The organism is Cyclobacterium roseum (assembly GCF_010119225.1).
GTDB lineage: Bacteria > Bacteroidota > Bacteroidia > Cytophagales > Cyclobacteriaceae > Cyclobacterium > Cyclobacterium roseum.
Map to the genome: position 1 here is coordinate 173015 of NZ_WNKF01000004.1, position 115343 is coordinate 288357.

The following is a 115343-nucleotide window of genomic DNA, read 5'->3' on the forward strand; positions in this document are numbered from 1 at the left end:
CGTTCGGAAATCAATTCCCAAGAGTACCTGAACCTTTTTCCGAGTGCCTACCTGCAGCATCAGGTGACGGAAAACTATCAAATCGTCTACAACCTTAATCGACGCATCACCCGACCGTATTACCGGCAATTAAACCCTTACGTTTTCTACATCGATCCCCTTACCACCGAAGAGGGCAATCCCAACCTCAGGCCTCAGTATGCCAACAATCTGGAGATGAATCATATTATCAAAAATGCCTATCAGTTTTCGCTGTCTTTTTCCCAGACCGAAAATGCCTTTGGACAAATAATGCTTCAGGATGATGAAACAAGAAAGACCCGCATTCAGATGCAAAACCTCGATCGCACTCAAAACGTAAGTCTCAGGGCAGTGGTACCGGTAGAATTTGCCAGTTGGTACAGTACCAGCAACATGCTTCAGTTCAATGGAAACACCTTTCAGTCCCAGCTGGGAGAGGAGTTATTGGATGAAAGACAGTTTTCCTTTATGGCCCGAACGCAGCATAACCTCATCCTACCGAAGGGATTCAAACTGGAATTGGTGGGCATCTACCGAAGTCCCTTCCGGGATGGTCAATTGGTGATAAACGCCATGGGCTGGATGGATGCGGGGATCACCAAAACCTTCAAGGATGACAAATTAAGCCTTACCGTAAACGGATCGGATATTTTTCGAAGCATGAAATTCAAAGGCAACATAGATTTCAACCGAATTAATACCGACGTGCAGCAGTATAACAGCGTACAAAGCGTGCGATTTACCTTGCGTTGGAAGTTTGCTCAGGGAGAACAGTTCAATGTAAACCAACGGAGCGGAAGTACCGAAGAAAGAAATAGATTGGAATAAGTTTAGATTAGGTTTTTTAACAATGCTAAAAACAGCGTCCGGTGGGTGCTGTTTTTATTTTTTCCTCAGGAAAACAAATGAAGAGGAGGGTGTTATTTAAAATGGTAGAGAAAAATAAGGTGGGCAGACAAGGCAGGTTTTCGTTCTCCCTTGATTTCAAGTTTTACCTTCATTTCCGTTTTGATGGTACCCCGAAGATCGCTGATGTTTGCCAGGGTAGCAGCCATCCTGATTTCATCGTTCACTTTTACCGGATTGGCAAAGCGGAGATTTTCGATCCCATAATTAACCATCATTTTGAGGTTGTTTACCTGCACGATTTGATTCCAGAGATAGGGAACCAGGGAGAGGGTCAGGTAACCGTGTGCGATGGTGCCACCAAAGGCGCCTTCAGCTTCGGCTTTTTCCGGATCGGTATGGATCCACTGATGATCCAAAGTGGCATCCGCAAATAAATTGATCTGTTGCTGGCTTACCTGGTGGTAATCCGATACCCCCAGTTCTTTTCCAATATATTGCTGGAAATCTTCAAAGCTATTTATAATCAGTTTGCTCATGATTGGCTTGGTTTTTATAAAAAAATAAAAGTATCAAAACCGCCTTGATTAAAAAACAATTTTCTAATTAAAAGCCTTCCCGCCTACCTATTGATTGGAATTTGTTACGCTTTTTTCCGGAAATACAACCAGCCAAGTGTCAGACTACTAAGAAAAAACACCAATGTCGTCCATTCATAGGTCCTTTTCTTTTCTTTTTCCTGTAGAATGTCCCCATCCTTTTCCAGCAAGGCCCGCTTCAATTTCACAATATCTGCTTCCGCTTTCTGTGCGATGTATTTATAATCTTCTTTCTCATAGCTGATTTCAGTGGTCTGTATATCCTTAAGCATTTCCAACTCCTGCATGATCTGATTGTCTTTTTGAATGATCCGCCCCATCCATTCGTTGGTTGCTTCCATGTCCTTTTTGGTACGGTTTCCAAAGAGGCCGGACTTTTTGCTTTCGGATGCCTGCCATTCCTGGTGGAGGCTTTCCCTTTCCTGAAGCAAGCGATTTAATTTTTCCTGGCCTACCGCCAGGAAAGGCAAGGTCATCAGCCATACCACAAGTCCTAAAAAATATACGGTTCTATTATTCATGCTGCTTTCCTTTCTTAGCCTGTCTTTTCAATCGAATCTAGCCCGTTCAAAAAACATGCCTAAATCCAGCCGCGCTTGGTTTCCCGGATCATGGAATGGTTAGTCTTTATTTCCCGGTAGAAACTCGTTGAGTACCTGGCGCAGGTAATCCCGGTCCAGGTGCGTATAGATTTCGGTAGTGGTGATACTTTCGTGTCCCAGCATCTCCTGAACCGCCCGCAAGTCTGCACCTCCCTCTACCAGGTGAGTGGCAAAGCTGTGCCTGAAGGTATGGGGGCTGACTTTTTTGGCAATGCCAGCACTTGCTGCCATTTTTTTGATCATGAGAAAAACCATGACCCGGGAAAGCTTCTTTCCCCGGTTATTTAGAAAAAGGTACTCCTCGTGTCCCTTGGCTATTGGTCCCTGTGTCCGGACCTCCTCCAGATAGATGCGTAAGTATTTGGCAGCTGATTTTCCGACAGGCACGAGGCGCTCTTTGTTACCTTTTCCCAACACGCGCAAAAATCCGATATCCTCAAAATAGTGTCCTTTTTTCAATTGGATCAATTCCGAAACCCGGAGCCCGCTGCCGTAGAGCATTTCCAACATGGCCCGGTTGCGGTGTCCGCCCGGCTGCCCCAGAGGCACGGCTTCCAGTATGCTTTCTATTTCATGATAACTGAGCGTATCTGGGAGCGTACGGGTAAGCTTCGGGGCCTCTAAAAGGATAGCTGGGCTATCTGTGACTTTATCCTCGTATAGAAGGTACTTGTAAAAGGCTTTGACACCTGATATGATCCGTGCCTGGGAAAATTCGGAAATGTTCTCACCGGCCAGCTTGTCGACAAAATGCCTTAAATGGTACAATTCGGTCGTCTCAGGTCTGCGTTCTGGGAAATTTTCTTCCATAAACACGGCTAGTTTTTGCACATCCTGCCGATAGGCCAGCAAGGAATTTTCGCTCAGGGAGCGCTCGATTTTCAGGTAATACCCAAAGGCATTTATCTCCTTTTCCCAGCTCATCCGGTAAATTTAATAGGTACTGCCGGCATTATCCCGATCAAAACAAAAACAATGGAATAAATCCCCTAATTTAGGGCCGATTGTTTACCTTTGTCGCTTGCATCCGTACCATATAAAACGCCAGAAAACGTGAAAATAGCGATTATTAATGGACCCAACCTGAACCTGTTGGGAAAACGGGAACCGGATATTTACGGGAACCGTTCGTTTGAAGATTATTTTGAGACCCTGGTCAAAAAATACCCCGAGCTGGAGCTCTCCTATTTCCAGAGCAATGGGGAAGGGGAACTGGTCAATCAGCTTCATGCCATCGGGTTTGAAGTAGATGGCATCCTGATCAATGCCGGAGCATATACGCATACTTCGGTCGCAATTGGCGATGCCCTGGCCGCCATCAACAGCCCCGCCCTGGAAATCCACATTTCCAATATCTACAAGCGGGAGGAATTTCGACACAAAAGTTTCTTGTCCCGACAATGTGTGGGCATGATCGCCGGGCTGGGATTGCTGGGATACGAATTGGGACTGCAGTACTTTATAAAAAATGAAAATTCTTGATGTCTATGTTAACATTTGCCCCGGGGCCTTCCAAAGTATTCGATAAGCTTCCCGATTATTTTCAGGATGCTTACCGGCAGGGAATTTTAAGTGCCAACCACCGAAGTGCCGCTTTTATGGACCTGTATCGGGATACGGAGAAGCTGATAAAGGAAAAACTTGACGTTCCTTCGGATTACCGCTTACTGTTTACCTCCAGTGCGACTGAAAACTGGGAAATCATCACCCAGTCCCTGGTGGAGCGGGCTTCTTTTCATGTATTTTCCGGTTCTTTTGGTAAAAAATGGTTTGGCTTTGCCCAGCATATCATTCCTGAAACGGATTCACTGGTTGTGGACAAAAACAAGCCGTTCTCCGTAGATGACCTGGAGATCGGTAGTGCCTTTGATATCCTGGCCATCACTCAAAACGAAACCTCCAATGCCACCCAGGTACCAAATGAGAAACTGGCGGCATTGGGAAAGAAATTTCCGGATAAAATGCTGGCGGTAGACACCACTTCCTCTATGGGAGGCATTTACCTGGATTTTGGACTGGCGGATATCTGGTTTGCCTCGGTACAGAAATGCTTTGGCCTTCCTGCCGGTTTGGGCATATTGTTGCTCTCTCCCAAAGCCATCGAAAAGGCAAAACGTATTGGAGAGTACGGGCGCTACAATAGCCTGAATTTTATGCTGGAAAATGCGGACAACTATCAGACCCATTACACACCGAATGTATTGGGTATTTACCTGTTAAACAGGGTACTTGGAGACATGCCGGGCATTAGAGCCCTACAGGAGCAAACCGAAAGCAGGATGAGGCAATTGGAGCAACTGGTGGAAAACTCACCTTCTTTGGCATTCCTGGTAACAGAGGCCTCTAACAGAAGCCGTACGGTATTGGGAGTAGGGGGAGAAGAAGCCTTTATCCAGTCGATAAAGAAAGCAGCGGAGGGGCAGGGCATGCAAATGGGCAGTGGTTACGGCCCCTTGAAACCTACCAGTTTTCGTATAGCCAACTTTCCTGCCATCACCGATGCTGAATTTACCAAACTGATCCGTTTTCTGGAGGGTTATTGACGCAAGCAGCAGGCACATGTTTGATTTCAGGGAAATACTTTCGGTTACGTTGATACTCTTTTCGGTGATTGATATTTTGGGTTCCATTCCCATTGTCATCAATCTTCGCAAGAAGGTAGGCCATATCCAAAGCGGGAAGGCCACCATAGCTGCCGGGATACTGATGGTGTTATTTTTGGTGTTGGGCAAGTCCATATTACAGCTATTTGGTATAGGGGTGGAAGACTTTGCCATAGCCGGGGCACTGATTATTTTTGCTTTGGGAGCAGAAATGATCCTGGGAATAGAGATATTCAAACCCGATCCCGCAGCAGGTTCCACGAGCACCTCCATCGTTCCCATTGCCTTCCCGCTGATCGCTGGAGCAGGAACCCTGACCACCATCCTGACACTAAAATCCGAGTATTCCCAGGCCAACCTGGCAGTCGGAATTGTGTTGAACCTGATCATTATCTTTGTGGTGCTTAAGAGTACCAATTGGCTGGAGCGGAAATTGGGGCAGACCGGTTTGGATGTACTGAGAAGGATCTTTGGCATTATCTTGCTTTCCATTGCCATCAAGATCTTCAAAAGCAATCTGTTTCCGGAACTCTGAAGCCTGTCAGGTCCCAAAACCGGTAGGGCGGTTTAAATTATTAGATAAATTATTTTTATCATTTTTGATTTGCAAAAAAAAGAACTACTTTTGTCATCGCTTTGGGAGTAAAACCAGAAGCACGGGGTGTAGCGTAGCCCGGTCATCGCGCCTCGTTTGGGACGAGGAGGTCGCAGGTTCGAATCCTGCCACCCCGACTGATTAGAACCCTAATTATCTGTTGTTTAGATAGTTAGGGTTTTTTATTTTTATTCTGGGGCTATTTGTGGGGCCAAATCTTTTATGATTTTTTTGTTTCTAATATGATTTCAATCTGTTTTCTTGGACTTATAACAGGTTTAGGATAGGTATATGAATATAACTAAGAATTCGGTGTTGATGGTTTTAAAGGTTCATTACCGGAAACATTATCCTCCAGGAGCACCATTCAGGAATTGGTGTAAGTCTTTCCTGGGTTATATTCAATAATTAAAAGCCCTTCCTTTCAACTTCTATTCCGTGAGAATTAAAAAAGTGCAATAAATCATCCAAGTTTTTTCGATTCTTTAAAACTCTCAGTTCAATTTTTCTTTTGCTTAAAACAATTACGATCATTGGAATAGTTTTGACTGCGTTGAAAATTGAGATTATTCCTAACACTCCCAAAATAATTACACCAATTAAGCCATTTCCGAACATGTTATAAAATCTCACGGGTTTATCATCAACTGACAAACTATTTATTAAATAATAAAGTAAAATTGCTGACAAGGTCAAAAATAGTAATCCAAAACTTAAGATTACAATCCAGTTTTTTACTGATTTGCCTCTTACCAAGTAAGCATTTTTAATTTTATTAAAAGGTAAGATTTGGTAAGAAAACTTATTTCTAAGCAAGTGTACACCTTCTGAGGTCACCTTAAAATTTACATCTACTATCTCCATTATTCATTAATTCCATCCGCCTACAAATACTCGACCCCAACCAATTAATTTTCGCCTAAATTTAAATCAAATTTTATAAAGGGAAAAACAACATTTAAGTTCTTATAAAATTGCTCTTGTATTCCTACATTTGCCAACTCTTTCAGAGGATTGGGCTTACGTCTACTGGCTCGAAGTGCTGTTTTCCCTCTAGAGCATTCTCCCATTACATCGTCGCATTACCTTCAGTTTTGTTTTCACAGTGGTTTCCGGCGCTCTTTCTCAAATTAATTCCGTTGGACTTTCTTAAGTATTAAAATTTTAAAAATTCGAGTTGCGAGGATTTTTCACCTCCCCATCTAATGGAAATCAGGTGGAGCAAGTAAGTTTTTGGCATAATAAATTTTTGCCGGACAAAGACACAACTTGCAAGGGCTGCGCACAGCAAATGGGTGGTGTAACCAAAAGGTTGTTTTGGGCTGGATAAATGAAATTCAGGACAGTTTTTCTACAGGATCAATATTCAATTTTACTTAATATTAGGAATACTTTTTATTTCAATATGGGTATATCCAGGTAAAAATTAAAAGAATAGTCAAAAATTCCTATGTGTGTTGTTTTCGCATTACACTCTGACAAAACTATGTATTCAGGTATAGGTATATTTATTTCAATATGTACAAAGCTATTTATAGGAATATATAAACATTTGAACAACATCTGGACAGGTGGATAGCCCAACCCCAAATACCATATTCCGTGATGCTATATTAATCCTCTAGCGGAATCACGTCCATCCGGTTTGTTTTTTTATGATCGGTTAGCCGGGGGACTCTCCATCGGATAATCCATCCAAAGAATAACTTGCTGATGAAGAAAAAAGTGTATACCCTTAGGGATCCCTTTCATTCCAAGCTTCTGATACAAAATAAGCCAGATTCATTTTCATTTATTTTAAAAAGTTTAATTTTTCGTGAAAACCACCTACTACACCTACTACATTACTACATTTTGCGCTTTAGGAATTGATAATCAGTGTTTTATGGGTATTATAACTCAAAATCCATCTTACTACAAAAGTCCTTTTTGTAGTAAGGTGTAGTAACTTGATTTATTTTATCTTACTACAGGTTAAGGAACTGATTTTCTTTAATTTGAAACCTGTTTGTAGTAAGTAGTAGGGTGATTTTTTTTAATTGTAATTCGCATTTCAGGGAAGGTCGTGACCTATTCACCAAGTGGCAAAACCCTTAATTGGGAGGGGATTCCCGATAAAGAGGAAGGAGCCTAAAATTCATGGCAGGCTGTAACAGCCTTTTGCATGTTCCAGATGGCAATCGCCCCTTTACCTGAGGAGGTCATGCCCAAACTAAAAATTGTACAAAAGCCGGGACAATATCATTCGTAAATATCCTTTCTGTGGCCTACCTTCCGAACATCCACTATGAGTATCTCATCATCAATGGAATAGATAACCCTGTAATTCCCAATTCTGATGCGCCAGTTTTCGGAGCCTCCCTTGAGTTTTTTTGATCCGGTCGGCCTTGGGTCCTCAGATAGGTCCATGACGGCTTTTATAATCCGATTATTGATTGATGACTGTAATTTGGCCAATTCCTTTGCGGCTGACTTGCTGACCAATACTTTATATTGACTCATCCAGCTTGCCGTCATTTTTCAGGTCCCTAATAACGTCCTCCAGCGGGATTTTCTCCTCACCCTTGCGCAGCTCTGCTATCAAGTTGTCGTAAAAATCCTCCCATAGGTCCCCGTGCTTTTTCAGGTCTATTTGAACGGCTACTTTTCTGTTTTTATCGTCCGTAACGTAATTGATACCTTTCATCAGATTCATTTATTTTCCATTAAAGTTAACGAATTAATATAATAAAATGATTCACCCGTCCGGGTGGCGTTTCAATATCTCCTGCTTTAGCTCCCCAACCCATGTCAGTTTGTATTCTCCACTTTGTACGGAAATCTTTATCATTTTTTTTGTGACGAATTCTCAATAATAGCTAAATTCCTTACAGGGGCTCCCCATGCTTTCTGCATCTCGTTTCTTTTTCTTTCTTCTGTAACTTTTACATACCGCTGAAAACTTTTGTAATCGGCATGCCCTGTAATTTTCATCACCGTTTCTGCGGGGATACCTTTTTCCAGGGAGAGAGTGGCAAAGGTTTTCCTTCCAGTGTGGGCGCTGATCACCTTATGTTTAGGATAAATGTTGGAGATTTTTTCTGCGCCTCTGTACCGAATCCTTTCTATGGGGTCACTTATTCCTGCCCTTTCACAAAGCTCTTTTATACAATTATTGAATTTTTGGTTAGAAATGACAGGCAAAGGAGTTTCCATATGGTTGTATTTTCTTAAAATCTCATGGGAGTAAATATTTAATGGTACAATTAGAGGTTCTTTTGTTTTTTTCACGGTAAGCCTTATCTCATCCTCCTTGATATGCTCTCTTTTCAATTGCACCAAGTCGGAATACCTAAACCCTGTTACACAGCTAAAGCAAAAAACGTCCCTTACCTGGTCTAATCTTTTATTTGATGTTAGATCCAAATCGAGTAAGGAGTTCAACTCCATTTGGTTCAATGCGATTACCTCGAGTTTATGGCGTTTAATGGAAAAATCCTTATATCCGTCGTTAACTTTAAAGCCCCTTTTTCTGGCATAATTTAGAAAGGCTTTTAAGGTACTTAACTGCTTGGAAATGGTTATATTGGTAAGCCATTTCACATTTTTGGTAGTCTTGTGAACTTTCTCCCATCCAATCAAAAAATTCTGGAAGGATTGCATAAATCCATAATCAATTTCATCGATCCTTATGCTCGTTTTGGTTTTTGCATGGTAATTTTGAAGGTGATTTTTCAAGCACGAATAAATCTTCAATCCGCCTTTAGCACGTGTATGTTCGTTTTCCTTGATATATTCATCAATTAATGCAAAGATTTGATTGGAGGGTTCATCCTTTTTTACCTTAGGCGTTTTCAATTGCTTTAATAGCTCCACCACCATTGTGGCACTGTAGGCTTTGCCATCCAAAGAATAGCGGGATTCAATTCCGATGACCTGGTTTTTGAGATTGAGGAGGTCATTTTGCCAGGTGATCAGTTGATTCTTGGTGGGAAGATGCTCTTTATACTTTTTGGTCAGCTTGTCCTTAATTTTTCCTGTTAGAGTTATTATTTGTTGGTTTTCATTATTCCACAACTCAGGAAACAACTTGACTCCTGTAGACACCTTTTTTCGCTGCCCGGCAATTCTAAGCACCATAATTAGTGGGTGTTCCCCTATTTTGTTCACTGTATCCAAACGTAACTCGAATCGTAAGGTAGCTTCCATCGGTCTTTTGTTCATTGAAGGTATAAATATAAAGAATTTATTTTTGTGGGGCTATCTGTGGGGCTAATAATGTGATCAAAATACCATTTTAAATTTCAGGAATGGTGGATTTATATATCTATATATATGTATATAAGCCATTTATGTAAAATATTGTATAGGTGATAAGTATAGGTTCGAATCCTGTCACCCCGACCAATACAAACAAAACCTGCCTTTTTACGGTGGGTTTTTTTGTGTTTAGCACTTTCAATTAGCACCGTTTATTTTGAGAGATTGCCCAATACCTCAGGAGGGGTTTGGGGACAAGATATGGAACGGCAGGGAACGAACCCTTTCAGCCTTGCCAGCTTTTTTCCGGTTACCGTTTTTGGAAAGGACAGTGATTTTCATTATACTGTAAGATGAAATCAGTCCGAAAAGATGACCTATTTACTAATTAACACCTTTATTTCGTTACAATTCCTTTTGATCTACAATTCTTTGGAGCTAACCAACAAAAAAGAAACGTTAACTGAGTCATACACCACGGTGGAATCAGACTTGGAACGCTTCTCCGAAAACAAAACCATTCCGGACGAAATCCGGGAGGTGACCCTGGAGGCCTTGTCTTATTTTCCGGATCTTAGGAAAACAGAAATTGATTTTCAATTTAAGAAGGCCATTCACGGTTCTGTCATGCAGGCCCAACCCAAGATTTCATCCCTATTTTTTTCTTCCAAAAACACCAGGGGATATCGAATAAAAATCAGTCGTGAATTAGTCCTGGAAGATGACTCCATTCCTATTGAAGACCTACCAAAAGACGTATTGTTAGGTTGGATTGGACACGAACTGGGTCATATCAAAGACTACCTGGACCGGAGCGCATTGAATTTACTGGGATTTGGCGTCAAGTATTACCTATCAAACACCTTTATTACCGAGGCGGAAATTGCCGCGGACAGCTATGCAGTAGCCTTTGGACTGGGGGAAAAAATTATTGCCACCAAGAATTTTGTCCTGAATCACGAAAAAATCCCGTTGGATTATAAAAAGAAGATTGAAAAGCTCTACCTCTCTCCGGGAGAAATTCTCTCTATGGTAGATAACGACCCTGAGGCCAATCAAGAGGAAAACTAATCTCCCCTATGGAATCAAGCTAGGTTCTGGCATTTTGGTCCGGATAAAAACAAAACCATAGCCTCACTTTTGAGTTTTTAAAGGGATAAGATACCCGAATTGGATGGTTTAAACCGGTAGAGTATGACGCAGGAATTGGCATTTTTCCCATTAAAATTAGTTGCATTTCCCCAAGAGGACCTTCATTTACATATATTTGAGCCCAGGTATAAGCAGCTGATACATGATTGTTTACAAAGTGGACAGCCTTTTGGCATCTGCACCTACCTGGATAAGTTAATGCCCATGGGAACGGAGGTATCTCTGGTAGAGATCAGCAACGAATACGATGATGGAAGAATGGACATTAAAACGAAGGGAGTAAAAACCTTCAAAATTCTTGATTTTCAAAATCCCCTCAAAGACAAGTTATATGCCGGAGGGAAGGTAGCCTATTTGCCTTTGCTATGGGAAGCTCCTGCCGAAAAACAAGCTGCCTTCGAAAAGCTGTTGGAAAAGCTCTTTGAATGCATGGACCAAACGGTCGATCTAAAAAAGGCACCCATCAACTCCTTTACCTACGCCCACAAAATTGGCCTGAAAGCAGATCAGGAATATCAGTTGCTGGCCATACCTACGGAGGAAGAGCGGCTTGATTTTTTAACAGATCACTTGCAAAAAGTCATCCCTATTCTGAAGGAAATTGAGGCTTCCAAGCACAAGATTAAAATGAACGGTCATTTCAAGTACCTGGATCCCCTAAATTTCTGAGACATCCGACTTTTTAATGTAAGCCGCCCGATCTTGCCATACGATCTTGTACCAGATATCCTGACTGGAAGAAATGGTCACTCGATGACCCGCCTCTACCCGTCGAATCAAATTCCCCGCTGAGGAAGGGCTGTCCATAATCAACACGGGACTGCCGGTAATAATTGCGGTTTCCGGAGTTTGGATAAAATTGTTGCTGACAAAGGCCAGAATCAGAAAAACCGATGCAGGTAACAGAAACAAGGATCTTTTGCCGGGAAGTACAAAGACCATGATGAAGCAAAAGACGAGCAACAACGAAAAAACGGCGGTAATCTCCATTTTGTATTCCACCAGTACAGACAAAAAGCGATCCTGATCAGAGAGTTCGTAGCCCTCCAGGCGGCTTTGATTCGTAAGGGACTTGATTTTATCGATTACCGAGGGATTGGGATTGTGCTCATAATAGCGGGATAAAAACAAGGAAGCTTGTCCAAATTCCCCCATCCCCTCGGTGATGAAACTCATTTTTAACAGCATGGCAGGGGAGTATGTGTTTTCCTCATAAAGGATATGCTCGTAAATTTCCAGCGCCTCCTTGTATTTCTTTTCAGAAAAAAGGCTATCTGCTTTTTGAAGCGAGGCAAGGTTGTCTGCCTGACAATCAGCCTGATGGGGATACAGCCAAGAAATAGCTGATAAAAAAACAATAAAGATCCATTTAAGATTTGGCATTATCAATCCAGTGCTTTAAATTTGCAGTCCAATTACGGAAAACTAGTACGCAAAACCAAGTTTTCTTTTGAAATAATACTGTAGTAAAATACAGGCACATATCAGGTAATGATTCCGTAGCTCAGCTGGTAGAGCAATACACTTTTAATGTATGGGTCCTGGGTTCGAGCCCCAGCGGGATCACAAAAATAAAATGCCTTGCCACTCGGAGCAAGGTTTTTTTGTTTATACAGCTCCTATGGGGCGAGAAGTTCGGGAAGCCCCAGCGGGAGGACAAGCCGTGTAGGAAATGTCCCTTAGGACATTTTTAGGCTTGGGCCAGGCTGCAAGGCGGGTCTTGTATCATATAATCCCTCATTAGCCGGAACAAGTTTTTTCTTTTTATGTACGTTTTTGGGGCGAGAAGTTTATCCCGAAGCAGGGTCGGCCCGTAATTTTTTATAGTCCTATTTTTCTGAAGGAGGTTGATTATCGCATCGCCAATAACCTATGAAGTGGATGAGGTACAATACATTTCTATTCTTGTGGGTTGGGGAGGGGTAATGGGAATATGGTCAAAATTTACAGAACAAATTAATCCGGGAACATTGTACACTTTTGCATTAGGGGGAAAGGAAGATCTACCTACTTATCCCAAAGCCCGGACAAAATCATTGGTCAATTTAGATTTTCAGGCTGGGGAAGAAGAAATCCAAAACGGCGGACAAATCTTTGGCAAATATTGCAGTAAATGTCATGGCGGAGGAATTATCCCTGACCTCACCTTTTCTCGGCCAGAAATCTTTGAATCCTTTCATCAAATCGTCGGACAAGGAAGTTTACTGGGATTGGGTATGCCTAATTATGGAGATAAATTAAGTGAAAACGATATCGACGATGTGAAAAATTATATTTTATCCCAGGCTAAATTGAAAAGAGAACAATTAAATTAGTTGAAAGCTAGACGCTAACATTCTATATTATGATTATACATGACTGACGTTAATCAGTCCCTTTAGGAGTAATTTTTGTTTTCGGAAGGCGTAATCGTATGTGAGAAATACCTGCTCTTAATAGTTTTCGGAACGTCATTTGTTGTAGTAACGGTACGGGAATACAGGCAAACTATTCTCCAAACATTAAATCAGCCTTTTTAAGTCTGTTTAGAAAATTTAAAAAATAGTTAAAGATATGTCAAGTCCAGAACACAAAAAGTTAATTTGGAACTTAATTAAAGATATTAAGGTGGGAATGCTCGTCACCAAAGCAACAAAAGACGAGGGAAGTATGCGAGCTCGCCCCATGAGCCTCGTTCAGGATGCCTACGACGGCACCTTGTACTTTTTCACCTCCAAAAGCGACGCCAAAGCATTTGAAATCGCACACGATACCGATACCTGCCTGACCTTTAGTAATCCGAAAGATAATGTGTACGTTTCCTTAACAGGTAAGGCCATGATTTCCGAAGATCAGGAGTTAATCGACAAATATTGGAACCCCTGGGTGGCAGCCTGGTTTGAAAATGGGAAAGATGACCCCGACCTGGCCATGCTTAAGGTTAAAATTAACAAAGGAGAACATTGGGATTCTACAAACAATAAACTAGTTCAGATTTTTGAGTTGGCGAAATCCAACTTGAAAGAATCCGCTACGCCCGACCTGGGGGAAAATGAAAAATTTGGTACTGACTAGCAGTAAGTATTCTTACTAAAACCCTAGAAAGCCTCAGGATTTGAAACCTGAGGCTTTTTCATACAGGGATGGTTAGCGGCTTGCCGCACCGTATGAATAGGGAAATGCCAAATCCTTTAAAAGGTAATCATTGAAATATATTTTTTTAACGCATTGATTTTGTTATTGTTAGCTAAGCTGTTATTTTTAAAGTCAGACAGGCCTCACCACCTGAAACCTTCATTTGTATTTTCTTTCACACCCAAAGGATTGAAAAAATGGCTACCTCATTTCCCCTTGAATTTTCTATGATTATAGGGTGATTGGGTAAATAATCAGTTATTTTTATCTTTGTATAAAAATTAATCCGTATAATAATGTTCCTTCGTTGCCTCTTAGCCTTTATGCTTCTACAGACCTTTGGTTGCGCTCCGGACCTTCCGGAAGGTGTGGAATTGGCCATGGACGAGCTGCCGGAGCAACTGGATTTCAATATCCATGTAAAGCCCATTCTTTCGGACAATTGCTTTTCCTGTCATGGTCCGGATAAGGCAGCCCGTCAGGCGGGGCTCCGACTGGATCTGGAGGAAGGGGCTTTTGCGGTTTCAGAAGAAAGCGGGCAAATTCCGATCAAGCCTGGAAAACCCGGTAAAAGTGAATTGGTTCGGCGTATCCTATCCACGGATGAAGCCTACCAGATGCCTACCCCGGAGTCCCACCTTAGCCTTAACGACCGGGAAAAGGCCATTCTGATCGAATGGATTGCCTCAGGTGCGGAATACAAAAAGCATTGGGCATTCATTACACCAGAAAAGCCAAATTTGCCGGAGGCTAAGATAGCAGGCTGGTCCGAACAGCCGATTGATCTTTTTGTAGGCCGGAAGCTGGATGAAAACGGATTGAAACCCAGTCCGAGGGCTTCCAAAGAACTGCTTCTGAGAAGGCTTAGCCTGGACCTGACCGGCTTGCCTCCTACCCTGGAGGAGTTGGATTCCTTCTTAGCCGACGAATCCGAAGATGCCTATGCCAAACAAGTGGACCGCTTGCTGGCATCTCCTCATTACGGAGAACAAATGGCCATGCACTGGATGGATCTGGCGCGGTTTGCAGATACGCATGGCTATACGGTGGATCGGTACCGGGACATGTCTCCCTGGAGGGATTGGGTGATTGAGGCATACAACCAAAACAAGAGATACGATCAGTTCATCACTGAGCAACTTGCCGGTGACCTACTGCCCAGCCCAACTAAAAAACAACTGCTGGCTACGGCGTTTAATCGCATTCATCCCCAAAACATGGAGGGCGGTATTGTACAGGAGGAGTTCCGGGTAGAATACGTCGCCGACCGTACCAATACCTTGGGAAAAGCCATCATGGCCCTAAGTCTGGAATGCGCCCGATGCCATGACCACAAGTACGATCCAATCAGCCAGAAAGAGTATTTTCAATTAAGCAGTTTTTTCAATCAAGTCGACGAGGCAGGACAGATCTCCTGGGACAATGCCATGCCCGTGCCCACCATGCTCTGGACGGATGACGAAAAGGATGCGCTCCTGAAAATGCTTAAATCGGAGATTTCGGAGGCGGAAGAGGCGTTAGCCTCCATCAAAAATGCCGAAAAGGCAAATCTGGATACCTGGATAAACGGTAAACGATACAAAGATGCGCGCTTTTACCGTCCTGCTACTTCGTTGATGGCACACTTTGACTTTAATAGTGTTCCTTTACGGGATAGGGTAAATCCCTCTCTTACCGGCAGTATGGAAAGTATAGGGGAGAAAAGCAAACAACCGCCTTTGGTGGAGGGATTTCAGGGAAAAGCGGCTGCTTTAAATGGGGATGCCTGGCTGAAAATGGGAGGAGTAGGGAGTTTTTCCAAAGACCAACCTTTTAGTGTGGGCCTTTGGGTCACCATTCCGGAGAATCTGGAAAACGGGGCCATCTTTCATACCGGAGAGGGAGCGGTCCTATACAATCGAAGGGGATACCATTTATACCTGAAAGATAATAAATTGGAAATGATTCTAGCCCACACGGCTCCATACAACGTCATCAGCAATATAACGCTGGAGGGTGTTTCGAGAGACGAATGGGTACACCTGCTGATGACCTATGACGGCTCCTCCAAAGCGGCGGGAATAAAAACCTACCTGAATGGAAACCTAATGGCCAGCAAAATGGTCAAGGATAACCTCTATAAAGACATTTTATTTGGCCGTGAAAACCAACCCGGTATTCAAATTGGTGCCGTTTGGAGAGGAAAGGGACTGAAAGGAGCCGCTGTTGACGAGCTGATGGTATTTGATAAGGAATTGTCTCCGATGGAAATCATGCAGTGGCTGCAACCGGATCTCCTGGCAGCAATGCTTGAAAAAGCTCCGGAAGCATTGAGTTCGGAGGAAAGAAAGGCGCTGGAGACGTTTTACTGGCACAACCTTTCTCATGCCTACCAAAGTCAGCTAAAGAAGCTAACGGCTGCGCGGAAGGAGCATTCTGAAACGGTAGAACCCATGCAGGAGGTCATGATCATGGATGAAATGGATCCTAAGCGGCCTACGTACCTATTGGAGAGGGGCGAATACCATGCGCATGGAGAGGAAGTTCAGCCGGGAACTCCGGAGACCATCCTGCCCATGGCAGAAACCTATGAGAAAAACAGGTTGGGACTGGCCAGGTGGCTCCTGGACGAGCGGCACCCCTTGACGGCCCGGGTGGCCGTCAATCGCCTTTGGCAACAATTTTTTGGACGTGGTCTGGTAGCAACGGCCTCTGATTTTGGTAATCAGGGAGAAATGCCCAGCCACCCGGAATTACTGGATTGGCTGGCGGTGACCTTTCGGGAATCCGGCTGGGATGTCAAGGAATTGCAAAAAAAGATCTTGCTTTCCGAAACGTATAAACAAGCCTCGCTAAGTAGCCCGGAGTTGCGGGAAAAAGACCCGGAGAATACCTTTCTGGCCCGTGGTCCATCGGGGCGTATGCCTGGAGAAATGATCCGGGACAATGCCCTGCTGGCCAGTGGCATGCTGGGCAAAACCATCGGCGGACCCAGCGTCAAACCCTACCAGCCCGATGGCTTGTGGTCGGTGAATGGCGGCCAATACACAGAGGATACGGGCGAAAACCTATTCCGACGCAGTCTTTATACCTTGTGGAAACGCTCGGTTCCACATCCCACCCTGCATATCTTTGATTCGCCAGAGCGATCGGAGTCCACCATCCGGAGGCAGGAAACCAATACCCCGTTACAGGCACTGGTATTGATGAACGATCCCATTTACGTGGAAATTGCTAAGGTGCTGGGAGCCACTATTTCTCTGCATCAGGATACCGGGCAGGGCATTCAGGAAGCTTTCCGAAAACTCACTGGACGAACTGCCCAAGACCGGGAAATAGAAGTGCTATTGGCTTTAAGAGAAAATGAGCTCGATAAATTCAGAAGCTCACCCGAAAAAATGGAAGGATGGCTAAGTGCAGGCTCCTACCCGGTTCAGGAAAAACCCGACCGGCTTGATTGGGCGGCCAATACGGTAGTAGCCAGTGCCATTCTCAATTCGGACGCTACCATAACCAAAAGATAACATGTGTCATCACCATAAACACCATCGCTTTCAAGGTATCTCAGAACTCCATGAACTGGAAAAAAAGATGGACCGTAGGGATTTTCTCTCCCGAACAGCCATGGGCATGGGAGCTTTGGCGCTGGGTTCTCTTTTTTCCCAGGAAGGATTGATGGCGAAAAGCCTGTCTCCGGCTGGGGGCCTTCCCGGACTTCCCCATCACCCGCCAAAAGCCAAGCGCGTTATTTACCTGTTTCAAAGTGGAGGTCCCTCCCAACTGGATCTGTACGATTACAAACCCAAGTTGCAAAGCATGCAGGGGCAGGACCTGCCTGCCTCCATTCGTGGTGAGCAGCGACTGACAGGGATGAGTGCCAACCAAAGCATTTTTCCCGTGGCGCAATCAGCCTTTGAATTCAAGCAATATGGAAAAAGCAGGACCTGGGTAAGCGAACTCATGCCTTATACGGCAGAAGTGGTGGATGAACTTTGCTTTATCAAATCCATGATCACCGAACAGATCAATCACGACCCAGCGATTACCTTCATGCAGTCCGGACATCAATTACCCGGACGGCCTTCCATGGGAGCCTGGATGTCCTACGGCCTGGGTTCGGAAAATCAAAATTTGCCCGGTTTCGTTGTGCTGGTGTCTAAAAATGCCGTCCGGGACCAACCCCTGTATGCGCGGCTTTGGGGCAATGGCTTTCTACCCTCACAGCATCAGGGCGTGCAATTTCGCTCCGGAAAAGATCCGGTTTTATACCTGAGCAATCCTGAAAACTACGAAGGCCAGGACCGAAAGGAAATGCTGGATTATCTCAAGGAGCTCAATGGCCTGCAATACGACACCTATGGCGATCCGGAAATTAATGCGCGCATCTCTCAATATGAAATGGCCTTTCGCATGCAAAGTTCTGTGCCCGAGGTAAGTGACATGTCTGACGAGCCAGATTGGGTTTTTGACCTGTACGGAGAGGATAGCCGGGATCCGGGTACCTATGCGGCCAACTGTCTGCTCGCCCGAAAGCTTATTGAAAAAGACGTACGATTTGTCCAACTATACCATCAGGGTTGGGATCAGCACGGAAATTTGCCCGGCGGAATCCGCAACCAGTGCGCAAAAACCGATCAGGCCACCGCTGCATTGATTAAGGATTTAAAGCAGAGGGGACTACTGGAGGATACCCTGGTGGTTTGGGGCGGAGAGTTTGGAAGAACGGTTTACAGTCAGGGGACGCTTACCGAGGACAATTACGGCAGGGATCACCACCCCCGCTGTTTTACCATGTGGATGGCAGGAGCAGGAGTGAAACCCGGCTTTTCTTATGGCGTTACGGATGATTTTGGCTACAACGTGGTTCAGGATCCGGTGCATGTGCATGACTTTCATGCCAGTCTCATGCACCTGTTCGGCGTAGACCACGAGCAATTGATTTTTAAACATCAGGGAAGACGCTTCCGGCTCACAGATGTGGCCGGAAACGTGATGCATGACTTATTTACCTGATTTACTTCTTCAAAAAGGCGGAATACATCCAAACCAATTTTTCCTGTTCCCGGATATAATCGCTCATCAGGGCATTGGTACCTTCATCTCCAATTTCACCGGACAGGTCCAATAATTCCCGCTGAAGGGTAAGGATACTTTTCAAGGAAGAAAGGATATTGTCAACTGCTTTCATGCCATCATTTACTTCCTGGCTTTCCTTGATGGCTGAGGTATCCTGGTATTTGGAATACTGGTGTTGGGGAGCATGCCCCAGCGTCAGAATCCGTTCGGCGATATCGTCAATCTTTACCTGCAGGTCCGTGTACAACTCCTCGAATTTTAGGTGCAGTTCAAAGAACTTATCTCCTTTGATGTTCCAATGGTAGCCCCGGGTATTTTGGTAGAAGATAGAATAATTAGCTAATAACACATTTAATTTTTTTGCGAGCTCTTCTGAGCGCTGTATGTCCAGGCCGATAGCGTTTAAATTTTCCATTTTTTGATCGAATTTACGTTGATGATTATTCTCTTTTTATTGGTCTATAAATTTAACTTATTTCGACCAGACTATTGAGCCCAAAGAAAATAATAACTCGAAATTGTGCCATTATCAAGCCCTTCATTTGGGCTATCGGGCAGTCAAGGGCAATATTCATTCAAGGGAAAAAGCTAAGGCCTTCCATTAAATGCCACTGGATAAACCATAGCAGATATAAATGGTTCGAATACTTTTGCAAAAAGTAATACCTGTCAGGTTTCATCCAGCCGACGTTTGTTGTTGGTTGCCTATCAACAAAACCTCACATGTTTGTGGATTAAAATCGATAACTCAGTTCAGGTCCCCAAAAGCTGCTGCGAATGCGCAACTGCCGATCAAAAAAGAGACCGGCCTCCAGTCCGAGGTGCCAGCGCATACCCAAGGCCTTGCGCACCGCGATTTGACCCGGAAAAATAAGTCCTACCTGGTATTGTTCTACCAGGTTAAATCCCCGGTAAGCCCCCTGCTCTTCGTCAAACAAGATCGGATGGTAAAAGCGGTTCTCATCTATGGCCAGACCCATTCCCAAACCAATTTGTCCCTTCAAGCCAAGGGGGAAGGGGATTTTTCTGGTTAAGATAAAGGAAAAGTGATCGGAGTTGACCTCTGCTCTTGTCGGCAAATTTCCGATCAATAATGGAGTCTCAGCCAGGGATTCTCGGAAATATACATTGAAGGAGCGGTTAAATGCCGTACCCATGGCCCATTCCGGCGTATACTCATACGTAAGTCCCAGCGAAACATACCATCCTACTGCGGGCCTTTCATAGCCGTAATCCCGGTTCAGGTTAAAAGATCCCAGGCCCAGCCGGCCATCCAGCTCCTGAGCATGCAAAGCAGAACCCAGGACAAGCATCAGTACAAATAAAACGATTGTTTTGTAAGTCATCTCTAAAAGCGAAAGCGAATTTCGGGCCCAAAATGAAAACCACCGATGGCATAAAATGGGGTAAAAAACACTCCCGATTTCACGCCGATCGTTCCGAAATTGCCCAAGGGTTTGGAAAGGTTGAGCAATAAGGGCATGCTAAAATCCCGGCTAAATAAGGGCAGCCCTGACTGACCATCCCTCTCGTCTGGGTAGCTTGCCAGGAAAAACCCCGGGCCAGATCCCACTGCCAGGTTCCAATCCCCTCCCAAAGGAAAATTCCTTTGCAGAGTCCAATAAATCAGGTGTACCTGCACGGAGGAATTTTCCGGTAATCCCGTTTGACCGCCCTGCTTTGGGGCGTAGGAAAAGGTGCCAAATTGGTAGTGCGATCCTAGCGAAAGCTTGCCGGGAAACCGGTAATCAAAGCTCAGTCCGGTGAAATAGCCCAATCGGGCGGCCTCATATCGTCCATAATCAATGGGCGTGAATAATCCGGCCTGTGCAGCTATCGTATACTGCTGGGCCTGAACACCGGTAACACTTATTCCTGCCGAAAGCAGCAGCAAAACCAGGCTGGTTTTTAAAAATGCGAAAAAAGTAAAAATAGTAGGCACGTAATTTCCAGATTCATTAAATCCCCGTCGGCAGGAATCTTTTCAGTCAATTTAAGATGCAATGTTACGAAAAACCTCGGTGATAAGTTATCCAAACCCTACGATATTTTTTGATAGCGTTTTTCCAAGTCTTTGAGGTCCCGTTCTTCATCAAAATATTTTTTGCCCTGATTCCAGATCATCTCCGCATGTTTTTTTATCGGCTGCTTTTGTTCTGGTGTCTCCGCAAACTTACTGAGGGTAACCATGGCCTCCATTAGCCGGATGATGACTGAGGGACTGTCTTTGGCATACTGCCGGATGGCGTTAAAGGCGGCATCCACCATCCCTTCGAAGGTAAGGATGTCGGTTTGAATTCTCAAGGTTCCTTCTTTGTCCAAGCGATACGCGGTGGGAAACTTGACCCGTGTCAGGTAGGCCAGGCTGCTAATGAGGTTATCGATACAGGAGATGGCAGTATAGGGATCGTTTATGCCAGGGGAGAGGGCTCTTGCCGCAATTTCGACCATTTGGTGAATGGCATGTTCGGCATCCTGCTGAGGGGTTCTTGTTTTTCCACCCAAAAAATGCTGACGCAGTTGGCCCATTGCGTCTTTGTCCAGTTTTTTATTTGAGTATACCTTTGCCAGTTCGAGTCCTTTTACCAAATAACTCCCGGGGCGGTGAAATAGCTCTATGAAAACCTTCTGCTTACTGGCTTCCTCCATCAGTTTATCACTGTCAATGTATTGCAGGTACCCATCAAAGCCACATTCCAGCACCTGAGAAGTGGCATAGTTACTTTTTTCCTTTTCAGGGTTGAGTAAATTGTGATCCGGCTCATTACCCATTTCCTGAGGAAACAAGTGCGTCAGGTTACGAAAGAGTTTTGTGGAGATGTTTCCGATGATATAATCTGCCTGTATGCTGGTCGCCACATGGTGAATAAATACAATAAGTAAAACGATATTGGCGATCGCCATCATCAAGGCAAACGCAACTGAAAACAGTGGGATAAACTGCATGTCTCCGGTATCTTTAACCGTGTTCAAAACAATCAAACAGTAAATAAACAGCGAAACGTAGGTTCCCAGGACGGTTTGATTAATCCGATCATACATGAAATTTTTCACCAGTCGGGGGCCAAACTGGCTGCTGGCCAGGGTAAGGGCCACCAGGGTGATCGAAAAAACCGTTCCCGCCACACCGATCATGGCTGCTGCGATGGTCGTCAGGATGTTTTTAGCAGCATCGGGGCTTCCCGGGAAAAAAAATTCCACCGCACCACTCGGATCAAAATCGGAATAACTGTCTACATAAACCAGCAATACGGCGAAAATGATCCCAATTAATATGATAAAAACGGGAATAAACCAAAAAGTAGACTTAAGTTCGGACCACCAAAACAATAATTTTTTCATGCGTTGAAAGGGAATTTCCTGAAGGAAGTTACCCAAAATACAAGAAATACCTATCCTGGGAAGTAAATTTTAGCCGGAAAAGGTGTGATTATTTTTTCCTGGTAAAAATAGCTACAATAGCAGAGGTAAGTATGCCCATTATCGGAGCACCCACAATGCTCTGTATCATATAATTTCCTTGGGAAAAGTAACCTTCTGCGGCTTCCTGATCCATCTTCCCAGCCTCAACGGCATAGATTCTGGCATTTTCAAGAAAATCGGGTGTAATAAAAGCCAGGGTGAGCCACATGGTGAGTGGTGTTAAAAGGGTAATTACCCCGGTAATGATGAGCCCGGTTATGAAACCTTGCCCATAGGTCATCTTACCCCCGTAGAACGTTTTTCTTTTCTCTAAAAGCCCCAACACGTAAATGGCAATTGAAGGTATCGCAACAAAATTGGTATAGGTAGCGTGCTGATCAATGTGGGTATCATGAAGGCCTGTGATGCGCTCCAATATCATCCAAATAAGACTCATTAGTGCAAAAATGATTCCCCACTTTATTTCAATGCTGTATTTTTTCATTGGGGTTGGGTTAATTCGTAGAGTGAAGGCCAAATGCATTGCCCTCCGTATCCATGCAGATGGAGCAGAATCCATGTTCTCCTATGCGAAATTTGGCTTGCAGCACCTTGCCCCCTGCCTCGGGAACTCTTTTTTCTTCTGTGGAGCAATCCTCACAGGTAAAATACACCAGGGTACCGCCAGCTCCAGGCTGCATATCGGATGATTTTACCAGGGCTCCGCTGGCGTTTGTCGTTCCCTCTACCCAGGGAAAGGCCACCATTTGCATGTCGCCAGCTTCCGTTCCTTCCGGCATCGGCAGTTCGGATAAGGTTTCACCCAGAACGGTAGCATAAAATTTTTTGGCTCGCTCCATGTTTTCCACATAGATCTCAAACCAGTTTACGGGATTCGTATTTCTAGCCATGGCTGTTATAATTTTAGTTTCAGGCAAAGTAAGGTATTGCAGGTAAAAAGTACTTGCCCTATGTCAAGAAATCAATTACCCCTGGCAATTTCTTTACGAATCCGGCTTAGGGAGGTGTCGGTAATTCCCAAAAAAGAAGCGATGTACTTAAGCGGAACCTGTTGAAGGAGTTCGGGCTGCTCCTGCTGCAGGCGTAGGTAGCGGTCTTTGGCCGTTTCGGTGATCATCCGCAGTGCCCGTAATTTATACATCAACAAGGCTTGTGACATCCATTCCCTGCCCCAGGAGGCAAATGCGGGAATTTGATTGAATAAATTATGAAAGCTGATAAGCGGAATTTTCCATACCTGGCAATCGCTGAGGGTTTGGAAGTTTTCTTTGGTGGGTACGCCTAGAAAAAGGGAGGCAACCTCAATGGCAATTTGTCCCCGGCAGGTAAATCCAGTAGTAATATCTTTACCTGAAGGATTAGTAGCAAAAGAGCGAACCATTCCGGAGCCGATGCAATAATAGGCATTGGCATGCTGCCCCTCCTGCAAGAGCATCGTCCCCTTGGATAGCTGCTGGTATTCATGGGCCCGGGCAATTTGCTCCAGATCGCCCGGGGCCAATTCGGGATGCTGGTAAAAATCCTCCACTGAGCGTACCGGGCTTAGTACCTCAGAATGGTAGGTTCCGGCCTTTTCTGAATGAAGTTCAGCACTTGTTCCCATTCCTAATCGATGTTTTCACCTGAAGGAAACAAACCCATTTTCAGTGCCCGCTCCTTCCACTGATTTCTGGCAAGTTCCTGCATGTCCATGACACCATCCGTTTCATCTTGAATCTCCAATCCCAGAAGCGTTTCCAGGATATCCTCCATGGTCACAATCCCTGCCAGCCCCCCATACTGGTCGGTGACCATGGCCAGGTGGTCTCTGGTTTGCATCAGCATTTCCAATACCTCCGGAATCGGATCGCTTATATGTACCACCGGAATTTTTCTTTTCAAGTCTTTAAGTACGTAACCAAATTGGTCCTGAGCCAATTTTTCCAGCACATCATACTTCAGGATGTAGCCGGTGACCTGATCGATCGTATTATCATAAATGGGAATCCGGGAAAATTTTTTAATATTAGGATGAAGCAAAAATTCTTTCAAGCTCATGTTTTCTTCCAGCGCTACCGTTACTGTCCTTGGTGTCATCACATGATCCACCAAAATGGATTGGAATCGGATCAGGTTGTAGATGATTTTGGACTCATTTTCTTCAAGTACTCCATCCCGGGTGGCCATGTTGGTCAAGGCGGTCACTTCTTCACGGGTGGTTTTGTGGGAACCTTCATTCTTAAAAAACCGGGTCAACCACTCCGAAACCTTTACCAGTGGGTAAACAGACAAAATCATAAAATTCAGGACTTTACCCATTACAGGAGCCAGTTGTTTCCAGTAGGTAGCCCCCAATGATTTAGGGAAAATTTCGGAAAACACCAGGATTGCCAGTGTTAATACAGCGGAAATAATTCCAAAGTATGCTTCCCCAAATATTTTAGTTGCCTGAGCCCCTACGCCAGCAGCTCCGACTGTGTGTGCGATGGTGTTGTAACTCAAAATGGCTGAAAGCGGCCGATCTACATTTGATTTTAATTTCTCCAATTCCTTGCCATACCGCTTACCGGACTGTTTCAGGGATTCGATGTAGGTGGGCGTAATACTCAAAAGGGCCGCTTCCAGGGCAGAACACACAAATGATACGCCGATGGCCAGAAATAAATAAATAAATAATAGTAACATTTATATAAGTTGGTTCTTGTTGATTGTTAAAGCCCACTGAACCGGCAAAACCGGATGCCAGCAATGGAGAGGGTAAAGGTACCGAATTTACCAATAGACATACACCTTTCCCGTGCTTTCCCCCGATTCAAGCAACTGATGAGCTGCTGCAATATCTTTTGCCGGAAAAGTAGCTCCTACCTGCGGACGAATTTTCTTTTTTTCCCATAAGGAAACCAGCGCATGTAAACAGTGCCCAATGACATCTACCTGATGATCGGCTACTCGTAGCATGTTGACACCGATGAGACCTTGTGCTTTCATCATCATAAATAGGGGGCTTACAAAACCGGTTTTCATTAAAAAGGCAATGTCGTTTAGCAAATGACTTTTTTGGCCACTTCTAGCCGAACCCCCAAAACAAAATATGCGGCCGCCATGAGCCAGAAGCTTCAGGTCTCTTTTAAAGCTTTTTCCCGCTACCGTATTGAAAATGAGGTTCATCTTACGCTTACCAAATTCTTTTTCGATTGCTTCCGTATAATTCACTTCCCGATAGTTAATAGGAAAATCTACTCCCATTTTTCTCAGATAGTCCACTTTACGCGAAGAACTGCACAATCCCACCACTTTAACGCCCTGGAGCTGGCATAGTTGGGTAAGTGCCGTTCCAACACCTCCTGCACAGGCATGAACCAGCGCAATTTCTCCTTGATGCAAGCGACTCAGGTAATCGGTCATATAATACGCCGTACTGTACTGGGTTGCCAGGGCACAGGCTTCGCCTCCTGGCATTTCCTCCGGAATCTGAGCAAGCGCCCGATAATCCGCTAGCGCAAAATTAGCATAGCCGCCAAAACGGGTAAAGGCAACCACCCGTTTACCCTTAATTTCTTCCGGCACACGGGAACCCGTATCCACTACCTGGCCCACTACTTCGTATCCCGGCACAAAGGGAATTTTGGGAGCCTCCTTATAAAGACCGTTTCGCGCCATCACATCTGCATAATTCAGGCCAAAACCTTCCACTTTCACTACTACCTGAAATTCCTGGGGTTTGAGTTCCGGACCGTCCTGAAGGCGGAAAGCCTCTCCGGCCGCTCCGTATTGAATAATGGCTAGCTGTTGCATAAAAAAAAAGAGTAAAATCAACCTCAATATAGCGTATTTTTAAACAAGAGTAAATAGTAAGCGTGGCTAGCTACGAAATGGCAGCTACCAAACCTCCCGGATTGGTTCTTTTAGGTTACAATCTTCTCGATCAGAAATAGCAATTTAAGGTGTACCATTCGGCAATATTCCGTATTTTTAGAAAACTCTTAAACCACTGATACCATGCATCGATTTAACCGCAGAAAATTTCTAAGCCTTACCGGAATGGCAGGCACAAGCTTGTTTTTGCCTGGGAAAAGTATTGCCAACCCTGCTCTTGCCATGGAATCCGATGAAATCGGCCTTTCCAAATGGGAATTGGAGACCCCTTCTTTATGTTTGGAGTTGGAGGTCATGGAATCCAACTTAAAAAAAGTCCACCAAAAGCTTCAGGGCACGGGGATCGGGGTGCGGCCGCATATCAAGACCCACAAAACCCCCGCTCTTGCCCGTATGCAAATGGAAGCGGGGGCTGTGGGAGTTTGTGCAGCGAAGTTGTCAGAATCGGAAGCCATGTTGGAAAACGGTATCTCGGATGTATTGATGACAGGAGTAAACGTGAGCCCAGGTAAAATTAAAAAAGCCATGCAATTGAGGAAAAAGCACTCCGGATTTATACAGGCGGTGGACAATCCTCAAAATGCTGCTGACCTCCAGGAGGCCGCCCGGGCAGCAGGCATTATCGCCGAAGTGGTCGTGGATCTGGACGTGATCAACCGGTCGGGGGTACCCACCGGCAAACCTGCTCTGGCCCTGGCTCAGCAGGTAGATCGTTCGCCCAACCTCCGTTTTATGGGAATCCTGGCATATGATGGTGGTGCCCAGCATGTCAAAGGGTTTGCGCCCCGAAAAGCCCGGACAGACCGCACCTTTGAGCCGGTGGTGGAAACCTACGAGAGCCTGGTGAAATCAGGCCTTAATGTGGAGATTTTCAGCGGTGCTGGCACAGGTACATACAACATGATGGGGGATGTACCGGGATTTACGGACGTGCAGGTAGGCAGTTATCTATTTATGGATGCCCAGTATATGGCGATTGGAAGTGACCAAAATGATAAGTTATACGATGATTTTGACCCCTCGCTGACGGTCATGACCACTGTCATCAATACCAATCACCCCCATCGCTTAGTCACCGATTCGGGTGCCAAAGCCTTCACCATCAATAAACCCAGCGGGATCGTGATCGGAGAGCTGGATTTTACCTACAATGCCGGTTCTGATGAATACGGTACCGTTACGTATTCCCAGGCCAACCGGGAATATCGCGTGGGGGATAGACTAGAGGTGATTGTCCCTCATTGCGACCCGGTCGTCAATCTGTATGATCGGATTTACGGAATTCGCAGAGGGAAAGTGGAGGTCATCCTACCGGTATTGGCCAGAGGAATGTCCCGGTAGCGGCTGCGCTTCCTATTTTTCCGATCGTTTCTTATTTTGAAATAATAGCCCTTTCGTTTTAGCCTACCAGAGACTCTGGTCAGGCGGTTTTTTGTTTCACTTCTTCGTCTTTGGGCTTAGAGGCGGTCCACATACCCAGCATCATGGCCAGAGACGTAAGAATGATCACCTGAATGATCAGGGAATCATTGGCAACGCTCAGACCAAGACTTGCCGGTATACTCAGGTAGAGCAAAATGGTTACCAGCCCCCTGGGAGCGATAAAAACCAGCGGAAGCAGGTTTATCTTAAACAAGCGCAATACCACTGCGCGAATTAAGAACAAGGCCACCGTGATGGATACGGACCAGATCAGGGTTTCGGTATTGATTAATTCCCTGGTATTAATCAGAAAGCCAAATACAAGAAAAAACAAGGTCCGTATCAGAAAGGTAAGTTCCAGAGTGAGCTCCTTGAATTTCTTAATTTCCTTTTTAAAACTTTTGGTATGCAGGTTTTTTATCACTGACTGGTGCCGGAGTTGGTCCAGATTGCCAATAAACAAGCCAAATAACAAGATAAAGATCAGCGCTGGTAGGTGGTAGAGTTCGGAAATGGCAAAAATCAAGACAATTACCAGAATAATTGGGGCAAATTTGACAGGGTGTTTGATCTTGCTGAGTAGAAAAGCCAGGATAATGCTGGCGAAGAAGGTAATGATCAGGATCATTACGATTTCACCCAGAAAGAATCCAACGGAAGCAGCGCCAATCTTTTCATTTTCTAACAGAAAATTAAAAAAAATAACTCCAAAAATATCAGAAAGGCTGCTTTCATAGGTAACGAATTCCTTGTTTTTTGCCAACAGGTTACTGACGGAAGGGATGGCAATGGCACTGCTGATAATTCCAAAAGGAATGGCATTGAGCAGGGCCGTTTTGAAGTTGACATCGGCAAATTGTACGAAGGCAAATGCCAAAAGAAAGCTAAAGACCAATACCGGAATAATGGCAATAAGCACCGTACGACCTACAAAAGAGACCTTGGACTGGTCGAAATCCAGTTCCAGGGCTCCTTCCAAAACGATTAGTATTAGGCCCAGGGTCCCTAAAAAGGGCAAGACAGTAGAAAGGTCTGGAATCTCGAGCCAAAAGATCTCGGCTAGCTGATTTACTGCCCATCCCAGCGCAAATAGCAAAATAACCGGCGGTATTTTTGTTTTTGACGAGGTAATGTCAAAAAAATAGGCCGAAAGCATTAACACACACAAGGCAATAATAATGGGTAGGGTCATGGATCCTTAATTTGATTCAATAAAGCGGTTGTATTGTTAAACTCACAAAAGTACGGAAAGATTTCCGGCCTTGTATTTCTAAAAATACGATAAACTATGCCAAACAAAAAACCGGGCTTTTTCCCATGGTAGATTTTTGGTTACTTTGGAGTACGATAAACTCCCTGTTTCCCATGAAACGTTTCCTAGGCCTTTGCCTGATTGGCTATTTTCTGAGCATGCCCTTCCTGGTGCCTGCCCAGGACCTGCTGCCGCGAGGCAGCCATCCACCGGCCCTCACTTTTGATCATTTTCCCAGTCGGCAATTTGCCTTTGTTTGGCGAAATTGGAACCTGATAGGGATCGAAAAAATGGCCTCCATGCTAGCATGCGAGCCCTGGCAGGTTCGGGACCTGGCCCAGGCTATGGGATTGGAGGAGGCCAGTCCGCTGTTTCCTGATTACCCGAAACAACTCTACATTACGCTGCTTCGCCGGAATTGGCATTTGCTGCCTTATGATCAGCTAATGGAGCTGACCGGGATGTCTGAAAAAGAAATGGAGTTTGCCCTGAAGGAAGATGATTTCCTTTTTCATAAATTCGGAAGGCTAAAGCCCCGGGTGGAGCGACTGAGTTATTCCATGCCTTCAGCTTCCGAATGGGGAAAAGCGGCGGCCATTTATGCCATTGTGGATGCCCACCTTACCGAGCCCCTTCCCGAAGATCCCCGCTTTTCTTTTATCGATCAGCTGGCCAAAATGGACAATAGCGATGCACCGGAAAACAAAATAAATCCTGAAACGAAAGGTCTGAGATTCATTTATTCCTATTTCGGCGTATTTGGTGATCCCCTACTGGACCCGGAAAGCGACCCTTTTCCGGATGGCCTGCTGCAAAAGCTGGCAGAAAGAGGCGTTAACGGAGTCTGGATGCACGTGGTCTTAAATCAACTGGCACCTAAAGGAAAGCTTTTTCCGGAATTTGGGGATCAGTCCGCTACCCGTCTGAAGAATCTTCGGAGGATTGCCGAGCGTGCCCAAGAATATGGTATTTCCATTTATCTCTATATCAACGAGCCGAGGGCCATGCCTCCCCGGTTTTTTGCCTCCCGGCCAGAAATGGCGGGGATAAGCAAACAGGGACTGACCACCCTTTGTACCAGCAACGAACAAGTGCGGGATTGGATCAGTCATTCTTTAACCCATGTGTTTGAGCAGGTTCCAGAATTAGGAGGTGTATTTACCATCACTGCCTCGGAGAACCTCACCAATTGCGCCTCACATGGGGGAAGGGCTACCTGTCCGCGCTGTAGCAAGCGGCCCTATGCTGACATCATTGCGGAGGTAAACCAGACCATCGCCGAAGGTGTGCATCGCGCCAAACCGGAGGCCCGTGTCATAGCTTGGGACTGGGGCTGGCATGGCCATGGACCTGCTCTGGATGTGATTGAAAAACTACCGGCGGAAGTGGCCCTTATGTCTGTCAGCGAATGGGGGCTTCCCATCGATAGAGGTGGCATTTCTACGCAGGTTTCGGAATATTCCATTTCTGCTGTAGGACCCGGGCCCCGGGCGAGCAGCCATTGGGCGGCAGCAAAAAAGCGAGGGCTAGAAACGGTGGCCAAAGTGCAGTTTAACAATACCTGGGAATTGTCTGCCTTGCCCTGGTTGCCGGTCATGGACCTGGTGGCCAGACATGCCGCTAATCTGACCCGTACCAGGTTGGATGGGTATATGTTGAGTTGGACGCTGGGTTCTTATCCCTCGCCGAATCTGGAAATCGCCCATAAATTTTCATTAAATGCCCATGCCACGGTAGAGCAGGTTTTGGACGAACTGGCCTGGGAAAGGTATGGCCGGCAGGCGGTTCCCCTTATCCGGCAGGCCTGGACGGCATTTAGCGAAGCCTTTCAGGAATTCCCTTATCACCAACAAGTGGCCTATTTAGCCCCCCAGCAATATGGTCCCTCCAATTTATTGTACCTGAAACCCACCGGGTATGCTGCCAGTATGGTGGGTTTTCCCTACGATGACCTGTCGGGCTGGTCCGGACCATATCCGGAGGAGGTATTGGTGCGTCAGTTTGAAAAAGTGGCTTTGGGATGGAAAAAGGGCCTGAATCTATTTCAACAAGCCCTGCATATACCTGGAGTCGGAACGCAGCACGCCCAGATTGCCGAGGATTTGATCCTTGCCAAGGCGGCCTACCTGCATTTTCTGTCGGTGGCCCAACAAGGCCGTTTCATCCTTCTCAGAGAGCAGTGGCTCCAAAATCCCGACCCTTTTGTGTACAGACAACTCCGAACCTTATTGGAGATGGAAATCCACAGTGCCGTACAACTGTATGCCCTGGCCCGGGCGGATTCCAGAATTGGTTTTGAGGCATCCAATCAATACTACTACCTGCCCCAGGACCTGTTGGAAAAAATTATTAACTGCGAACACCTGCTAGGAGAACTGGCCCAACAGGCGAAAGAAAAGTTGGGTGAGTTTTGAGGCAGTAGGAGCCATATGTGAGCTGCTTCTCAAAACGATGTTTAGCCTATCGGCTGAATGGTGGTGATAGGTTTTTGCAAATGATACCGGTCATCCTGAATGGAATAAGATAAATCAATATTGATTCAAATAATCGTGGTATTGTTTTTCATCTTCAAAATGGAGCCATTTCACAAATCTGAAATCAGATCGTTTGTTGGTCCCGGATGACTTTTGTACCAATTCTAAGATATCATTGACTTGGGAATTGAGGTTAATAAAGGACATAAAAAAGCCCGTCGAAATGACAGGCTTTTCATTTTATATAAACAGCTTGGCTCAAATAGCCCATGCTTTATCTCCCTTATTGTATTCCATACAAGGGTCGTACCTGCCGGGAGTCTCTATATAGCGCAGGGCCTGAGTGGCACCCACTTCTGAGGTAAAATATCCCAACAAGGTCAGGTCTTTGATCATAAGGATGTAATTAGAGCCTGTGTTTTCTTCGGGATTTTGCTGCATTGCCTCCTTGTTAAGCTTATTTAAGAAAGCAGTCCGTTCGGCTACCGCAGCATCCATAAAGGCCGTTCCGGTTTCCGATTTGAAATCACTTTTCAAGCTGTTCAGGCCATTGATAAAGGACTTTTGCTGTTCTTCCGTATACGTATCCTTGACCATCATGGCCATAAAGGAACCGATACCCGCTGCTTTGGCACCCGGCGTATCCGTCTCGGGAATGATGGCTTCTCCGATTTCATCCATGTATGCGATTTCTTCCTCGGAAAAATCCAATCCTTCTATTTGTTTTTCGGGGGCGCATCCGGTTAGGATGACGTTGGCTCCGACCATGGTGCCCCCCATCATGAGCACCACGCTTTTCAGGGCTTCTCTTCTATTCATTACAGTCATAACGATTTCTTTTAGGGATTTACAAATTTCCTTTTTTCAGTTCTTCCACAGCAAAGCTTGCTGCTCTGGCAGTCATGGCCATATAGGTCAGGGAAGGGTTTTGTGCGGCAGCCGAAGTCATTGCGGAGCCGTCGGTCACAAACACGTTTTTCGCATCCCAGACTTGATTATTGCCATTTAAAACGGAGGACTTGGGATCTCTTCCCATCCGTGCCGTACCCATTTCATGAATGCCCTGTCCAAAGGTATATCCCCGGTCATAGGTAGAAACATTTTTCACCCCTGCTGCTTCCAACATTTCGGCGGCATCGTTCATCATGTCTACCCGCATTTTCGTTTCGTTTTCGCGAATCTCGGCATCCATTTCCAATACGTACATGCCCCACTTGTCCTTTTTGGTTTTGCTAAGCTTGATGGTATTGTCATGGTAAGGGAGGATTTCTCCGAACGCCGTCATTCCAATGGTCCAGGCTCCTGGCTCGGTAAGTTCGGCCTTTAGTGGTGCTCCGAAATCCAATTCGGCCACGGTGCGGCTCCATCCCTGTCGGCTGGCACCTCCCTGGTACCCAAAGCCTCTTAGGTAATCCCGGCTTTCATCGCCTGTGTTTCGGTAGCGGGGAACGTAAAATCCACCCGGCCTTCTTCCAAAATAATATTTGTCTTCGTATCCTTCGATGGTACCGTTTGCTCCCAAACGAAAATGGTGATCCATCACATTGTGTCCCAATTCTCCTGAACTGCTTCCCAGGCCTTCTGGCCAGATGTCTGTGGCAGAACGCATCAATACAGCAGTGGAGTTGAATGAAGAAGCACAGAGAAATACGATTTTTGCATCGAACTCGATGGTCTCATTCGTCTCGCCATCCAGAATTTCCACTCCGGTAGCTTTTTGGCTGTCTTTGTCATAGATCACCCGGGTTACAATAGACCAGGGCCTCAATGTAAGATTGCCTGTAGCTACTGCCGCCGGAAGGGTGGAGGATTGGGTACTGAAGTAACCTCCAAAGGGACAACCCAAGGAACATTTATTCCGGTACTGACAACCAGGCCTACCGGGTAGGGGCTGCGTAATATTTGCCACCCGGGCATTGGTCATCAACCGGGAACCTCCAAAGTGATTTTTTAACCGGTCGGCGACATCTTTTTCCACACAGTTTAAAGGAATGGCAGGCATAAATTCGCCATCAGGAAGTATTTCCAGACCGTCCTTGTTTCCGGAGATGCCGGCAAACTTCTCCACATAACTGTACCAGGGAGCCAGGTCCTTGTACCGAATGGGCCAATCCACAGCAATGCCCTGCTTGGCGTTTGCTTCAAAATCAATATCTGCCCAGCGGTAACTTTGCCTTCCCCAAAGGAGGGAACGCCCTCCCACCTGATATCCCCGGAACCAGGTAAATGGTTTCTTTTCTATATAAGGTGAATCGTCTTCGTGGGCCCACCAGTCCAGATTGAGTTCATTCAGCACGTAATCCCTCCGTAAATTGGGATGGTTTTCCAACATTTCGATGGTTCTTCTTCCTCTGTGAGGAACTTCCCAGGGAGCCTTGGTAGCATTCTTATAATCCTGCACGTGTTTTACGTCAGGACCTCTTTCCAGAAGAAGGACTTTAAGACCCTTCTCCGTGAGTTCTTTCGCCGCCCATCCGCCGCTGATTCCAGAACCAACGACTATAGCGTCATAACTTTGATTAGCCATATACTTGAATTGTTTATTTTAGGTATTGCAATAATATTGATATTTTTAAAGAAACCGTTTGATTTATTCCTTTTCCTCTTTTTCAATTCAGCTATTTATAAATACTCTAAATTACGTGCTGTTCCTTTCACTCTGTAGATAACTCCCTGGATTGCTGAATGTTTTTCTTATCGCGTCGCAACTCATTTGCCCTTCTGAAGTCGTTGTCCTTGAAGAAAAGCATGAAGAAGATTGTAACGGCCAGGGCGATTCCTGCTGGGATAAGCCAGATGTTTTGCCATTGGTGATTTTCGCCATCAAAGTACACATCCGAAACGATTCCGGCAATCCAAAAGCCTATCAACATGCCGATGCCATAGGTGGCCAGCGTGATCAGTCCCTGGGCGGCACTCTTGTATCGCGGTCCGGCCTTCGAATCGGTGTAAATTTGTCCCGAAACGAAGAAGAAGTCATAGCATATTCCATGCAGGGCAATGCCAATGATTAGCAAGTAAGTGCCCTCTCCGGCATCTCCAAATGCGAAGAAAACATAGCGAACCACCCAGGCCAGCATGCCGACAATCAGTGTGGTCTTCAAGCCAAACTTTCTAAAAAAGAAGGGCATGAGAAGTAGAAAAAGCACTTCCGAGACCTGCCCGATGGTCATTTTGCCGGTAGGATTTGAAAGACCTACCTCGGACAGGAAGGGATTGGCATTTTGATAATAAAAGGCCAGCGGGATGCAGATCAAAACGGAGGAGAGAAAGAATATGGCAAAATCCCGGTCCTTAAGTAGTTTTAAGGCATCTAATCCCAGAAGTTCGGATACCGATTGTTTTTCGCCGGTTTTAGTGGCAGGAGGAGTGGCTGGTAGGGTAAAAGCAAACAGGCCAAGAACCAGTGAAGAAATGGAGGCCATCAGGAAGGTGTTCCGGAGCAATCCCTCCCCGATAGCTCCCGGACTGTCCCAAATGAAGAAATAACTAATCATCAAACCCGAAGCAATCCAGCCGATGGTCCCCCATACCCGAATGCTGCTAAATTCCTTCGAAGGATCCTTCATTTGACTAAAGGACACCGAGTTGGCTAGGGCCAGGGTAGGCATGTAGATTAACATATATGCCAAAACAAAGGGATAGAAGGAGGCAAAGCTGTCCGCTCTAAACATGAGGAACAGCAGGAGTGCTCCCAGCAGGTGCAAGATGCTGAGGATTTTTTCTGCATTAAAAAAACGGTCTGCAATCAACCCAATGATAAAAGGAGCAATGATGGCTCCAAAGGATTGTGTGGAAAAAGCAGCCGCAAGCTGGGCACCGTTTGCTTCCAGGTTATTTCCCAAGAAAGTACCCAGCGTAACGTACCAGGAGCCCCAGACGAAAAATTCCAAAAACATCATCAGTGAAAGCTTAAATCGGTTGGTAGTTGTCATGTTGTAACGGGATTTCGTTTTTTTGGGAGCAAAGCGGCTTTTACCGCACTTCAAACTATTCTGGGAAATATTTAAATTTAAGCCAATTTAATGTAAATTTATCACTTCAGAAAGTAGGGGAGCCACATCTCGGTGGGCAGAATAGTCCCTGAGAGCCGGTGTTATTTCTCCTATCTTCTTAGAAATATAGATGTTAAAACCGAACTTTAAAAACCAAAAAACCAAAGATTGGAATAATGAGCGACAGAAAACTTAAAATGGGTATGATCGGTGGTGGTCCGGGCTCCTTTATTGGGGCGGTGCATAGAATTTCCGCGGCCATGGACGGTATAATAGAACTTGCTGCCGGAGCCTTTAGCAGCAGTCCTGAAAAATCCGCAGAAACCGGAAAGGAATTATTTCTACCTGCGAGCCGCGTCTACGGCTCTTACGACGAAATGTTTGAAAAGGAAAAACAATTGCCGGAAGAAGAGCGGATAGATTTCGTTGCCATCGTTACCCCCAACCATGTGCATTTTGATCCCACCAAAAAAGCCCTGGAAAATGGTTTTCACGTGGTGCTGGACAAGCCCATGACCTTTGATTACCAGGAAGCTAAAGAACTTAATAAGATCATCGAAGAAACCGGACTATTGTTTTGCCTGACCCATACCTATACAGGTTATCCCATGGTAAAAGAGGCTCGTCACCTAATCGCTACAGGGGTTTTGGGAGAAATCCGAAAAGTATATGTGGAATACCCGCAGGGCTGGTTGTGGACCTCTCTGGAAAAGACAGACTACAAGCAGGCCATTTGGCGGACTGATCCGTCTAAAAGTGGCATTGCCAATTGCATGGGGGATATCGGTACCCATGCCTTTAATTTGGCAGAATATGTGAGCGGCCTGAAACTTACCAAATTATGTGCAGACCTGAACATTGTGGTAGACGGCAGAACCCTGGATGATGACGGAGCGGTGTTGCTCAAATTTGATGGCGGTGCTTCGGGAGTACTGATGGCAACACAGATAGCCACCGGTGCCGAAAACAATATTAAAATCCGGGTGTTTGGTAATAAGGCAGGGTTGGAATGGGAACAGGACAATGCCAACACCCTTATCGTAAGGCATCCGGAAGCACCAGACCAAATTTATCGTACCGGTGGAAACGTTCCTTATTTGTCTGCTAACGCTATGGAGAATCTGCGTACTCCCGGAGGCCATCCGGAAGGTTACCTGGAGGCATTTGCCAACTTGTACCGGAATTTTGCCCGGTGTTTGTATGCAAGAAAAAATGGGGAGACCCCTAAAGCGGAATGGGAAGACTTCCCGGGAGCTGAAGATGGACTCCGGGGCATGGCTTTTGTGGAACATGTAGTGAAAAGTGGGAAATCTAATGAAAAATGGACTAAATTTGAACTTTAAAAAATAATAACCCTTATGAAAACCATTAAAGGACCCGCCTTATTTTTGGCTCAATTTGCGGATGATACCGCACCTTTTAATAACCTGAAAGATATCTGTACCTGGGCTGCGAGTATAGGATACAAAGCCGTTCAGATCCCCACCTGGGATGCCCGGCTGATTGACTTGAAAAGAGCGGCTGAAGACATGGAATATGTAAAGGAAATCAAGGCGACCGTGAAAGAAGCGGGTGTCGAGATTTCTGACTTTTCAACTCACCTGCAAGGGCAGTTGGTGGCGGTTCATCCCGCTTACAACGAACTATTCGATGCGTTTGCTCCTGCCGAACTAGCCGGGGATATGAAAGGGAAGCAGGAATGGGCCGTTCAGCAATTGATGTGGGCCGCCAAAGCTTCTAAAAATTTCGGTATGAATACGCATGCCACGTTTAGTGGCGCGCTGATGTGGCACACGGTTTACCCATGGCCCCAGCGTCCTGCCGGTCTTGTGGACACCGGTTTTGAAGAACTGGCCAGAAGGTGGCTTCCCATTCTGGATGAATTTGATAAATACGGAGTGGACGTATGTTATGAGTTGCATCCGGGAGAAGACCTACACGATGGGGTTACGTTCGAATTATTTCTGGAAAAGGTAAATCACCACAAACGCGCAAATATCCTGTACGATCCCAGCCATTTCGTTTTACAATGCCTGGACTATGTATCTTTTATCGATATCTATAAAGATCGGATCAAAATGTTTCACGTCAAAGATGCGGAGTTTAATCCCACCGGTAGGCAGGGAGTCTACGGAGGATATTCCAGTTGGGTAGAAAGGGCCGGAAGGTTCCGTTCCCTTGGAGACGGACAGGTAGATTTTAATGCGATTTTCAGTAAATTATCGCAATATGGCTTTGATGGATGGGCTGTACTCGAGTGGGAATGCGCTTTGAAACACCCTGAAAACGGAGCCATCGAAGGGGCTAAATTTATAAGTGAAAAAATCATCCGGGTGACGGAAAAAACGTTCGATGATTTTGCCTCGACGGGAGCCGACGAAGGGTTGAACAAAAAAATATTAGGAATCAATTAATCTATTTTATAACAAACAATGAAGTTAAATCTTAAGTTAAGCCTGGCCCTCATTGCGGGTTCAATGATGGCCGTATCTTGTGGTGGTTCTGGTAGCAACAGCTCCGAGTCCACTTCTTCTTCTAATCCGCCTCCGGCCCCTGAGCCTGCTCAGGAAATCAGTCTGGAGGAAAAGTATAAAGACGATCCCATTTTCATACGGGGAGTGGAGTTGATGAAGCAAAACGACTGTCCAAGTTGCCACATGATCGAACGAAAAATTGTAGGTCCCTCTTATTCTGATGTGGCAGAGAAGTACGAATCTACCGATGAGAATGTAGAAATGCTTGCCAGTAGGGTTATCGCTGGTAACGTGGGCGTTTGGGGTGAAATACCCATGCCAGCTCATCCGGCACTGTCCAAAGAGGACGCCGAAGACATGGTAAGGTACGTACTATTGCTAAAAAAATAAGTTTATGAACAAAGTGTCTTTATCACTGGCGATGTGTTCACTGGCAGTTTGGGGCTGTGGCCCTTCCTCTCAGGAAAACACTGCTGAAGAAACGATAGAAGAAATTATTGTGACAGAAGAAGAATGGATTAGTTTATTTGACGGCAACAGCCTTACGGGTTGGACGGGTTATGGTAAAGACCAGCCTGGAGAGGCCTGGGAAGCATCAGATGGAGTCCTTTATTTTAATTCTGAAAAGAAAGAAGAAGGAGCCAGTGGAGGTGATTTGGTAACCAAGGAGACCTTCGGTGATTTCCATTTTGAGATTGAGTGGAAAATTTCGGAAAATGGAAACAGCGGGATCATGTTTCACGTGCAGGACAACGGTGAATATGGGGCTCCTTATTTTACCGGCCCTGAATACCAGTTGCTGGATAATGAGGGCCATCCGGATGGAGAAATTGTAACGCATCGTACCGGAGACCTGTATGACCTGATCGAATCCACTGAGGAAGCTGCTAATCCGGTAGGAGAATGGAACAAAACCGAAATCGTAGTAGAGGACGGCCAGTTGCAGTTTTTCTTAAATGGCGTGAAGACGGTGGAAACCACGCTTTGGGATGATCAATGGAAAGCCATGGTGGCGGAGAGCAAGTTTGCCCAATGGGAAGATTTTGCTACCTTCAAGGAGGGTAAAATCGCCTTGCAGGACCATAATGACGATGTCTGGTTCCGAAATATCCGAATCAAACGTTTGTGATTTTAGAATTTGATAAGAGTAAAAAAGCCGCTGATTTTAGCGGCTTTTTTTATTGGAATGAAAATAATATTTCGCAATCGTTTTTCCATTTTGGTAAAAAATCCCCCTGTTTCCCCCTTGGTAAGGGGGAGTTAGATACGTAGGACCTAAAGGTCACGGTATTACCGCTGGATTTAATCAGCACTTCAGCTATTCCCCCTTTTTAAGGGGGCAAGGGGGATTTTTACAAGCATTTCTAAATGTTTAGCTCAAAAACCTGTATGAGGAACTCCATTTTTATCTTCCCAATCATCCATAAATGCTCCAATTTCCTGAAGAACAAAAGGCATGGATTTCTTAACTTCGGTATCTAGAAACCTGAGAAAACGTAAACCCTTGTTTTCCAAAATCAATTGCCTGTTTTGATCCTCTACGACAGATTCAGCATAAAAGTGGCTACCCCCATCAATCTCAATTACCAATTGCAATTTCCTGCAGTAGAAGTCTACAATATAATTTCCCAGCGGTTTTTGCCTGTTGAATGCATACCCTCGAAATTGACTTGCCCTTAACTTTTTACCAAAGTAAAACTTCGGAAAGGGTAGCATGAGATCTCAATTCTCTTGAGAATTCTTTCAAATTCTTGTTGTAAGGGACAAATCGCATGAAATAATTTAAAAATTATCGCTTAAAATTCCAGGGTTTTTTTCTTTAAAATTGGGATAAAGGTAAAAATAATATTTGGCGATCGTTTTTCCATTTTGGTAAAAAATCCCCCTTTTTCCCCCTTGGTAAGGGGGATTTGAAAACGTAAGGATTTAAAAGCACGGAAATACCGCAGGATTTGCTCAGCCCTTTGCAATGGCACCAATTCAGCTTTAAGCTGCCATTCAGCAATTCCCCCTTTTAAGGGGGCGTAGGGGGATTTTTACGCACATTTCTAATTGTTTAGCTCAAAAACCACCACTACTCCTGGATTTTCTATATAAACACCAGAAGCCGCTGATTTCAGCGGCTTCTGGTACGTATGTAATTAAAAGAACTTTATAATTTTAAGCCACAATGGCTTCCAGAATCTTATTCAAGGTAGCACTGGGACGCATCAATTTGGAGGTCTTGTCTCCATCCGGCCGGTAATAGCCTCCAATGTCCATGGGTTTACCCTGAGCTGCAATCAACTCCTCATTGATGGCTTTTTCTTTCTCTACCATCTCTTTGGCCACCGGTGCAAATATTTTTTTCAATGCTTCGTCATCTTCCTGATTGGCCAATGCCTCAGCCCAGTACATGGCCAGGTAGAAATGACTGCCTCGGTTATCCAGTTCATTTACTTTTCGGGAAGGAGACTTGCCTTTTTCCAGGAATTTGGCGGTAGCCTGGTCCAGGGTTTTTCCAAGGACCTTTGCCCGCTTGTTATCAAACGTATCCCCCAGGTGGTCCAGAGAAACTGCCAATGCCAGAAACTCTCCCAGGGAATCCCACCGGAGATGGCCTTCTTCTACAAATTGCTGCACATGCTTGGGAGCAGATCCGCCTGCCCCTGTTTCAAACAATCCTCCGCCATTCATCAAGGGAACAATGGAAAGCATCTTGGCACTGGTTCCCAACTCCAGAATGGGAAACAAATCGGTGAGGTAATCCCGCAGCACATTTCCCGTAACGGATATGGTATCTTTTCCAGCTTTGATTCTTTCCAGAGAGAATCTGGTTGCTTCCACCGGAGACATGATCTGGATGTCCAATCCACTGGTGTCATGGTCTTTCAGGTATTTTTCTACCTTTCGGATCAATTCCGCATCATGCGCCCTGTCTTTGTCCAGCCAGAAAATAGCAGGAGCTCCGGTGGCTCTTGCACGGTTAACCGCCAGCTTCACCCAATCCTGAACGGGGGCATCTTTTACCTGGCACATTCTCCAGATATCCTCTTTCTCTACCGGATGTTCCAAAAGTATCTTTCCATCCATATCCGTTACGCTTACGGTTCCGTCGGCTGGAATTTCAAAGGTCTTATCGTGAGAGCCGTATTCTTCCGCTTTCTGAGCCATTAAGCCCACATTGGGAACCGAGCCCATAGTGGTTGGATCAAAGGCACCATGCTTCTTGCAAAAATCTATGGTTTCCTGGTACACCCCTGCATAGGAGCGATCCGGGATGATGGCCTTTGCATCCTGCAGTTCGTTATTTTTGTTCCACATCTGGCCGCTGGTACGGATCATCGCAGGCATGGAAGCATCAATGATCACATCGCTGGGCACGTGCAGGTTGGTGATGCCTTTATCCGAATTGACCATGGCCAGGTCGGGGCTTTCGGCATAACAGGCCTCGATGTCTGCTTCTATGGCCTTCTTCTTATCGGCAGGCAATTGGTCCAGGGCGGACACGACGGCGGCAAATCCATTATTGGGATCAACACCCAACTGCTTCAAGGTGTCGCCGTGTTTTTCAAATACGGGTGCAAAAAAGACGGTTACCGCATGCCCAAAGATAATCGGATCGGACACCTTCATCATGGTCGCTTTCAGGTGCAGCGAAAACAACACGCCTTGTTTTTTTGCTTCTTCTTTCTGTTCCAGAAGGAACTTTCTCAATGCTCCGGTGCTCAAAACAGCGGCATCAATTACCTCGCCGGCCTGCAAGTCCAGCTTTTCTTTCAGAACCTTCTTGGTGCCGTCTTCGGAGGTCCATTCTATTTTTACCGAAGTAGCTTCCTGAATGGTGAGGGATTTTTCACTTCCATAAAAATCCCCCTCTTCCATACTGGAAACATGGGTCTTCGAACTTGATTCCCATTTGCCCATGCTATGCGGATTATTTCTGGCAAACTGCTTTACCGCCTGTGGTGCCCGTCGGTCAGAGTTTCCTTCCCTTAAGACCGGGTTGACGGCAGAGCCCTTTACTTTGTCGTATTTGGCCCGGATGTTTTGCTCCTGCTCGTTTTTAGGATCATCTGGGTAATCCGGAAGCGGGTATCCCTGAGATTGCAGTTCCTTGATCGCGGCTTTTAATTGGGGCAGGGAGGCACTGATATTGGGTAGTTTGACAATGTTGGCCTCGGCTGTTTTGGCAATATCTCCTAATTCCGCCAGGGCATCGTTGATTCGCTGATCGGCCTTTAAAAATTCCGGAAAGGTGGCGATGATCCTACCGGAAAGGGAAATGTCCCGGGTTTCTACGACCACGCCTGCCGAATCGGTGAAAGCTTTGATGATGGGCAGGAAAGAATAGGTAGCCAGGGCCGGTGCCTCATCTGTAAGGGTATAAAGAATTTTTGGGGTTTTATCACTCATTATGTTTTGATTTCGTTAAAAATGAACGCCTGATTCAATTGAAGGGCTAAAATACGAAAAAAAACCGTATTAAAAGACCGCTGATATAGAATGAAACAAATTTGCTGGTGTATAACATTAATGCCCCGCGACCGTTATCTCTACCAAATTAGATAGGGGGATGACAACATACTTGAGCCTTTTTTTGTGGTTTTGTTTTGGGGGACTTGCCGCCAGCGATTCGAACTATTTTCAGGGTTCAGTGGAGGAAAAGCAGCTTTTTGAAGCCATTAACGGTTACCGGGAAGGCCGGGGCTTGCCTGCCGTTCCACTATCTCCCGCCTTAAGCAAAGTAGCCAAGGCTCATGCCCGGGACCTGATGGATAATTACCAACCCAGCAAACGCTGCAACCTGCACTCCTGGTCCGACAAGGGTGCCTGGACAGATTGTTGTTACCGGGACAATCATAAAAACCCTGAATGCATGTGGGATAAACCGAAGGAAATAGCCGGATACGAAAGTCCGGGCTATGAGATCGCTTATTGGCATTCCGCCGCTGCCACTCCCGAAGAGGCCTTAAAGGTATGGACAAAAAGCCCGGGTCACCATGCCGTACTGGCCAACCTGCCTCCCTTTAAGGCAGCGACCTGGAAAGCCATGGGTGTAGGTATTTATAAGCAGTATGCGGTAGTTTGGTTTGGGGAGATGGAGGATATTCCATAAAGCCTTATAAAAAAAGTGCACCACAGATAGCTCAGATTACCATAGATAAAAAACGGCGCTGGGTGAAGTATGCCACTTCACCCCGCTATCTCCGAAGTCATAAACAGAAAGGAACCGTCCAAAAGCCATTTGCAATGGCTAAACATGCACGCTTCCAGAAATGATTTTTTTAACGGTTTGTCCCTAGGACCCGGCATTAAAAACGCCTCGCTGGAGTATATAAAATGATAAAAGGGATGTACATACAATCTACACCCAGCTCGAGTTGCCAGTTGTAAGGTTGGTGCAGGTAGCATTGATGCCGACTTTGCTGAAACGGAAGTGGCGTTGGAGAACAAGCAGATTACCACAACAGAATATTTCTACTATTAGAGACATTTAAATAAATTGAAAATTATTTTTTCAGGCAAAATAATGTGCATGATGAACAAAGTCAGTTCCAAAACCCCTAAAAGAAAAGATTATGACAACCTACACCATGCTTATTGAAAATGCAGGCCCCACATGGCCCCGGAAAGGTAGAACTTCTATGTAATTTTTCGACGAAGCAACAGACCAGGATCGATTCCGGAAATGATAAGATAGCCTCTACCCGACAGAATGTCTGTTGTGAACCAATCGGCCGTGAAACAACAGAGAGGTCCACCCAGATTATATTATTGGAAGATCCCTTAAATGCCCTTATATACCTTATATGGTTCCAAATTTTTTAACTATATCCTATATAGATCTCTAACTGAATTCCTTGACTTGTACGTTTCCGAAAACGATTTTCTTTACTGATGGTCTATGGTATCCGGCATTTCAAATGGCTCGGACTTTATACATAGATGGATATTTGGGATGTAGATGCATTCTACACCTCGTCTGGGATGGAATATGTAGTGGCTTGAGCCTGCTTTCAATTAACCCAAATTAATAGACCACGAAGGATTTATGCTGTAAAATACTCCTCCTGATTTGATTTTTTAGTACTTTAGGAGACTATAAAAAACAGATCATGAAACACTTAAACCTTCAGGATTCGACACATGACCGGCGTAATTTTCTTAAAAAAGCGGGTCTGGGAGTAGCAGGCCTGGCATCCTTTCAGGCAGCATCGCTGGCAAATTCCCGGCATTCAACAAGCCAATCAAAAAAAGTGGAATTGGCCATTGCCACGATCACCTGTGACGGTTTTGGGGATGAAAATTTTGAAAAAGCATTTCAAGTCATTCCTCAACTTCCCTTTAAAAATGTTGAGTTCAACTGCTGGTATGGCCGTAACCTTACCCCTTCGGGCATTGGCAGCATACAGCAACGCTGCTACGAACATGGCTTGACCCCCATCTGTGTGCAGGGCAGTTCCTTTGGGGCAGAAGGAAACATCGTAAAGGATGTTGCCCATAAACTATGGCTGATGGAAGCCGCAAAAAAACTCGGGTGCCGCCGGGTCAAATGCACCGGAGCAGGCCGAGGGAAAGCGGGGGGTCCCGAAGCCGTGGTGGAAATCGTGCGGGAATTAGCTCCCGCAGCAGAAGAAATGGATGTACTGCTCCTGCTGGAAAACCACGCCAATAACAACATCGAATTCATTGAGGATTATGAGAAAATATTTGATGCCATCAATTCCACCCATGTAGGGATGTGTATGGACAACGCTCACTTCAATGGCTCCAACGTGGACCTGATGGAAGTGGTAGAAAAATTCCACGAAAAAATCCTCCACATCGACATCAAAGATACCGAAAAAATGGGCGTACATAAAGTCGTCAATTTTGGAGAAGGAGTCACCGACAACGATGGGGTGATTCAAAAGATGCTGGACTATGGCTATGAAGGCTACCTGCTGATCGAAATGGCCCCTCCCCTGAATGAAACTACCCTGGTAAAAGATCTCACGCGTGCTTACCAATTATTCGAAAAATACCAGAAATAGTGATTGCTTTATACCATCATCCGTCAACACTAGTTGCGTTTTAATGAATAAAATCCTGTCAAAAAAATAGGAAAGCGTAAAACCTGTCAGGTTTAATCTTCTCAACGTTTATTATTGGTTGAAAACCAAAAAAACCTGACAGGTTTCCGAATTTCAAATAGCAATAAAACACTTTCAAAAGAACAAAGGACACCCCTTATGCATATAAAAACCCCAGACCTGTTCCTAGTTGCATTTTTCATTTTATGGGTACCTGTTATTTTCTCCTGTGAAAACAGTAAGGTAAAAAATGAGCCCATGGTAGTGGACGGCGTTACCATTTTGGACGAGCGGCTGGAATTGACCCTCATGAAGCAGGATCCGGAAATTGTCACGCCTATAGGCATTGCCGTGGATGAAAAAGACAGGGTATATGTCTTGGAATCCCATACCCATCTGCCACCTAAAGACTACCAGGGTCCGGACCATGATCTCATCAAAGTATATGAGGACAGCAATGGAGATGGGAACTGGGACAAGGAGTCCGTCTTTGCGGAAGGTTTATTTGAGGGTTTGAATATCGCTTTTTCTCCGGAAGGGCATTTGTATGCGGTTACCTCCAAAGAGGTCTGGAAATTCTATGATGAAGACGGGGATGGGGTCAGCGAAAGAAGCGAAAAACTGATGGCTTTTACCAAACCCAAACAGGTTTACGCACATGCGGCGATCTTGAGTATTACCTTTGACAACGAAGGCTGGATGTACATCGGCAGGGGAAATACCGGAGCAGCCCATTGGATTTTTCAGGGCAGCGACGGAAGGGAAGTTTCAGGGTATGGAGATGGCGGCAATATCCTTCGTGCCAAAACGGACGGGACGGAACTGGAAATATTTTCTACGGGATATTGGAATCCTTTTGACCTGAAGTTTGATAACTACGGTCGCTTGCTGGTAGCCGACAATGACCCGGACAGCCGGGGTCCCAATCGGCTGGTACATGCGGTAAAAGGCTCCGACTTTGGCTACCAATCGCTGTTTGGCGGAAGCGGTATCCACCCTTACCTGGCTTGGAATGGTGAATTGCCTGGAACCCTACCCTATGCTGTTCCTTTGGGTGAATCACCGTCAGGACTGCTGAATGCCAACCTGGCCAGACTACCTCAAGATTATGATGACCAAATGCTTTGCTCCATTTGGGAAGAGAGCAGCATCGTCCGGATTGCCCTGGAAGAAAAGGGGCTTTCTCTGACCGGGTCCACCGAAGTGATTTTACAAGGGGGCGAAGATTTCCGACCAGTGGCTTTTGCTGCTGACAGTAAGGGCAATATCTTTTTTACCGATTGGGTGGAAAGGGTATATCCCAATCACGGGAAGGGTAAAATATGGAAACTTTCAGCAAAAGAAAATACAGAGAGTTTGGCACAAAGTAGCCTGTACGATACCCCTATAGCCAACGAAAAGGTGAAGCGGTTAAACCTATTGCTTTCAGACTCGACTAATTTTGATCAGCATTTCAAAAACCTCCAATCCAATGATCCCTTTGTAAGACATACTGCGGTGATGGGTTTAAGCAGGGAGGTGCACCGGGAAAAACTGGCGCAGGCACTAGAAAATGAATCTGCGGAAGTGCGACTGGGCGTAATGCTGGCTTTAATGGATTCGAATCATCCCGATGGGGCAAAGCTTGCAGGGCAATTTCTGGAAGATCCTGATCCTGAAATAAGAAGAATGGCACTGATATGGATCGGCAGTCACGGACTGGCATCCCAAAGGGAAAACCTGGAGCTGGCACTTATGGCCGGTGATTTTACACCCCAATTGTTCGAAACCTATCTGGAAACGGTAAAACTCCTGGAACCTGAATTTCTGAATGCATTCAATAAAAAAGAGGAAGAAATCTCCAAGCGGATCCCTTTAAAATTGCCGGATGAATTCATGGCGGGAATAGTCCGTGATCCCTCCAATCCTTCTCAAATGAGAGCCTATGCCCTTCGGTATCTCGAAGATCCGGCCGATCAGAAGGAACTTCTGCTGGAATTTTTTTCCCAAGAGAAAGAGGAAGACCTGCAATTGGTAATTATCCAGACCCTGGCCAATGTACCTGATCCACAGGTGGCGGATGCCCTGCTTCAGGTCAGTTTATCAGTAAATAAACCCATCAACCTACGGGCAGAATCCTTGTCAGCACTCTCCAGGCAGCCTCAGGAGGTTTGGAAAGAGGTAATTCCATTATTGGATGTTTCCAGTGAAAACCTGGCCATAGCTGCGGCAAGGTACCTGCGGGACAAGAGCGGGGAGGAGGAGGTAAAACAAGCCATGGAGCGGGTCTTGAATGATGGCAGCAGTTGTGACAGTGAAGGCCTGCGGCAGCAGTTGATGCTGGCCTTGTATCAGGATACGGGAAAACGACCTGATCCTGAGGAGTTGGACGAGTGGGAATCTCTGTTGGCGGGTCCGGCCGATCCGGATCGGGGCAGGAGGGTATTTTATTCCAACACTTCGCTTTGCTCCACCTGCCATGTGGTGGAAGGCCGGGGGGGAGACCTGGGACCCGACCTGAGCAATGTAGGCAAATCGAAGGACAGAAAAGGTTTGATCAGCTCCATACTTTTGCCTTCGGAAGAAATGAGTCCGGAATGGCAAGGTTGGTTCATTGAAATGAAAGATGGTACCCGATATGATGGCCGGCAAATAGATGTGGGTTATGATGATATCAAGTTGTATACCCAGGCGAAAGGATTTATACAGGTAAAGAAGGCGGACATTGCGGCATATGGCATGGCCGAACGTTCATTAATGCCTGCAGGTTTGGAGCAGCGGCTAAGCAATCAGGACCTGAAGGATTTGTTGGCTTTTCTGGAAAGTCAATAGCTCTCCTTTTCGTTGGGAAAATCTTTTGCTTTTACATCTTTGATATAATTGCTGACGGCATCGTGCATGGTGCTGCGAATGTCTGCATATTGCCGGAGAAACCTGGGCTGAAATTCCTGGGTGATGCCCAGCATATCATGCAGTACCAATACCTGTCCGTCCACATCCGGGCCGGCGCCAATTCCGATTACTGGAATAGAAACCTGCTCAGCCACTTTTTTGGCCAGCTTGGCAGGGATCTTTTCCAGGACCAGGGCAAAACAGCCGCATTCTTCCAGGATTTTGGCATCTTCCAAAAGTTTACCAGCCTCCTCCTTTTCCCGCGCCCGGACGGTATAGGTACCAAATTTATAAATCGACTGCGGGGTAAGGCCCAAATGACCCATTACCGGCACACCAGCACTAAGAATACGTACCACCGATTCCCTGATCTCTGCTCCACCTTCTACCTTAACGGCATGGGCGCCGGACTCCTTCATGATCCGGATAGCTGATCGAAGGGCCTCGGAGCTGTTTCCCTGATACGAACCGAAGGGAATGTCTACCACGACCAGTGCGCGTTCCACTGCCCGGACCACCGCAGTGGCATGGTAAATCATCTGATCCAGGGTAATGGGCAGGGTGGTTTCGTGCCCGGCCATTACGTTGGAAGCCGAGTCGCCCACCAATATCATATCAATGCCGGCCCCATCTACGATTCCGGCCATGGAAAAATCATACGCGGTAAGCATGGAAATCTTTTCTTTCCGCTTTTTCATTTCCTGAAGAATATGCGTGGTGATCCGTTTCAGATGGGTAGATTGGTGTACTGACATTTTTTAATGTAGGTGAACGGTGGAGGCTTCTGAATTTAAATCTACGGTAATGTGTTCGCTCAGTGTTGTGGCCAACTCAAAGCCAGTGTAATCCGGAGCGACAGGGTATAATTTGTGACTTCTGTTTACCAGGACAAGCACTTCCATTTTCTTTACTTCGGCTTCCAGGAAAGGAACCATCGCATAGGCCAGGGTTTTGCCGGTGTTTAATACATCGTCCACCAGGATTATCGACGCGCCGGTCAAGGGGACCTGTTCAGAAAGATGAATTTCGTGTATTTTTGGTTGGGATTTGTTCAGGTCTATCTTGATTAATTGGAGGCTAAAGGGAGCGATTTCGCGGAGTTTTTCCACTACCCGTTCGGCAAGTACATAGCCCATCCCGGTCAGGCCGGCCACTACCAGCACCTTTTCCCCGGCATTTCTTTCGTAAATTTCAAATGCTATTCGGGTAATCTTTTGTTGAATTTGCCGATGGTTCAATACCATCGTTTTTCCCTGTTGCGTCATTTCCATGCCCGTGTCAAAATTTTAATGAAATTAATTGAAATGACCCTGCTTTCAAAACAATGGCCTAAAATACTGGTATTCCCTGCCTTTTCCGCCAGGAGACCTTTCCTAGCGATGGCTTTCTTCTTCGTCCAGTATTTTCAAATAGCTTTCGTACCGGTACGGATGGATATAGCCCTGTTCCAATTGCTCGATGACCTTACATCCCGGCTCGTTTACATGCGTACAGTTGTTGTATTTACATTGCCCCAAATAGGCCCTCATTTCTACAAAATAATGGGACAGTTCCTGCTCCCCAATGTCCAGGATTCCAAACTCCTTAATGCCCGGCGTATCAATCAGGTAGCCCTCTTCCTTGCCCAAGGGAAACATTTCAGCAAAGGTGGTTGTATGCACCCCCTTTGATGAGAACTTCGAAACCTCTTGGGTGACCTGCCTGGCCGCTGGCACCAACCGGTTGAGCAGTGTGGATTTGCCTACTCCCGAATGGCCGGCAATTAAAGTGGTTTTGTTTTCCAGCAGGGGGAGGAACCGCTCGGTCAGATCCGTATCGCTGAGGGCCGAAAGCTCCAACACTGGGTAGCCCAGGGGTTCGTATATTTCCCGTATCAGTGCCTTGTATTCCAAATCTTTTTCTTTCGATAGGGTTTCCACCTTATTGACCAGAATGCTGGCGGGTATCCGGAAACTCTCGGTGCTGACCAAAAAACGGTCGATAAATCCCAGGGAAGTGCGGGGGTTCCGGACGGTTACCATCAGGTAGGCCTGGTCCACATTGGATGCCAGTATATGTGAAAAATGTTGTTTTCGGGTAGATTTGCGAATAATATAGTTTTCCCGAAGAAGGATGTTGGAAATGACCGCCGTTTCCTGATCTTTTTCTTTGGCAAGTTCCACGTAATCGCCCACCGCAATGGGGTTGGTCAGCTTCAGGTCTTCCTGCTTGAACTTTCCTCGCAACCGCGCCTTTAAAAGTCCTTCAGTCGTTTGCACTTCGTACCAGGAGCCTGTGGTTTTAATTACCCTTCCTTCCATGTTCTTTTTTTATGATCGCAATGGTCTTTTCTGCACTGCCCAGATTGTCACGGAGCAATTTTTTAGCGGCCTGACGGGCCTGATTATACGCTGCAATTTGGTTCAAATGGTTCATGGCATCGAACAAATCCTCCTTATGTTGAACGGGAAAGCCACAGCCGTACTGCTGACTAATAGCTGCTTCCGGAAATTTGGAGGCTCGCTTTACCTGGCCAAACAAAACAGGGATACCAAAGGCGAGAGGCTCCAGAATATTGTGTAGTCCATTGCCAAATGCGCCTCCCACATAGGCCCAGCGGGCAAATTGGTAAAGGGAGGAAAGCATGCCAATATTGTCAATTATCAGGACTTGCCATTCCCGGGAATCCTCCCTGCGCTCGAATTCTGAATAGGTTAGGGAGGTCTTCTGAATGGCTTGCTGCCATTTTTGCATGGTTGCTGCGTGTAGGTCGTGTGGGGCAATGATGAACTGTAGGTCTTCGGATTGGTTAATCCAGGGGATGAGCAAGTCCATGTCCTCCTGCCAAACGCTTCCCAGAACCATGACGGGTTGCCGGATACTTTCCCGGATAGCCGGAAAGGATTTTGGATGCAGGCTGATGGCAGCCACATTATCAAATCGGGGATCGCCGGTTTGAGTGCTATTTTTATATCCAATTTGCTCCAGCAAGGCGACGGAAGTGGCATTTTGGGTAAAAATATGATGGAAGCAGAAGAGTATCTTTCGGAAAAAGCTGCCGTACCAGGAAAAGTAAACCTGTTCCTCTCTAAAGGAAGCAGCCACCAGAAAGCTGGGAATCTTTCGTCTTTTTACCTCTAACAGGTGATTTGCCCAGAGGTCGTATTTGATAAAGATGACCAAATCGGGGGCAAGGGTTTCTACAAATTTTTTGGCCTGAGAGGCTTTGTCTATCGGGATGTAGGTAAAATAATCCACCCAGCGTTGTTTCTTTTTGACCACCTGCTCGTACCCGGAGGGGCTGAAAAATGAAACGGCAACTGCCCAGAGGGGATATTTTTCCTTAAAAGCTGCGATCACCGGTTTGGCCTGCTCGTATTCTCCGAGTGAAGCCACGTGAAACCAGACAAGGGGGCTGGGGTGTTTTTTTCGAAAGTCCCTAAGGGATTCAAAAATGCCCTTCCTTCCATCAACCGCCTTTTTGAGTTTCACCGAGCCCCGACTTCCGACTTTCATGACTAGGTCCAGAAAATACATGCTCAGGTTGTATACCAATTTCATATGTTTATAATTGTCTTTAAGCGGCCATATGGAATCTCGCATGCTTTATAATCCCTCTGTGTGTCGATTGCGTCATGCTCGATTTCATAACGTAAAATTACATCAAAAATAGTTCTTTGAGCAAGGCTGCCTCCAATTCATGTCCCCCCGGATAATGGAAGACGCGTAAATCGCGGATCCCTGCTCCCGTCAGCCGGGAGTATTGTTCCTGGAAATTTTCCGTGGAAAGAAACGGGTCTTCTTTTCCTAAAGCGGCCATTACCCTGCTGCCATCCAACCTGCGCTGAAGCAACGCTGAATCCAGGTCGTAGGCAGGGGCTCCACCCCAAAAAATCACCTTGTCCAGCGGAAAATCCATCTGACAAATCCATCGGCTCATGGTGGCGGCACCCTGTGAAAAACCGAGTGTATGGACTACTTTTAATTTGGGAAGCTGCTGACGAATATCCTTAAGCAAGGTATTAAGGTAGCGGTTGGTATTGGCAATATCGGTGGTTCGTTCGTGTTTGGTCATCCAGTTGGCACCTACCCGGCCGGAAAAGCCCTTCAAATAATGCCGGTTGAGCCCTTCAGGTGCTACGATTAAGCGGTCTTCCGTGTTAAGCGAAGCAAACTTCCGCAGAAAATAAAAGGCCAGTTGCCCATAGCCATGGAAAACAATCCAAAGGCTGGTTTCTCGTCCTGAAATGGGATGACTCAAATAATACAAATGCTGATGGGGGTAGGACAGGTGCTGGGAAACCATTATTTGTTTAAATCGTCAAATTGAAAGGGCAATAAATTCTGTATGCCGTAGGCACGAAGTAGCGTTCCATCCGGTCGGTTCATGAGAATTTCTATGGGTGAATTGAATTTGCGTTCGTATTCGCTAATACTTTGCCGGCAAAGCCCACAGGGTGTTACGGTGTCCGAGCTGCTATTATCCGGTGTTTTAGCGGTTATAAGCAAAATCTCCGGTTTCAAATCAGGGAAGTTGGCATGGGTGTATCCGAGGAGTATCCGTTCTGCACAGACGCCTACCGGAAAACAGATATTTTCCTGGTTATTGGCCCAAAAGGTCTGTCCATCTTCCAGAATTACAGCCGCCCCCACCCGGAAATTGGAATAGGGCGCATAGGCGAGTGCTGCTGCCTTGTTGGCAAGTTGGAGAAGGTTTAGTCGAATGGCATCCAGGTTTTCCACGGCTACCATTTCAAGGCTGCTGGTACTGGTGATTTTCCGGTTTTCTTCCATGTGTATTCCTTGAGTTCAATCGTTAAACATACGGTGTAATTTATAAAGCTACCCAAAACAGACCAAACTTAGCGATTGTTAAATTGAACTTTTTGGATATTTTTTTTAAAAAATAGGCACCGTATTTATTCGTTTTGACATTTTTATACGTACCTTAATCCTGGCGTTTCCGAATAGGATGAACCAAAACAAGCCCGAAAAGTTATTAGAACAATGGTCTTATAACTAATTATTCTTAATGATTAACGGGTAACAAATGTAAGCTTAGTATTAACCACAAAAAGGAATTGATTATGAAGAGAAATTTTACCTATCTTTTATTACTACTGATCTGCTTTATGCTGCAGGGGTCCTATTTGCTGGCACAGCAACGGACCGTTAGTGGTAAGATTACCTCCACGGAAGATGGAGAACCACTTCCAGGAGTGAGCATTGTGATTGAAGGCAGCAGCACGGGAACCGTTTCGGATCTGGAAGGAAATTATTCCTTGGACGTACCAGGTCCCGATGCCGTATTGCTTTATTCATTTATTGGTTTTGCTACACAGTCCCGGCAGGTAGGAAGCCAGCAAACTATGAATATTGCGTTGAGTCCCGAAACGGGCGATTTGGATGAATTTATCGTGACGGCCTTTGGCATTTCTCAGGAGAAAAAGTCGCTGGGCTATGCCGCTCAGAGCATTGATTCGGAGGCCATTACCAAGATGAAGCAGCCCAACCTGGTAAATGCCTTGCAGGGCCAGGTGGCAGGCGTTCAGGTCACCAATTCGGGTGGCGCTCCGGGTCAGTCAGCACGAATCATTATACGGGGCATTAATTCCCTGGATCCCGGTGCGGACAACCAACCCCTGTTTGTGGTGGATGGCGTACCAGTGGATAATTCTACTATAGAATCGTCCGGTACCCCCAGGGGACTTTCCAACCGTATGGCTGATGTCAACCCTAACGACATCGAATCCATGTCTGTACTCAAAGGAGCAGCAGCCACAGCCCTCTACGGGGTAAGGGCGGCTAATGGGGCGGTCATCATTACCACCAAAAAAGGGAAAGAAGGACAAATCCGGGTCAATTATAACGGTTCGGTGGGTTTTGAAGAACTAAACCGCCTTCCCAAACTTCAGGACGAATACGGGCAGGGTTTCAGCGGAGAATACCAACCCAGCAGTTTCTGGCCCTCCTGGGGAGCTCCGATCGCCGAGGTACAGCAGACTGTTCCCGATCACCGGTACCAGGACAACTGGAACAGGGCTTTCAATACCGGGGTGCAGATTGATAACAGTGTGAGTATCTCAGGAGGAAATGAAGTCGCTACCTTCTATGGCTCCTTTGGAAACCTTTCACAGGAAGGCATTATCCCCTTCTCTACCTGGGACAGGACCACTGCCAAACTTTCAGGATCCGTAAAGGCCAGTGAAAAATTTGATTTTTCCGGTTCCATTAATTTCTCCAATACGGGCGGTAACCGAGTACCCCACGACCGCTTTATGGAGCGCATGATGTATTGGTCCGAGACCACCGATGTACGGGATTATATCAATGAGGATGGTACCATGAGGACCTATAGCAATACCAATCCCATTTATGATGCTCGCTTTGCTACGTATGAAGATGACGTGAACAGGATCATCGGTAATATCAACCTGAATTACCACCCTACGGACTGGCTTTCTTTCTCCTACCGCCTGGGAAATGATTTCTACAGCGATACCCGTACGGAAATTACTCCGGGACCCAAGGGCATAGACGGAGAAGTGGCATTGAGCTCCACCGGGCTTTTGGAGGAGACCCGGATCAATAGCAGAGACCTTACCTCCAACTTTTTCATTACCCTGAAAAAGCAATTCAATACCGATTGGAATACCAGCCTTCGCTTGGGGAATGATATTTTTGAAAGAAGATTTGATGAAGTTACCGCAAGGGGCGAAAATTTTGTGATTCCGGAGTTTTATAACCTCAACAATACCACGCAGATTTTCGCTGGCCAGGATAAAAGGCTGAGAAGACTGGTCGGTTTTTACGGAGATCTGATGGTGGATTATAGAAACTTCCTTTTCCTGAACCTTACCGGAAGAAATGACATTTCCTCTACCTTGCCTAAAGACAACAACTCCTTCTTTTATCCTTCGGTAAACCTGGGGTATGTTTTCAGTGAAAACCTGACACTTCCTTCCTGGGTCACCTTTGGTAAAGTGAGGGCTTCCTGGGCACAGGTAGGCAAGGATACCGATCCGCATATTCTGGGGGCTACCTATGCTTCCCCGGATATATTCCCCTTGAACGGGCAAGTGGGCTTTACCAGGAATTCGGTTTTTGGAGACCCTAACCTGAGACCGGAACAAACCACTTCGCTGGAATTCGGTTTGCAAACAGCTTTTTGGGACAACAGGGCTAATTTTGATGTCACCTATTACAAATCCAATGCCCGGGATCAGATCATTCCGGTTCCGATTTCTGATGCTACCGGTTATTCCTCCTATATCACCAATGCAGGGGAAATTGAAAACAGTGGATTTGAATTTATCCTGGGAGGTACCCCAGTGCAAACGCAGGATTTTTCCTGGAATATCAGTGCCAACCTTTCCATCAATAACAATGAGATCAAATCCATCAGGGAAGGGATTGATGAGATTGTCGTCGGCAGCCAGTTTGGTTATGTTGGGTCTACCGTTACGATGAAGCTGATTGAGGGAGAAGCCTATGGCAATATTTTCGGCAGCTCGTATCAGCGGTTGGGTGCCGATCCAGACAACCTGTTTCTGGACCGAAGCCTGCCGGTAATCATCGGTGCCAATGGCTTTCCGGTGAGAACCGGAACCCAACTGATCCTTGGAAATGCCGTACCCAAATGGATAGGAGGCATTAGAAATGATTTCAATTATAAAGGATTTGAATTGTCATTTCTGGTAGACTTTAGGACCGGAGTAGAACAATACAATCAGTACCACAACTTTCTTTCGGCCTTTGGAAAAAATGAATTCACCGAGGCACGGGAAGATTTCAGGGTATTTGAAGGCGTGCTTGCGGACGGATCACCCAACACGCAGGAAGTTTGGTTGGGTCAGGGAGAAGGGCCTGATGGGGTCAATTATGGTGCCGGCTACTGGAGAAATCACTACCGGACGACCAGTGAAAACTTTGTGGAAGATGCCAGCTTTATCAAGTTGAGAAACATCACCCTGGGGTATAACCTGAACCCAGGCATCCTGGAAAAAACCCCCTTTAGAACCGCCAGGGTTTCGGTAGCCGCCAACAATATCATCCTCTACACCCCCTGGGACGGTTTTGATCCCGAATCATTCTCCGCCGGTGCTGGTGGAAACGCCGTTGGGTTTACCGGGCTGGGATTTCCTGGTGTACAAAGCGTTTTCTTTAACCTAAACCTTGGACTATAAAATTCAGTCATTATGAAATCTATATATACTATTTTAGGTGTATTGCTGCTTCTCGCAGCAACGGCCTGTGAAAACTTTCTGGATGTTAACGAAAACCCCAATAATCCCCAGAATGCTCCGATTACGGGATTGATGACCAATGCCAGCTACGAGACGGCCCTAAATGTGCAGCGCATCGGTAGCATTACCTCCAATTATGTTCAATACCTGGCTTCTCCCAATCCAGCCAGTGCTTCGGATGTGATGGAGCCACTCAATTATAGCGGTACCTGGTTTAACTTGTACAATGCGATGACCGATCTGACCGATTTGATCAGCCAGGCAGAGGAATCAGAGGCCGGACACTATCTGGGTGCAGGTCAGGTACTGATGGCTTTGAATCTGGGCATGACGGTGGATATCTTTGGAGATGTGCCCTATTCTGAGGGGTTTGATTTCAGTGCGGTAACCCCGGTGTATGACGATGACGAACAGCTTTATGCCGAGGTCTTAAGCCTGCTGGATCAGGGACTTCAAAACCTGGAGGGAACCACGGCCATTTCGATCGGCGATGACGATTTTATCTTCCAGGGGGATGTGGAAAAATGGATTAAATTCGGAAATGTACTCAAAGCCAGGTTTATGCTGCATAGCCCAAATGTCAATGCCAATGAAGTGCTCTCCGCCATAGACAATGGTTTTGAGGGAAATGATGATGATGCCTATGTGGAATTCTTTGAACAACGCTTCAATCCCTGGGCACAGGTGGCCATCAACAATGAAAGCCTGCTATTGGGTGGGTGGATCTCTACCCAATTTATTGAGGCCTTGGATGGCACTTCCTATCCTACCGTAGATCCCAGATTGCCATTGATGATAGGTACTACGGATGAAGGGGAATTTATCGGCGTACCCAATGGTGCAGGCAGGGGCGATGCACCGGAACAAGGAGCCCGTTCTACCTTGATACCCGGTCAGTATTACACCTCCGAGCTTTCCCCACTTTTAATTGCAACCTATGCGGAGCAAAAATTTATCGAGGCAGAAGCGGCCCTGGGCAGTGATCCCGACCGGGCCTATGCGGCTTATCTGGCCGGAATTGAAGCCCATATGGACATGCTGGAAGTGCCTGCGTCCGAAAAGGAGGCTTATTTGTCCGATCCAAGTGTAAGTATGGGAGCTGTTGCCTTGACCCGGGAAGATATCATGAAGGAAAAATGGGTGGCCCTATTCCTGCATCCGGAAACCTGGAACGACGCCAGGCGGTTTGATTATGGCTATAAAGACATGACCTTACCTGCCAATCTCAATACAGACTTAAACAATCAGTTTATCCGCAGATTGCCTTATCCAGACAATGAAGTCAGTAGAAATGGCCAAAATGTGCCTGAGGTGACCCTGCTGGACCGAATTTGGTGGGATGAGTAGTAAAAAACGAATTCTTCTTTTATACTGGGCGAAGTTTGCAACTTCGCCCTTTTATTTTTTGATAGTATAAACAGTAACTACTCGTCATCAGGCCATTTGTAATGGCAATATGGGTCCGGCTTCAATATCGAAATTAAGAATACACCGGCATTACAAATTTTACGCGAGCCTTTCCATGTGGTGCCACAATACAATAGGGTAACCTTACAATTTGTCAAAAACAAATTAATGGCTTCCTTCGCTACCCTTTGAAATTTCTGCTTTTTTGCGAAAGTCAAAATATCATTCGGAAGTAGTGACAGGAATTTACTCAATATTAATTGTAATTTTTTTCTAAATATCGGCAGCATACATGATTTGCTGCCATCAATTTGATTTGATAAGTAAAGACTCAATTAAATATTGACTGGATTACCAAAGTATCTTCAACCAACAGAAAGGCCGATAAGATCCTTGTGGAGAAGGTTATTAGAGCCCTAATGCTTTTAGAGGGATTAGTAAAGCAGAATTTGGATTTTGTTTTCAAAACAGACTTTTGAAAATTATGCAGCTACTGAACATGCTTATAGAAATCAGTCAAAATTAACAGTTGATGATGTCCTGGATGATATCTACCAAACCTCTCTATGTTAAGTAAGCAGGGGTGCCGATGGAAAAGGTAATTTTGACCATCTACAAACTGGAATTCAACGAGTTTCCAAATTTATTTTCTCAGAGTCATTCCATATTAAACGGGCAATAACATTTTCATCTAAAGCTGCATAAATTTCTGCGATACTCAAATCAAGTACGATGACAATTGAAAAATGTAATACCCCGGCTATTATGAAAGATTGGATAATTGGAGACCCATTTTGGCCGAGACTAAACCGGTTGAAAAAGTCAAATTCAGAGGTTTTTTTCTATTGGTATAAAATATTTGAATAAAATACAGACAAGAATTAATGGAAAGATCGACCGTACATTACGCTGATAACAATTTATTTCAGGTAAAGCTAGTATTCAAAGGTTTTCCATTTTCTTTAAAATCTGGGACCGATCGTATGACCCAATCTCCGGAGGCGTTATTCTTGCATGGCATGCCGTTCAGGTTCAACCCCATCCGGGGTTGGAGGTTAGGAATCTAGATGTCTTTTTACCGAAAACGGGATCAATATGCCGTCCCTGGCATTGTATTTTCAATTATTAAAAAATAAAAGTAATTTACACCTTCGAAAGTATTTACTTTAGTAGCGAAAAACCAATCTTTTATTTAATTGAAGCTATTCTCAACGTATTCCATGATAACTATTTTAAGAAGGACCACTTTGCTGGTTTCGGTAGCTGCGGTACTGCTGATAGGCAGTGGCCATCAGGTACAAGATCCATTTGAACCCTACCAACAAGAAGTTCCCGGGACGGGAATGTCATTTTCCATGGTTCCTATCCCGGAAGGTTCTTTCAGGATGGGAAGCAACAGCGGGGATTCCGATGAAGCTCCGGCGCATACGGTAGAACTGGCCCCTTTCTGGATGGCTTCCCACGAAGTGACCTGGGACTTGTTTGAGTTGTTTCTGGACAAAGGATTTGAAGCTTCTACCAGTGAAGGGCCTTTGAGTCCGGAGGTAGATGGACTGACCCGTCCCTCTATTCCCTACCTGGACATGACCTTCGGGATGGGCAAGGAGAACAAGCCAGCCATCGCCATGACCCAGTACGGAGCCATTCAGTTTTGTAGGTGGTTGTACCTGAAAACCGGAGTGTTTTTCAGGCTTCCCACCGAAGCGGAATGGGAATATGCTGCAAGGGCAGGCTCAGAAACCGCTTATTTTTTTGGAGACGATCTGGCAGATTTGGATAAATACGCATGGTATGATGCCAACAGTGAGGGGACCACTCATGAAGTAGGCAAAAAGGAACCCAACCCATGGGGCCTTTACGATATATTAGGAAATGTCAACGAATGGACCATGGATCACTACGATCCGGATGCCTACCAAACCAGGGAGACTCCTGCCGAGAACCCCTTGACGGTGTCCGAGGAGTTGTATCCCAAGGTGATTCGTGGCGGAAGTTATGACAGTGAAGCAGCGAATTTGAAAAGCAGCAAGCGATTTGCCAGTACCGCCGAATGGAAAAGAATTGACCCGCAAATTCCAAAAAGTCAATGGTGGTTTCCAGAAGCACCGTTTCTGGGAATGCGGCTGGTGCGACCCCTAAACCCGCCCAGTCCGGAAGAAATAGCGGACTATTACGGCAAAACACCAATGGAAGACTATTAATAATCTAACTCAAAGTAATATGAAAATCAAGAATAGTAAACAAAGAAGGGATTTCATCAAGACCTCGGCACTACTAACCGGAGGAGCGATGTTAAGTCCATTTAGCCTATCCGGTGCCTATGCGGCCGGGGACGATGCGATTAAGATTGCCGTAATCGGATGTGGAGGCAGGGGAACGGGTGCTGTATTTCAGGCATTTGAAACCGGTCAAAACATCCAATTAGTGGCCATGGCGGATGCGTTTAAAGATCGTTTGGACCAAAGTTACGAGCGGATTTTTAAAAAATACGGAAAGGACAAAGTAGTCGTTCCGGAAGAAATGAAGTTCACTGGATTTGATGGCTATAAACATGCCATGAAAGAGGCAGATGTGGTCATTATTGCTACTCCTCCGGGATTTCGCCCCGATCACTTTGAGGAGGCAGTCAGACAGGAAAAGCAAATTTTCATGGAAAAGCCGGTTGCTACGGATGCGGTAGGAATTCGACGGGTGCTCGCAGCGGCAGAAATAGCCAAGGCGAAAAAATTAAACGTGGTGGTTGGCTTGCAGCGTCATTACCAGGATAACTACATCCAAACCATAGACCGTATCCACGACGGAGCAATTGGCGACATCATTGGAGGCCAGGTGTTTTGGAATGATGGCGGTGTCTGGGTTCGTGAAAGGCAGCCGGGCCAGACCGAAATGGAATACCAAATGAGAAACTGGTATTACTTTAACTGGCTCTGCGGCGACCATATTACGGAACAGCACGTGCACAATATAGATGTGGCCAACTGGGTGAAAAATGGCTACCCGGTTAAGGCAGAAGGTACCGGCGGAAGAACGGTCCGCAGGGGAAAAGAACATGGGGAGATTTTTGATCACCATGTGGTCTTGTTTACCTATGAGGATGGTACCGTTATCCACAGTGAATGCCGTCACTTTCCGGGAGCTACCAACCGGGTAGACGAAAGCTTCCAGGGAACTAAGGGTAAAGTGTATATGAATGCGGGCCATGTGGGCAGATTGACTGATTATAAGGGAAATAGCCTGTATGAGCATGATGGGAAAAACAACGCCAATCCCTATCAGGTAGAGCATGACCAATTATTTGATGCCATCGTTAAGGGTGAATACAAGTTTGCAGACGCAGAAAATGCTGCTAAAAGCACCATGAGTTCGATTCTTGGAAGGTACGCCACTTACTCCGGTAAAACCATCACTTGGGACGAAGCGATCAATTCAAATGTCAGCCTGATGCCGGAACGTCTGGCCTGGGATGCCGAACCAAAAGTGGTTCCAAACGAAGAAGGCTACTACGCATTCGCAGTTCCCGGAAAAACTAAAGTGGTATAAGCAGATGGAAAGAAGAAAATTTATACAGAACGTATCACTAGGCTCAGTGGCTGCCGGATTAACCGGTATGGGCACTTTGAAAGCAGGGCAAACAGATAGCCTTCCGGCCGATCAGACCTTTAATCTGGATTATGCACCCCATTTTGGGATGTTTAAGCACCATGCAGGGGATGACTTACTGGATCAGATTACCTTTATGCACGAAAAGGGATTTCGAAGTCTGGAGGACAACGGCATGATGGGAAGAACGCCGGAGATGCAGGAGAAAATTGGCAATCACCTGGCTAAGTTAGGAATGACGATGGGCGTGTTCGTTCTCAATAAAGGGGGCAATGGTGCCAATACCCTGGCTGCAGGGAAGCAGGAGCATGTGGATATCTTTCTGGACGGTTGCCGAAAAGCGGTGGAAGTCGCTAAAAGAGTCAATGCTAAATGGACTACCGTGGTGCCGGGTGATTTCCAGCGAAATCTTCCTCTGGATATACAGACGGCAAATGTGATAGAAGCACTAAGAAAAGGAGCCGAAATTCTGGAGCCTCATGGTCTGACCATGGTATTGGAGCCATTGAGTGATACCCCCAATTTGTTTTTAAGGTACTCGCCCCAGACGTATATGATATGCAAGGGAGTGAACAGCCCCAGCTGTAAAATCCTCTACGATATCTACCATCAACAGAAAAATGAAGGGCATTTAATAACCCTTATGGACATGTGTTGGGAGGAAATTGCCTACATACAAATAGGGGACAATCCTGGAAGAAAAGAACCGGGAACCGGTGAAATTAACTACCAGAATGTATTTAAATTTATCTACGAGAAGGGTTTTAAAGGAATCTGCGGAATGGAACATGGAAACGCCAATCCGGGAAAAGAAGGTGAAGCAGCTGTCATAGCTGCCTACCGCAAAGCGGATAACTTTCTCTAGGACACCTGTTGTGGTAATAAAAAAAGGGACCGGCTTTCGCGTTGGTCCCTTTTTTTTATGAGGCTACCAAGCCTTTTCTTTTCAAAATGGTTTCAATGAATTTTATTTCGTTCTGGGAATTAAATATTTTAAAGGGAAGGTGGATAAATTGGGCTTTCGACAACACCAGAATGTAGGCCTTATCTTTTATCTGAGCTTTTTTTATCATTTCCCATTTAATAGGCATGCCTTGTTTGCTATTAATCTTCATCAATACCTGCCGGCTGTCGATTTCATAGGAGAGTTTTTCAAACATTACTTTGTTTTGTTCCATTTGAGTCACGCCAGCAAATTGAATGACCCAAAAAAGCCAATACAACGCATAAGCAAGCAAAGCCATGCTGATCCACCACCAGGAAGGGATCCAAAAGTAGCCACAGGCGATGGCAATCGCTATGAAAACCACCCACCACTGTTCCTTCAAAATATTCTTTAATCCTTGCTTGATATAGGTTCCTGTTTCCAGTTTGTATTTTTTAGTTTTAACAATCATGGTTTGGTTTTCATTTTGATCCGCAAATATCTCATGTTATCTGTTAGATAGCAAGTATATTCGGTTTGCCTTTTAATTTTTATTTTTTTTCCAACATTGCTATCATTCTCATTGTTAACTTGTTGATTAATTAAAAATTATATTGTAATTTGATGAAAATCTTTGGATATGATGAGTAGCCTGGTAATCGATTTGGTGTTGTGCGGAGTGGCATACGTGGTATTGATCTATTTTGTTGCCACCCTTACCAAAGCCAAAATCAACAGAAATAGAAAAAATAACGATGACGATGGGGATGGCGGTGTCGAGGACTTTACGCCACCGAAAATTGACCTTCCACCTGGGATCGTGTGGCCGTCGGAAGACAGGGATAAAACAGAAAAACCCGCAGTTTATTAATTTTTTAGCTGCAATTCTTACAAACCCCCTGGATTAACAAACTCATTTCGCGTGGCTGGTAGCCGCTGGGCAACATGATCCTTGGCAAGGCGATTTCTTCCAAACAGTTCGTATTACCGCATACTTCACATTTAAAATGGACATGTTCGTGATCGTGATGAGGCTCTTCGGTACTGTGATTACACAGCGCATATTTAGCCGCTCCGGTATCGTCCAGCACCTTGTGGATAAGGTCGTTTTCTAAAAATGTCTTCAGGGTCCTGTAGATGGTGACCCGGTCGAAATTCTCCTTCAATGCTTCCTCCAGATCAGCATGGGACAACGCCACCCTTTTTCCCAGGAATGTATTGAGAACATCTCTTCTGCAACTGGTTACCCGCAAGTTACTGTCCTTTAAAATATCAGCTGTTTTGACTTCCATTGCTTTCCAATTGATGCAAATTAACTTTTTCTATTCGTTTTACCGATAAAACCAGCATTTACTGAGAAAAATTCCCATCATTTGGTGTTCGAACCCAATGTTTATCTCATTTTTTTCCAGCCTCTGAATACCAGGATACCCCCCGCTGCTGAAATAACAGTGGCAATTACGGCCGATAGGGTTTCGCCGTAGATCCAAAAACCCGCAGCAAATAAAGCGGCATACACCATGATGGATCCAATTAGCATCAGTCCTATTTCCATGGGGAGTTGTCCGATTTCCTCTTTTTCATCGGGGTATTTGGCCAGGAGTTTTTTCCATCCCCAACTCGCTGGTCTCACCTTTCTGTAAAAGGAAAGTAATACCTTGTCGTCTTCCGGTTTTGTCAGCAAGGTAACCGCAACCCAGGTGATGGTAGTCAGGGAAACACCAAAAAGCAATTTCAAATAGGCCATGTCATCCGGGATGGGCCAAAATCCAAGTTTGTTGTGTATGGATTCGAAGTAAATGGCCACGATAAATGAGACGATCATCGCTGAAATTTCTGTGTAAGCATTGATTCTCCACCAAAACCACCTGAGGATAAATATCAGCCCGGTTCCCGCACCGATTTGCAGTAATATATTGAATGCCTCCAGGGCATTGGAGAGCACGGTTGCCAACAAGGCAGCGAGCACCATCAAACCAACCGTGGAAAGACGACCAACAGCCACTAACTCCTTGTCGGAGGCATCTGGCTTGACAAAACGCGCGTAAAAATCGTTCACCACATAGGAAGAACCCCAGTTCAGGTGCGTGGATAAGGTAGACATGACGGCAGCAATAAGCGAAGCAAGTACCACACCGATCAAACCCGTTGGTAAGAAGGTCAACATGGCGGAGTAGGCCAGGTCATCTCCGAGTTTGCTCTCTTCAATATTGGGAAATGCCTCTTGCATATCGCTCAACTGAGGAAAAAGAATCAACGAAGAAAGCGCAATGATAATCCAGGGCCAGGGCCGGATAGCATAATGGGTGATGTTAAATAGCAAGGTGGCACCGATGGCATTTTTTTCATCCTTTGCAGATAACATTCGTTGGGCGATGTAACCTCCCCCTCCCGGCTCTGCTCCCGGATACCAGGTAGCCCACCACTGTACCGCCAGGGGCATGATAAATAATGGAATCAATAGGTTCCAATCGCTGAAATCAGGTATGATGTTTAACTTATCGGACACATTGGGATGGCTGAGTAAATTGTCCAGGCTTCCGATTTCAGGAAGGCCTACGATGTAAATGGCAGCACCAAATGCGCCGCCCATCGCAATAAAGAATTGAAAAAAATCTGTGAGTAATACGCCTTTTAATCCACCCAATGAACTGTAAATTACTGTCACCACCGAAACGATCAAAAGCGTTTCCCAGGAACTTAGTCCCAGCATCACTCCAAATATTTTAATGGCTGCCAGAGAAACGGTCGCCATGATCACCACATTGAAAAACACCCCCAGGTACAACGCCCGAAAGGCCCGTAAAAAGGCAGCTCCTTTTCCTCCATACCTCAACTCGTAAAATTCCAGGTCTGTTGTGACTTCGGAGCGTCTCCATAATTTGGCGTAAACAAACACGGTCAACATTCCCGTTAGTAGAAATGCCCACCAAACCCAGTTACCGGAAACACCATTTTTACGGACAATGTCGGTTACCAGGTTGGGGGTATCCGCGGAAAAGGTGGTTGCCACCATACTTACCCCCAGAAGCCACCAAGGCATGTTTCTTCCGGATAGGAAAAATTCTTTGGCATTTTTACCCGCTGTTTTGGAGGCGATCACGCCTATTAACATGGATATCACAAAAAATGAAATGATTATTGCCCAATCGATGATTGAAATATTCATGGTAAACTTGGATTAAGATGGTTTTCGGTCCAGGATACGTGGTTCATGTTAACCTTAACAGGTTATGGTAAAATTTTGCTAATTAAATAAATCTTTTTCAATTATTTTAATTAATGCAGGAATATTTTCACGGACGTGAAATTAGCCAGGTTCCGTTGAAATCAAAGCCCGCTCAGGTAAATATAGCCCCTTTCGGGATATATAGTCAAAAGTATCGTAATTTTACCCCTTCAAATCAAAGTATTTTCTTCAATCAAATCGGAAACTAGTCAGAAAATAGCACGTATGAAGGAGTCAGTATTGGATGCATTGGCAAAAGCCTATGGATTGGAAACCAGTGAAATTAGGGTAAACAGGTTTGGATCCGGACATATCCACAAAACGTATCGGGTAGATGTAGCAGCTAACGCCTATATTTTACAAGAATTTAACGATGCCGTTTTTACGCATCCGGAACGTATTTCCGGAAATTTGGAATACCTGACGGGGCAGTTTGACCCGGGTGATTTACCTTTCGCCCTCCCTTTGCCGATTACGAACACGGAGGGGGCCTTTTTTACGCGCCTTGACGAAGGGCTGTACCGCTTATTCCCCTTTGTGGGTGGTGTCACCCAAGATGCCGTCAGCCAAAAGGAGCAGGCGAAAATTGCTGCCGAAGCATTTGCCCGGTTTATTCAGGTATTTTTGCATGCGGATGCGGAAAAGATGGAGGATACCATTGCTCATTTTCACGATTTGGAGATTCGGTATCAGCAATTTGATGCAGCACTCAAAAACCCCCGAGTCCAAAAGGATTCCGACACCGACAAAATGATTGGTTATTACCTGGGGAGGAAGGACCTACTCGAAACCTATGGGCATTTCCGAAAACAACTTCCGCTTCGGGTAACCCACAATGATACAAAAATAAATAACCTTATTTTTGGTGAGAACCTGGACCAGGTAAATGCGCTTATAGATTTGGACACCATAATGGCTGGTTTCGTTTTTTATGATTTCGGTGATTTGGTCCGAACGGTAGCCTGTACCCGAGACGAATCCTCCATCGAATGGGATCAAATCCAGGTCGACATGGAAAAATACGAGGGTTTGTTGGAAGGTTTTTACTCCATACTAGGTCGGGATATTCAGGGGGAAGAGCTGGAGTCTTTGCCTTTTGGGGGAGAAATGATGACCTTAATTATGGGACTACGCTTTTTGACCGATCACCTGAATGGAAACATTTACTATCAGGTAGACTACCCGGAGCAAAACCTGCACCGGGCAAAAAATCAGGCGGCCCTTCTGACTGCGCTAATCGCAAAAAGGCAGGCCATAAACGAATTGGAAGGAAAGCTCAGGAAAGCCCTGACATAGTGAAATTAGGCTAAAATTGCAACCATTGACCGGTTTTTTTGACACCAAAATCGAATACCTGAAAGGGGTTGGCCCCCAGAGAGCACAGCTGCTGAACAAGGAACTGGAAGTGTTTACTTTTGGGGAACTGCTGCAGCATTATCCATTCAGGTATGAAGACAGAACCCGTTTTTATAAAATACGGGAAATCCAATCCGATCTGCAACAGGTACAAGTGATCGGAAAGATTGCATCCGTCCAGTCTATAGGAGAGGGAAGGAAAAGAAGACTGGTGGCGCAGTTTGCCGACGAAACGGGCATTATGGAACTGACCTGGTTTAAGGGGCTAAATTGGGTTGGTAAAAAACTGGTAGCGGGGGTTCCCATGGTGGCCTTCGGCAAACCGCAGCGGTTTGGAGGTCGGTACAGTATGGTGCATCCGGATCTTGAGCCCCTCAGTGGAAGGCAGGAAGAAGAACCATTTTTCCAGCCGGTCTATCCCACCACCGAGAAGCTCAGGCAGCGGTATTTGGATAGCAAGGGCATTTCGAAAATACAAAAAGCGCTGTTGCCCCTGGCTTTACCAAAGATTCCCGAAACCTTACCGGTACCCATTCTTAATGCGCTGAAACTGGTATCCAAAAAGGAGGCGATCAAAGAGATTCACTTTCCATCGGGAACGGAAGCCTTACGAAAGGCGATGTACCGGCTAAAATTTGAAGAATTTTTCTTTTTACAGCTTCGGCTGTTAAAGTTAAAGCTCGCCAGAACCGAAAAATTCAGGGGTAAAGTACTGGATCAAACCCAATTGCTAACTCGTTTTTACAAGGAGATGCTTCCTTTTCAGTTGACCGGTGCGCAGAAGCGGGTTATCAAGGAAATCTACGCAGACCTCAAATCAGGGCTGCAGATGAATCGGCTGGTGCAAGGGGATGTGGGCTCGGGCAAAACCATTGTGGCATTTATTTGCCTATTGGTGGCGGTGGATTCGGGTTACCAAACCTGTTTGATGGCACCCACCGAGATTCTGGCCAATCAACATTACGAGGGCTTGAAGGACTATTCGGAACAAATGGGCTTGAAGATCGCCCTTCTGACAGGTTCCAGCAGTAAAAAAAAGCGGGAAGCAATTCACCGGGATTTAGCTTCAGGAGAGCTTCATTTATTGGTGGGTACCCATGCGTTATTAGAGGATGTGGTGCGTTTTCACCGGCTTGGCTTGGCCATCATTGACGAACAGCACCGCTTTGGGGTGGCCCAGCGGGCTAAATTATGGGCAAAAAACGATGATTTCTACCCTCATGTGCTGGTAATGACGGCTACCCCCATACCCAGAACCCTTGCCATGACCTTGTATGGAGATTTGGATATTTCCGTCATTGATGAATTGCCGGTAGGCCGGAAAGCCATTCAGACCGTTCATCGGTACGATAAAGACCGGCTAAAGGTATTTGGATTTTTAAAAAAGCAAATCGAACAGGGAAGGCAGGTGTACATCGTATATCCGCTGATCGAAGAATCTGAAAAGAGTGATTTAAAGAGCCTGATGGATGGTTATGAAAGTATTTGCAGGGCTTTTCCGGGCTATCCTATTGGCATATTACATGGCAATATGAAGCCAGGGGATAAGGATTTTGAAATGAACCGCTTTTCGAAAGGAGAGACGAAGATCATGGTGGCTACCACCGTAATAGAAGTGGGCGTAAATGTTCCCAATGCCAGCGTGATGGTCATTGAAAATGCGGAGCGCTTTGGTTTATCCCAACTCCATCAATTGCGAGGCAGGGTAGGCCGGGGGGCGGAGCAGTCCTATTGTATCCTGATGAGCAAATATGAGTTGGGGAAGGATAGTCGGGTGCGATTGGAAACCATGGTGAGGACGACCAATGGGTTTGAAATTGCAGATGTGGATTTGCGTCTAAGGGGTCCGGGCGACCTTTCCGGCACCCAGCAATCCGGCATTACGGACCTGAAGATGGCTGATTTAAGCAAGGATGGTGAAATATTGGTGCAGGCAAGAGAGGTGGCCCGGAAAACTTTGGAACGGGATCCGCATCTGCGTTTTCCTGAAAACAAGCCCATAGCCGATCAGGTGGCACGAATTAGAAAAAATGAGTTGAATTGGAGTAGAATTTCCTGATCTTTTCATCCTACAGGGCAGAATTTTATTAGATTCCCTGTAAATTGGTATGTTTTTGGTGACGATCGTAAAAAAGTCAGATAAACTATGAGGAGAGCCTTACTATTCGGGAGTTTTTTAATAGGGATAGTCTTGTTGGAGTCCTGTGTACCCCAGAAGAAATACCGTGAAGTGAATATAAGGAATGCAGAGATGATGCGTTCTTTAAGAAATACAGAGGATGTTTTAGACAGTACGCGTCAGGAACTCGTCAGTCTTCAAGAAATGAACGAAGACCTTCAGGAGCGATTGGATGCCCTGGAGCAGGAAAAGTCCGAGTTGGCAGACAGGCTGGATAGGGCCATGTCCACATCCTCTTCCGTTCGCCAGGAACTTAACGAAAAGGAACAACGGCTCTCGGAGCAGCAACAACGGCTGGATTTGCTTCAAAACCTGCTGGACGAACAGCGGGCAGTTATGGAGCGTTTGAAAACAACCATTGATAAAGCTCTGGTGCAATACCGTTCCGATGAACTCCAGGTAAACGAGCAGGATGGTAAGTTGTACGTATCTTTGCAAGATAAACTTTTGTTTTCTTCGGGGAGCGCTACGGTGAACCGGGAAGGCAGAGAAGCGTTGGGAAAACTGGCAGTGGTTCTGAACAATAGTCCGGAAATACAAATCATGGTCGAAGGCCACACGGATGATGTTCCTATCCGGGGTAGTTTTGAAGACAACTGGGAGTTGAGTACGGGTAGGGCCACGGCAATCGTTCGGATATTGACGGAAACCTACGACGTGGCACCGGAAAGGGTTATTGCAGCGGGTCGGAGTTTTTACGAACCGAAAGCTCCCAATGATTCGCCGGAAGGAAGGGCCAAAAACAGAAGGACCGAAATCATCCTCACGCCTCAGTTGAATGAATTGTTCCAGTTGTTGAGGTAAAGAACCGGTTTTATGGATTACAGGTATTTCGTTGTATACAAACCCTACGGCATGTTAAGCCAATTTAGCGGAGAAGAAGATACCCTGGCAGCACTGGGTGATTTCCCTTCCGATGTTTATCCCGTAGGCAGGTTGGATAAGGACAGTGAGGGGCTGCTTCTACTGACAAATGACAATAAGCTAAATCACTTGCTGCTGGACCCACTTCATGGACATGAGCGGACGTACTGGGTGCAGGTAGAGGGGGACATTTCAGAGGAAGCACTGCGGCAATTGCGGCAGGGGATAAGCATCACCATTAAAGGAAAGCCCCACCAAACATCAAGGGCCAGTGTCAATTCCCATCCCGATGCGGAATCCGAGTTACCGGCACGTGTTCCTCCCATTCGGTACCGAAAGAATGTACCCGATTCCTGGATAGCGCTATCGTTAAAAGAGGGCAAAAACCGACAGGTTCGTAGGATGACTGCGGCGGTTGGTTTTCCTACCTTGCGCCTGGTAAGGTGGGCCATCGAATCATTAACGATACAGGGCTTCCAGCCTGGGGAAGTGCGGTCTCTGGAGCAAGAAGAAATATACGAATTTTTGAAGATTCCGTTATTGATTAATGGTGCTTCTCAGGGAAAAAAGCCCAAATTTCACCCGGAAAGAAATAAGAGAAGATTCTGAATTGGGATAAACCATGAAATATTCTAATTTAGGCTTCTATTTTGAGGCGATGCCTTAGTTATTTTATTGAAATCTGAATCAAACAACATGCATCAGGAGAAGATACAAGAAGTCATCCAGGAAGTAAAAAAGATCGTAGTCGGCCAGGATAAAATGGTAAACCGGCTTTTGATCGGCCTATTCACCAACGGTCATATTCTTTTGGAAGGGGTTCCCGGATTGGCGAAGACCCTGACGGTAAACACTTTGTCCCAGGTGCTTCATCTGGATTTCAAACGGATTCAATTTACACCCGATCTTTTGCCGTCGGATTTGGTGGGGACCATGATCTACAACCAATTGAACGCGAGTTTTGAGGTTAAGAAAGGACCTATTTTTTCCAATATCATTCTGGCAGATGAGGTCAACCGCTCTCCAGCCAAAGTCCAATCGGCCTTGTTGGAGGCCATGCAGGAAAAGCAAGTGACCATTGGGGAAACGACGTTTACCCTGGACAGGCCATTTCTGGTTTTGGCGACGCAAAACCCCGTGGATCAGGAGGGAACCTATCCGCTACCGGAAGCGCAGGTAGACCGGTTTATGATGAAGGTCAATATTGATTACCCTTCCAAGTCGGATGAGTTAGAGGTAATGCGCCGGATGACGAACGCCCATTTTTCCTCGGAGGTAAACCCCATTTTGGATAAGGAGAATATCTTTGCCATTCGGAATGCCATCAATGAGGTACAAATAGCCGAGGCCTTGGAAAATTACATTATCGAATTGGTGTTTTCCACTCGTTTTCCTGAAAAATACGGCATGCAGGAGGAAGCTAAATACATTCAGTTTGGCGCTTCTCCCCGTGCATCCATTAATTTGAACTTAGCGGCAAAAGCGACCGCCTTTATGGAGGGGCGGGACTACGTATTGCCAGAGGATATCAAAGCGATTGCCGAGGATGTTTTGAACCACCGGATCATTTTAAATTATGAAGCCGAAGCCGATAACGTGAGTACCCGGGATTTGATTCATAAAATCCTCGATAAAATCCCCCTGAACAAAGTAGCCGGTGTCCGTTAAGTAGCGGTTCGCTGTGCAGAGAAGGGCAATGAATGGATAAATACAAATTATATTGGCTATTACAATTATTTGGTTGGCTCTGTTTTGCCCTTGTCAATTTATTTTTTGTTTCGATGGTCAGAGGGATCACACCGATTCAGATAGGGGCTTACTTTTCCCTGGCTATTTTTTACTTTCTTTCAACACATTTTTTCAGGTTTCTGATTAAGAATAAGAGCTGGCTGGAATTTGAGCTGACCAAATTGATCAGCCATGTATTGATTGCGGTATTGATTCTCAGTTTCTTGAACACCTTTGCTCAAATTATCATCAATTGGGTTTTTGGGACGCTGCATCTCCGGGAGGATTTCCGTCCACTGGTACTTTTGGCCAATCTTTTTACCAGTTTTCTGTTTTATTCGCTTTGGTCTTTGCTTTATTTTCTCTTTTATTTTTTGGATAATTATAATTCCAGCCTGAAATACCAGGCAAGAATTAATGAAATTAAACTGATTCATTTACGAAACCAGCTAAATCCGCATTTCATTTTCAATGCCCTGAATAGTGTGCGGGCGCTGGTAGACGAAAACCCCACCAACGCCAAAACGGCCATTACGCAGCTTTCCAACATTTTGCGGTATTCCCTGGTGATGGACAAACATAAAACCATTCCGCTTTCGGAAGAGATGAATACGGTAAAAGACTATTTGAATCTGGAGTCCATTCGATTTGAAGAGCGCCTAAAAGTCCTGTATGATGTAGAACCCAAGGCCTATGAATACAAAATCCCGCCGATGATGTTACAAACGATCGTTGAAAACGGCATCAAACATGGGGTATCTAATTTGATGAAAGGCGGAATAATAGAAATCAAATGCACCATTGGACTGTTAGATGATTTGTATATTTGGGTTAGAAACAGCGGTCACCTCAAGGCGGATAAATCTCCCCGGAAAAAAGGGGAAGGACATGGCATCGCTAACACGGTACAACGGCTAAAACTAATATACGGGAACCGTGCTTCTTTTAAAATTTTCAATTATGGAAATGAATTCGTGGTTACAGAAATAAAAATACCAAAACAAAACCTTAATTTAGGATAAAATTAAAAAAGATATGCGTGTATTAGTAGTAGATGATGAAAGATTGGCAAGGAAGGAGCTCATCAACCTATTGAATCAAAATGACAATGTGGAAGTCTTGGGTGAGGCCAACAATGTAGACGACGCCCGGGAAAAAATAGAGGAATTGAATCCAGAGGTCCTCTTTTTGGATATACAGATGCCGGAAAAAACCGGTTTTGATTTGCTGGAGGAATTGGATCATGTACCGCTTGTGGTATTCATTACCGCCTATGATGAGTTTGCCTTGCAGGCTTTTCAGGTAAATGCGCTGGATTATTTATTGAAACCCATCGAGCCGGAACGCCTTACCGATACCCTTAAAAAGCTGGAGAAAAAATTGGAGGAGATGAAGAAGGAAGAAGATGATGCTGCTTCCAAAAGTCCCAAAAGCCAACTTTCCCTTACGGATCAGGTCTTTGTGAAGGATGGTGACAAGTGTTGGTTTGTGAAGCTTGCCAATGTACGCCTATTTGAATCGGACGGGAACTACATTAAGGTGTATTTCGAGAATAACAAGCCCATGATTCATAAATCGCTCAATGCATTGGACGAGCGCCTGGATGAAAAGTCCTTTTTTCGGGCCAGCCGAAAACACATCATTAATTTGAGTTGGGTAGAATCCATTGAACCCTGGTTTAATGGAGGGTTGGTGGTAACCTTAAAGGGGGGAGAGCGAATTGAAGTGAGTCGGCGACAGGCTGCCCGTTTCAAAGATTTGATGAGCCTTTAGTAATAATGGCATGGGTTCTTCAGGTGGATTGGCATTTAATAGGGGGATCTGTGCATTAATTTGTATTTTAATTTGTAAATTGGTCAAAACAGCTTTTATTTTAATTTTTCCCTTAAATTTAAGATCATGAAAGAAGAAAGGATACTGATTGTTGAAGACGATGTAAATATTTCTGAAAACATCGAAGAAATTTTGCAGCTTTTGGGTTATGGTAATATTGACATTGCGAATTCAGCCAACCAGGCGATTAAAGTGGTTAAGAAATACCGCCCGGACATGGTCTTCATGGATATCAAACTTAAGGGTGATAAGGACGGGATCGAACTGGGGGAGATTATTCAGCAAATGGTGGATGCTCCCATTGTCTACGTCACCTCTTACAGCGATCCAGCTATCATCGAACGGGCGAAAAGAACCCATCCGGCTGGTTTCATCGTAAAGCCTTTCAACAGCAACGATATCCATGCCATGGTGGAAATCGTCCTATACAACCAGCGAACCAGGCCGGCACTTTCCGAGGGTGTTAGCACTAAGATCGTCGAGAGCCCTTACCTGGTAGTAGATGCCGTTTATATAAAGGCCGACAACAGTTTTGAACGCGTGGATTACTCGGATATTTATTACGTGGAAGCTAACGGAAACATGGTGACGATTTTCACAAAGAACCGTAATTTCACCATCCGTAAGTCAATGAAGGACATGGAAGAGAAGCTGCCTTCCAACCTGTTTCTTCGGGTACAGAAGTCCTATATCGTCCAATTGGGCCAAATTGAAAGCTTTAATACCAAAGAGATCAACCTAAAGACAGGCGATGTGGTACAGGTGGGCAGGCAATATTACAATAGCTTCCTGGCCAAGTTGAATACCATCACAGAAAGTTAATGTTATAGCAACTCGTTAGCTAAATTGGCGAGTTCGGAACGTTCCCCCTTTTCCAATTTGACATGGGCATAAAGGGGGTGCGTCCTTACCCGGTCGATTAGATAGGAAAGACCGTTGCTCTGACTGTCTAGATAAGGAGTGTCAATCTGGAAAACATCCCCTGTAAAGATGATTTTTGTGTTCTCTCCTGCCCTGCTTATAATGGTTTTTACTTCGTGTGGGGTGAGATTCTGTGCCTCGTCCACTATAAAAAAGATGTTCGAAAGGGAGCGGCCCCGGATGTAAGCAAGCGGCTGGATTACCAGTTTTTCCTGGTTTACCATGTCCGAAATTCGCTGATACTCCTTGTCATGTTCCTTGTATTGGTTTTGGATAAATTTCAAATTGTCCCAAAGTGGTTCCATGTAAGGATTCAATTTGGATTTAATGTCTCCGGGCAAATAACCGATGTCTTTATTACTTAAAGGGACGATGGGGCGGGCAAGAAAAATCTGCTTAAAATTACTGCGTTGCTCCAATGCCCCTGCCAGGGCTAATAAGGTTTTTCCCGTTCCGGCCACTCCCTGAATGCTAACCAATTTGATTTTCGGGTCCATGATGGCGTGTAGTGCAAACGCCTGTTCTGCATTTTTGGGACTGATATTGTAGGCCTTGGATTTGGATATTTTTTCGAAGGATTTTTCTGAAGCATGATAAAAAGCCAGTATAGAAGCGTTGGGTGTGGCCCCTTTCAATATATAATAGGTATTATTGGCAGGTAGCGATTTTTGTCTTTTTCCGAAAACCTGCTCCGCATCCAGGTTGCTTTTTTCGTAAAGCGTATTGATGATTTCCTGGCTCACATTTTCAATTATCTCCTTGCCCGTGTTTTCAATTTCAGTGATGTTTTTGATTTTTCCGGTTTCGTAATCCTCTGCCGGAATATCCAGGGATTTGGCTTTGAGACGGAGGTTGATGTCCTTACTGACCAATATGACCTTGCGTTTTTTTTCCGTTTGCCTCAGACTTAAGGCCGCATTCAGAATCTTATGATCGTTTTTTTCTTCGCCGAAAATCTCATTGGCATTCAGAGCGTTTTCCGGATTCATCATCACTTTAAAAGCACCCTTGCTTTTTCCGTTTAGCGGAGTCCAGTGCTGGATCATCTGATCCTTTGCCAGCCGGTCCAAGAGGCGAATGAATTCCCTTGCTTCAAAATTTTTGGTATCGTTGCCCTTTTTGAATTGATCGAGTTCTTCCAATACCGTGATCGGAATCACGACATCATGCTCGGCAAAATTCATAATGGAGTAATGATCATACAAAATGACAGAAGTGTCTAAAACAAAAATCTTTCTGTCCTGTGTCGTTGCTTTCTTCACCATAAAAACAAAATTGGAGTGGAATGACGATTAATAATACTTATTTTAAACGACAAACGTCAATGAAATCACTTAAAAAAACGGTTAATCATGGAATGTATTTTTGCCAACAAGGATTAACCCACTAAGCGACTGGCATTTACGAATAACCGTGAATCCAGTCCCAGCGAATGAGTGATTGGCTTGCACCTGTTTCATTCTTTCGCATTCCAGATTTCCCAGGCGGCTTCTGCCTGTAGGTGGAGCATTTCCATGCCGTTTTTGGTTTTTGCCCCCCTGCCAGCGGCTTCCTTCATCAGACTGGTTTCCGCTGGGTTATAGACCAGGTCATAAACCCAATGGTTTTTACCGAGCTGTTTAAGGGGAATAGGGGGCCTTTCGCTGGTATTGGGGTAGGTGCCCAGTGGAGTGGTATTGATGATCAGGGGATGATCCGCCAGGATGCCTGCCGCTAATTCCTTGTAAGATAAGATGGATTTGGAATCCGGATGCGAAGCCCTGGAAACTTTTAGAAAAGCAATATTAAGGTCATTAAGGGCTTGTGCTACGGCGTTGGACGCACCACCGGTGCCAAGGACCAGGGCAGCAGGCCGTTCTTTCCCCAGCCAGTTTTCCAGAGAGGTTCGGAAACCGATGTAATCGGTATTGAATCCTACCAATTCGTCGGGGCTAACTTTGATACAATTAACGGCTCCGATTGCCCGGCAGGCTGGCTCCAGCCGGTCCAGGAAAGCGATGACTTGTTGCTTATAGGGAATGGTTACATTCAGGCCAATGAGATCTGGTACCTTAGCCAGCAAAGCAGGAAAGGCCTGAATAGTCGGTAGCTCATACAGCTCGTATTGACATCCCTTTAAGCCTTCTTTTTGAAATTTTTCGGAGAAATATTTTTTGGAGAAGGAATGCGTCAGTGGAAATCCGATGAGTCCGTATTTTTTCATTCTCTGCTAAAATTATGTGCTAATCGTTCAAGTCCTACCACGAGCAGTACCCCAAATAGAAATGCAAAAATAGCAAGGAGAAAACCGGGGTCTTCCCCTGTTTCTACCAGATAGACGTGGGGAAGGATATTTTCCGTTAGTAGCGGTTTTTGCATGCCAGAACTGGAAATGCGGTAGCTTAACACTTTTTTCCAGGGCCAAATTTTATTGATGGAGCCAACCATAAATCCTGAAAGCAGGGATAAGGTAAGCGCATGGAAATTTTTCAGAAACCAGGAAATAACCCTGCTAAAGAGGAGTAATCCACTGACACAGCCCAGTGCAAATACCCCCAGGACCAGCAGGTTTTTGTCATTGACTGCCGTGAGGATGTACTCATATTTGCCCAAGATGAGTAGCAGGAAGCTGCCGGAAATTCCCGGTAAAATCATGGCACAAATGGCGATGGCTCCCGAAATAAATGTAAACCAAAGCGTGTTCGGTGAGGTGATTAAGGGCAATTCGGTGATAAAATAGGCCAGGACTGCTCCCAGCGGAAACATCAGAATAGCTATGAGGTTCCACCGTTTGATTTCCCTCAGGATTACGATGGCACTGATCAGGATCAATCCGCAGAAAAAGGACCAAAGTGGAATGGGAAAATGATCAATAAAAAAGGTAATGATCTTGGAGAAGGCAAAAATACTGGTCATAATGCCCAGAAAAAGCACCAATAGAAATCCTCCGTTAACGTGTTTCCAAAATTCAGCTATTTTTAAACGGGTTACCAGATGTAGGGCCTGCAGATCAAAGGAATTAATGCTTTCCAATAATTCCTCATAAATCTTGGTAACCAAAGCGATGGATCCTCCCGACACACCGGGTACTATATCCGCACTTCCCATACCCATTCCCTTAAGGAACAAAATTACCCAGTCACTGATCCGCTTCATTGTGTGGCCTGTTTAGTAGTAGAACCAATAAAAATCAGAGGTCCAAAAAGAAATCAAAAGTGTCTCCTCTCAAACCCAGCCTTAATGTTTCCAAGGGAATGATTTCGTTGGGAGCGATGTTTCCGAGATTTACATTTGATCCCAGAAGCTTAATGAACCATACCTGTTGTTCTTTTTGAGGTGCTTCCCAGATGATTTTTTCTTCGGGTATCTGGGTGAGGATTTCTTCTACCAGCCCCTGCCGTACTTCTCCGGAATCCCTGAAAAGGCCGACCGTTCCCCCTTCCCTGGATTCTCCGATTACCTTCCAGGCACCAGCATTCAGTTCTTTCTGCATTTGGTCGATCCATTTGTAGGGAGGGATGATTTTGGCAGCATCTTTTGAACCTACCTCGGACAAAACGGTCACCTTTTTAGCCATCGTTTCGATGTACCTGCATTTTTTGTTATGGTCCAGGGTGATGGATCCGTCAGACACCTCTGCGAACTCAAGTTGGTATTCCTCTAAAAGTCGGACATAATCGTCAAATTGATCGCGGATGACAAATGCTTCAAAAAGCGTTCCTCCGAAATAAACCGGAATACCTGCCGCCCGATAAATGTCTATTTTTTCCCGTAAATTTTTAGTAACAAAAGAAGTCGCCCATCCTAGTTTGACAATATCTACGTAATCTCCACTGACTTCAATAAAATCTTCCACTTCCCGAAGGCTAAGCCCCTTATCCATGGCCATGGTAAATCCTGAATTTCTAGGTTTGTCAGTCCGGGACGGAATGCTCTTAAGATCGTAATTCATTCAATAAAATTTTGACAAAATTGAGACAAAAGAAACGTTATCTTTTAAAATCCTCTCTGTACTGGTTGATAATTTTAAATATTGCTTTCTGTTTTTCCAACTCGGGCATCAGTTCGTAAAGCAATTCGTGTTTTTCGAAGTCCAAAGTTAATGCATTTTCCAAAATTGAAAAGGCTTCTTTGTATTTACCTGTTTTAATAAGGTAGACCACCAGTCTGTAATAGAGTTCGGCTTCCTCCGGTAACTCCTCCATTCCTTCTTTGATGACGTCCTCTGCTTCCTCAAAGCGGTTTTGGTCGAAATAGATGAGAGAAAGGTTTATATAAGTCTCAATAATACCGGGTTCCAGGTTAATGGCTTCTTCGTAGGCCTCTGAACTGGCCTGAAGGTTGCCCAATTCGTATTCAGCACCGGCAAGGCCGACCCAGTAATTGGCATTTTCTGACGTTAAATTCAACGCTTTTTTAAAATAATGAATCGCTTCAAAGAATTTCTTCTTTTTCATCATGCACATCCCGAGACCAAACCAGGCATCGTCGTATTCCGGATCCAATTTGGCAGATTTTTTGAAATACTTGAAGGCCATATCGATCTGGTCCAGCTTTTCATAGGAAGCGGCCAAGTAACAACAGTTTTCGGCATTGCTGCCTTCGCAGTTGATGGTGTTTTGATAGGCTTCCAGGGCTTTCTCGTACTGAAGGGTGTTCATCAGCGCATTTCCCAGGTTAAAATAAGCCGAAGCAAAGGAATCGTCAATGAGCAAGGCGTAATCATAGGCATCGATGGCTTCTGTGAATTTGCCCAGGCGATTGTAGACCACCCCCAGATTGTACCAGGCGTTGGCATTGTAGGGATCTTGATCGATAAATTCCTGGTAGAAGTTGAGGATTTCATCGAAGGAGCCCTCTTCTTCGGTCATCATGGCTAGTTGAAAGAGCGCATCTTCATGATTGATCTTTAATTTCACCACCTCTTTAAAACAGTTGATGGCCTCCTCCATTTTTTTGTCGCTACGGTAGAAATTTCCGAGCAGGTAATATACCTCAGCCTTGTCTTCGGCTAAAGGCAAAAATCCTTTTAGCAGCTGGATAGCGTCCTCGTATTGATCCAATAAGGACAAGGCATTGGCCATGGTCAATATGATTTCCTCATTGTTTGGAGAGAGGTTGTTCAGGTTTTCCAGCAGTTCCAGGCTTTCTTCCAGCTCATCCATGAAAAGCAGGGATTGCGCCATCAAAAGTTTTATTTCCACCGAAAACGGGAATTTTTGCAAGGCCCATTCACTGGTTTTATAGGCCTTTTTGTATTTGAAATGATCATGGTAATACCTGATGATATCTTCCAATTCTTCTTCCCCAAAAAATAGGCCTCTATTGGATTTGAGAGAATTTTCAAATCGCTGTACCAATTCCTTCTCCTGATCCGAGTGATTGTCAAAATCTCCTGTCATAGGTTTGATATGAATTTTACGTTTAAGATACCAAATATTTTCATTTTAGGTTCTTTTACCGAAGCCTTTTTACTTTTCATTTGCCATCGCCCACTCAAAGGTGTCTTTCAATGGAGTAAAGGAGGTTCCGGTTGCTTCTTTTACTTTGCTGCTGTCATATCCTACTTTGGTCTGGGCAGCCCGAACGGTTTGTCGGCTGATGGGTAGCTTGTTTTTCGAGAACCAGTTGTGTAACCGGGACCAGCGGATCACCCAGCCCGCGATCCAATTGCTAAGGGGAATGCTTGGGGGCTTTATCCCGAAGACCAAGGCCATTTCATTGAAAAAATCCTTGTAAGGGAGGCTTTCTTTGCTAATGATATACCGTTGGTTCCATTCTCCCTTGTCGATCAATTGAAGCATGATCGCGACCGCATCCCGTATATCGATATAGTTGATATTACCCTGCGGGAAATAGCGGTTGCCATCCAACACATACCGGTAGATTTGGCTGCTGCTGCGTTCGTCCGTTATTTTTGCCAGCAAGACGGAGGGATTGAAAACCATCACCTGCAAACCTTCTTGAGCCCCCCGCCAGACCTCCAGTTCTGCCAGGTGCTTGGAGATGCCATAGGGGGTATTTAATTCGGAATTTATCCATTTTTGCTCTTCGGTAATGGATAGCTGATTCTCCTGTCTGCCCAATGCCGCCACCGAACTGATAAAAACCAATTTGCCGGTGTTTAGGGAAAGCATGGCATTCACCAGACAAGCCGTTCCCTGGGCATTGGTTTTCAGTAATACTTCTTTTTTAGAATCATCGAATGAGACCAGTCCTGCGGAATGGATGACCAGATCCTGATCCCGACAAGCTTCGGTAAGCATTTCCACGTCGGTGATTTCTCCCTCATACCACTGAATACTGTCTGCCATACTGCCCAGCAGACCTGTATTGCTTCCGGCTCTTTTAGTCCCGGAAATCAGTGCTTTGCCGGAAAGACTTTTAGCGAGGTAGCTTCCCAATAATCCGGTAATGCCGGTGATGAGTATCTTTTTCACAAGGTTAGCATTATGGGCGGAGCTTACAAATTCTTATTCCAAAGGTCCAAATCTTTCAATTTGTTAAAATACTTTTCCTGTGGCAACCTTTCCAACGCATCCAGGTATTTTTCGTTGTGGCAATCTGTTCCGGCAAGCTTTACCAGGTCCCGATCTATTAACTTCTCGGCAAATTTTTTAACGGCCTTGGAATAATACCCGGTAAGTGACAGCAGGTTTAACTGGAAAGGGATGTTTCGGTCTGCCAGACCTTCCAGCGTACTGCTTTCCTGGTGCAGGTAAATGTACCGCTCAGGATGTGCAAATACCGGTTGGTAACCAGACAGCTCCATCTGAAAAAAGGTTTCGAGGAGAATGTGGGGCTTACTCATAAACCCAGTCTCTACGAGTACCATCTTGTTTTCGCCAAAGCTAAGCAGCGGTTCATTTTTTTCTACTTTTTCAAAAAAAATCTCGTCCAGGTAATATTCTGCCGCCGTTTCCAGCTCTACAGAAATACCGGCTTCGCTGACAGCTCTCTTCAATTTCCTTAGTCCACTATCAATGGTTTCCGGCGTGTTTCTAAAAAACTCACTCATGATATGCGGGGTAATGATGAGTTTTTTTAATCCATAGGAAGCCAGCCGCTCTACCAGTATGACAGATTCCTCCATCGATTGGGAACCATCGTCAATTCCTGGAATCAAGTGGCTGTGCATATCGGCCTGGAGCCAACTAAGATCCAGTGCCTGATTTTCGGATGATGTTCTTTGTTTGGTGAATAAATCGAATATAGACATTAAAGTCCTCCTCTGCTTAATTCTTCGAATTTTTTCAGATCAGGCCAGGATTGGTCCTTTTCGGATAGGAGCGGATTATCCACTCCCCAATCAATGCTTAACTGCTTATCATTCCAAATAATTCCCCCCTCACTTTCTTTGTGATAAACGCTGGAGCATTTATAGGTAAAAACCGCATCTTCTATCACGGCAAAACCATGAGCAAATCCGGTAGGGACATAGAGCATGTTCTGAAGCGCTTCGTCCAGAATCACCGAATGGTATTCACCAAAAGTGGCTGATCCTTTGCGAAGATCTACGCAGACATCCAGGACCTTTCCGCTGATGACCCGGACTAGCTTGGCCTGAGCATGCATTCCCGTCTGAAAGTGCAGGCCCCGCACGATTCCAGCTTGGGAGTAGGACTGATTGTCTTGCACCCAATGGGTGTTCATTCCGTGCTTTTTAAATAAGTCTTCCCGGTAACTTTCTAAAAAATAGCCTCTTGCATCTTCGAAAATTTTTGGGTAAATTTCAAAAACATCCTGGATTGCTGTCTTTTTGATTTCCATGCCTCTATTATTTGTTATTGACTAAAACGGTGCAATTTGGTAAATATGTATTGAAAATGCAGTACTTGTGGATGAATTTTGCCGCGGTTTCCGGATAAGGACCGAAAATGCATAATAAGAGCGGCCCGCCGTGCACAAATACACCCGATCATGAATCTATTGCTGCGAAACTACGTTATACCATATTCGAATCGTCGAATGGAAGTTTGAACAAACCTTTGCATGAGTAAATACAGCAGAAAAATTGCCAAATTGGTAGATACTGCCCCAAAAGAGGAAACGGCAGTTTTGATTGCGCTAATCCACCAGCAGGAAACAGAGCAAGTGGTGCAGGAGCACCTGGATGAGTTGGCCTTCCTGACAGAGACGCTGGGAGCAAAATCCGTGCATCGGTTTACCCAGCGAATGGATAAACCGGATGCCAGAACCTTTGTGGGCTCCGGTAAATTGGAGGAAATCAAAACCTACATTGAGTACTTTTCCGTCGATATGGCCATTTTTGATGAGGACCTCAGTCCTTCGCAAGTAAAAATATTGGAGAACGAACTCAAAATTAAGGTATATGATCGTTCCATGTTGATTCTTGATATTTTTCTAAGCAGGGCGCAGACAGCGCAGGCAAAAACGCAGGTGGAACTGGCACGTTACCAGTACCTATTGCCTAGGTTGACCCGAATGTGGACGCACCTGGAAAGACAGCGTGGAGGAACGGCCACCCGGGGTGGTGCCGGAGAAAAGGAAATCGAAACGGATAAGCGAGACATCCGGCAAAAAATCGATTTGCTGAAAGAAAAGCTAAAGAAAATTGAGAAACAAGGGCATACCCAGCGCAAAGGCCGAAAGGGCATTGTACGGGTAGCTTTGGTTGGGTATACCAATGTGGGAAAAAGTACGCTAATGAACCTGCTCACCAAAGCAAATATCCTGGCCGAGAACAAGCTTTTCGCCACAGTGGACTCTACTGTGCGGAAGGTGGTGCTTGAAAACATCCCTTTTCTGATCTCCGACACGGTGGGATTTATCCGTAAGCTGCCAACCCACCTGATTGAGTCCTTTAAATCCACCCTGGCGGAGATTGAAGAGGCCGATTTACTTATACACGTGGTGGATCTCTCACATCCTAATTTTGAGGATCAGATCACGGTGGTCAATCAGACCTTAAACGAAATGGGTGCGGGTGACAAGCCCGTAATCATGGTCTTTAATAAAATCGATGTGGCTCCCAAAATGCCTTCCGAGGAAGAGCTGATGCTGATGTCCGCACACGAAGTAGAAGAAGCTAATTTCATCGATTTCGAGAAGCTAGAGGAGAGCTATGCAAAGAAATCCTCGATCAGACCCGTCTTTATGGCAGCTGGGAATGGCACCAACATAGAAGGTTTTCGAAAAGTGGTGACGGCGGAAGTAAAGAAAATACATCAAAAGATTTACCCTCATTACCTGGAGGACGAAGTGTTGGACCTGTCTCAATACGGTGTGGAAGAATGATGAGTTCATTCGTAATCGCTATTCTTTCAGACAATGGCTATTTGATTATTTTTCCAGCATCTTTAGTAAAATGATACTCAAACCCCTGTAGTTAACCAACGCCCACCTCCTATCCAGAGCGGATAGGGTGGTGGGTTTATTTATCGAAATGATTCATTTGTGAGAAAAACCTTTGTTTGGGCGGCCAGGATTTTCCTTGGGTTGTTTTTGTTGTCCATCCTGGCTGTAGTAGTGCTGGGCAGATTGCCGGTCCTTTTTACTCCCTTGATGGGGATTCGGGCTATGGAGCAGGTTCTGGATGAAGATAGGGACTTCCGCTTCCAAAAGGATTGGGTGCGCATAGAAGCCATTTCTCCTCATTTGTACCGTGCGGTTATCGCTGCCGAAGACCAGAAATTTCTGGATCATGGTGGTTTTGATTGGGATGCAATTGAACGCGCTCTGGAGGAGAACAAGGAAGGAAAAAGGATTAGGGGCGGAAGCACCATTAGTAATCAAACTGCAAAAAACGTCTTTTTATGGCCCGGAAGAAACCTGCTTCGAAAAGGAATGGAGGCCTATTTTACGTTTCTGATGGAGTTTTTTTGGTCTAAGGAAAGGATCATGGAAGTGTACCTGAATGTCATTGAAATGGGAGACGGAATCTATGGAGCGGAAGCAGCCTCTCAGTTTTATTTTGGTAAAGCGGCAGCAGATCTTATCAGGCAGGAAGCAGCACTAATAGCGGCCGTGTTGCCTAATCCCTTGCGCTGGAGGCCCGATCAGCCTACTCCCTACCTCCGGCAACGACAAGCTTGGATTCTACGAAACATGCGGAATTTAGGGGAGCTTCCGCTGGAATGAGTGGATAGAATCTAACCCTTTTATTCGAATGTTTTTGGATTGTAGTTGGACGCTTTTCTGTCGGGAACAAAACGGGAAAAAAAGGGAAAGCTTATTTTCGGATAAGATTTCGGAGACGGGTAGTGAATCGGGGCCGGTCTTCCATGACGTTAAGGTCATCTTCTGAAACCCTTTTAACGCTCTCGATGGTGTAAAAAGCTTTCTCATTACTCTCTCTGAGTTTGCCGATAAATTCCTTCAGCCGTTCCCTTTTAATGACAGTAAACATGAGGATGACTTTACCAAATCGTCCTTCTGCTCCCACAGAGGTAAAGCGGTATTCTTTTTCTTTCATGAACTCCACAAGTTCGGGAAGGGCTTCGGGAGTAATGATTCGTACCAATACCCTGCCCAGGGCAAGACGTTCTTCGATGACCATGCCTATATACGTTCCCATGGCATAGCCGCCCGCATAAGCAATGTAAGAAAGCGGATTGTTGATGTTTTGAAAAATTTGTCCAATTGCAATAAGCCATATGAGTGCTTCAAAGAAACCCAGAACCGGAGCCACGGTTTTTTTTCCGTTCAAGACAAACATGATCCGTAGGGTATTGATCGAAACATCTACTACCCGGGCTAAAAAGATAAACAAGGGCATCACGAGGTAATCAAAAAGCGATTGGGAAATGCCCAGGGTTTCCAGTAATTCCTGCATGAAATAAAGGTAAGGTTCGAGATTACAAACGTACGGAAAATTTGGGGATAATTGGTAAGCTTTCTGCCGGGGTGTTTTCGTGCTATACCGTTCGGTTTCTTCCTGCTAAATACCCGAAGCCGGTAAAAAAGAGGGATGAAACCAGCATCAGGTAAACCAGCATGTCCCAATCCTGCCATTGATCAAATGCCATGCCGAACAGCATCGGCCCAAAAGCTGCCAGAAAGTAGCCAGCGGATTGTGCCATACCGGATAGTCCTGCCGTGTAGCGGTCATTTTTTGTCCGCAGGGCGATCAGGAGGTAGGCCAGGCTGATGCTCGCTCCCATGCCCAGTCCTACCACAGCGATGCCCAGTACGTTTAGCCAGATGGTTGGTGAAAACAAGGTGCTGAACCCCAGCAGGTAAATCGCCCCAATGGAAACGGCAATGCCGGATTGCTGCCGGAAACGGCTAGCAACTACCGGGGCAAATAACGTCCCCAGCAACCCCACCACTTGCATCATCGAAGCCATCAAACCGGCATGGGTGGCACTTAGCCCCTTGTCAATCATCATGTCCGGCAACCAGGTAATCAGGGTAAAAAACAACAGGGATTGCACCCCCATAAACAAGGTGACCTGCCAGGCCAGCCGGGAGCGCCATACGGATATACCCATTTTTTCGATTTGCTTTTGAGGTTTCGGGGAAAAGGCCAATTGCGGCCACCAAACCAGCAAAGCTAAAAAGAGAAAGGATGTCCAGAATAATAAGGATCCTCTCCAGCCCCAACCCAAACCCTGGGCCAGGGGAACACTTACTGCGGTGGCAATCGCAGCCAATAAGGACATGCCCGTGCTGAATAGGGCCATTACCTTTCCGGTTTTGGACGGCATGCGGGATTTTACCAGTGGAATCAGCAAGACATTGCAAATGACAATGCCAATCCCGGTCAGCGCCGTGCCAAGATACAGGGCAAAAGGTCCCGCCGATACCCGAAGCACCGAGCCCGTGCCCAGGATTAGCAATCCCATAAAGATCGCCTTTGCTTTACCAAGGCGGTTCCCGATGCCCGCCGAGAACAAGGAAAAAGTAGCAAAAGTCAGCAGGGGCAATGTGGTCAGAAAACCCGCCAGGCCATTGGATAAGTTCATGTCCTCCCGAATGAAGGGAATGAGGGGACCCACTGCTGTAATCGAGGGGCGAAGGTTAAAAGAAACCAGCAAAATGCCCAAAATAAGCCAGCCATCACTGGATTTGTCCTTCAATAGATTCATAAAAGTTACTTGCAGTTAGATAGAACGATCCGCTAATCGGCCCACTTTTCGTTGGTTGTCCGGTTAGCGGTCTCGTACAAGCTGCGAATTTCATCAATTTCCTGCTTTTCTCCTATAATTGACAGTTCATCTCTTTCTTTCAGTAGGGAATTTCCATGGGGGAAAATGACCTTTCCCTCCCTTTTGATCACCGTGATCAGCGATTTTTCCGGAAGTTTTAACTCCTGGATCATTTTTCCGATTAGTACCCCGGACGGTTTTCCGGTTTCCAGAAGTAGGTTGATAAACCGTTCGTCTCTTAGCAGGATCTGGCGCAACTCGCTTTCATCGGCAGCTTGCAACCAACGGCTGGGGAAATTTTCATTGTCCAGGATTTCTGCGAGATGTGCCAGCATCCGAAGGTGTTGGCCGGAATGTTTTTTAGAGCTGACAAGAAACAGCACGGCATGTAATTTTTTGCTCCAGTTGCGTTTCTTCCCTTTAAACAATTCAAAAAATTCAAACTTTACGGGTAAGCCCTCCTTAAAGCGGGCGATGGCAACCTCCGATTCCAGTTCTTCCTCAAAGCGGATGTGTTTCAAGGCAGTGGTTTTACCGATGGCAATTAATCCCTCCTCATTTTCATCTCTAAAGGCTTTTAGCAATTGCCGCTTTCGTAAACCAGTCTTTTTGGCAAAATGAACCGATACTTCTTCCAACAATTGCTCGTAGTTGAACTCCGCCGCCTTGGTATCCAAAATCAAGGCCCGGCTGATCACTTTTTCATATGGGTCTTCCGCTCGCAATCCTTTTTCTTTCATCATGGACCAAAGCTCCATTTCCAGTCCATCATAGCGCCGTTGACCTAGTTTACTGTACACATGAAACATGGCTCCCTCTCGTTTGACCTTATCCTTCGCATAGCTGAAATACCAGAAAATGCTGGCCCCGATAATCAAAAACGTAAAAATCAGCGATAGAAAGCCCATTTCAATGATCAGAAACACCGAAAAAAGTAAGCCGGTAAGTTGCATCCAGGGATAATAGGGCGACCTGAAACCGGGGTCATAACCTTTTAGTTCGCTTTCACGCATGACGATGACACAGATATTCAGCAAGCCAAATAGCATGAGCTGGAAGGTACTTGCAATTTTGGCGACGGTTTCTACATTAAAGATCAATAAGAGAAAGACCATTAATCCCGTTGTGGCCAGGGTGGCATAAAGCGGGGTTTGAAATTTTCCTAATTTCCCAAAATAGGCAGGAATAAGTTGGTCTCGGGCCATGCCCAGTGGATACCGGGCTGCTGACATAATACCTGCATTGGCGGTAGAAGCAAACGCCGCAATGGCTGCAATTACTACCAAAATCAATCCGGTTTTTCCCGGGAGCCAGGTCATGAAAACTTCTCCGGCGGTAGCGACCGGGGTCAAATCTGCAAAAAGCACCTCCTTGTCCAGTAGGGAAACCATAATAAATACACCCACCACGTAGATGGTTGTTGCTGTAGCCAGGGACAAAAACATGGCCAAGGGAATGTTCTTGTCAGGATTGTGAACTTCCTCTGCCACGCTGGCCACTTTGGTAAGGCCTGCATAGGAGACAAAAACCAGCCCAATGGAACCAAAGAATCCCCGGGTTCCATCAAGAAAAAAGACATCGTATTCATTCCTGAGGTGGTTGAAAAAATCAAATTGAAAGACCTTTGCCAAGCCTTGAACCGTGTAAAAGGTCAGGATCACCACCAGCGTAGCGACCAGTACTTTTTGTAACCAACCTGCCTCTTTTGAACCAATAATATTGGTAAACCCGAAGGTAAGGGTCAACCCTATGGCCACCGGCGTGATGGGCACATCAATGAAAATGGACACATACGCTCCCATTCCTATTAGTGCGAAAGCACTTTTAAATATCAGGGCAAACCAGGAACCGATTCCGCCAATGGTTCCGAACAAAGGGCCCAAACTCCGGTCAATGAAATAATAAGCACCGCCAGCACGGGGCATGGCAGTGGCTAATTCGGCCACGCTAAGCATGGTCGGATACATCATGGCACCGGCTACCAAATAGGCCAACACCACCGATGGTCCTGTCATCGCGGCAGCAAGCCCGGGAAGTAAAAAGAAACCCGAGCTGAACATGGCTCCTGTACTGATGGCATATACATCGAACAGACGTAACGTTTTTTTTAGTCGTTTTCCGGACATTTTATGCTTTCACGCTTTAGGCAGTTGACTATTTAATTACTAATGAAATAAGGGTTTTGGATAAAAATAACTAAAAAAAGTAATATAGGAATTCCATTTCTGGTAAAAAACTTAGAATGGACCGGAAATGTTTTCATTTTCAATCCTTATAAAGGTAACCGGCAAACCCTTCGAAATGGTTTTTTTCGAGGAGCGACAGATTTTTTAAACCCAAAAATTTGTAATTCAAATTAATAATTATGTAATTTGTGTTATAAACAGCAAACAGCAACTTTTAAACTAGTGTATTATGAGGGGAGTGGTGATTTTTACGTTGATTTTTCTTTTGATTAGCAGCATCAGCCTGCTTGCGCGGCAGAATGCCTGCCTGGTAAATGAAGCAACACCGGAACGGCAGGTTTTGGACCTCGCAGAAGGCGGTAGGCTAGAAGGATTTAAAACCCAAAAAAGGCAATTTTCCATTCTACATTTCGATACTTCCGGACAGAAAGGTTGGGAGGTTTTTCTCCCATTGACATCCGCAAATGCGCAAACAGAATTGCTGGCCTCTGCAAGGGGAGGGCAGGTTTTTGTGGTGGAGATAACACCTTCCCTCAAAGGGCCAGGTACAGCCTTAATTCATCATATTCAAGAAGGAAAGTTGCTTCGCAGCATTTCTTTTGAAGACCAGCAAAAGCTAATGGGGGAATCCCTGCATGCTGTATTTGCGGACGAGACTTATCTGTATTTTCTGACTGCAGATCAGAATCCGGATACATTCAGGTTGGGCAAAGCCCCTGACCTGAACTTCTTACTCAATCGCTTCCGGACTTCCGATTTTCGCTTTGACCAAGTGGCGGTTAGCCTGCCCGAAACCCCTGAAAGCGAATGGAATCCACAGTGGACCTTTGCTGGTCAGGTAGGGAATGAAAAATACATGGTGCTAAAGGATGCAGACATGGAGTCCAATACCCTCCATTGTCAGGTGGTGAGTTTTGATTCCAATGGACAATTGATCAAAAATATTGCCCTGAATTACAGTCCCGAAGGTAAGGCGATCCGCCCGTCCTTCCATCTGGATGAAAATGATCGCCGGTATGTACTGGCAAAGGACTATAATTATTTTAACTATTCCTCTTTTGGACCCGGTCCGTCCCGAATGGCCTATCGGATTGGAGCCTTTTTTGGCTTTAGCCTGGATGAGCGCACTGGGGCGTTTTATATCAGCGGTTTGTCGGGAGAAAAGTCCTTTGGGAAGAACCCTTTCCGTTTTAAAGCGCAAAAATACAATGGCTTTTATGTCAGCAAATTTGACGCAACCGGGCAACAGCTTTGGGAAACCGCACATGTGGCTGACGGAAGCGTTCTTACGGAAAGCGATTTTCACCGAAGGTACCCACCCGTACACAAGCGCTCCGCCCTCGAATTGCTTGCCGATTCCAGGGAAGTTAAGTATAGCATCCGTGTTGGCGGAAATGATTTTCAGTTTGTCCTGGATCAGAAAGGGGAGTTGATGGCCATGGGGAAAAATGGGATGATGCTAACCGGACAGGGTTCCGAACTAACTCAAGTTATCCCCTTCCGTCCATCCGCTGAGGTAGCTGCCGAGGGATTTTTTAAAACGACCGCAACGGTCAGCTCCCGAAGTGGCCATCAAACCCGTTTTGGCTTTCTAGATAGAATAGATCTCAGCGAAGGGTTTTTCGAATACTCCTGTGGTAAATCAGGTTAGGATTTCATTGATAACCTTTCCATGCACGTCGGTTAACCGGAAGTTTCTTCCCTGAAATTCATAGGTTAATTTTTCATGGTCAAAGCCTAGTCTTTCAAGAATCGTGGCCTGCAAGTCATGGACATGGGTCTGCCCTTCGATGCCATAGTAGCCGATTTCGTCGGTGACACCGTGAACTTTTCCTTTTTTGACACCGGCACCGGCCATCCACATGGTAAAGGCCGCCAGGTGATGGTCCCTACCGTCAAATCCTTCTCCCGTACGTGATTCCATCATAGGAGTCCTGCCAAATTCTCCTCCCCATACCACCAGGGTTTGTTCCAATAAGCCGCGTTGTTTCAGGTCTTTCAGTAAGGCTGCGATCGGTTGGTCAATGGCCTTGCAGGAGCGGCGCATTCCAGCTCCCACTCCGTTTCCAGCCCCGACACCGTGGGTATCCCAGCGATTGTCAAAGAGCTGGACAAAACGAACTCCTTTTTCCACCAGCCTTCGGGCCAGCAGGCAATTATTAGCGAAGCTCGCTTTGCCGGGTTCTGTACCATACATTTGATGAATGTGCGCCGGTTCATCATTGATATTCATGGTTTCTGGCACAGAGCTTTGCATGCGAAAGGCCAGTTCGTATTGGGCTATCCGGGTTAGAATTTCCGGATCACCTGCCTGTTCGTATTCCATCTGATTGATTTGGTTGATGGCGTCGATGGATTTTTTCCGGAGATGCTCATCTATGGTGCTGGGGTTGGATAGAAACAATACGGGATCTCCCTGGGAACGGCACTGTACTCCCTGGTAGACGGTGGGTAGGAAGCCGCTGCCCCAGGCACTTTTTCCCGCACTAATGGCTCCCCCTCCGGACGTTAGTACCACGTAGCCCGGTAGGTCTTCGTTTTCCGATCCCAATCCGTACATGGACCAGGCACCCATGCTGGGTTTTCCCAGTCTTGGACTTCCGGTATGCATGAATAATTGGGCCGGTGCATGATTGAATTCGTTGGTATGCATGGCTTTCAAAAAGCTGACCTCATCCACCATTTTGGCGAATTCGGGGAGGTAATCGGAGACAAAAGCTCTGGATTCGCCATGCTGCGCAAATTTGGCCTGTGGTCCCAGTAGTTTGGGTGTTCCTTTAAGAAAGGCAAATTCCTTTCCCTCCATCAGGGATTCTGGGGTGTCCTGTCCGTTGAGCTCCTGAAGGGTGGGCTTGTAATCAAAGAGCTCCAGGTGCGAGGGACCTCCTGCCATGTGCAGGAAAATGACACTTTTGGCTTTTGGCGCAAAATGGGGTCCCTGACCAGCCATGAAAGCACTTTCCCCAGCCATCTTGGTTTCTCGCCCGCAGCCCATCAATGAGCCCAATGCCAGGGCTCCAAGGCCGGAGGTACATTTTTTTAAAAAATGCCTGCGGCTGTTGTACTGTGCTTTCCGGAGGTATGCTTCTTCCCAAATACTCATCTTATCTTCTGGTTACAAATTCGTCTAAATTCAGCATGGCATTGCTTACCAGGCGCATGGCTGCAAGTTCCGGATCTTCATCCAAATCAGCTCCCTCTTGCTGATAGTAGGCAAGCGACTCCTGGTATAATTGGTGCAATACCATAACCTTTTCTTCTTCAGGGGCTTTAGCGGTAATAAGCTGCAGGTTTTTTTCAATGCCGGTTTTAATATCCCTTTTGTGCTCATCCAATATTTTTTTTGCCCAGGCGGTAGCCGCTTCCAGATATACCGGATCATTGAGCAGCACTAGGGATTGCAAAGGGGTATTGGTGCGGATTCTTCGGGAAGTACATACTTCCCGGCTGGGATTATCAAAGGTGACCATGGAAGGATAGGGATGTGTCCGTTTCCAATAGGTATAGACAGCTCGTCGGTAGGCATCTTTTCCTTCGCTTTCATTCCAGAATTTCCCACCAAAACTGATAATGTGTTCCGGCTGGTAAGGCATGACGCTGGGTCCATGGGTTTCGGGATTTAATAAGCCACTGATCGCCAGTGCCTGGTCCCGGATGGTTTCTGCCGGAAGCCGGGTTCGGGATCCCCGGGACAAGTACTTGTTGTAGGGGTCTTTATGTTGCTTTTCTTCGCTTACCGAGGAGTGTTGACGGTAGGTGGAGGACAGAACGATTTTTTTGATCAGGGATTTGACCGACCAATTCAGGTCCTCTCGAAAGGTTACGGCCATCCAGTCCAGTAATTCGGGATGTGTGGGAGGGATGCCCTGACTTCCAAAGTCCTCCATGCTTTCCACCAGGCCAAATCCAAATAGCTGTTCCCAAATGCGGTTCACCATTACTCGCGCCGTCAGCGGGTTTTCTTCGCTGACCAGCCATTGTGCAAAATCCAACCGGTTGGGGTTTGTCTCGCCGATGGTGCCCATGATTTCCGGAATTCCAGCCTGCACTTCTTTACCCCTGCTTCGCCAATCTCCCCGCTCGAATACCCTTGTTGTTCTTTTCTGGCCTTCCGGCAATTCGCCTAATATGGGCGTTTGCACGGGCTTTATTTTTTGGAGGGAGTCTATTTTTGTCCGGATTTCTGCCGTGTAGCTGGCTATCTCTGGTGACTTTTCATGATAATGGAGCCAGTCTACCCGCACCAGGTCCTGCGCAAAAATCCGGTCCTTTTTAAAATAGTAATATACATCCCGCTTTCCCTCCGTTGGCTGGATGGGAATGGTTAGGGTTTGCCATTGCTGTGGTCGGTTTCCGGGAAAACCGTTCGCCGTGACACCGAACGTTCCTTCACCGATTTTGGTGCCCAGCATGGAGTCTAGCCGGATTTCCACCTTCGCCCCGGTGAGCGAAGCATAGCCCAGGGAAATCGCTTCTACTTCTGTCAGGTCTACCTGCTCATACATGACCCAGGAACTGTCCTGGACTTGCCATATGGAAGCCTGGTCATGCCCTACCAGTTCTATAAAGCGGCTTTTATCCTGAAACTCTTCCGCTTCCACTCTCCGATGACCGAGGTGGTAAAAGAGATTTTCTTTCTGCCGGTGCAAAAATGCTTCCGATACTTCGGGCAATTGGTCTTCAGGGTCTAGTTGTTCATTTATCCAGGTCAGCAGTTGCCGGACCTTTGCTTTTTCGGTGGGTTCGTATGTATAGACTTTTGGTTGCTCGTTGTACAGATCCTTGTCGCGGGTATTGTTGAAAAAAGCCATGGACTTATAAAAATCCTCGTGTCGGATGGGGTCGTAAGGGTGGCTGTGACACTGTACGCAGGCCATGGTCGTGCCTTGCCAAACTTCAAAGGTGGTGCCTACCCGCTCCATGACTGCGGCGACCCGAAACTCTTCGTCATTGGTACCTCCCTCGTCATTGGCCATGGTGTTTCGGTGAAAGGCCGTGGCCAGCAAGTCGTTTTCTGTGGGGGCTGGAAGTAAATCGCCCGCCAGCTGCTTGACGGTAAATTCGTCGAAGGGCATGTCCTGATTGAAGGCTTCTATCAACCAGTCCCGATATTTCCAGATTTCACGGTGCAAATCCTTTTCGTATCCTTTCGAATCGGCATATCGTGCCAGGTCCAGCCAAAAGGATGCCCACTTTTCCCCAAAATGTGGAGAGTCCAGCAAGCGGTCGACGGTCTTTTCATAGGCTTCCGGAGAAGTGTCCTTCAGAAAGGCCTCGTATTCTTTTAATGTAGGAGGAATGCCGGTAATGTCCAATGCCAGCCTGCGGAGAAGTATTTCTTTGGGTGCAGGTGGATTGGGAATCAAGTCCATTTCTGAAAGCTTGCTGAATACGAAGTGGTCTATTTCGTTTTTTGCCTCTAGTTCCCCGGGAACTGAAGGCAGGGGAATGTCCGTTTCCGGAGTAATATAGGCCCAGTGTTTTTCCCAGTTAGCACCCTGATCGATCCATTTTTTTATCAGTTCAATCTCTGTCTCCGAAAGGGGATTTTTGCCCAGGGGCATGCGCATTTCCGGGTCCGGGTGCTGAAGGCGCGTGAGCATTTCGGAGGCATCGGCATCGCCGGGAATGATGGCCGGTTTTCCGGATTCGGTGGGCATTTTGGCATCCGATTCAAATAGCAGGGAAAATCCACCGGATTGCTTTACCCCTCCATGACAGGAAATGCATTTCTGGTTGATGATAGGCCGTATGTCACGATTGTAACTGATCGGGTCCTCCTTGGGCCATGCCCAATAAATAGCAAGTGCCAGAAAGGGCAATACAAGTAAGCGATTACGGCTTTTCATCTAATTTGCGTCTGCATTGATTTTAAAAGTAGCAATTTATACCATCATTGTCAAAACCCAATCCTGTACTGTACTGTAGCACAGGTGTAAAACCGTTTGCTATTCTATGTTGCTTTATTTATATTTTGAGTTAAAGGCAGGATAGTACAGGCTAGTAATTATAATGAATTTAATTATTATTGTGATGCATGGATCCCGATTCCGGAAGTGGTGAAGGGGCTTTTCCGTTCCCCTTGATTCGGGATGCTGCCTGCGGGCGGATTAAAAATACTCGGTATAGGTATAAAGATATGAATAAAATGAAATTTAGAAAAACGACCATCTTTTGGCTGACAGCGGTTTTATTGCTTTGTGTCGGTTTGGGAGATGGATTGCTGGCTGCAGGACTTCAGGAGGCGGCGGAGGGTACAGAACCCTTTTGGCTTTGGAAGTTTATGGGGCGATTGCATCCCCTGGCCGTTCACTTTCCAGTGAGTTTGTTGCTATTTGCGGCCCTGTTGGAATTATTTACCCTGAGGAATTTTAACCATAAGCTTCGGCCGGGCATTGACCTGCTGGTTTGGGCTGGTGTGGCCGGGGCGGTTCTGGCTGCAGGTCTCGGTTATATATTGGCTACTGTGGAAGATTATGGAGGCAACACCCTGGATGTACACCAATGGACAGGTATCGCTACCGCTATCATTGGCCTGCTGCTGATTTATTTTCTAAGGAAGACAGATGAAGGTCGTAACCTAAAGGCAGTAAAGGCTTTTCGATCGGTACTATTTGTTTCCGCCATTGGGGTATCGGTGGCTGGTCATTTTGGAGCCTCGCTTACTCATGGGGAAGATTACCTAACCAGTACCTTTCCCTGGACTGAAGAAGAATACGCACCGGAAGACCTAAAGGTGGATTTGGTGGCTTTTGAAGGCGAAGGAGATCTCAGCGAACAAAAGCAAATCGAATTGGTTGGCAAAGTTAGAGCTGTTTTTGCGCATAATTGCTACAAGTGCCATAGCGATGCTAAAATTAAGGGTGAACTGCGACTGGATGAAAAGGATTATGTTTTTACTGGAGGAGAGTCCGGTCCGGTGATTGTGCCCGGGGAGTCTGATAGAAGCGAGTTGGTAAGAAGAATAAAATTACCCAAGGATCACAAGGAGGCCATGCCGTCCAAAGGAAAGGTGCTTTCCTCGGACGAGATTGCCTTGATTTCCTTATGGGTAGATAGAGGAGCACCCTGGCCGGATGCGGCTAGTGAAGTCAGTGAATACCGGGTTGCCGAACTAGCTCCACGACGTCCAAATGTGCCGGCACCCCGGGAAGGGCTGGTGCAGCCCATTGACATTTGGGTGGATGAATATTTCCAGGAAAATGCCATTTCCTGGAAGGAGCCCGTAGACGATAAGACGTATTTGCGCAGAATATACCTGGACATCATTGGCTTGCTACCCAGTCCGGAAGAGTATGCTGCCTTTCAAAAAGACACCCGTCCCGACAAGCGGGCTGCCTGGGTGGAAACATTACTCAACCGAAATGATGATTACGCCACTCACTGGATGACGTTTTGGAATGATGCCTTGAGGAACGATTATACCGGTACCGGCTATATCACCAAGGGTAGGTTTGCCATCACGGACTGGTTATACACTTCTATCCGGGATAATAAGCCCTACGATCAATTTGTTAAGCAATTACTGAACCCTACCGAAGAATCAAAAGGCTTCATAGAAGGCATAAGTTGGAGAGGGGATGTGAATGCCAGTCAGGTTACCGAAATGCAGGCCGCACAAAACGTGGGGCAGGTCATTTTGGGTTTGAATCTGAAATGTGCCTCCTGCCACGACAGCTTTGTCAGCGATTGGAAGCTGGAAGAGGCCTATGCTTTTGCCAATATTTTCGCTGATACCACGCTGGAAGTCAGCCGGTGTGAAAAGCCCATTGGGAAAAAGGCAAGTACCAAAATACTGTGGGAAGAGTTGGGAGAAATCGATAGTACCGCCAACCGCAAGGAAAAGCTGAAACAACTCGCCGACAATCTGGTCCAGCCGGCAAATGGAAGGATGTACCGAACCATTGTTAACCGTATTTGGAAACAATTGATGGGTAGGGGGCTGGTAGAACCGGCAGATGAAATGGACAACATTCCCTGGAGTCAGGATTTATTGGATTGGTTGGCGACGGATTTTGAAGACTCGGGTTATGATTTGAAGCAACTAATCTATAAAATCGCCACTTCCAAAGCGTACCAACAACCTTCAGTGGGTATCGACGATCCATTGCTTTTGACAGATGATGGTTTTGTGTTTGAAGGGGTGGTTCGAAGGAGGCTTACCGCCGAGCAGTTTTCGGACGGGGTCAGTAAGTATATCCATCCGATCTTTGAAAAAGAGGTGTTAAAATACGATCCCAATGAGCTGGCTGTTTCCGAAGCATCTTCCATGCCTTTTGCCAGGGCGTCCCTGGTAGCCAATAATGATTTCTTAAAAGCATTGGGAAGACCTAACCGGGAAGTGGTCTCCACGAATAGAGATAGTCAGGCCAGCCTATTGCAGGCCCTGGAATTGACAAATGGCGAGACCCTGAACGAAGCACTGCAAGACGGAGCGCAGAAGTGGAAGGAAAAATATGAAGATGGTGATATCATCATCCATGAAACGTATCGGAAACTTTTGGGACGAGATCCCCATCAAAGCGAATTCAACGTAGCGATGGAGGTATTGGGTGAAGACCCGTCGCCCGAAGCCATCCAAGATTTGTTTTGGGCCGTTTTGTTACTTCCTGAATTTCAATTAATTTACTGATTAAAAGCATTTGCAATGAATTATAATTGGAGAAGAAGGGATTTTCTGAAAAAAACCAGTGCCGCTACCCTGGCAGCCATGGCTGCGGGAGCGCCTATGTCCGGATTTCTGGGATCCTGTACGTCAAAGGACAAGATCAAAAGTAGTGCGGATACGGTGATTCTTTTGTACATGGCCGGCGGAATGGCGCATACAGAAACGTTTGATCCAAAGAAATACACCCCTTTCCGCAAGGGAATGGAATCCAAAGAGGTATTAAGCACCTTCCCATCCGTTCCGACGGCCCTGGATGGGATTCAATTTTCAGAAGGGCTTGAAAACATCGGACAGGTAATGGATCGGGGTACACTGATTCGCTCCTATGTGGCCGCAGACTTGGGTCACATCCTGCATACCCGCCATCAATACCATTGGCATACCTGTTACGAACCTCCCCAATCGGTGGCGGTGCCGCATATGGGATCCTGGATGGCCAAAGAACTAGGGCCAGTCAACCCGGTGATTCCCCCCTTTATTAATATTGGGCAGCGATTTACCGTTGGAGAAGGGGAAGAGTTAAAGGCATTTCACAGTGCCGGATTTCTGGGCAGTGAATACGGACCTTTCCTGATTCCCGACCCAACTTCCGGATTGGACAGTGTGAGACCCCCTGTGGGCATGTCTACCAAGCGGTTTGAAGCAAGAAACCAATTGTATGAACGACTGGTACAAGAAAGTGCCATGGGGGAGTTTGGCAGCGATTACCAGAAAGAGTCACTCAAGCGGTCCATGGAACAGGCTTACCGCTTGCTGAATTCTCCGGAAGCCAAGGCCTTTGACCTAAGCCAGGAACCCAAAGAGAAATACGATGTTTACAATACAGGGAAATTTGGATTGGGATGCCTGATGGCCAAAAGGCTGACCGAACAAGGAGCCCGCTTTATCAGCGTGACCTCCGAATACGAACCCTTTGTCGGTTGGGATACCCACGAAAACGGACATACCCGATTGGTGGATATGAAAAAGCTGATCGATGCGCCGATAGCCCAGCTCATAAAAGACCTGGATGAAAGTGGCAGACTGGACCGGACCATGATTATCGTCGCCAGCGAATTTAGCCGGGACATGCTTACCGAAGGAAGGCCCGGAGCAAAGGTGAAAGATCAGGTGGAAGTACCCGATATTATAGATGACATGAAGAATTACGGCATGCACCGGCATTTTACGGATGGATGTTCCATATTGATGTTTGGGGGAGGGACCAAAAGAGGCCATGTATATGGCAAAACCGCTGATGAGCGTCCATGCAAGAGCATCGAAAAGCCCATCAAGATTGCGGCCCTTCATCAAACCATCTATCACGCACTAGGAATCCATCCCGAAACGAATTATGAAATTGAAAAACGTCCGTTTTATACCACTCCGGATGGAGAAGGAGAAGCGGAACTGGACTTATTGGCTTAATTATCAATCATGAAACAAAATGTAAACCCAAGAAGGGAATTTATCCGAAAAACAGGCTTGGCCGTTGCCGGGGGTGCCCTGATTCCCAACATCATTTCTCATCAAACCCATGCCATGAAAAAAGAGACCATTTTAGGACATGGTAGCCACCGCTACCGGGTCATAGAAGGATGGGGAAAACTGGACCCTTCCAAAAATCCTGTGAATGACTGCCACGAGATGGTGGAGGATGCAAAGGGACGGCTGATCCTGTTGACCAATGAAACCAAAAACAATGTCATCATTTATGATAAATCGGGCAAATTATTGGAAACCTGGGGTACAACCTATCCCGGAGCACATGGCCTTACCATTAGCGATGAGGGCGGGGAAGAATTCTTGTACATTTGCGATAATACCCGTAGTCAGGTCATCAAAACGGACCTGAAAGGAAAGGAAATTATGGTCCTTGACTATCCCAGGGAAACTGGTAACTACGATTATCCCCGTCAGTTTGTACCGACCGAAACGGCCATCAATCCGGCAAATGGCGACATTTACGTCGTAGACGGGTATGGCAAAAATTACGTCACCCAGTACGATGCCAAAGGGAAACTGATCCGGCAATTTGGCGGTTCCGGAGCAAGCGATGAAACCTTCAACTGCTGCCATGGCATACTGGTAGACACCAGAGACAAAAACAATCCAACCTTACTCATTACCGACCGGGGCAACATGCAGTACAAGCGATTTACCCTGGATGGCCAGTACATCAAAACCATTCCTACTCCGGGATCATTTGTGTGCCGACCGGTGTTGCGAGGCGATAACATTTATGCAGCTGTATACCGTAGTACCACACAGGCTTATCCCAATTCGGGTTACATTACCGTTTTGGATAATCAGGACCGGGTGGTTTCCACTCCGGGAGGTACAGCCCCCGAATACGTAAACGGTAACCTTCAGGAACAACGAAAAGACATGAGTTTCCAGGGGTTTATGCATCCACATGATGTTTGTGTGGACAGGGACGAAAACATCTATGTTCCCCAGTGGGCTTCCCAAAAAACCTATCCGGTGAAGTTGGAGCGAGTGTAAAAACTTGTAAGAAGGGTCTGGTAATGGAAGAAGGGTCTGACGGTTTAGAACCGTCTGACCCTTTTTCTTGGTATCTATAGGAAACCAGCTACCGGATATTCCAAGGGCCGGTATCTATTGGTTGGGTTTTCGCTAACCTTTATGGGAAGGAATCAGGGATATTTCCCCAATGGTTACAAATAATCAATTTTTTAGTTCCAGATCAGGACAAAAGGACCGTTGATCACGTATGGTTAAAAAACCAAACTTCAATTCAATGGCAAAACAAAAACCAATTGCTATCCTTTTTACGCTGCTTGTTTCGGTGCTTTCTCTGGCCTGTACCGACTCAGGGGATGACTTCAATCATGCAGGTCTTTACGGATCCTGGGAAATGATTCATTTCCATGAGGATCACGAATTGGACCTGGTCCATTCCCTGGTGCTAAACCAGGATGGGAGTTATCAAAGATCCATTACCTATCGTGATCCCGAATCCGGGGACCTGGTTGGCTATTCCCATTTTCAGGTGGGAAGCTTCGCACTTGAGGGAGAAATGATCGCTTTTGAAGCTGAAAAGGACCTATATATCGGCAATGAGGCGGAATGGGGCAACATGGATGACCTTATTGAAATGGAAATCAATTCCGGGGGCCAGCCTGTAAGCTCCAGCCTTGAATACAGGGAAAATGGATCAAAATTGACCATTATTACGGAATGCAATGATGTAATGTCAGCTATGTGTGCACCCGATCCGGTTTATTCGAGGGTAACCACTTAAGCCCGGATGAATAGGTACCGCACTCAATGTTGAATTATCAATCATTTTTAGAAACAGGTTAAAAAATGAAAAGCACCGTTTTCACTACTGCCCTACTGCTGATTGGAATCTTGATTTCGTCATGTGTTTCGGATGATCTGGAACACCAAAACGAATTCGAAGCAAGTCAATCGGCCTGGTTGGATTTTAAGGAATCGTCGGGCAATTCCTATACCTACACCGTCGTTTTTGGAAGTTGGGTGGGTTTTTCTTGGGAAACCACGCTAACTGTAATCGATGGGTCCATTACTAAAAGGCATTTTAAATATACAACGTTACCAGAAGACCTGTCAGAGGAGATTCCGGAGGAGGAATTGGAATGGACGGAAAACGAAAGCGAACTGGGCAGCCACCAAAAAGGAGCCGAACCGATGACCTTGGACGAAGTATATACAAAAGCTCAACAAGAATGGTTGGTGGCAAGAGAAAACGCCGAAACCTATTTTGAGAGAGAGAACAACGGGATGATCTCCACTTGCGGCTATGTGGAAAATAATTGTGTCGATGATTGTTTTAGGGGAATAAAAATAGATCGTATTGAAGCCCTTTGAAAATTAGCTGTTGTCATAAAAAAAGAGAAACCGGTGACTTTCGGTAAATGTAGTAATTTAGGTAAAGGCCTATTTCACCATAGGAATAGGCCTATTTATTGGATTTTGTTCCGCTGATCGAAATTTCTTTGGGTTTACGGCCGAAAATTTCTAGATTTTGATCTGCTTAACACCAAAAGTGAAAGGAGTACTGTTTTGCTATTTTCATTAAACCCAATTGTCATGAAAAACCTGTTGATCATCCTCTTCTTATGCACCCTTCAAGGCTTGCTGCCCGCCAAAGCCCAGGAAACAAGCCCCCACGAAAGTGTTTTGATTACCAATAACACCGGTCAAACCCAGGTAAATGCCAATGAAAAGGGTGAATTAGTGGTCAACGTTTCTCCTGAAGATTTGCGTGCCATAAAAAATCAGGGACATGTTCGCTACAGTGATTTGGGTGCCAAAGGAGATGGCAAATCGGACGATATGGATGCCATCGCCGCCACCCATGCGCTGGCCAATCAGGAAGGCCTGCCAGTAAAGGCAGATGATGGATACACTTACTACATTAGCGGGAAACTGCGTACCGCAGTAATCCAGACCGACACCGATTTTGGAAAAGCTGAATTTATCATAGACGATACCAATGTGGAAGACCGAACCAAACATGTGTTTTTGGTCAGTTCCACCCTGCGTTCATTTGACTTGCAAGGAGTAACTTCCCTCAAGAGGAACCAGGACAAAATTGAGGCCGATTTGCCTGGCTCCTGCCTGGTAACCGTTACCGATGCCAATGTGCGACGGTATATCCGGTATGGACCCAATCAAAACGACGGATCTCCACAGACGGATATTTTTATTGTGGACAAGGATGGAAAGGTGGATGCGGATGCCCCCATCATCTGGGATTTTGATCAGATAACTGAAATTACAGCCCTTCCGATGGACGAAAAACAGCTCAGCGTTACGGGAGGGCGGTTTATGACCATTGCCAACCAGGACGAATCGAAATACACCTATTATAGCCGTGGCATTGCTATCCGGCGATCAAATGTGCTGCTGGATGGCCTGGAGCACCGGGTTACAGGTGAAGGAGAACAGGGAGCTCCCTATGGCGGCTTTCTTAATTTCCGGGACTGTGCGTATGTAACGGTTCGCAATACGGTATTGACAGGACACAAAACCTACCGGACCATCGGTTCGGCTGGTGTACCAGTTTCTATGGGCAGCTACGACATCTCCTTGAGCCGTTCGCTGAATGTTTCCTTTGAGCACTGCAGCCAGACCAATGACATCAACGACCGCACCTATTGGGGCATTATGGGCTCCAATTTTTGCAAAAATCTGATTCTGGATCATTGCACCTTTTCCCGTTTCGACGCCCACATGGGCGTGGCCAATGCCACGGTGCGCCATTCTACCTTGGGTCACATGGGCATCAATGCCATCGGTACAGGCACCTTTCTGGTGGAAAACTCCACCCTGAACGGCAGGACGCTAATCAATTTACGTTCTGATTACGGCAGTACCTGGGAGGGCGAATTCATTATCCGGGATTGCGTGTTCATTCCTGCAGGAGGCAGGACCACCAGTGCCAGTCTTATCGGCGGCTCCAATTCGGGGCAGCATGATTTTGGCTACACCACCTATATGCCGGAGAGGATTGTCATCGAAAACCTGCACATAAAAGATTCCAACCATCCGGAAGATTACCAGGGGCCAGCCATTTTTGGCAATTTCAATCCCGAAATGACAGACGATACGTATGTGGAAAAGTACCCCCATGTGCGGCCCAAAGAAGTGATCCTGAAGAATGTGACCACGGAAAGTGGCGAGGAATTACGTCTCAGCGACAATCCCTATCCGTTCCGCAACGTGGAGGTACGCAAAGAATAAGGAGGGAGGTTCATTGTCCGGAAGTTCTCGAAATCGGGATTGCAAATCCAGCTTATCTGTGATTCGACATTACAAATGTCGAACAGCACAGCTCCGCGAAATTTGCAATTTCGTGGCCCAGATATAGGGGATTTATAATCACCGGGAGTGAACGACAATAGGATTGCAAATACTGTTTATCTTTCGTTAGACATTACAAATGTCGAATAGCAGGGTAATGAAATGTCTTTAGTGGAACATTTCCCTACCGTAAATAAAGCAAATGCTACTTGTGATATCCTTGTAGGTGGCGGTCCAAAGACCAAATTTTAACTGACCAACCCTGATACTTTTTCACCTGCTCTTCCCAGTCTTTTATTATTGAAAAATCGCCAAAGCCTATGCCCTTGCCTGCTTTCTCTGGGAAACCATCAATCCACTTGAAAAGATCCTCCTTTTCAGGAAATTTAAGTGGCTTAAAGGGGGCTTTGTCCTCCAAAGCTAATTTAACTTGCTTTACGTATTCCTTCGCTTTTACAAATTTAATATTCCCATTTAACTGGGCGATGTGATTGCCTGTTTCTAAAAGAGCCGAATAAGGAAGAAAGAAGGTATCCCCATTTTTATATATATTTTAAAATCTGAAATAATGGATTTTCGTTTTTGATTGTAACCAGGAATATCAAGAATATTTAAAAATACAGAAGTGTCAATGATCCAAATAGTGTGTTTAGCCATCGCCTAAAAACTACTTTATTGATTCCAGCCATTGCAAAGCTTTTTCTTTTTTTGCATCCGGACCTTCGTAATTTTTCACAAAATTGGAAAGTGCCCCCTCTGTGACTAAGTCACCCAAACTTCCTTGGGAAATCAATTCGGGGTAATCAGGAACATCTTTTAGTGATATCAATTTAGAACTACCATCTTTTTTATCCCGGTAGCAGAATACTACATCTGGAATAACTTCATCAGGAAGCGCGTCCATTAATGCCGGGTTGTGTGTACTTAATACGATCTGTAGCCTCCTTTTCACAGCGATTTTGTTAATTTGGTTAAGCAATTGTTTTGCTCGGCTTGGATGAACACCATTATCAATCTCTTCAATAATGACGATACTTTCCTCCGGAGCGGAAAGTAATGCTGCGGCAATTGCCAATACCCTGAGTGTTCCATCTGAGAGGACTCCCGCATCCATCTTTCGGTTTTCATTTCCAAAGGTCTCGGTCAAAACGACCATCACTTCTCCTCTTGGACCTTCCAAAAAGTCGATATCTGTAATGTCTTGTTCAGGCAGGCTTTCAATAAATTGTAGGATTTCTTTCTTTAGCCTTCCAGGCTCATCATCGAATGGATTGTCATCGACGTTCACTAAGTTATATAGGACGGCTGAAATATTAGATCCATTTCCTAGAAGTGCTGACTCTGAGATAAAGCTATAGTTCCTCATGGATTGTGGTGAGGGATCCAGGAATAATATTCTGGAAAGAAGGGATTCTGTATAACGCGATAGCTCTCCAACATGTTGGATTGATTTTTTGTAGTTGGGGTTAATTTTTCCCGGGGCGCTCATTTGGGTAAAAATACCCAGTTGGTCTGAACAGGTGACCTGTGGTTTTTTCCCTCCCCTGGCAAAATTGTTAAAAGCAACAGAAATATCCGTGGCCAGGCCAGATGAAGGTTTTGTGGTTTCGTAAAGGATCTCTTCGGAATTGGTTTTTATCATCGACTCCTTAGATATGTGAATTTCCTTTCCCAGCCTATGGTCTAGTGTAATCTGGAGTTCCCAGGAATGACCTAAACCTGAATCCTGCATGAGACAACCTAATTTGAGCTCGCTATTCCCCTTAAAAAAAATATCTTTGATTTGCCCACGGATGGCAGCATTGTTTTGATTCACTTCAAACTGTAATGACGATAGTTTCTGTCCCTGAGCCATCCAAGTTAAAAATCGGATGGCTTCTAAGGCATTGCTTTTTCCAGAAGCGTTGGCACCAACCATTACGGTCAGCGGAGCTAACTTTAACGCTGCTTTTTTGTAGCTTTTAAAATTTTCAATGGTAAAGGAGTTAATCATTGCCTCTAAATATAATGATTTTATCAATCATATGCCATTTGAAAGTTTATCAAAGCCTGCGTCGTTCTCCGTGCAATAAAAAAAAGTCACATCAACACTTCAAAATAGTAGCACATCCTTCCATTAAACCATGCCTTCGGCTCTGCTAAGGCACCCGTTAAGGTCCTTAGTTGTTTGAAATCTTCTCCGGCATACGGAATTTAATAACAAGGGAAGAACCGATGGTCAGTACCCCAATAAGTAATATGGCGTAGTCAATGCCAAATAGGTCGGCTGTGATTCCTGAAATTACCGCCCCGAAGGCATAACCCAGGTCCCGCCATAGCCGGAACGTTCCTATGCTTTCAGCCCGCTGTTTGGGACTGCTCGCCTGGGCAATGGTGGAGAGGAAGGTGGGATATACCAGTGCCGTTCCCAATCCTAAAATGGCAGAAAGGGAAGCCAACACGTAAAAATCACTGCTATACGGAATCAGTAAGATGGCCAGGCCCTGCGCCAGCATGCCCCAAAAGAGCATGGCCTTTTTGGAATAGTGGTCGGACATCTTACCGGTAAAAAGTTGCCCGATTCCCCAAACGGTAGGGTAAATGGCCGTAATGATGCCTATGCTTTCATTGTTGTAATTCAGTGAGACAAGAATGATCGGCAGCAAACCCCAGATCATGCCATCGTTCAGGTTGTTGATCAGCCCCGCCTGGGTCACGGAACTTAAGGTTTTGTTTTTGAAGGTGGTTTCTAAAAATACATTTTTCAGCTGTTCGGTAGTATCGGTAGCACTCTCTTTGTGCACAAATGCCCGGGTGTCCTTCACCCAGAGGGCCGTCAACACAAACCCAATCACGGAAATAAAGATTCCAATGTAAAAGGGATAGGGCGTAATGCCGTATTTATTGGCCACATAGCCTGTCAGAAAGGCCACTACGCCTACGGCAAAGTAGCCGGCAAATTCGTTTAAGCCCATGGCCAGGCCCCGGTCCTTTTCACCCACCAGGTCAATTTTCATGACCACCGTGCTGCTCCAGGTGAGTCCCTGACTTACCCCCAACAGTACATTGGCGAAAATCACCCAGTTCCAACTACCGGCATAAATCAAAATAAATGGTATGGGCATGGCCAGCAGCCAACCAAACAAGAGCAGATTTTTTCTCCCAAAGCGGTTGGCAAGTCGTCCTGTATAATAATTGGCAATAGCTTTGGTGATACCAAACGCCGTGATAAAGGAAAGAATGGCTGTTTTTGAAGCAATGCCAAATTCCATCTCCGCAAATTGGGGAATGATGGTTCTTTCCATGCCGATCATCCCACCCACAAAGGCGTTTACAATGACCAGAATGGTAAACTGTTTCCAGTTTTCTTTTAATCCAAGTTGTATGCTATCTGTATTCATCTCGCGCATAATTAGTCTGACAAAGGTCAGGCGACTGGGAGACAATACCTTTTACAAATGTTAAAAAATCGAATACCGCTAAAGTTAAGTCCGTAGCTGGTAAAGGTAGGGTTAGATCTCCACAGGTTCAGGCGCAGAATTAATCCAATCACAGGGGCTCAGAAAGTGAATATTAGTTGCCTAGAGAAACTTTAGGAATCTGTTAATGGAAGTTTTGCCGTGATAGCTGGTTTCGGTTTTCCCTGGATCCACTGTTTGAGTTGTTCCATTGCTTCATATACTACCGGCACCAAATAAACCGTCAATATCAGGGAAGAAAGTAGCCCTCCGATAATTACCCATGCCAGTCCGTTTTTCCATTCCGAAGCCGTTCCAGCGGCCAGGGCTATGGGAAGCATGCCAAATACCATGGATAAAGTAGTCATCAGAATAGGCCGCATCCTGCCTTTTCCTGCTTCCATAAGGGCCTCTCTTACCGGAAGACCTTTTTCTTTCAGCTGATTGGTGAAATCCACTATCAGAATGGCGTTTTTAGTTACCAGTCCCATTAGCATAATCAGCCCTAATAGTGCAAATAAACTGAGGTGGTTCATGGATAGATTCAGTGCGAGAAAGGAGCCAATAACGGCCACTGGAATGGAAAATAAAACCACAAAAGGATAGATGAAACTGTCATACAAGGCCACCATGATCAGGTAGATCAAAAGGAAGGAAATCAATAAAACGGAACCGAGTGCGCCAAAACTGTCGTTTTGCCTTTTGATATCCGAGCCCCAAACATAGCTGATATCTTCGGGAAGGGGATTTTCCTTGAAATAGGCCAGCACATCATCGGCTACGGTTCCGGAAGGTCGTCCCAGCGCATCGGCCGTGATCGTGACTGCAGGCTGCCTGTCCTTTCGCTCTAGCAAGGAGGGGGATTTGTCCTGCACGACCTTTGCCACCTGGGACAGCGTGATGGGCATGCCCATGGGATTTACCAGAAGCAATCGATTGACATCATCGTAATTTTGCCGGTTAAAATTATCCAATTGAATGCGTATCGGGTATTCCGTCCCGGCCTGGGTGAGGGTAGCATCGTCGTTTCCGGTCAGGGCATTGCGGACGTTTAGTCCCAGGTAGGCATTGGTCAATCCCAGACGTTGTAATTTATCCTGATCAGGAATGATCTGAAATTCAGGGCTTCCTTCTTCTACAGATAATTTGACATGGTCTGCCCCCGGAATGTTTTCAATGGTTGTTTTTAAACTTTTTGCTTCAGTCAGTACCCTGTCCTGGTCCGGACCGCTGAGGGTTAGTTCTATAGGTGCAGACCGGGGAACAAGACCCAAAGCCGCCATGGAGTAACTGGCCCCGGGAAACTCTTTTTTAAGTGCTTCCCGTACATTTTTCATGTACGTTTCAATCGGTACCGTATTTCGTTCATTGGAAGCTTTTAGCTGAATTGTCAATTCTGACTTATAGGCTGAACCGACCCCCAAGCTTCCTATACCCGTGGATGGTCCGCCCACATTGCTGAAAACGGTAGCTACTTCTGGCTGCTGAAGTAGGAAATTTTCTACTTCCAGGGTACGGATGTTGTTTTCTTTGATACTGGTGGACTTGTCGTATTCCAGGTACATCCGGAACTTTCCCTGATCACCCGTGGCAATCAGTTCCTTTCCGATGATTCCTTGTCGCATAATGACGCCTGTAAGGGCAAAAAGCCCAAGAATGATGCCGGCAAAGGCCAGTTTGTGATCCAACACCCATGCCAGTTGCCTGCCGTACCAGGCGATAAAGCGATCCAATTGCTGTTCAAACCAGATCAAAAAACGGTTGAATGCGGTACTGGGTTGCAGGTCTTCGGATTTACCTATCCGTGAAGCCATCCAGGGGGTCAGGGTAAAACCAACCAACAAACTGGTCAGGGTGGAGGTGATGACCACCACGGAAAATTGCTTGAGCATGTCTGCCACAAATACCTGCAGGAAGAGTATGGGCAGGAATACTACCACGTCGACCAGGGTGATGGAAAGGGCGGAAAATCCGATTTCCATCCTGCCGTCCATGGCGGCTTTGCGTTTTTCTTTGCCCATGTCCAGGTGTCGCTGGATGTTTTCCAATACCACGGTGGCATCGTCCACCAGGATGCCGATGATCAGCGACATGGCCAGCAAGGTCATCAGGTTTAACGTATAACCCAAAATCCACATCACGGCAAATGCTGTTACCAGAGAGGTAGGAATGGCGACCAGAACGATCAGGGAATTCCTGAAACTTCGCAAAAACAACAACATCACCAGTGAAACCAATACTACCGCAAGAATCAAGTCAAACACCACCGAGTTAACGGCAGCAATCGTGTTGTCTGTACTGTCATCGGCAATGATAAATCGAATCCCATCGGCAGCATGCAGTTCTTCGATTTGCGCTAATTTTTCCCGAACGGCCCGGGAAACATCCACTGCGTTGGCATCGCCTTGTTTTTTAAGCATCAGGCCAATTCCTTCCTGCCCATTATAGCGGCTTACTGAAGTGATTTCCCGGATACCGTCTTTTACGATGGCCAGGTCCCGCACATAGACCGGACTTCCCGGTACCGGCATGGCCACCTGAACCTGTTGAATATCTTCCAGGTTGGTGAATTTTCCAGTCAGCCGTACTGCTTGTTGATTCTTTTCCGTCTGAACCAAACCGGCGGGAATGTCCAGACCGGAGCGGTTGATGGCTTCTACCACCTGCTGTAGGGATAGCTGGTAGTGCCGCAGTTTTTCCTGATCCACCTTTACCTGGATCTCCCGTTGCTCACCGCCCAGTACGGAGATTTCAGCGACTCCTTTGAGCTGTTGGATCTGGGGAAGGTAGTCATCGGTAAGGTTTTGGTAAAAGGCCGCACTGCTCAGGCTACTGGTCGCTGTGATGGACAGGATAGGCAGGTCGTTTGGAGAAACCTTGCTCATTTCGGGCGACAACACCTGCTCGGGTAAATCTTTTCGGATATTGTCGATGTATCGCTGGGCATCCAGCATGGTCTGATCCAAATCCACACCGTATTTCATGTTGGCAATCACTACTGAAGCATTGGGAAGGGACTTGGTAACCAGGTAATCCACGCCTTCCAGATTGGAAAGTGCATCTTCAATCTTTTGGGAAACAGAACTTTCCACTTCTTCCGGTTCGGCCCCGGGGTAAACCGTTTTGATTACCACCACCGGTTGGTTGAAATCAGGCATCAATTCATAGGATAAATTGGTGAAGCCAATGTAGCCCAGAAGGATGAACAGGCTGAAAAGGACAATGATCAGCGAAGGCCTGTTGATGGATATGGAGGTAATGTTCATGACTTTTGGTTTAGTGGTTGGCAATTACAGAGGCACCGTCAAAGACATTGATCAGGCCTCCTACGATGAGGGTATCTTTTTCCCCGAGGCCGGATCGGACAAGCACTTTGTCCTGCATTCTTTTTTCGATGTGAATGTCCCGGATGATTGCTTTTCCGGCTTTGATCACATAGACCTGTGGTGCCAGGTCAGAGCCAAGTATGGCTGAGGAAGGAATCATGATTCCTTCTATTTCGGTATTCCTGTGGAGGTTCAGTTGACCAAACATGCCTGCTTTAATTTCCTTTTCTAGCATATTCGCAACCACGATTTCCACCGGAAAGCTATTGGCAGCATTGCCCCGACTACCGATCATGTGGACTGTACCGGTAAGTTCAGCTGGAAGAGAAGGAATACTGACGAGGTATTTTTTGCCCACTTCGAAAAGTTTCAGGTCCTGTTCCGGCACCTGTATCTCCAATTTGATGCGGCCAATGTCTGTAAGCTGCAACAGGGGCTTTCCTGGTGCCGCAAAATCCCCTTCCTCAGTAAGTTGGGCTGTGACGATGCCATCGAAGGGAGCCCGGATCTGGGTCTTGTTGATTTGTTCCCGGAGGGTACCTGCCTGTACCCGGGCCGTTTCCAAAGACAATTCCGTTTTTTCGAGCTGTATACCCTGTATGGCTTCGTTTTCCACCAAAATGCGGTACCGGTTGAGGTCTGCTTCCAGGCCTTTTACCTGTACCTCTGCAGCTTTAAGCTGCCATTGCAATAAGGCATCATCCAGCATAATCAACACCTGTCCTTTTTTGACCGTTGCCCCTGCGTCTACCAGTATGCGGTTGACTTTGCCCTGCAGTTCGGCACTGAGTCGGCTTTCTTTATCCGGGGCAAAGGTGCCCGTAAAAGCGTATTCAGGTTGGATCTTTGCCATTTCAACCTGCAGGATATTGACGGGTATGGGTTGCTCCCGGTCATACTGGTAAACCCGCGCTTCAGCAATTTGCTTGTTGGAAAGTAGTTTGGCCACTACCAGGCCCAGCAGGACTAATGGAATCAGGATATATAGGATTTTTTTCATGGGGTATCAATTCAAGAGGTTTCCACTGGTTTTTTTGCGTTCGAGATTTGCTTTGAGGTAGTCTACCAAAACATTCAGGTACTGTTGCTGGGCGTCCCGCAAGGCATTGTCTGCCAGCAGTACCTCGGTCAGACTTACCATACCTTCCTGTTGTTGGATTAGGGTTTTTTGGTATACGGAAACGGCCAGGTCGATTTGTTGTTGACTGGTGTGTAGCAGGTTTTCAGCTACCTGGCTTTGCAGCGATGCATTTTGGTATGCCATGTGCGCTTGTTCCGTGATTAGCTCCTGTTGCAACTGGCTATTTTGCACTTCAATTTTCTTTTGATGGACCTTTTTATTGGTTACAGTCCCGTTGAAGAGCGGGACACTCAATTGGACTCCTACAAAACTTACCGGATAGAAATTCAGGAAGGATTCCGGATTTCCGGTGTAGCCAAATCCCGTGCGGCCGTAATTTCCAATAAGGGACAGGGACGGAATCTTGCTGTGTCTAAGGGTGGAAAGTTCCTGCAGGGCTAGTTGTTGCTTTTTCTCCTGCATCCGTTCATCCAGGGTGCTACGTGTGGAACCCACTTCCTTCTCGGTCTGGCTAATATCAAGTGCAACGTCTAGTGGGGAATGCAGGGGTAGCCCCATCACAAACTTCAAGGCATTCAGGACTGTTTCATACCGACTTTCGACCTGGGTCACGCTGCTTTCCAGTTGTTGGTTTTGCAGCAGCACCTTGTCCCAATCTGTACGCTGCGCCAGGGTTTGTTCGTAAAGGAGGCGGGTATTTTTTTCGAGCTTGCGGCTGTTGACAAGGTTTTCACGGATAAAGGCCAACTGGTTTTTCAAAATCTGGGCATTGTAATACAAGGTGGCTACTTCCAGGTACACCTGTTCCTTGGTTTTGGCTTCCTGAAGCAGGCTGAGCTCCTGGAAGGTTTGGGAAGCCTTGATGCTGCCCATGACCTGAGGGTCGTATAGAGGCATTTTAAGGCTTAGGTTGGCACTGATGTTATGCGGTACCCCAAACTGCACCTCCCGAAAGACCCCCTCCGGACCCCCGAATGCCGATTGGGGCATCAGTTGGTAAGGCAATTCGGTAAAATACCGGTAGTCCCCCTGAAAGAAAAGCTTGGGGAGGAGTTGTGCGTTGGCTTCCTGGTTTTTAAGCCGGGCAATTTTCCCCTGGTTTTGAGCGATCTGTATGGTTTTGTTGTGCGACAAAGCCGTGTCGATACAGTCTTCCAGTGACCAGACAGGAGCCTGTGCCTGGACCTGAATGCTAAGCAGGAAGAAAAGAATCCAAGGCAGATAATGTGGGTGAATGTTTACTAACATAATAGGATAAATTTTTTTATGGTTTCAATAGGGTTAGCAATGCTTCGAGCATGTATTTTCCCTGCCGGAGTATATCAAATTTAAAGTTGGCGATTCGCCACTTGTACATTTGCAAGCGAAAGGAGCCCATGATGATATGGATGAGTTCCTCGCTGCCGAGTGCTTGCGTAAATATCCCCTGTTGTTGGCCCTGGGTTATGATAGGCATGAGGTAGTTCATTTTAACCTGCATGAGCTTCAGAATGGCCTGATTGATGCTTTCGCTTTCTTCCAATAGGCCATCCGAAAAAACGGCCACCACAAAATGGGGGTTTCGGGAAAAGAAACGGAATTGGCTTTCAAAGAGCGCCCTGAAGTTGGCCACAGGGTCTTGATCGGCTCGGTAGACGTTTCTCAGGCGCTGATCCATATCGGCATGTAAGAAACGGAGCAGGGCCAGAATGATCTCTTCCTTACTGGCGAAGTGCCGGTACAATGCGGCTTCCGAGAAACCGATTTCCCTGGCCAGATTTTTGGTCGTTAACCCACTCAATCCGGAACTAGCCAGTATTTTACCCGCCGTTTCGATGATTTCCAGTTGTCTGTCAGATAATTCCATATGTAAGTGAATAATCACTAACAAAGATACAAACGTTTTTCATAAATCCGAATCATTGGTTTGATTTTTTTCAGTCTTACCGGTGGCAGACAGCTTTGCTGTCGCCTGGCAGGCATAGCCCCATCCCAAACGATTGGTTTGGTCGGCAGATCAACCCAGACCGGAGCGGATGCGGCTGAGGGACACCTGGGTGATTCCCAGGTAAGAGGCGATGTACTTCAGGGGAATTTTTTGAACAAAATCGGTGGTTTCCAGCAGTTCCAGGTACCGTTCCTTTGCGGATTTAAATTGCAAGCTTTCCAGCCGCTTGACGGTATTCACGTATTCCCGCTCGAAAATGAGGCGAAAGAGCCTTTCCAGATCGTGGTGTTGGTCGTAAAGGTGAAAGAGCTTTTCCGAATCAATGGCCACCATCCTGGTTTCATCAATGGCCTGGATGCCTTTTGAGGTAGGATTTCCGGTAAAAAGGCTCTCAGCCCTCACAATGAGGTCATTTTCAAAGGCAAAGTGTTCGGTAATGTCGGTGCCGTCTTTGTAGTAGAAAATACGAGCACCTCCTGTTTTTACTATATATACTGTCCGGCAGCGGCTTCCAATTTCCTGAATGATTTCTTTTTTGGAATAGGTCTTTTCCCTGATTATTTCCTGCAATGCCTGTTTTGCATCGGCAGAGACTTTGTAAATGGTATCGAAAAAATCAATGAGATTCCGCATACCAGAACAATTTACCGTGTAAAATAAAATCTAGCCCCGGTAATCACTTCAAATCGAAGTTGTTGGGGATTAATGTTTTTACTCATTAATTACGACAAGGTTTAGAAAAAACTCACCATTAGTTATATTGATGTTACCTTCCACTAAAGGGTTTTGTACGATGCCGGAAAATGTGCCTTTAACAGTATTTTCGGTAAGCTCTGTGATTTCAAGAGAGGAAACGGGATTATTGATATCGGTTACAAAAATGGTTTCCCCAATCTCATCACTTAAATTAACATTTTGATAACTAATAAGTGCGTGTAAAAAACCTACCGGTAAATCTTCTGGTTGATTATAAACACCGACTGTTATAGGATTATCCAAACTAAAATCGATACTTATACTTTCCTGAATTCCCTCCCCGGAACCACCTGGTCTTGAAGCACTCAAAACCAATTTATACAGATCATTTATTGGTACCGTTCCCAATTCAGCTGTCATAAAATTTTCGAAATTTAAAACCCTTTCCTCACCATCAATATTGGCTTTTATAAAATATTCATCTGTGGGATCTTGCGGGTTTCTTCCATTATCATCATCACTAGAACAAGAGAGTATTATGGCAAATAGAAAGAGTAATCCTACATGTTTTATAAATATTTTCATGTTGTTTATTTTTATAATATGAAATATTGGAAAATATTTTAATTTATAGTTATAATTCGTAATAGAACAAATAGCCTGTCTAAAAATTGCATTATATGTATACTTCTATCAGATAAAGGTATAAAAATTCATGAGAAAGGCTTACTAATTGGCTGAATTCTTATTGCTTGTAATCCCACTGGCCGTTTGCAATGGCCATCCCTGAATGGAATTCGGTTATCACTTAATCCTCACATCAAACCATCGCATAATCAAATGATCATTAACCGCCTTTGGTCCCATCCGGGTCCTTGAGCTGAGTTGGGCTTCGGCAGGCTCAGTCTGAAAAGGGAGCAATCTGAACCGGAGCGTGTACATGCGAGGGTATCATTTACCGTTGAACTGCGAACTTACCACCGAAAAATGGTATCTTGTAGTTTCCTAAACGCACTTGTTTCAAACAACTATTAGTTAATAATGGGTTTTTATTTTAAAACAGGCAAAAATAGTTAAGCATGAAAATTTACGAAGCCATAAAAAATGATCACGATATCCAAAGAAACCTTTGTGACAAAATCGTCAATACCTCCGGAGCCTCAACTGAGCGTAAAAAGCTTTGGGAAGAATTACAAAAAGAACTGGAAGTGCATGAGGTGGCGGAAGAGCGCTATTTCTATTCTCCGCTAATTGATACCGATAAAATGCAGGAAGATGCCAGACATGGCATGGCAGAACATCATGAGATGGACGAACTGATAAAGGAATTGAATGATACCGAAATGAGTTCTCCCCATTGGTTGGCCACCCTCCAGAAACTGGTTGCTAAAGTAAAACATCATTTGAAGGATGAAGAAGAGGATTTTTTTAAAAAGGCAAAAAGTGTCTATAGCGAGGAAGAGGCCGATAGTTTGGCAAAAGGTTATGAAGCTACTGTGGACAAGTACCGTAAGACCTGGCCGAATTCCATTCCTGGAAATGATTAGTGAGTGAATACACGAAACTTCCGATTTCAATGTTGGTGTGAGGGCAATAAACCATAAAAATTTTAAAATCAGGGGTTTACAGATCGAAAAGAGAAGACGAAAAACTTCTTTTTCCTTATATCTTCACATGATCTCATCACAAAGCCATCACGGGATATAATACCATCATTAAACGCCTTGTAATGGAGCTAACATAGTACATGATTTGGTTAACAAATTGGTTGGCAGTTGGAAAGGCATAGCTTTACCTTTAAACTGCTTCTTCCACGATTGATCGGGATCTTGATGGTTGAATTATCTTTCCAATCTAAATAACCAGAAATTTTATGCGGCCTACAAAACCTGGCGTAAATAAACTGTATTTTCTTATGCATGTTGGACTGCTATCTGTGCTTTTATACGGATGCACGGATAATAATGCGGATAATACCCAGGCGGAGGAGCCACCGAACGTGATCCTGATCATGAATGATGATCAGGGTTATGGAGATATCGGAGCGCATGGCAACCCTTACCTGAAAACCCCCCATCTGGATCAGCTTTATCAGGAAAGTGTACGCCTTACTGATTTTCATGTGGACCCAAGTTGTTCGCCTACCCGGGCGGCCATCATGACGGGGCAATATTCATCCCGGTCAGGCGTATGGCATACCATTGGTGGCAGGTCATTGTTGCAGCAGGATAAAGTGACGATCGCTGA

General features: G+C 45.8%; 97 protein-coding genes and 2 tRNA genes (2 of these 99 running past the window's edge). 46 read left to right on the top strand and 53 right to left on the bottom strand.

What is annotated here, in order from left to right:
* Positions 1-849, top strand: partial view of an outer membrane beta-barrel protein gene (locus GJQ68_RS07555; protein WP_162416700.1) — the 3' end only. 1587 nt of this gene lie to the left of the window's left edge; the window shows 849 of its 2436 coding nt (coding positions 1588-2436); its start codon lies off the left edge, out of view; its stop codon occupies positions 847-849.
* Positions 850-941: 92 nt separating this feature from the next.
* On the opposite strand, the gene GJQ68_RS07560 is transcribed toward GJQ68_RS07555, so the two are convergent.
* From GJQ68_RS07560 to GJQ68_RS07570, 3 genes are all read right to left on the bottom strand, one after another.
* The gene (locus GJQ68_RS07560; RefSeq protein WP_162342476.1) at positions 942-1406 is read right to left on the bottom strand and encodes a MaoC family dehydratase; all 465 of its coding nucleotides are present in this window, start codon (positions 1404-1406) and stop codon (positions 942-944) included.
* Positions 1407-1510: 104 nt separating this feature from the next.
* The gene (locus tag GJQ68_RS07565) at positions 1511-1987 is read right to left on the bottom strand and encodes a Clp protease ClpB (protein ID WP_162416701.1); all 477 of its coding nucleotides are present in this window, start codon (positions 1985-1987) and stop codon (positions 1511-1513) included.
* 99 nt (positions 1988-2086) lie between these two features.
* Entirely contained in the window at positions 2087-2992 is a 906-nt protein-coding gene (locus tag GJQ68_RS07570; RefSeq protein WP_162416702.1) for a site-specific tyrosine recombinase, read from the bottom strand.
* Positions 2993-3121: 129 nt separating this feature from the next.
* Here GJQ68_RS07570 and aroQ point away from each other — a divergent pair, with 129 nt between their 5' ends.
* From aroQ to GJQ68_RS07590, 4 genes are all read left to right on the top strand, one after another.
* A complete protein-coding gene (aroQ, locus tag GJQ68_RS07575) occupies positions 3122-3550 on the top strand; it encodes a type II 3-dehydroquinate dehydratase (protein ID WP_162416703.1) in 429 nt (142 codons plus the stop codon).
* 5 nt (positions 3551-3555) lie between these two features.
* Positions 3556-4611: an aminotransferase class V-fold PLP-dependent enzyme gene (locus GJQ68_RS07580; RefSeq protein WP_162416704.1), complete on the top strand. Its 1056-nt coding sequence runs from the start codon at positions 3556-3558 to the stop codon at positions 4609-4611.
* A gap of 16 nt (positions 4612-4627) precedes the next feature.
* On the top strand, positions 4628-5206 hold the full coding sequence (locus tag GJQ68_RS07585) for a MarC family protein (RefSeq protein WP_162416705.1): 579 nt from the start codon (positions 4628-4630) through the stop codon (positions 5204-5206).
* Between the two features lie 122 nt (positions 5207-5328).
* Positions 5329-5403 (top strand) — tRNA-Pro (locus GJQ68_RS07590).
* Between the two features lie 271 nt (positions 5404-5674).
* Here GJQ68_RS07590 and GJQ68_RS07595 read toward each other — a convergent pair.
* The 4 genes from GJQ68_RS07595 to GJQ68_RS07610 all read right to left on the bottom strand — a co-directional run bounded on the left by GJQ68_RS07595 (position 5675) and on the right by GJQ68_RS07610 (position 9469).
* A complete protein-coding gene (locus tag GJQ68_RS07595) occupies positions 5675-6130 on the bottom strand; it encodes a hypothetical protein (protein ID WP_162416706.1) in 456 nt (151 codons plus the stop codon).
* A 1377-nt stretch (positions 6131-7507) separates the two neighbouring features.
* A complete protein-coding gene (locus GJQ68_RS07600) occupies positions 7508-7768 on the bottom strand; it encodes a type II toxin-antitoxin system RelE family toxin (RefSeq protein ID WP_162416707.1) in 261 nt (86 codons plus the stop codon).
* Positions 7755-7961 (bottom strand): hypothetical protein, encoded by a 207-nt coding sequence (locus GJQ68_RS07605; RefSeq protein ID WP_202927895.1) that lies wholly within the window; start codon positions 7959-7961, stop codon positions 7755-7757. Before GJQ68_RS07605 ends, GJQ68_RS07600 begins: the two co-directional genes overlap by 14 nt.
* Before the next feature lie 131 nt (positions 7962-8092).
* Positions 8093-9469, bottom strand: a complete 1377-nt coding sequence (locus GJQ68_RS07610; protein ID WP_235941191.1) for a site-specific integrase — start codon at positions 9467-9469, stop codon at positions 8093-8095.
* 408 nt (positions 9470-9877) lie between these two features.
* Here GJQ68_RS07610 and GJQ68_RS07615 point away from each other — a divergent pair, with 408 nt between their 5' ends.
* Together GJQ68_RS07615 and GJQ68_RS07620 are read left to right on the top strand one after the other, a co-directional pair.
* Positions 9878-10576, top strand: a complete 699-nt coding sequence (locus GJQ68_RS07615; protein WP_162416708.1) for a hypothetical protein — start codon at positions 9878-9880, stop codon at positions 10574-10576.
* Positions 10577-10699: 123 nt separating this feature from the next.
* Positions 10700-11326 carry an LON peptidase substrate-binding domain-containing protein gene (locus tag GJQ68_RS07620; RefSeq protein WP_162416709.1) on the top strand — a complete coding sequence of 209 codons (627 nt, stop codon included), beginning with the start codon at positions 10700-10702 and terminating at the stop codon, positions 11324-11326.
* On the opposite strand, the gene GJQ68_RS07625 is transcribed toward GJQ68_RS07620, so the two are convergent.
* Complete coding sequence (locus GJQ68_RS07625; protein WP_162416710.1) at positions 11315-12040, bottom strand: hypothetical protein; 726 nt, start codon at positions 12038-12040, stop codon at positions 11315-11317. The genes GJQ68_RS07620 and GJQ68_RS07625 overlap by 12 nt on opposite strands.
* Positions 12041-12150: 110 nt before the next feature.
* Between GJQ68_RS07625 and GJQ68_RS07630 the strand changes: the two genes are divergently transcribed.
* From GJQ68_RS07630 to GJQ68_RS07650, 5 genes are all read left to right on the top strand, one after another.
* Positions 12151-12223: transfer RNA gene (locus GJQ68_RS07630), tRNA-Lys, on the top strand.
* Between the two features lie 311 nt (positions 12224-12534).
* On the top strand, positions 12535-12972 hold the full coding sequence (locus GJQ68_RS07635) for a c-type cytochrome (protein ID WP_162416711.1): 438 nt from the start codon (positions 12535-12537) through the stop codon (positions 12970-12972).
* Positions 12973-13210: 238 nt separating this feature from the next.
* A complete protein-coding gene (locus tag GJQ68_RS07640; RefSeq protein WP_162416712.1) occupies positions 13211-13711 on the top strand; it encodes a pyridoxamine 5'-phosphate oxidase family protein in 501 nt (166 codons plus the stop codon).
* A 356-nt stretch (positions 13712-14067) separates the two neighbouring features.
* The gene (locus GJQ68_RS07645; protein WP_162416713.1) at positions 14068-17274 is read left to right on the top strand and encodes a DUF1553 domain-containing protein; all 3207 of its coding nucleotides are present in this window, start codon (positions 14068-14070) and stop codon (positions 17272-17274) included.
* A gap of 1 nt (position 17275) precedes the next feature.
* Positions 17276-18763, top strand: a complete 1488-nt coding sequence (locus tag GJQ68_RS07650; protein ID WP_162416714.1) for a DUF1501 domain-containing protein — start codon at positions 17276-17278, stop codon at positions 18761-18763.
* A gap of 1 nt (position 18764) precedes the next feature.
* Here the strand turns inward: GJQ68_RS07650 and GJQ68_RS07655 are convergent, their stop codons facing one another.
* From GJQ68_RS07655 to GJQ68_RS07695, 9 genes are all read right to left on the bottom strand, one after another.
* A complete protein-coding gene (locus GJQ68_RS07655) occupies positions 18765-19241 on the bottom strand; it encodes a Dps family protein (RefSeq protein WP_162416715.1) in 477 nt (158 codons plus the stop codon).
* Positions 19242-19560: 319 nt separating this feature from the next.
* Positions 19561-20172, bottom strand: a complete 612-nt coding sequence (locus GJQ68_RS07660; RefSeq protein WP_162416716.1) for a hypothetical protein — start codon at positions 20170-20172, stop codon at positions 19561-19563.
* Between the two features lie 2 nt (positions 20173-20174).
* Positions 20175-20768: a hypothetical protein gene (locus GJQ68_RS07665; protein ID WP_162416717.1), complete on the bottom strand. Its 594-nt coding sequence runs from the start codon at positions 20766-20768 to the stop codon at positions 20175-20177.
* Between the two features lie 98 nt (positions 20769-20866).
* Positions 20867-22168, bottom strand: a complete 1302-nt coding sequence (locus GJQ68_RS07670; RefSeq protein ID WP_162416718.1) for a DUF2254 domain-containing protein — start codon at positions 22166-22168, stop codon at positions 20867-20869.
* An 88-nt stretch (positions 22169-22256) separates the two neighbouring features.
* Positions 22257-22733 carry a DUF4199 domain-containing protein gene (locus GJQ68_RS07675; protein ID WP_162416719.1) on the bottom strand — a complete coding sequence of 159 codons (477 nt, stop codon included), beginning with the start codon at positions 22731-22733 and terminating at the stop codon, positions 22257-22259.
* Positions 22734-22743: 10 nt separating this feature from the next.
* Complete coding sequence (locus tag GJQ68_RS07680; protein ID WP_162416720.1) at positions 22744-23139, bottom strand: VOC family protein; 396 nt, start codon at positions 23137-23139, stop codon at positions 22744-22746.
* A 71-nt stretch (positions 23140-23210) separates the two neighbouring features.
* Entirely contained in the window at positions 23211-23852 is a 642-nt protein-coding gene (locus GJQ68_RS07685) for a Crp/Fnr family transcriptional regulator (RefSeq protein WP_162416721.1), read from the bottom strand.
* Between the two features lie 2 nt (positions 23853-23854).
* Positions 23855-24913: a hemolysin family protein gene (locus tag GJQ68_RS07690; protein WP_162416722.1), complete on the bottom strand. Its 1059-nt coding sequence runs from the start codon at positions 24911-24913 to the stop codon at positions 23855-23857.
* Positions 24914-25000: 87 nt separating this feature from the next.
* Complete coding sequence (locus GJQ68_RS07695; RefSeq protein WP_162416723.1) at positions 25001-26023, bottom strand: quinone oxidoreductase family protein; 1023 nt, start codon at positions 26021-26023, stop codon at positions 25001-25003.
* Between the two features lie 204 nt (positions 26024-26227).
* Between GJQ68_RS07695 and GJQ68_RS07700 the strand changes: the two genes are divergently transcribed.
* Positions 26228-27445, top strand: coding sequence for a DSD1 family PLP-dependent enzyme (locus GJQ68_RS07700; protein WP_162416724.1), 1218 nt, complete (start codon positions 26228-26230; stop codon positions 27443-27445).
* Positions 27446-27524: 79 nt separating this feature from the next.
* Here the strand turns inward: GJQ68_RS07700 and GJQ68_RS07705 are convergent, their stop codons facing one another.
* Positions 27525-28718, bottom strand: a complete 1194-nt coding sequence (locus GJQ68_RS07705; RefSeq protein ID WP_162416725.1) for a cation:proton antiporter — start codon at positions 28716-28718, stop codon at positions 27525-27527.
* A 173-nt stretch (positions 28719-28891) separates the two neighbouring features.
* Between GJQ68_RS07705 and GJQ68_RS07710 the strand changes: the two genes are divergently transcribed.
* Positions 28892-31192: a hypothetical protein gene (locus GJQ68_RS07710; RefSeq protein ID WP_162416726.1), complete on the top strand. Its 2301-nt coding sequence runs from the start codon at positions 28892-28894 to the stop codon at positions 31190-31192.
* 318 nt (positions 31193-31510) lie between these two features.
* Here the strand turns inward: GJQ68_RS07710 and GJQ68_RS07715 are convergent, their stop codons facing one another.
* The 3 genes from GJQ68_RS07715 to GJQ68_RS07725 all read right to left on the bottom strand — a co-directional run bounded on the left by GJQ68_RS07715 (position 31511) and on the right by GJQ68_RS07725 (position 35187).
* Positions 31511-32071, bottom strand: coding sequence for a gluconate 2-dehydrogenase subunit 3 family protein (locus GJQ68_RS07715; RefSeq protein WP_162416727.1), 561 nt, complete (start codon positions 32069-32071; stop codon positions 31511-31513).
* Positions 32072-32099: 28 nt separating this feature from the next.
* Positions 32100-33779, bottom strand: a complete 1680-nt coding sequence (locus GJQ68_RS07720) for a GMC oxidoreductase (RefSeq protein ID WP_162416728.1) — start codon at positions 33777-33779, stop codon at positions 32100-32102.
* Between the two features lie 127 nt (positions 33780-33906).
* A complete protein-coding gene (locus GJQ68_RS07725; protein WP_162416729.1) occupies positions 33907-35187 on the bottom strand; it encodes an MFS transporter in 1281 nt (426 codons plus the stop codon).
* Positions 35188-35423: 236 nt separating this feature from the next.
* On the opposite strand from GJQ68_RS07725, the gene GJQ68_RS07730 reads away from it, so the two are divergent.
* From GJQ68_RS07730 to GJQ68_RS07745, 4 genes are read left to right on the top strand one after another with little or no spacing between them, the layout of a single operon-like run.
* Entirely contained in the window at positions 35424-36590 is a 1167-nt protein-coding gene (locus GJQ68_RS07730; RefSeq protein ID WP_202927896.1) for a Gfo/Idh/MocA family protein, read from the top strand.
* Positions 36591-36605: 15 nt separating this feature from the next.
* Complete coding sequence (locus GJQ68_RS07735; protein WP_162416730.1) at positions 36606-37661, top strand: sugar phosphate isomerase/epimerase family protein; 1056 nt, start codon at positions 36606-36608, stop codon at positions 37659-37661.
* 18 nt (positions 37662-37679) lie between these two features.
* Positions 37680-38111, top strand: coding sequence for a c-type cytochrome (locus tag GJQ68_RS07740; RefSeq protein ID WP_162416731.1), 432 nt, complete (start codon positions 37680-37682; stop codon positions 38109-38111).
* Between the two features lie 4 nt (positions 38112-38115).
* A complete protein-coding gene (locus tag GJQ68_RS07745; RefSeq protein WP_162416732.1) occupies positions 38116-38850 on the top strand; it encodes a 3-keto-disaccharide hydrolase in 735 nt (244 codons plus the stop codon).
* Between the two features lie 248 nt (positions 38851-39098).
* On the opposite strand, the gene GJQ68_RS07750 is transcribed toward GJQ68_RS07745, so the two are convergent.
* Together GJQ68_RS07750 and GJQ68_RS07755 are read right to left on the bottom strand one after the other, a co-directional pair.
* Positions 39099-39437 (bottom strand): endonuclease domain-containing protein, encoded by a 339-nt coding sequence (locus GJQ68_RS07750; protein ID WP_235941193.1) that lies wholly within the window; start codon positions 39435-39437, stop codon positions 39099-39101.
* Positions 39438-39881: 444 nt separating this feature from the next.
* Complete coding sequence (locus tag GJQ68_RS07755) at positions 39882-42116, bottom strand: NADP-dependent isocitrate dehydrogenase (protein WP_162416733.1); 2235 nt, start codon at positions 42114-42116, stop codon at positions 39882-39884.
* Positions 42117-42276: 160 nt separating this feature from the next.
* Here GJQ68_RS07755 and GJQ68_RS07760 point away from each other — a divergent pair, with 160 nt between their 5' ends.
* The 3 genes from GJQ68_RS07760 (at position 42277) to GJQ68_RS07770 (ending at position 47587) form a co-directional block, all read left to right on the top strand.
* The gene (locus tag GJQ68_RS07760; RefSeq protein WP_162416734.1) at positions 42277-42819 is read left to right on the top strand and encodes a CAP domain-containing protein; all 543 of its coding nucleotides are present in this window, start codon (positions 42277-42279) and stop codon (positions 42817-42819) included.
* A gap of 1000 nt (positions 42820-43819) precedes the next feature.
* On the top strand, positions 43820-44737 hold the full coding sequence (locus GJQ68_RS07765) for a sugar phosphate isomerase/epimerase family protein (RefSeq protein ID WP_162416735.1): 918 nt from the start codon (positions 43820-43822) through the stop codon (positions 44735-44737).
* A gap of 198 nt (positions 44738-44935) precedes the next feature.
* Complete coding sequence (locus GJQ68_RS07770; protein WP_235941195.1) at positions 44936-47587, top strand: PVC-type heme-binding CxxCH protein; 2652 nt, start codon at positions 44936-44938, stop codon at positions 47585-47587.
* On the opposite strand, the gene panB is transcribed toward GJQ68_RS07770, so the two are convergent.
* The 6 genes from panB to GJQ68_RS07800 form a co-directional block, all read right to left on the bottom strand.
* Positions 47581-48402, bottom strand: coding sequence for a 3-methyl-2-oxobutanoate hydroxymethyltransferase (panB, locus tag GJQ68_RS07775; protein ID WP_162416736.1), 822 nt, complete (start codon positions 48400-48402; stop codon positions 47581-47583). The two genes, GJQ68_RS07770 and panB, sit on opposite strands and share 7 nt — an antisense overlap.
* A 3-nt stretch (positions 48403-48405) precedes the next feature.
* A complete protein-coding gene (locus GJQ68_RS07780; protein ID WP_162416907.1) occupies positions 48406-48912 on the bottom strand; it encodes a phosphoribosyltransferase family protein in 507 nt (168 codons plus the stop codon).
* Positions 48913-49020: 108 nt separating this feature from the next.
* Positions 49021-49947 (bottom strand): ribosome small subunit-dependent GTPase A, encoded by a 927-nt coding sequence (gene rsgA, locus GJQ68_RS07785; protein ID WP_162416737.1) that lies wholly within the window; start codon positions 49945-49947, stop codon positions 49021-49023.
* Entirely contained in the window at positions 49928-51187 is a 1260-nt protein-coding gene (locus tag GJQ68_RS07790; RefSeq protein ID WP_162416738.1) for a 3-deoxy-D-manno-octulosonic acid transferase, read from the bottom strand. Before GJQ68_RS07790 ends, rsgA begins: the two co-directional genes overlap by 20 nt.
* Positions 51188-51284: 97 nt before the next feature.
* Positions 51285-51932, bottom strand: coding sequence for an alpha/beta hydrolase (locus GJQ68_RS07795; protein ID WP_162416739.1), 648 nt, complete (start codon positions 51930-51932; stop codon positions 51285-51287).
* A complete protein-coding gene (locus GJQ68_RS07800) occupies positions 51932-52420 on the bottom strand; it encodes a cytidine deaminase (protein ID WP_162416740.1) in 489 nt (162 codons plus the stop codon). The genes GJQ68_RS07795 and GJQ68_RS07800 overlap by 1 nt, the downstream gene beginning before the upstream one ends.
* A 293-nt stretch (positions 52421-52713) precedes the next feature.
* Between GJQ68_RS07800 and GJQ68_RS07805 the strand changes: the two genes are divergently transcribed.
* The 5 genes from GJQ68_RS07805 (at position 52714) to GJQ68_RS07825 (ending at position 61744) form a co-directional block, all read left to right on the top strand.
* Positions 52714-55812, top strand: coding sequence for a SusC/RagA family TonB-linked outer membrane protein (locus GJQ68_RS07805; RefSeq protein ID WP_162416741.1), 3099 nt, complete (start codon positions 52714-52716; stop codon positions 55810-55812).
* Positions 55813-55824: 12 nt separating this feature from the next.
* Entirely contained in the window at positions 55825-57219 is a 1395-nt protein-coding gene (locus GJQ68_RS07810) for a SusD/RagB family nutrient-binding outer membrane lipoprotein (RefSeq protein WP_162416742.1), read from the top strand.
* 1280 nt (positions 57220-58499) lie between these two features.
* Complete coding sequence (locus GJQ68_RS07815; RefSeq protein WP_162416743.1) at positions 58500-59480, top strand: formylglycine-generating enzyme family protein; 981 nt, start codon at positions 58500-58502, stop codon at positions 59478-59480.
* A 19-nt stretch (positions 59481-59499) separates the two neighbouring features.
* The gene (locus GJQ68_RS07820; RefSeq protein WP_162416744.1) at positions 59500-60819 is read left to right on the top strand and encodes a Gfo/Idh/MocA family protein; all 1320 of its coding nucleotides are present in this window, start codon (positions 59500-59502) and stop codon (positions 60817-60819) included.
* 4 nt (positions 60820-60823) lie between these two features.
* Positions 60824-61744: a hydroxypyruvate isomerase family protein gene (locus GJQ68_RS07825; RefSeq protein WP_162416745.1), complete on the top strand. Its 921-nt coding sequence runs from the start codon at positions 60824-60826 to the stop codon at positions 61742-61744.
* 55 nt (positions 61745-61799) lie between these two features.
* Here the strand turns inward: GJQ68_RS07825 and GJQ68_RS07830 are convergent, their stop codons facing one another.
* Positions 61800-62276: a YcxB family protein gene (locus GJQ68_RS07830; RefSeq protein WP_162416746.1), complete on the bottom strand. Its 477-nt coding sequence runs from the start codon at positions 62274-62276 to the stop codon at positions 61800-61802.
* Between the two features lie 171 nt (positions 62277-62447).
* On the opposite strand from GJQ68_RS07830, the gene GJQ68_RS07835 reads away from it, so the two are divergent.
* Positions 62448-62675, top strand: coding sequence for a hypothetical protein (locus GJQ68_RS07835; RefSeq protein ID WP_162342650.1), 228 nt, complete (start codon positions 62448-62450; stop codon positions 62673-62675).
* A gap of 4 nt (positions 62676-62679) precedes the next feature.
* Here the strand turns inward: GJQ68_RS07835 and GJQ68_RS07840 are convergent, their stop codons facing one another.
* Together GJQ68_RS07840 and GJQ68_RS07845 are read right to left on the bottom strand one after the other, a co-directional pair.
* The gene (locus GJQ68_RS07840) at positions 62680-63096 is read right to left on the bottom strand and encodes a Fur family transcriptional regulator (RefSeq protein WP_162416747.1); all 417 of its coding nucleotides are present in this window, start codon (positions 63094-63096) and stop codon (positions 62680-62682) included.
* Between the two features lie 101 nt (positions 63097-63197).
* Positions 63198-64973 carry a sodium:solute symporter family protein gene (locus tag GJQ68_RS07845; RefSeq protein WP_162416748.1) on the bottom strand — a complete coding sequence of 592 codons (1776 nt, stop codon included), beginning with the start codon at positions 64971-64973 and terminating at the stop codon, positions 63198-63200.
* A 285-nt stretch (positions 64974-65258) separates the two neighbouring features.
* Between GJQ68_RS07845 and GJQ68_RS07850 the strand changes: the two genes are divergently transcribed.
* The 8 genes from GJQ68_RS07850 to GJQ68_RS07885 all read left to right on the top strand — a co-directional run bounded on the left by GJQ68_RS07850 (position 65259) and on the right by GJQ68_RS07885 (position 73815).
* Entirely contained in the window at positions 65259-66329 is a 1071-nt protein-coding gene (locus tag GJQ68_RS07850; RefSeq protein ID WP_162416749.1) for a phosphotransferase enzyme family protein, read from the top strand.
* 25 nt (positions 66330-66354) lie between these two features.
* On the top strand, positions 66355-68448 hold the full coding sequence (gene recG / locus GJQ68_RS07855) for an ATP-dependent DNA helicase RecG (protein ID WP_162416908.1): 2094 nt from the start codon (positions 66355-66357) through the stop codon (positions 68446-68448).
* A gap of 87 nt (positions 68449-68535) precedes the next feature.
* Entirely contained in the window at positions 68536-69372 is an 837-nt protein-coding gene (locus tag GJQ68_RS07860; protein WP_162416750.1) for an OmpA/MotB family protein, read from the top strand.
* A gap of 12 nt (positions 69373-69384) precedes the next feature.
* Positions 69385-70041 carry a pseudouridine synthase gene (locus GJQ68_RS07865; RefSeq protein ID WP_162416751.1) on the top strand — a complete coding sequence of 219 codons (657 nt, stop codon included), beginning with the start codon at positions 69385-69387 and terminating at the stop codon, positions 70039-70041.
* An 87-nt stretch (positions 70042-70128) separates the two neighbouring features.
* Entirely contained in the window at positions 70129-71100 is a 972-nt protein-coding gene (locus tag GJQ68_RS07870) for an AAA family ATPase (protein ID WP_162416752.1), read from the top strand.
* A gap of 32 nt (positions 71101-71132) precedes the next feature.
* Positions 71133-72182 (top strand): sensor histidine kinase, encoded by a 1050-nt coding sequence (locus tag GJQ68_RS07875; protein ID WP_162416753.1) that lies wholly within the window; start codon positions 71133-71135, stop codon positions 72180-72182.
* 13 nt (positions 72183-72195) lie between these two features.
* The gene (locus GJQ68_RS07880) at positions 72196-72933 is read left to right on the top strand and encodes a LytR/AlgR family response regulator transcription factor (protein WP_162416754.1); all 738 of its coding nucleotides are present in this window, start codon (positions 72196-72198) and stop codon (positions 72931-72933) included.
* Positions 72934-73059: 126 nt separating this feature from the next.
* On the top strand, positions 73060-73815 hold the full coding sequence (locus GJQ68_RS07885) for a LytR/AlgR family response regulator transcription factor (protein ID WP_162342350.1): 756 nt from the start codon (positions 73060-73062) through the stop codon (positions 73813-73815).
* A 2-nt stretch (positions 73816-73817) separates the two neighbouring features.
* On the opposite strand, the gene GJQ68_RS07890 is transcribed toward GJQ68_RS07885, so the two are convergent.
* The 8 genes from GJQ68_RS07890 to rfbC form a co-directional block, all read right to left on the bottom strand.
* A complete protein-coding gene (locus GJQ68_RS07890; protein ID WP_162416755.1) occupies positions 73818-75179 on the bottom strand; it encodes a PhoH family protein in 1362 nt (453 codons plus the stop codon).
* A 191-nt stretch (positions 75180-75370) separates the two neighbouring features.
* Entirely contained in the window at positions 75371-76117 is a 747-nt protein-coding gene (locus tag GJQ68_RS07895; protein ID WP_162416756.1) for a shikimate dehydrogenase family protein, read from the bottom strand.
* Positions 76114-77049, bottom strand: coding sequence for a DUF368 domain-containing protein (locus tag GJQ68_RS07900; protein WP_162416757.1), 936 nt, complete (start codon positions 77047-77049; stop codon positions 76114-76116). The genes GJQ68_RS07895 and GJQ68_RS07900 overlap by 4 nt, the downstream gene beginning before the upstream one ends.
* Before the next feature lie 34 nt (positions 77050-77083).
* Positions 77084-77845: a phosphosulfolactate synthase gene (locus GJQ68_RS07905; protein WP_162416758.1), complete on the bottom strand. Its 762-nt coding sequence runs from the start codon at positions 77843-77845 to the stop codon at positions 77084-77086.
* 37 nt (positions 77846-77882) lie between these two features.
* Positions 77883-79295 (bottom strand): tetratricopeptide repeat protein, encoded by a 1413-nt coding sequence (locus GJQ68_RS07910; protein WP_162416759.1) that lies wholly within the window; start codon positions 79293-79295, stop codon positions 77883-77885.
* Between the two features lie 69 nt (positions 79296-79364).
* On the bottom strand, positions 79365-80333 hold the full coding sequence (locus GJQ68_RS07915; RefSeq protein ID WP_162416760.1) for an NAD-dependent epimerase/dehydratase family protein: 969 nt from the start codon (positions 80331-80333) through the stop codon (positions 79365-79367).
* A 23-nt stretch (positions 80334-80356) separates the two neighbouring features.
* A complete protein-coding gene (locus GJQ68_RS07920) occupies positions 80357-81112 on the bottom strand; it encodes a tyrosine-protein phosphatase (RefSeq protein ID WP_162416761.1) in 756 nt (251 codons plus the stop codon).
* Complete coding sequence (rfbC, locus tag GJQ68_RS07925) at positions 81112-81663, bottom strand: dTDP-4-dehydrorhamnose 3,5-epimerase (RefSeq protein WP_162416762.1); 552 nt, start codon at positions 81661-81663, stop codon at positions 81112-81114. Before rfbC ends, GJQ68_RS07920 begins: the two co-directional genes overlap by 1 nt.
* Positions 81664-81885: 222 nt before the next feature.
* Here rfbC and hflX point away from each other — a divergent pair, with 222 nt between their 5' ends.
* Positions 81886-83151, top strand: coding sequence for a GTPase HflX (gene hflX / locus GJQ68_RS07930; protein ID WP_162416763.1), 1266 nt, complete (start codon positions 81886-81888; stop codon positions 83149-83151).
* Between the two features lie 159 nt (positions 83152-83310).
* Entirely contained in the window at positions 83311-83994 is a 684-nt protein-coding gene (mtgA, locus tag GJQ68_RS07935; protein ID WP_162416764.1) for a monofunctional biosynthetic peptidoglycan transglycosylase, read from the top strand.
* A 91-nt stretch (positions 83995-84085) separates the two neighbouring features.
* Here mtgA and GJQ68_RS07940 read toward each other — a convergent pair whose 3' ends face one another.
* The 3 genes from GJQ68_RS07940 to GJQ68_RS07950 all read right to left on the bottom strand — a co-directional run bounded on the left by GJQ68_RS07940 (position 84086) and on the right by GJQ68_RS07950 (position 88129).
* Positions 84086-84688 (bottom strand): DUF2179 domain-containing protein, encoded by a 603-nt coding sequence (locus GJQ68_RS07940; RefSeq protein WP_162416765.1) that lies wholly within the window; start codon positions 84686-84688, stop codon positions 84086-84088.
* Between the two features lie 82 nt (positions 84689-84770).
* Positions 84771-85943: a CynX/NimT family MFS transporter gene (locus GJQ68_RS07945; protein ID WP_162416766.1), complete on the bottom strand. Its 1173-nt coding sequence runs from the start codon at positions 85941-85943 to the stop codon at positions 84771-84773.
* Between the two features lie 32 nt (positions 85944-85975).
* Positions 85976-88129, bottom strand: a complete 2154-nt coding sequence (locus GJQ68_RS07950) for an amino acid permease (protein ID WP_162416767.1) — start codon at positions 88127-88129, stop codon at positions 85976-85978.
* 289 nt (positions 88130-88418) lie between these two features.
* Here GJQ68_RS07950 and GJQ68_RS07955 point away from each other — a divergent pair, with 289 nt between their 5' ends.
* Positions 88419-89840 carry a hypothetical protein gene (locus GJQ68_RS07955; protein ID WP_162416768.1) on the top strand — a complete coding sequence of 474 codons (1422 nt, stop codon included), beginning with the start codon at positions 88419-88421 and terminating at the stop codon, positions 89838-89840.
* Here GJQ68_RS07955 and GJQ68_RS07960 read toward each other — a convergent pair.
* Positions 89832-91292, bottom strand: a complete 1461-nt coding sequence (locus tag GJQ68_RS07960; RefSeq protein WP_162416769.1) for a DUF1501 domain-containing protein — start codon at positions 91290-91292, stop codon at positions 89832-89834. The genes GJQ68_RS07955 and GJQ68_RS07960 overlap by 9 nt on opposite strands.
* Position 91293: 1 nt before the next feature.
* On the bottom strand, positions 91294-94038 hold the full coding sequence (locus GJQ68_RS07965; protein WP_162416770.1) for a DUF1553 domain-containing protein: 2745 nt from the start codon (positions 94036-94038) through the stop codon (positions 91294-91296).
* A 434-nt stretch (positions 94039-94472) separates the two neighbouring features.
* Between GJQ68_RS07965 and GJQ68_RS07970 the strand changes: the two genes are divergently transcribed.
* From GJQ68_RS07970 to GJQ68_RS07995, 6 genes are all read left to right on the top strand, one after another.
* Positions 94473-96821: a DUF1549 domain-containing protein gene (locus tag GJQ68_RS07970; RefSeq protein ID WP_235941216.1), complete on the top strand. Its 2349-nt coding sequence runs from the start codon at positions 94473-94475 to the stop codon at positions 96819-96821.
* 15 nt (positions 96822-96836) lie between these two features.
* On the top strand, positions 96837-98264 hold the full coding sequence (locus GJQ68_RS07975) for a DUF1501 domain-containing protein (protein WP_162416772.1): 1428 nt from the start codon (positions 96837-96839) through the stop codon (positions 98262-98264).
* A 9-nt stretch (positions 98265-98273) separates the two neighbouring features.
* The gene (locus GJQ68_RS07980) at positions 98274-99341 is read left to right on the top strand and encodes an NHL repeat-containing protein (RefSeq protein ID WP_162416773.1); all 1068 of its coding nucleotides are present in this window, start codon (positions 98274-98276) and stop codon (positions 99339-99341) included.
* Between the two features lie 256 nt (positions 99342-99597).
* Positions 99598-100101 (top strand): hypothetical protein, encoded by a 504-nt coding sequence (locus GJQ68_RS07985; RefSeq protein WP_162416774.1) that lies wholly within the window; start codon positions 99598-99600, stop codon positions 100099-100101.
* A gap of 65 nt (positions 100102-100166) precedes the next feature.
* The gene (locus GJQ68_RS07990) at positions 100167-100691 is read left to right on the top strand and encodes a hypothetical protein (RefSeq protein ID WP_162342329.1); all 525 of its coding nucleotides are present in this window, start codon (positions 100167-100169) and stop codon (positions 100689-100691) included.
* A 222-nt stretch (positions 100692-100913) separates the two neighbouring features.
* Entirely contained in the window at positions 100914-102569 is a 1656-nt protein-coding gene (locus GJQ68_RS07995) for a hypothetical protein (protein ID WP_162416775.1), read from the top strand.
* A 727-nt stretch (positions 102570-103296) separates the two neighbouring features.
* On the opposite strand, the gene GJQ68_RS08000 is transcribed toward GJQ68_RS07995, so the two are convergent.
* The 8 genes from GJQ68_RS08000 to GJQ68_RS08035 all read right to left on the bottom strand — a co-directional run bounded on the left by GJQ68_RS08000 (position 103297) and on the right by GJQ68_RS08035 (position 113681).
* Positions 103297-104649, bottom strand: coding sequence for an AAA family ATPase (locus GJQ68_RS08000; RefSeq protein ID WP_202927898.1), 1353 nt, complete (start codon positions 104647-104649; stop codon positions 103297-103299).
* A 139-nt stretch (positions 104650-104788) separates the two neighbouring features.
* On the bottom strand, positions 104789-106009 hold the full coding sequence (locus GJQ68_RS08005) for an MFS transporter (protein ID WP_162416776.1): 1221 nt from the start codon (positions 106007-106009) through the stop codon (positions 104789-104791).
* Between the two features lie 191 nt (positions 106010-106200).
* Complete coding sequence (locus tag GJQ68_RS08010) at positions 106201-109332, bottom strand: efflux RND transporter permease subunit (RefSeq protein WP_162416777.1); 3132 nt, start codon at positions 109330-109332, stop codon at positions 106201-106203.
* 10 nt (positions 109333-109342) lie between these two features.
* Positions 109343-110392, bottom strand: a complete 1050-nt coding sequence (locus tag GJQ68_RS08015; RefSeq protein ID WP_162416778.1) for an efflux RND transporter periplasmic adaptor subunit — start codon at positions 110390-110392, stop codon at positions 109343-109345.
* 6 nt (positions 110393-110398) lie between these two features.
* Positions 110399-111721 carry a TolC family protein gene (locus GJQ68_RS08020; protein WP_162416779.1) on the bottom strand — a complete coding sequence of 441 codons (1323 nt, stop codon included), beginning with the start codon at positions 111719-111721 and terminating at the stop codon, positions 110399-110401.
* A gap of 16 nt (positions 111722-111737) precedes the next feature.
* Positions 111738-112319 (bottom strand): TetR/AcrR family transcriptional regulator, encoded by a 582-nt coding sequence (locus GJQ68_RS08025; RefSeq protein WP_162416780.1) that lies wholly within the window; start codon positions 112317-112319, stop codon positions 111738-111740.
* A gap of 150 nt (positions 112320-112469) precedes the next feature.
* A complete protein-coding gene (locus GJQ68_RS08030) occupies positions 112470-113033 on the bottom strand; it encodes a Crp/Fnr family transcriptional regulator (RefSeq protein WP_162416781.1) in 564 nt (187 codons plus the stop codon).
* Positions 113034-113111: 78 nt separating this feature from the next.
* On the bottom strand, positions 113112-113681 hold the full coding sequence (locus tag GJQ68_RS08035) for a hypothetical protein (RefSeq protein ID WP_162416782.1): 570 nt from the start codon (positions 113679-113681) through the stop codon (positions 113112-113114).
* A 494-nt stretch (positions 113682-114175) separates the two neighbouring features.
* On the opposite strand from GJQ68_RS08035, the gene GJQ68_RS08040 reads away from it, so the two are divergent.
* Together GJQ68_RS08040 and GJQ68_RS08045 are read left to right on the top strand one after the other, a co-directional pair.
* The gene (locus GJQ68_RS08040) at positions 114176-114643 is read left to right on the top strand and encodes a hemerythrin domain-containing protein (RefSeq protein ID WP_162416783.1); all 468 of its coding nucleotides are present in this window, start codon (positions 114176-114178) and stop codon (positions 114641-114643) included.
* Between the two features lie 368 nt (positions 114644-115011).
* Positions 115012-115343 carry the 5' end (the start) of an arylsulfatase gene (locus GJQ68_RS08045; RefSeq protein ID WP_162416784.1) on the top strand. It continues 1537 nt past the right edge of the window, so the window shows 332 of its 1869 coding nt (coding positions 1-332); the start codon lies at positions 115012-115014; its stop codon lies off the right edge, out of view.

Bases quoted from the DNA above. Each gene is read 5' to 3' on its own strand.
- GJQ68_RS07760 (WP_162416734.1), top strand. From the start codon at position 42,277: ATGACAACATACTTGAGCCTTTTTTTGTGGTTTTGTTTTGGGGGACTT.
- GJQ68_RS07755 (WP_162416733.1), bottom strand. From the start codon at position 42,116: ATGAGTGATAAAACCCCAAAAATTCTTTATACCCTTACAGATGAGGCA.
- GJQ68_RS07895 (WP_162416756.1), bottom strand. From the start codon at position 76,117: ATGAAAAAATACGGACTCATCGGATTTCCACTGACGCATTCCTTCTCC.
- GJQ68_RS07880 (WP_162416754.1), top strand. From the start codon at position 72,196: ATGCGTGTATTAGTAGTAGATGATGAAAGATTGGCAAGGAAGGAGCTC.
- GJQ68_RS07865 (WP_162416751.1), top strand. From the start codon at position 69,385: ATGGATTACAGGTATTTCGTTGTATACAAACCCTACGGCATGTTAAGC.
- GJQ68_RS07700 (WP_162416724.1), top strand. From the start codon at position 26,228: ATGCATCGATTTAACCGCAGAAAATTTCTAAGCCTTACCGGAATGGCA.
- GJQ68_RS07705 (WP_162416725.1), bottom strand. From the start codon at position 28,718: ATGACCCTACCCATTATTATTGCCTTGTGTGTGTTAATGCTTTCGGCC.
- GJQ68_RS07605 (WP_202927895.1), bottom strand. From the start codon at position 7,961: ATGAATCTGATGAAAGGTATCAATTACGTTACGGACGATAAAAACAGA.
- GJQ68_RS07845 (WP_162416748.1), bottom strand. From the start codon at position 64,973: ATGAATATTTCAATCATCGATTGGGCAATAATCATTTCATTTTTTGTG.
- GJQ68_RS08030 (WP_162416781.1), bottom strand. From the start codon at position 113,033: ATGCGGAATCTCATTGATTTTTTCGATACCATTTACAAAGTCTCTGCC.
- GJQ68_RS07910 (WP_162416759.1), bottom strand. From the start codon at position 79,295: ATGACAGGAGATTTTGACAATCACTCGGATCAGGAGAAGGAATTGGTA.
- GJQ68_RS07885 (WP_162342350.1), top strand. From the start codon at position 73,060: ATGAAAGAAGAAAGGATACTGATTGTTGAAGACGATGTAAATATTTCT.
- GJQ68_RS07960 (WP_162416769.1), bottom strand. From the start codon at position 91,292: ATGAGTATTTGGGAAGAAGCATACCTCCGGAAAGCACAGTACAACAGC.
- GJQ68_RS07790 (WP_162416738.1), bottom strand. From the start codon at position 51,187: ATGAAATTGGTATACAACCTGAGCATGTATTTTCTGGACCTAGTCATG.
- GJQ68_RS07570 (WP_162416702.1), bottom strand. From the start codon at position 2,992: ATGAGCTGGGAAAAGGAGATAAATGCCTTTGGGTATTACCTGAAAATC.
- GJQ68_RS07780 (WP_162416907.1), bottom strand. From the start codon at position 48,912: ATGACGCAACAGGGAAAAACGATGGTATTGAACCATCGGCAAATTCAA.
- GJQ68_RS07565 (WP_162416701.1), bottom strand. From the start codon at position 1,987: ATGAATAATAGAACCGTATATTTTTTAGGACTTGTGGTATGGCTGATG.
- GJQ68_RS07850 (WP_162416749.1), top strand. From the start codon at position 65,259: ATGAAGGAGTCAGTATTGGATGCATTGGCAAAAGCCTATGGATTGGAA.
- GJQ68_RS07830 (WP_162416746.1), bottom strand. From the start codon at position 62,276: ATGATTGTTAAAACTAAAAAATACAAACTGGAAACAGGAACCTATATC.
- GJQ68_RS07620 (WP_162416709.1), top strand. From the start codon at position 10,700: ATGACGCAGGAATTGGCATTTTTCCCATTAAAATTAGTTGCATTTCCC.
- GJQ68_RS07655 (WP_162416715.1), bottom strand. From the start codon at position 19,241: ATGGAAAATTTAAACGCTATCGGCCTGGACATACAGCGCTCAGAAGAG.
- GJQ68_RS07715 (WP_162416727.1), bottom strand. From the start codon at position 32,071: ATGAATAGAAGAGAAGCCCTGAAAAGCGTGGTGCTCATGATGGGGGGC.
- GJQ68_RS07890 (WP_162416755.1), bottom strand. From the start codon at position 75,179: ATGGTGAAGAAAGCAACGACACAGGACAGAAAGATTTTTGTTTTAGAC.
- GJQ68_RS08025 (WP_162416780.1), bottom strand. From the start codon at position 112,319: ATGGAATTATCTGACAGACAACTGGAAATCATCGAAACGGCGGGTAAA.
- GJQ68_RS08015 (WP_162416778.1), bottom strand. From the start codon at position 110,392: ATGAAAAAAATCCTATATATCCTGATTCCATTAGTCCTGCTGGGCCTG.
- GJQ68_RS08005 (WP_162416776.1), bottom strand. From the start codon at position 106,009: ATGAATACAGATAGCATACAACTTGGATTAAAAGAAAACTGGAAACAG.
- GJQ68_RS07810 (WP_162416742.1), top strand. From the start codon at position 55,825: ATGAAATCTATATATACTATTTTAGGTGTATTGCTGCTTCTCGCAGCA.
- GJQ68_RS07595 (WP_162416706.1), bottom strand. From the start codon at position 6,130: ATGGAGATAGTAGATGTAAATTTTAAGGTGACCTCAGAAGGTGTACAC.
- GJQ68_RS07670 (WP_162416718.1), bottom strand. From the start codon at position 22,168: ATGAAAAAATTATTGTTTTGGTGGTCCGAACTTAAGTCTACTTTTTGG.
- GJQ68_RS07825 (WP_162416745.1), top strand. From the start codon at position 60,824: ATGGAAAGAAGAAAATTTATACAGAACGTATCACTAGGCTCAGTGGCT.
- GJQ68_RS07610 (WP_235941191.1), bottom strand. From the start codon at position 9,469: ATGAACAAAAGACCGATGGAAGCTACCTTACGATTCGAGTTACGTTTG.
- GJQ68_RS07615 (WP_162416708.1), top strand. From the start codon at position 9,878: ATGACCTATTTACTAATTAACACCTTTATTTCGTTACAATTCCTTTTG.
- GJQ68_RS07815 (WP_162416743.1), top strand. From the start codon at position 58,500: ATGATAACTATTTTAAGAAGGACCACTTTGCTGGTTTCGGTAGCTGCG.
- GJQ68_RS08010 (WP_162416777.1), bottom strand. From the start codon at position 109,332: ATGAACATTACCTCCATATCCATCAACAGGCCTTCGCTGATCATTGTC.
- GJQ68_RS07740 (WP_162416731.1), top strand. From the start codon at position 37,680: ATGAAGTTAAATCTTAAGTTAAGCCTGGCCCTCATTGCGGGTTCAATG.
- GJQ68_RS07900 (WP_162416757.1), bottom strand. From the start codon at position 77,049: ATGAAGCGGATCAGTGACTGGGTAATTTTGTTCCTTAAGGGAATGGGT.
- GJQ68_RS07795 (WP_162416739.1), bottom strand. From the start codon at position 51,932: ATGGTTTCCCAGCACCTGTCCTACCCCCATCAGCATTTGTATTATTTG.
- GJQ68_RS07645 (WP_162416713.1), top strand. From the start codon at position 14,068: ATGTTCCTTCGTTGCCTCTTAGCCTTTATGCTTCTACAGACCTTTGGT.
- GJQ68_RS07955 (WP_162416768.1), top strand. From the start codon at position 88,419: ATGAGGGGAGTGGTGATTTTTACGTTGATTTTTCTTTTGATTAGCAGC.
- hflX (WP_162416763.1), top strand. From the start codon at position 81,886: ATGAGTAAATACAGCAGAAAAATTGCCAAATTGGTAGATACTGCCCCA.
- GJQ68_RS08035 (WP_162416782.1), bottom strand. From the start codon at position 113,681: ATGAAAATATTTATAAAACATGTAGGATTACTCTTTCTATTTGCCATA.
- GJQ68_RS07805 (WP_162416741.1), top strand. From the start codon at position 52,714: ATGAAGAGAAATTTTACCTATCTTTTATTACTACTGATCTGCTTTATG.
- GJQ68_RS07970 (WP_235941216.1), top strand. From the start codon at position 94,473: ATGGGGCGATTGCATCCCCTGGCCGTTCACTTTCCAGTGAGTTTGTTG.
- GJQ68_RS07685 (WP_162416721.1), bottom strand. From the start codon at position 23,852: ATGGGAACAAGTGCTGAACTTCATTCAGAAAAGGCCGGAACCTACCAT.
- GJQ68_RS07995 (WP_162416775.1), top strand. From the start codon at position 100,914: ATGAAAAACCTGTTGATCATCCTCTTCTTATGCACCCTTCAAGGCTTG.
- GJQ68_RS07640 (WP_162416712.1), top strand. From the start codon at position 13,211: ATGTCAAGTCCAGAACACAAAAAGTTAATTTGGAACTTAATTAAAGAT.
- GJQ68_RS07725 (WP_162416729.1), bottom strand. From the start codon at position 35,187: ATGACAACTACCAACCGATTTAAGCTTTCACTGATGATGTTTTTGGAA.
- GJQ68_RS07710 (WP_162416726.1), top strand. From the start codon at position 28,892: ATGAAACGTTTCCTAGGCCTTTGCCTGATTGGCTATTTTCTGAGCATG.
- GJQ68_RS07680 (WP_162416720.1), bottom strand. From the start codon at position 23,139: ATGGCTAGAAATACGAATCCCGTAAACTGGTTTGAGATCTATGTGGAA.
- GJQ68_RS07770 (WP_235941195.1), top strand. From the start codon at position 44,936: ATGCATATAAAAACCCCAGACCTGTTCCTAGTTGCATTTTTCATTTTA.
- GJQ68_RS07745 (WP_162416732.1), top strand. From the start codon at position 38,116: ATGAACAAAGTGTCTTTATCACTGGCGATGTGTTCACTGGCAGTTTGG.
- GJQ68_RS07985 (WP_162416774.1), top strand. From the start codon at position 99,598: ATGGCAAAACAAAAACCAATTGCTATCCTTTTTACGCTGCTTGTTTCG.
- GJQ68_RS07650 (WP_162416714.1), top strand. From the start codon at position 17,276: ATGTGTCATCACCATAAACACCATCGCTTTCAAGGTATCTCAGAACTC.
- GJQ68_RS07875 (WP_162416753.1), top strand. From the start codon at position 71,133: ATGGATAAATACAAATTATATTGGCTATTACAATTATTTGGTTGGCTC.
- GJQ68_RS07600 (WP_162416707.1), bottom strand. From the start codon at position 7,768: ATGAGTCAATATAAAGTATTGGTCAGCAAGTCAGCCGCAAAGGAATTG.
- GJQ68_RS07690 (WP_162416722.1), bottom strand. From the start codon at position 24,913: ATGTTACTATTATTTATTTATTTATTTCTGGCCATCGGCGTATCATTT.
- GJQ68_RS07860 (WP_162416750.1), top strand. From the start codon at position 68,536: ATGAGGAGAGCCTTACTATTCGGGAGTTTTTTAATAGGGATAGTCTTG.
- GJQ68_RS07990 (WP_162342329.1), top strand. From the start codon at position 100,167: ATGAAAAGCACCGTTTTCACTACTGCCCTACTGCTGATTGGAATCTTG.
- GJQ68_RS07560 (WP_162342476.1), bottom strand. From the start codon at position 1,406: ATGAGCAAACTGATTATAAATAGCTTTGAAGATTTCCAGCAATATATT.
- panB (WP_162416736.1), bottom strand. From the start codon at position 48,402: ATGTCAGTACACCAATCTACCCATCTGAAACGGATCACCACGCATATT.
- GJQ68_RS07735 (WP_162416730.1), top strand. From the start codon at position 36,606: ATGAAAACCATTAAAGGACCCGCCTTATTTTTGGCTCAATTTGCGGAT.
- GJQ68_RS08020 (WP_162416779.1), bottom strand. From the start codon at position 111,721: ATGTTAGTAAACATTCACCCACATTATCTGCCTTGGATTCTTTTCTTC.
- GJQ68_RS07980 (WP_162416773.1), top strand. From the start codon at position 98,274: ATGAAACAAAATGTAAACCCAAGAAGGGAATTTATCCGAAAAACAGGC.
- GJQ68_RS07625 (WP_162416710.1), bottom strand. From the start codon at position 12,040: ATGCCAAATCTTAAATGGATCTTTATTGTTTTTTTATCAGCTATTTCT.
- GJQ68_RS07580 (WP_162416704.1), top strand. From the start codon at position 3,556: ATGTTAACATTTGCCCCGGGGCCTTCCAAAGTATTCGATAAGCTTCCC.
- GJQ68_RS07945 (WP_162416766.1), bottom strand. From the start codon at position 85,943: ATGAATCTATTGAAGGACAAATCCAGTGATGGCTGGCTTATTTTGGGC.
- GJQ68_RS07730 (WP_202927896.1), top strand. From the start codon at position 35,424: ATGAGCGACAGAAAACTTAAAATGGGTATGATCGGTGGTGGTCCGGGC.
- GJQ68_RS07975 (WP_162416772.1), top strand. From the start codon at position 96,837: ATGAATTATAATTGGAGAAGAAGGGATTTTCTGAAAAAAACCAGTGCC.
- GJQ68_RS07660 (WP_162416716.1), bottom strand. From the start codon at position 20,172: ATGACTTACAAAACAATCGTTTTATTTGTACTGATGCTTGTCCTGGGT.
- rsgA (WP_162416737.1), bottom strand. From the start codon at position 49,947: ATGGAAGGAAGGGTAATTAAAACCACAGGCTCCTGGTACGAAGTGCAA.
- GJQ68_RS07675 (WP_162416719.1), bottom strand. From the start codon at position 22,733: ATGAAAAAATACAGCATTGAAATAAAGTGGGGAATCATTTTTGCACTA.
- rfbC (WP_162416762.1), bottom strand. From the start codon at position 81,663: ATGGAAATCAAAAAGACAGCAATCCAGGATGTTTTTGAAATTTACCCA.
- GJQ68_RS07750 (WP_235941193.1), bottom strand. From the start codon at position 39,437: ATGCTACCCTTTCCGAAGTTTTACTTTGGTAAAAAGTTAAGGGCAAGT.
- GJQ68_RS07965 (WP_162416770.1), bottom strand. From the start codon at position 94,038: ATGAAAAGCCGTAATCGCTTACTTGTATTGCCCTTTCTGGCACTTGCT.
- GJQ68_RS07820 (WP_162416744.1), top strand. From the start codon at position 59,500: ATGAAAATCAAGAATAGTAAACAAAGAAGGGATTTCATCAAGACCTCG.
- GJQ68_RS07940 (WP_162416765.1), bottom strand. From the start codon at position 84,688: ATGCAGGAATTACTGGAAACCCTGGGCATTTCCCAATCGCTTTTTGAT.
- GJQ68_RS07800 (WP_162416740.1), bottom strand. From the start codon at position 52,420: ATGGAAGAAAACCGGAAAATCACCAGTACCAGCAGCCTTGAAATGGTA.
- GJQ68_RS07840 (WP_162416747.1), bottom strand. From the start codon at position 63,096: ATGGAAGTCAAAACAGCTGATATTTTAAAGGACAGTAACTTGCGGGTA.
- GJQ68_RS07695 (WP_162416723.1), bottom strand. From the start codon at position 26,023: ATGCAACAGCTAGCCATTATTCAATACGGAGCGGCCGGAGAGGCTTTC.
- GJQ68_RS07950 (WP_162416767.1), bottom strand. From the start codon at position 88,129: ATGTCCGGAAAACGACTAAAAAAAACGTTACGTCTGTTCGATGTATAT.
- GJQ68_RS07920 (WP_162416761.1), bottom strand. From the start codon at position 81,112: ATGTCTATATTCGATTTATTCACCAAACAAAGAACATCATCCGAAAAT.
- GJQ68_RS07765 (WP_162416735.1), top strand. From the start codon at position 43,820: ATGAAACACTTAAACCTTCAGGATTCGACACATGACCGGCGTAATTTT.
- GJQ68_RS08040 (WP_162416783.1), top strand. From the start codon at position 114,176: ATGAAAATTTACGAAGCCATAAAAAATGATCACGATATCCAAAGAAAC.
- GJQ68_RS07905 (WP_162416758.1), bottom strand. From the start codon at position 77,845: ATGAATTACGATCTTAAGAGCATTCCGTCCCGGACTGACAAACCTAGA.
- GJQ68_RS07870 (WP_162416752.1), top strand. From the start codon at position 70,129: ATGCATCAGGAGAAGATACAAGAAGTCATCCAGGAAGTAAAAAAGATC.
- GJQ68_RS07585 (WP_162416705.1), top strand. From the start codon at position 4,628: ATGTTTGATTTCAGGGAAATACTTTCGGTTACGTTGATACTCTTTTCG.
- GJQ68_RS07720 (WP_162416728.1), bottom strand. From the start codon at position 33,779: ATGGCTAATCAAAGTTATGACGCTATAGTCGTTGGTTCTGGAATCAGC.
- GJQ68_RS07835 (WP_162342650.1), top strand. From the start codon at position 62,448: ATGAGTAGCCTGGTAATCGATTTGGTGTTGTGCGGAGTGGCATACGTG.